This is a genomic window from Gardnerella sp. Marseille-Q9185 (assembly GCF_046508745.1).
GTDB classification, from domain to species: domain Bacteria; phylum Actinomycetota; class Actinomycetes; order Actinomycetales; family Bifidobacteriaceae; genus Bifidobacterium; species Bifidobacterium greenwoodii.
In genome coordinates this window covers 57,672-140,908 of the sequence record NZ_JBKFWK010000003.1, presented here as the reverse complement: position 1 = coordinate 140,908, position 83,237 = coordinate 57,672, and the positions used below count along the sequence as shown (strand labels likewise).

The following is an 83,237-nucleotide window of genomic DNA, read 5'->3' as shown; positions in this document are numbered from 1 at the left end:
TTGAAACCTATGATAAAGGTGAAATAAAGATTGCTGGCAAAAAACTTCCAGCTATTAATTCTGTTGCTGCTACTAAGTTACGTCGTTATCATATTAGCTATTTATTTCAATCGTTTGCATTGCTCAATAATCGAACTGTATTTGATAATTTGTGGATTGCGATGGCATATAATAAAGAGTCAAAGTCTGTTAAACACCAAATGATTGATGCAGTTCTTGCTGAACTCAATATTGAGTATGCTAAAAATGACCGTATTGCTGTGCTTTCTGGTGGTGAACAGCAGCGAGTTGCGATTGCTCGTGCAATGCTGAAACCTGGCTCGTTGATTTTGGCAGATGAGCCGACGGGTTCACTTGATAGAGATCTTGCTGATAAAGTGTTTGCGCAATTGCAATCGATGAATAAAGAATATAACAAGACATTGCTTGTAGTGACACATGATCCTTTGATTGCTCAGCGATGTGATCGTGTGTTACATATTGAGGCGCTAGCTCGGTAGTTGCATTGCTTCTCTTCCCCTTGTTAAATTTCGCGTTATCGTGGCAAAAATTGCAAAATTAACAAAATCTGCCACGATAACTGTGTGCGTCACGCATTTGCTGGTTCTATTGCAATACGTCCACCTAATGCTTGAACAACCTTCGCAATAGTTTGGAAGCTGGGATTGCCGTCTCGTCTTAAGCTTTTGTAAAGGCTTTCCCTTCCAACCTCGGCTTTTTGAGCAATTTCTTTCATTCCTCTAGCTTTTGCAATATCGCCTATAGCGGCTTGCAGTAAACAAGGATCATTTAGTTCTGCTGCTGCATTGAGATACGCAATAACATCATCATCGTTCTCAAGATACTCACTCGCATCCCATTTACTTATATTTACCATTTCTTCTCCTCAATTAACTGTGCAAGGAGTATCTTTGCTTGTTTAATATCTTTACTTTGACTACTTTTATCTCCACCAGCGAGTAACAGCATTAGTTTTGAGCCTTTTTGCGCAAAATACACACGATATCCTGGCCCAAAAGTAAAACGCAGCTCGCTAATACCATTGCAAACTGGATGCAAATCACCTACTGGCTTGCCTGCAATTTCACATAATCTCAGCCTCGCGTTAATTCGAGCTTTAGATTGCGTATCGCGAAGTTTTTTCATCCAATTGCGATACTCATCTGTTTTAAGTATCTCCATAAAAATATTTTATCCTGTAGGATACAGTTTTGCAATAATAAGTAAACAGTCATATCAGTTATCGTGGCAAAAATTGCAAAATTAGCAAAAACTGCCACGATAACTCGGTTTTTGTGTTTTATAAGTCCTGTAACGCAATTCTTTTATCTTCTGCAGACTGCTTAGACGACTTATCGTCCTTCTTAAGAGAATGCGCATAGCGAATAAGACTTCTTGCAATAAAGAACACTAAAGCACATATAACAAGTGCGATAAGAATGTCAATTATCGGACCAAATAATGCATAGCTCATGATTCATCCTTTCTTTTTCTATATTCGTTTATGAGTGTTCGAGCTGTGTCAACATCGTATTTATCGTCAATAGCAAGACTCTTTACTAAAAGAACGAACGGGTCTTCTGGTTCATTGTCGCTTATTCGAATTTTTTCAATGAGCCTGTTAAGCCTGATTCTCATCGTTGGGTAAGAGACTTGATACATTTGCGACATTTCTTTTAACGATCCAGACGATAATACAAAGTTCTTTATAAACGACATATCTTCATCTGTGAGATTAGCCATCCATCTTGGAATGTGATCCATATCACCCCTTTCTTCAGCCTATAAACTTTAATTAAATTAAACTTTTATTAAAAATATTAAAGTCGCTGTATGAGTTTGTCAAGCATGAGCATGAGAGATATGACGCAAAGCGACATTTTTATGTCGCCAAAATTGCCGTCTTGTCGCCAAAATAATAAAGATATATATTTACGTAACATATGAGAACATGTAGTTATCGTGGCAGTTTTTGCTAGATTTGTGATTTTTGCTAATTTGCAATTTTTGCCACGATAACTCATGATTTGAGTGATGTTAGTTTAGCGGAATAACAACATTGACCAACCAAGTGTCATCATCTTTTTGCGCCTTTAAAGATCCGCCTAAGCGTTCCACAGATTTTTTGTGGAACAGTAGTCCTTTGCCAAAAACAAGCTTTTCGCCAAACTTGTTCAACGTCGAAATCGAATTCATACACATTATTTTGCATTCACGCTCATCAACCGTAACATTCATAGAAAAATCAACGCTAGTACTGCAATGCTTACGAATATTAGTAAGCAGCTCGCTGCACATGCGAATAGCACATTGAGCTTTTTCGCCATTAACGATTGCAGATACAGCAAAATCGTTACTTCCCGAACTTTCATCATTTACTGTTATAGAGCCATAATACCCAAGCTGCTCGCAAATTTTACGCTCAGATTGCAATCGCGCGCGAATATTGCATAGAAAATCAGCCAAAGTCATGCAATTATTGCCATTAGAACCATAAGCAAACTGCGTGCTAGCAATATTTGAATCTAAAGAATCATCATACTTTTGTTCAGCTTGCTCAAGCAGGCTGATAACAAGTCTCGCTTTGGAAAGTGCATTACGCGAATGTTCAATAATCTGCTCTAACGATTCTTTTGTATGATCACTTTTCTCAGCATATAAAGCATCCGTTGCAAGCAACGTAATATCAGTAATCTCATTGTTCACATCGTCGTGCAATTGCAATGCAACAGACGCAATATAAGACTGGAATTCGCTGCGCACAATATCCATTTTTGCGCGACTGTTTTCCTCCAACATGGTCAAATACTTGCGCAAAGCGTAACCGCAAATCATGGAAATAAGAATAAAACAAGGGAAAGTAAGCGGAATGTACGCCATTTTTGCAAAGTACATAATATTCAACGAAACTATGTATGCACAAAGCAAATACTTCCACGAATCGTAAAAGCCTGCAACAAACATGCTAGCAATCAATGAAAAAAGAAAGCAAGTTGCATTTACTCCTGGCATTGCTAGCGTTAAACAATACAAAATCGGAGTTACGAGTGATATTTGACGCGGAAAAGCAATCATAAGAAAAGTTGCAAACATCCAAACGTATTGGCACACAGATTGCTGCGGGTTATGCCACAAACCAGCTGTATTGCAAGATTGCACGTCCATTGATACTACAAGAATCGCCAATATTATGAATAAAGTTCGCTGAATTTTCCAGCTTTTAACCAACTCGATAACGCGCGAAAATGTGTTCATTAACATGCGTTATCCGTTTCTTGCAAAAAATTTGGATGATTCTGCGGCGAATCATTCAAATATTGCAGATTACTATCTTGCTCACGATTTTGCATTGCAGCAAACGCGGATATTGCTTGCACTCGGTTAGAAACATGCAATTTTTTGTAAATTCTATGAATATGCGTGTTAATAGTGTTTGGCATAAGGCCAAGTTGAGCCGCAATCTGATTCGTTGTGTAACCTTTAGCAAGCAGATCCATGATTTTCAGTTCTTGAGGCGGCAAAACGCTGCGCGACCTTGATTTAGAAAGCCTAATAAAAGATTCTTGCGGTGTAGCAAAATCGTAAGCAACGTCTTTAACGCAACGGCAGCCATACACATTCTGCTTATCGCAATATTGCAAAGCTTCTGCTAGCCCTTTGAAATTGTCTTTAGCAACCATCGCTTGCCCGCCAACTTGCGAAACCATCGAAGCGTAGGATCTACAATCGTAAGAAGTCATACCAATTAAAATAATGCTGTTGTTTTTTTCGCGAATTGCGCGTATTACTTCTACTCCAGACATGTCTTTCATTGACATATCAATCAAAATATAATCTGGAGTAGTTTTTGTTACTTGGCAGTATTCCAAAGCTTGCACGCCTGATTTTACGCACCATTTGCAAGCGTACTCATTTGGCAAAAGCTTGCTGAGCACGTTTCGCATAACCGCTAAAACTAATGGGTCGTTATCTACTATTGCATACGTTTTTTGCATAATGGCTTTCTTGCATCTTATGCTACTTTTCTTATATTCTACTTTATAAGCATGCGCAAAGTAGAGCAAATCGTGTAGTAATAAATGATTACAAGTAATGCATGTAAATCAAATGTGATTATAATAAGTAACAATATGTGACTTTTGGTTGCGTTGAAAATTCATTTTTAATAATGATTGCAGCAGGATTATATGACAAAACGACTAGTAGTATTGCACTCCGCAGAAGTAGCTGCGATGGCGTTTGCCTCAGCAGCTGCTTTTATGCGTAGCTTTGACCTTTTCGCTTTGTGGCTTGTTCTAGGACTTCTTTCTGTTGCAATGTATTCTTGTGCATATTTTTTCTTGCTCAACAGCGTTATTAAAGCAAAAAATGCGTATATAGAAAATAATATATCTAAGCTTAGCGGCGCGGGCGCTAACAGCATAAGTAGTGACGTTGAGAATACAGAGAACAACAAAGATTACATAATTACTCTTGAGCAAGAACGCAAAAAAGTCGAATCACAAAATAAGCAAATACTCAACAATTACTCAAATAATTTAATAAATATTATTTCATGCTTTATTTGTGGGCTTATTCACGTTCCTTGGATTTATTACTACGGAATTGCAAATGGCGTTTTAACATTGGTGATTTTGTGGCGAGTAATAAAGCGCCCACAAGGTCACCCTATTGATGAAAGCGATTTCTAAGGAATTAATGCTTATGTTGCTTTTCTATTGCAACGTTAAATCCTTTTGCAGCTTTGTGAAAATCTTCCATGCGATCTCCATAACCGTCTGCAATAATAGCATCATCTTTTACAACAAAAGAGCCATTTTCTAGCACAATATATTTTGTAAAGAATTCTTCTAATTGCTTAGCTAATTCATCAATTTCATCTTGCGAAAGCTCTTCGCTACTATTTTCCGCAAGTTTATCTTCCTGCTCTTTAGTTTGATTGACAGTATTTTCACTATCCATATTTGTGCTATTCATGTTTGTATCTCCTTATATTTGTAATATATTCGCAACTTATATTCGCAACTTATTTGTGCGTTGCTTTAAGTCTAATTACAAACATTTTCCGCGCAATCTTGAGTACTGAGTTTTGAGTACATCATATTGCTGCAAAAAATTGCAATATTTATACTAGAAATACAAAATACGTATGAACGAGAAGCAATGTACGCGAATTAGCTACAATGCTCACAAACAAAACAGCAAATTGGAAGGGAAACAACTCATGAGCAAGTACTATATAAAACTTATTAAAGAAACGCTTATTTGGATTCTTAAGTGGGCAATATTTACAGCATTCGAATTCTTTATTTTGTACGTTGCGATTATTTCTTGGAATCATGATTTTGTACAGTTCATGCACGAATACAGTAATGCTATTATTCCATTTATAGCAACTACCGGAGCAAGCACAGCAACGATGACTCGAAACGAAGGCACTATTTTTGAAGTCAAGGAGTAAGATAGCTATGGTACTAAAACGCAATATTGCAAACAATAAGCAATTTATGATATAATTTTGTTACTCCGTGACTGCGCCATATTGCAGGTTTGAGGTTAATCTTCAACACGGCGTCTATTTTTATTATTTCAATTTTCAATAATGCGGCTACCATTAGGCACGGCGACTACTCCGAATCCTTCCGCCTTACCTTGACTATTTCTACGAACGTTATTTCTTATCATATTATAAAAAGTTGAATCTCTTTTAGAGCATTTTCTATAAACTGCTCCTGCAACTAAATCTGCAAACTGTACACCTACGCTGTGATGCGAAGCTGCTATAAATAATCCTTCAATTAAATTGTTATAATCAGCTCGATGTGAGTCATGATTATTAAGCAGATCAAAATGGAAATCATCAAGTTGCTTATTTTGCTTACTATTACGAGCATCAATAACTATCATTCCGTAAATTAGATTATGTAAATATTTATGAGCTATTGCATTTAATATAAATACGAGTATACTTTCGTCTTCTACTGGTATAGTGTAGAAATTGTATTGATACGATGCATTAACTAATGTCAAACTTCCGCAGACAATATGGAGCTAACAATGAGAAGAAATAATAAATATAACGGCATGCGCATACTTACTACTTCAACTATCATTGCAGCAATGTCACTACTTTCTGCATGTCCAATAAGTGCATTAGCTATTACCCCCCCCCCATCAGCAGAAGTAACCGTAACTAACCCAGCTCCAAAAACACAACTTGTTGTAGATGGCACAAACGGATTAGATTCCAACGATGGATCTGAAAGTAAGCCATTAAAAACTATTCAAAAAGCTCTTGAAAAAGCCACACAAAAACCTGCAAATATCAACATTAAAGGCAATTTTTCACTTAATGCACCTATAGAAATTCCACAAGGCATTACACTTTCTATCGATAAATCCGGCGCCACAATAGCAGGCTCGAATAATACCAACGATGGCATCACGCTGAAATCTGGTTCCACACTTCGCGGTGACGGCGAATTGAAAATGACTGCATTTAGGGTAGCTCTTACAGCAGAACAAGGCTCTCTTATTACGGACGGCACATACACTTTCAAAGATAACGCAGAAGAAGAAAGTCACGGAATCTACCTTGCGGGAACAGTAAAAGGTACAAGTAAAGATAAATTAAAAATTACTGCCGACGACAAATGTAATACAGATTTTTATGCTGATGGTATTACTTTCGAAAACGCTACTATTAACGTTAAATCACAAATTCGCACATGGTTTGATGCAAGAGATTTAACTTTGAAGAATTCTTCACTTACTGTAGCAGGCTTTGGAATGACATACTACGTAAACAAATTAAACATGGATAATTCGGAGTTTGTTATTAATAAAATTGGCTGGAGGAACTCAACTGGTTTAACAATTCAAGGCAACTCAACTGTTACCAATAATTCACGGATTGTTGCGAATGCAGGATCTACAGCAGGCATTTCCGTTGGAATAGAAAACGGAAAATTAACTGTTACCAACTCTACTCTTGAATTTAATAATGGTGGCACTGGCGGCTTAAATGTAAATACCGGAAAAGTAATTCTCACAGATTCTACAATCAAAGGTAATGGAAAAAATAGTGGAGCGCTTTTTGGAGCTCAAGAAAACGGCTCTATTGAACTTAGAGGAGACTGCTTAATAGATAGCCCAGCAAGTAAAAATGCAGACGGTGGAGCTGGAACAGGAAATAGCTATGTTGTTACTGGAGGCTCACACATGGTTACATATGCTCCTGATTATCACAGCAACAAGGGAAGCACTGTTCCTGTAAACGGTAAAGAAAACGGTAATGAAAAGCTAAGCCTTTTTACTCTTGCTGATAGTTCTGTGAATGAGATAAAACCAATTAACAAAAATGGAAATGCCTACATATACTCAGTTAAAAAAGTTTCTAAAGATAACGAAAAACACGTATGGGTACCAGCAGCAAAAGTGATATTTGAGCTCAACGATGCAAAAGCTGCGGAAGCTAAAAAAGCTAAAGGAGCTATATTCTCTGACTCTTCAACTAAAGCAAAAGAATCCCTTGCCATACGAGGTTACGCATTAAACTTTGCAAAAACAGTGGCAGGAGGAAGTACTGAAATACCAGCAAATCCAATTGCTCCTGGATATAAGTTCCTCGGGTGGTTCTGCAAGAACGCTCAGAATAGCGAGCAAAAATTTACTGAAAAAATGATAATTAAAAGCGACACAACAGTGTACGCAAAATGGGAAAAAGATTCCTCATCTTATGCTGTTCGCTACCATAATTGCGCTCAAGATGATGCAACATACCTTGTTAGTGAAACTAATCCAAAACGCACTAGCAAAGTTCTTTCATTCGATGAAGTTATTAAGAATAATGCAAAATTTGCCCGCGAAGGAATGGTCTTCAAAGGTTGGACCACAGAGAAAAACGGCAAAGGTGAGACTGTAAAAGCAGGTAGCAATATTGCTATAGCGAAGAATAAAAACTTAATTGACTTATATGCGAATTGGGAAGAAAAAGAATTTACAGTAAAATTCTCTGCGAATGGCGGAACTTTCTCCGATAGCAGCATCTTTAAGAAAAATACAAAAGTATTTGAGATTAAAAAAGATAAGCGCGGCGGAGAAGTTGCTGTTGTGAAGAAAACAGCAAAATTTAGCGAAAACAAGACGCTAATCAATCTTATTAAAAGTTTGGATGATAATGTCAATATAGACACACCTGGCATTAGTGGCAAAGCAAGTTCCGATTCAGATGCAAATTATACGAATCTTGCCACGCGCAAATATTATCATTTAATAAATGAGAAAAAAGAAAACTCACTCTTTGGCTATGTGTATAGCACAGATTACTACTACTGGTTCAAAGACAAGGATGGAACAGAAAAAGCTACTATTGACAATGATCCAAAAGTGAACGATGATCTTACCTTCTACCTTAAGTGGAAGATTGATCCAAGCATTGAACACATACAGCAGGAGAATATTGATCTTCCTGCAGATTTATTAACTGGCGATAACACAGCAACTACAGCATACAAAGTTACACCAGGACAAACTATTGATTTCACTGGAACAATCGCAGCTTCAGTAGTAAAAGACCAAATGAAAGCGATAGAAAATACTTTTAAAACAGTGAAAAAGGAAAATTATAGCAATATTGCTCTCAGCGATATGACATCTTCTTTCATGGCTACATTTACTATCCCAGACGGTTTAACGCTGCCTGAAAATATCACAAAAAATACGCTTAAGCTCGATGGATTCTCAGATACTTTTGCTATCCAGAATGTGCAAGTTAAAGACAAGACTGTAACAGTTACTATTAATTTGAAATCTGGTATTAAAACGTATGCGGAATTGCAGACAGCAGTACAAACAAATCTTGGCGACGCAATGAAAATCACTATTCCGGGAATAAAGATAAACCAAGATTTCTCCGGAAAAGCTACAATTGTTGGAACCGTATCGGGCTCATTCCACGCAGCTGCAACATTTAATGGAACAACGAAATTATTTGACTTTACTTGGAACGGCTCACAAACAAGCGAAGGGAAAAACTCTGACGCAGCAGCAGGTGCTAATGGTATTTCTCTCACCGTAGAATATGATCCACAAACGCCTCCAACTCCTCCGACACCGCCAACACCACCAACACCAGTTCCTGAACCAACACCAGTTCCTGAACCAACACCTATTCCAGAACCAAACCCAGAACAAACACCATGGCCAAAATATAAGCCGACTCCAGAAAAAACACAAAACACTACACCACTTCCAAAAGAAAATCCAAATAATAAAATCATAGAAAAGCGCAAAAACGAAAATAACCAACTTCCAAAAACAGGAAGCGAAATATTACTGACTGCCTTTTCTGCGATTGCAATATTCGGACTTGCTGTAGTAATAGCAAAATTAAAGCGCATAAAAATAAATAAGCAATAATTTCATAAAAAACAAACAAAATAGGGGTTAGTATTGTAAAAACAACTGCAGTACTAACCCCTATTAATACACACAAATATTCAACAATATAATCACGGTTATATTAATCACGATTATATTAAAAATTAAGGTTGCTGTAAATTATTTTGCGGATTGAATTGAAGCCTCTTGGCGAGCAACGTCAAGCGCTTTGTTGAAGGCATCGCTAGTCCAACTTGCTCCAGCAACAACGGAAATATGCAAATCTTTTAGCGGCTTTCCAATAATTTTTCCAGGGATAGCCTTTGAGAATGCATCCATATGTCCCTTGGAAATCGGTGTAAACGGATGAGACGTTATTTGCACATCGCTAACATTTCCATTTGCAACGCTTAAATTTACTTCAATATTATCTTCTGCAACCGGGCCATACGTAGCTTTGATTTTGTAGTCGCCATCTTTGTAATTGCCGGTGTCTGTTTTAGGCTGATTCTGTTGGTTTTTAGAATCTTGCGAATCTCCAGAATCCTCAATTTGCGCAGAAGATTTAGATTGCTGAGCGCCAGCATCGTACTTTCCAGAAGGATTACCGCCATCATCAGCGCTCTGACCGGAATTACCAGCAAACTCATCGTTCATCGGCACAGCACTCGGCTCACCGCAAGCAGAAAACATAGCGGACGACGCGGCTACAATCACAAGCGTAGCAACGGTTTTTGTAACTTTTTTGGATTTCAAATCATCGCGTGAAACATCGTGAAACATATTATCTGAAACCATAAAATCATCGCCTTCAAATCTTGTATATTTTAAAACCTTGCGCAACTAATCATCTAAATTCGCCAACTTAGGCGATTTAGTAGGCTCATGGTCTTGCAAAGCTTCCGCAACGCTTTCATCAATATGCGCACTCGTAAACGCAGGCTTTCCACCAATCGCCTCGTACGCTTTGCGAGCATCCTCATTATTCCAGCGCTCACCAACAAGCACACCGTGATTAAGCATAATTTCGCGATCCGCACACTGAGCAACCAAAGAATCGTGCGTTACAACAATAATCGTAGTGCCCTGGGAATGAAGCTGCTTAAACAAGTCGAGCACAATCTGCTCATTTTTTTCATCCAAATTACCAGTCGGCTCATCCGCAAGCAGCAACTTCGGGCAGTTTATAAGCGCACGCGCAACGCAAACACGCTGTTGCTCACCTCCCGAAAGCTGGCTTGGCAAATGGTGAGCGCGGTCCTTCAAACCAACTCGATCCAAAGCATCCATTGCCTGAGCTTCGTCAACAACAGAATGATAGTATTGCGCAACCATCACGTTTTCAACTGCCGTTAAATGCGGCACGAGATAAAACTTTTGAAAAACTAAGCCAATTACGTTTTTACGAACGTCTGCAAGTTGACCTGCATTCAAATCCTCAAGTTTGCGACCTTGCAAAGACACAGAGCCTTTAGATGGCGAATCCATGCAGCCAATAATGTTCATAAGCGTGGTTTTACCAGAACCACTCGAGCCAACAATTGAAAGCCACTCGCCTTCTGGCACAGTAAGCGACAAATCGTCAACCGCGCGAAGAGATCCATAAATCTTGGAAATATGGTCCAAAGTCAAAAGCATTTTTGGCGTAGCTTTTGTGTTCTCCGGCTTAGTTTCTTTATTCTCTGTCATATTAAATCCTTAACTCAAATCCTTAGTAATCACTCTAAAATCACTCTAAAAGCTATTCTTCTCGAAGCACAATCGCAGGGTCAATTTTTGAAGCGCGCAAAACAGGCGGCAACGCAGCAACGCAAGAAGCAATCAGGCTAAATGCAACAGAAAATGCAACAAGCCACCAATTCACGCCCAAATCTCTAGCAAACACCATTGCTGCAAGCAAACGAGCAAACACATACCCTACTGCAGTACCAGCAATGCCGCCAATCAAGCCGTATAATCCAGCTTCGGCAGTAAATTCCACGCCAATACTCTTGGCACTTGCACCCAAAGCTTTACGCAAGCCAATTTCGTTTCGACGCTGCTGCACAATCGAAGAAATAGTGGTACTCACACCAACCATCATCAACACTAGAACAACTAGCGACACAATGCAGAACAGGCTGCGAAGCATTGTAATAATACCAGTGTCAGCAGCAGTAACTTTAGTAACCTGCTGAGCGCGCACACGCATAGAAGTCATGTCGTTAATACTTCTCACAACAGCATCAACACTAGGCGCAGAAGACGAGTAAGCAATCACGTCTGCTCCGCGCTTAACTCTAGTAAGAGTATTCACATCCGCATTAAGAGCATAAAGCATAGAATCTTCCGCGCCGCCAGTGTCTAAAATGCCACAAACGCGGAAAGTTGTGCCGTGAGTATCCATAATATCCGTTGAAACGCGGCCTTCAACAAGCTTTTGTTGAGAAGATTTTTGCGCAGACTGATATGAAGACTTACTTGCAGACTTACTTGCGGACTTACTTGCGGACTTTTCTGCCGGCTTATGCGAACCGTCAGTATTATCCGAAGACCTATACGCAATCGCAATACGAGAACCTATTTTTAAGCCCATCGCCGAAGCAACATCTCGCCCAACCATCACATTTCCGCTGCTCGGCCAAGAGCCATCCACATTCCAATGCTTATTAAGCGACTTTACCGAACGCACATCAATGCCTGCTAAAACATACGGAGCTGCGTTAATACGCACATTTTCGTAACGATATGTAGCAGAACGCATAGCACCTTTTGCAAGAACCATATCGTTTGTGTGCAAAACCATTGCGCGATCAATACCGTTTTTCCACTCACCCTCTAAAGGAGTTACGATAATATTCGCTCCGTACGCGCGCATTTCGTCGCTCATCTGCTGAGGCACAACCAAGCAGATTGCAGCCAAACAAAACAGCGTAGCAGCACCAACAAGAGTTGCAATAACAGCCATTAAAGCACGCGATTTTCGGCGAAATACCGCGCTAAATAGCATAGTTATAAACATCGAATTGTTGGAAGTCATATAAGATTTACCTGCCATGAAGCACCTCCGCAGGACGCACACTCAGAATCGAACGAATCGACGAGCCTGCAGCCGCAAGCACAGTCAACGCAAGCAGCACAAACACCAGAACAAATACCATTGGTCGGAACAAAATCGCAGAGCCAAACACTGTAAAACCAATAATCTGCGCAACCGCAAATCCTAAAGCCATGCCAAGTAACGCTCCACCAAACGCAATAACCGCGGTTTCCATAAGCATAAGACGAGCAACAGCACCATCACGCGCACCTAAAGCCTTGAGTAAGGCAAGCTCGCCCGAACGCTCAGAAATAGAAGCAGCCATAAGATTCGCCACAGCAACAGCCGCAGCAATCAAGCTCAAAGCAGTCATCAAAACCATAACAGCGCGCGTCTTATTTAACACGTTACCCTGAAGAGCTGCAACTTGACGAACCTGCTTTGCAACAGCTCCAGGAATTACCTCCTCAATTTGGTAAGTAATCGAACTCGGGTAAGCAGTGCAATACCAAGTTTCCCACTCTTCCTGGCTGAGCGCTGCCGGATTTTTAGCCGCCTTACGCGCTAAATCATTTTCCGGAGTAGTAAGCGCTTTTACCTCAATCAAATCAGCCATATTCGGCTTATTTGCAAGGTTTTGAGCATCGCTAGAGCTTGCGTAAATTGCGTTATTATCGTCGTCACCAGAATCGTATATGCCAACTAAGCGCAGCGAAACCTCACGTCCGTCGCGAAGCAAATGCAAACGCTGGCCAAGTTTTAAGTGCAAGCGCTCAGCTAACTGCGAACCTACCATTGCTTCGGATTGATTATCTTTTGCCCAACGGCCTGCATTAATTTTCCACCAAGAGCGCAAGCCTCGAACACCAACAACAGTTGTTTCCCCTGAAGCGAGCGCAAGCTTGCGATTAAACCAAGTTCCAACAATAGGCACAACAGTTTTAGTAGAAGACTTCGATTCAAGATTTGCGTGAACTTTTATTTTCGGCGCAAAATTCGTAATATTAAACGCCCAAAAAATCATTTTAATTTTTGCAGCGTCTGATTCCTTCAAAAAAGCAGTAGACTCTTGGCTTTCGGCAGCTGCTAAATTATGCAAAGAAGCAGCGTCTTCCTGCTCGCGAGAAGCATACAAATCATTTACAACAGCGCTAGATTTTGGCTGAACAACAATATTCGAACCGTACGAGCTAAGCTCGGCGTTAATCTTGTCTCCAACGTCGTACACAACGCTAAGCATTGACACGCTAACGCACGCACTTAAGCACACTACAAGCGCAATCAGCACACGCTTTTTTATTTGCCTCACAAGAGATCGAGCAACCATGCGCATCATAAACATTAGTTGCTCCTTACTTAAAGTGCGAACTAAGCACGTCTAAATCAGCAGTATGAATTGTGATTTTGCCATGCCCAGCCTTGTACGGGAACGGAATCGGATTGCAACCACCTTTAAATCCAATAGTTGCTAAGTTAATTGCTACGTCACATTTACGGCAAATAATCTTACCGTCTTTTTCGTAGTAGCCTGCATCTCCACAGTTTTCACACGCGTCCAAGCCAACACCGTACGCTCCACCATTCTTTTTAATGATTATAAAGCGCATAACAGTGCCATCTTTTGCTTTGTATTGGAAACGATGAAGGTGGCCGTCTGAAATTTGCACAAAGTTGATAGTTGCCAAGCCATCGTGCAATTCGTACGGTTCAGGAGGCGTAAGAGTTGGCTTAATATTCATAATAGATACGCCTGCAGTAAGCGTAAGTATTACTGTAAGCGCAGCCAAAAGTGCTGCGAGCGCAGACTTTCGAGATTTCCGCTTAAAAGCTCGCTTTGTGCGAATTTCTGCAGCATTTTCGCCAACTACTGCCGTCTTAAAACCGATTACGAGAGACGCAACTGCAGGAATCAAAAATACGCTAATTTGCGCCATAATCATAAGCGGATTATTGTTAATCAGCCAAACAAGCACGCTGAAAGAAAAGTCGTCAATATAAAGCAGAATACTTCCTTGCATAATCTGCAAAAGTGAAGTTACGTGCTGCACAAGCAGAATAATCATGCTGAGCACAATTGCAATTTTGAAGGAAATTGCGTTAGATGTGGCTCGCAAAGAGCGCACCATAAGACTTATGCAAATCGCGGCAGCTGCACCAAGCACGAATCCGAGCGCGCGAAGAAGCATGTCGGATGTAAAAGGCGGCGTACTTGAATCTACAAAAATAGTAAGCTGCAAAATAACATCCGGAAGCGCATAAAATACTGTAAATGCTAGTGCGCACGCGCCGATTGCGTTGCTTATGTGCATTGCAAGTGGATGCTCACGCCAGTTTTCAACGGTTTTGCGAGAGCGAATTACAACAGCAATCGCTGCAATATCGAAAGGAACTGCAACGCAAAGCGCCGGCATGTTCACAAAGTTACGCTGATTAATTACTACGCTTGCGCGAAGAATTGCAAAAATAAGTGCAGCAACTGTGCCAAACGACAATCCGTACAGTCTCCAGCGTGCACTCAGCGGCTTATCTCGCCCCTCACCCACTGTAAGAGAAGCACTTAAGCCCATTGTAAGTAGCATAAGAGGGAGCAGCCCAGGAAGCACTGTCACGAACAGTCTGAGCATAACTCCCTCCTTTGCTATTAGTTACAATCTATTATTCAATAGTTTCTAATATTTACTAACTATTACTAATTATTACTAACTATTACTACCACTGGCGAGGAGTGTACTTCCAGTCGTCGAATGTGGCCTTGATTGGCTCAGTCCAGAAGCGGCCGGTTACGCCGGTAGCAGGATCGACGTGAAGCATCCAACCCTTCTTTTCTGGGGATTCGACTGAAAGCACGAGCTTGTAGTTTCCAGCCTTGTCGAGCTTAACGTTTGCACCGTAGTGAGGACCATCGGAAGCATTCATCTGCATGAAAGTACCCTTGACAACAGATTCACCGCTTGCCTTGTCAACAATCTCATAGTTCACAGTCAAATCTGGAATGAACTCGCCCTTACCGTAGCCGAGCTTAGTGCCTTTTTGGTTAGCATGAATATCTGCCTCAAGGTGGAAGCTAGCCTCTGAAGCCTTCAAACCCATGCCAGCTGGAACCATGTCCACTGGCTGGAAGTACACAGCGCCAATAGTAAGAGGTCCAATGTTTTGATCCTGGTGAGGGCCAACTGGAACCTCTTCAAAGCCCTTATCGCCGCCTTTGTCATCAGCCTTGTCGTCAGCCTTCTGCTCTGTTGACTGTGACTTAGAAGCAGACTTTGCGGAATTTCCGTTAGAACCGCAGCCAGCAAGCGCAAGCACACCTGCGAGAGCCAAAGCTACAATTGCCATCATTTTTTTATTCTTCATATCTAACCTTTTCTTTTGATTGATTAGTTATTTTTATTATTTATTGTTTAGTTGTTATTTAGTTATTTATTTATTGTTTATTTGTTGTTTATTTAATTTTGCCTATTTACCTTCTATCGCGCGCTTTCCACGACTCCGCGCAATAGACACGCAAAGTAGCGAAATTACCACGATTGCAGCAACAATCTGAGCCGTAATCGTTTCCACGTACGGATAGAACCCAAGCCAATCGTTAGTTGGCAAGCCTTGAATATACATACCTGCGAGCGCATCACCCTCAATAAGAGCATGCACGCCGCCGCCGGCAAAAATCACCACAAGCACAGACATAAGAGCACTTGTGCCAGCAAAGAATGGGCGAATTGGTATGCGAACGGAAGCAAAACGAATAAGCAAGAATATAACTACCAGAACTGCAGCAGCGGCAGCAAAACCGCCCCAAATCAGGGAGTCAGCTCCGCTTGAAACAGCAAAAATAGCCTGATAGAAGATTACAGTTTCTGCGCCTTCTCTAAACACCGCAAGGAAGCTAAGCAGAGCGAGTGAAATCAGGCTGCCTTTAGACACTGCAGCCGTAGTCTGATCACTAATATACTTATTCCACGCTTGTACGGAAGAACGCGAAATCATCCAGTTGCTTGTGTACAAAAGCATAAGCATTGCAAACAGTGCAACCACGCCTTCTGTAATCTCTTGCTGAGGTCCAGAACCGTTGAAAAGTAAGCCAAACAGAGCTGCAACAATCAACGAAGCCACAATACCGGCAGCAAGTCCTAAGTAAATGTACTTAACCATGTTTTTGTGGCCGGATTTAATCAGGTACGCAATAATTGCGGCAACAACCAGCAGCGCTTCCAAGCCTTCGCGAAGCAAAATCACAAAAGCTTGGCCGAAAGAACTGGTTATAAACTGCATAAACGGATTCGCGTTTGAAGATGCGCCTTTGTCTAATTTCGCCGAGTCTTCAATAAGCATTGCTTTAAGATCCGTTACGAACTTTTTAGCTTGCTCAACCGTTTTTCCGTTGTTCATTGCTTGGCGGCACTCTTTGAACTGATATTCGACTGTTGAAACGCGACTACCGCTTATTGCATTCATTACGTTCTTTTCAAAACCGAGCTTTTCGTAATACTGATAGTAGGCTTCGTTGATTAAATCAACTGCTGCTGCAACTTGAGACTTGTTGCCTTTTGCAGATTTGTAGGTTGCAACGGATTTGTCGAGAATAACGTTCATTTCTCGAGCAACTTGACTCCACGTACGGCCATTGCGTCCAAGATTCTTCTTTTTTGCAGCGTCAAGCTTTTTACGCTCTGCTTTGATTTGCGCACGAAGCTTTTGCGCGTAAATATTCGGCTTATCTATTTTTGAGTTTGAGTCAAGCTGAGCTGTAGTTTGCGCAACATCTTCCGAAAGAGCTTTCGACACAGCTGCTATTTGATCTCCCTGATTTTGCTGATACACAAGCGTTTGCAACTGCTGGAATTGATCGCTTTGCGATTGAACTTTATTCTGACCAAAAGTATCTCGAACAACAGTAATCATATTCGAAGCAACATAAACGGAATTGTAAGCTGCCTGGAATCGTGTGGCAGCTCCCGAATTATTGCCGCTTTTATATTCACTTTGGCCCTGATTCAATTGGCTATCAATCGCCTTAGAAACATCCGACCAACTAGCGTACGAACGATCTGCGTCTGTTGCAAAAGCTGGCATAGTTACAGCAAACGAGCTTATAACAAAACTCGCAAACGTGCACATAGACATGCACATAACCATGCATACAGCCAGCATGAGCGCGGTAGCACCGGAAACAACTCGGCGCACACTTTTACACGCGCGCATAACATCTCCTCGTGTCTTCTTACACTTCCTGCTTCTCAACGCGCTCTACCCCGATTGAGCGCACCCAACTAAAACTTGCCATCAAAGGCCCCACAGGTACATGATATCGACATATCATGTAGATTGATATAGTTCGGAGCAAAAAACACGCAAATATTGCAAAAATGATATTGATAACGAGAATTATCTTTCGTTTTGGTTGAAACTGATAAGCCCAACAAACTCATTAAACATGTTTCTCATACTTTCCACAATGCGACTTTTCTTCTCAGTGCGCGCCTTAGCCGCAGCGCCATTGCTATAATCCGCCAGCTTCTCCAACTCTTTTTCGTTAAGCTGCGCAATAAACCCTTCAATAAGCTTCTTTTTACTACGCAACTGCGGGCTAGAGTCAACCGCCACCCTAATAGAAGCAAGAACATTTTTATCTCTGATTTGTGTTGGAGTTTGCTGTGCGTATGGGGGTTTTGAGTGTTGAGTGTATTGCTTTCGGTTTTGTTTGCTACTAGTGGCATTCAAAACCGAAAGCTTTTTTGTTTGTTTTTGTTCTATTTGTTTCCATACTGCGTTTTGAGCGTTTTGAACGTTTTATGCGTTTTGTGTATAGCTATAATCTTATATGCGATTTTGCAAGTCACATCTGCATTTGTTATTTCGTTTCATTTGTTATCTCATCTCTTTTTTACCAAATTGTGTTATTGCAATCAAAAATACAAACACAGATATTGCAATTGCACATGGCAAAAATGGTATAAGATTAAATCCGTTTCCTAATCCTGTTGATGTAACTGCATGTAGAGAGCGGGAGACCATATATCCGCTGTAACAATAAGGATAAACTATCCAAAGTGGAGTATTTGCTATTAATACGCCAGGAATTACAAGAAGTATATTTAATCCAACGGATAACATTGACTTTTCAAAAAGCACAGTAATCGCCCACATGACTATTACGCTTGGAATCATAGTCAAAAACAGATCTAAACACCATTTTAGTAGATACATAATTGGTAGCGTTTCTGTAACTCCCGTGCTACTGGTTGCAAACAATCCTGCTATAACGAATACGGCAAAAAATACGACCATTTCCATAAGCAAATAAAATAGCAGTACGCAAAATTTTGCAGCAGAAATCGCGTATCTGCTAACAGGCAGTGCCAGCATTTTTAGTATTCCGTTATTGCTTGTTTCTCGTCCTGCAATCATCACGCAGATAACAATCATACTAAGCGGAAGCAGATAATATGAGTAGACTAATGCGCTTTGAAGAAACATAGCAGCCCATGCGTTTGTATATTCTGGAGTGAAGTAGCTATGAAGGCTTGCTACACCAGATCCAACCACAAGTAATGGCGCAATAAAAATCAAAGGAATAATTTTACTACGCTTTACTTTCTTAAATTCGATTCTAAAAAGTTCAAAAAATCTCATTTTCATAATCTCCTTATTCATAGTGCAGGTTCTTAGCCGCCCACAATCCAGAACATAAAAACAGAAGTGTTTCAACTATGGATACGATTACGACCGTAGTATTAGGTTGCGCGCTCATGGCAACTGCTGGTTTTAGCATAACTATAAAAGGTGATGCCATAAAAAGCACAATGTCTGAAGAAGCCAATGCCATGCCGCTTAAAAATCCTGCTACACCAATTCCAAGCGTCACCCACATGTTTTCAAATCGTGATGATACAAAAATCATAAAGGACAATACAGGCATTGACGTAATAAATGAATATGCAGCAAAAGATATAAGAGTACTTACATTAAACGTACCTTGTGGCAAATCTGTTACACCGATTTTTGCAAGTGCTAAATTTTGTATGCAAATAGCGATTAGTAACAGAACAGTCAGCAGTATAAATTTGCATAGGTACATAGCAGGAACGCTCATAGGCAGCATATGCATCTTTTTTACTGCATTTCCCTTAAATTCCATGTTGTAGATAATGCATGCTGCGACTATTATGCCGAACATGTTTAACACCATAATCATGCCGTAAAGCTGTGTAAGAAGAATATCCATAGGAGCTAAAGGCAGGTTTAATAATGTATTTTTTCGTACAATAAAATTCACAAAAGCGTACGCTGCTCCCATAACGCCAATAGCAATCATAAGAGCTATAAAGCCAGTTCTCTTGCATTTTTTTAGTTCGATTACAAGCGTTTTCATAGTCTTGCACTCTGCTTCCTGATTTTATTGTCTTCATCAATCATGGATAGGAACATATCTTCCAAATTGTCGGAAGCAAAACCAGATTGTAATGCATGCTGTCGTAGTTCATCTAAACTACCTTCAAATAACAAGTGTCCGTGATTAAGTATTCCAATATCATCTGCAATAAGCTCAATTTCGGATAGCATATGAGAAGAAATAAGAATCGTGCAATCGTAAAGATCTGGCAGTGACTTAATCAGATTTCGGATTTCGTGTATGCCAGATGGATCGAGTCCATTTGTTGGCTCATCTAAAATCAAAATAGGTGGTCTACCAAGCAATGCTCCAGCAAGACCAAGCCTTTGCTTCATGCCAAGCGAATATTTTTTTGCAAGACGGTCTGCAAACTCAGAAAGACCTACTAATTCTAATGCGTCATCAACTGCACTCTTAGGTAGTTCTAAAATGCGACGTATAATGTCAAGATTTTCTCTACCTGTTAGATTTGCATAGAAAGATGGTGATTCAATAAATGAGCCTATTTCTTTCAAAATAGGTATGCGATCGGCAGGAAACTGCTTTCCGTCGATTGTAAATACACCTTTTGTTGGAGCCGTAAGACCTAGGAGCATTTTCATTGTTGTAGATTTTCCAGCTCCATTTGGCCCAAGAAAGCCGTAAATGCTACCTTTGCGAATATGAAGTGAAACATCATTAACAGCAATAAATGATTTATATTTTTTTGTTAAATGTTCTGTTGTAACAATATTGTTCATGGCAATATCTCCTTTCAGGATTTATGATATTGCGTCAACCTTTCTACAACATTCTCTTCACCTTACATCTACCTTACATTTTTATGCGATGTCAAAAAATGAATATTCACATGGCATAATATATGTTAGGGGGTTCTCCATGAATCGGAATGATTATTTATTGAACAAGCATCTGCTACTTGTCGATGATGAGCAGGAACTTCTAGATATGGTTGTGTCCATATTAAACGAATACGGTTTTTATAATATAACGACTGCAAAAAGTATAAAAGATGCAGTAGAAGCAACACAAAAATTACGTCCAGAATTAGCAATCCTTGATGTTATGCTCCCAGACGGTAATGGGTTTGAGTTAATGAAGCAGATAAAACAATATAGTGATTGTCCTATTTTATTCCTTACTGCTTGCGGTGAAGATGAAGATAAGTTTAAGGGATTTGACTTAGGAGCAGACGATTATATTGTAAAACCGTTTCTTCCAAAAGAGCTAACGTTTCGCATTATGGCAATTTTAAGACGAAGCTACAAGAGCGAAAATCCCATTGTTAAACTGAAAAATAGTCAGATTGATTTTTCTTCTGCCCAAGTAATAAAAAATAACGAACATATTCCACTCACAGCCAAAGAATATGATTTACTTTCTGCACTTTATAGAAATGCTGGATGCATTGTAACAATTGACGCGTTATGTGAAGCTGCATGGGGAGCTAATCCTTTTGGATATGAAAATTCTTTAATGGCACATATACGTCGTATCAGAGAAAAAATAGAACTCAATCCATCGCAGCCTGTTTCTTTAATAACAGTTAAAGGTTTAGGATATAAGCTGATTGTGGAGTAAAGCAGAATGAAAAGCATACCAAAACTAATACAACGCTTCATAAGTATTTTTCTACTAAGCTCTGTGCTTATAGTATTAATGAATATTATTGCGTTTATTGTACTTATAGGGAATTACGCTCCCGATAAAGAGATGTCTCCTTATAGCATAGCAAAAGAGACGGGAGAAGCATTACAATTATCCGCAAGTGGGGATTATGCATTATCCAAAAATATGTCTTCCAAATTGACAAATTCTGGCGCATGGGCAATTCTGATTGATAATAATACGTTGAAAGTCGTGTGGAAAACAGAAAATGTCCCTGCGGGTATTCCAAACGACTATACTTTGTCTGATATAGCTAATTTGAGCGTTGGTTACATTGATGGTTATCCAACTTACACTGGCAAAAATAAGGATGGAGTTGTAGTAGTTGGATTTCCGCACAACAGCTTTTGGAAACATACGCGACCAAGTTGGAACTACAGTTTAATTTCAAATTTTCCGCAGATTGTTTTAAGCGTATTATTTATCAACATTTTGCTGATTCTTGGAATTTATTTAATAGCTAATATAAAACTACTAAAATCAATTAATCCGATTACAAAAGGGATACGACGTTTATCTAGTGGGGAAAGCGTGCATATTCCAGAAACAGGAGCGCTTTCAGAAATTTCATCTAACATAAATTCTGCTTCCGATATTTTGCAAATGCAAAAAGAACAATTGAGAAAAAGGGAGACTGCAAGAGCAAATTGGATAGCTGGGGTTTCGCATGATATTCGTACGCCGTTATCTATGGTGATGGGATATGCGGGACAGTTAGAAAATTCTCTACATATTTCGCAAGAAGATCGTAAAAAAGCGACGATGATTATTAAGCAAAGTGCCAGAATGAAGAATTTGATTAATGACCTTAATCTGGCTTCAAAACTTGAATACAATATGCAACCAATTATGAAAAAAGAAGAAAATGTTGTTGCTGTTGTTAGGCAAGTTGTTGTGGATTTTATGAATATGGGTATGCAAGATGAGTTTTCGATTAAATGGGAAACGGACGCAGAATTGACTGTTTGCAATATTAATGTAGATAAAGATTTATTAAAACGAGCAATATCTAATCTTATTCAGAACAGCATATCTCATAATGAAAATGGGTGTACGATTTATGTATCCGTTGCTGCAAACAATAATAATTGTATTATTTGTGTTGAAGATAACGGTATAGGTGTTTCAGATGAAAAAATCGAAAAGCTTAATCATGAACCGCACTATATGATTTGCGATACAAGTACTGCAGAGCAACGGCATGGTTTGGGTTTGCTGATTGTTCAGCAGATTATTGGCGCTCACAATGGAACAGTTGATATAAGTAGAAGCAAATACGGTGGGTTTAAGGTTGAGTTAACAGTGCCAAGTAAAAATGTGGGTTATAGGTCTTTTGGCCTATAACCCAAATATACAGTATTTATTAGTTGTCTTTTTTGCACACTGCCAGAAATAATTAAGCCGTTATCTCTAAGATGTCGCATTAAAGAATCAACTGTTTTATAAGACATCACACATAATCTTCTTCTCTGCAATTTTTTACTTTACAGTAAAATTTATTCTACAATTTTACTATGCACATTTGAAAGTGGAAGCTGATTGCAACGCTACCGTATTGCTTGCGTCTAGCTTCGATTCTTGCAAGCAAGCTAGCTCGCATAGTCATTATTGGGCATTAGTTGGCATTATTCTGCGTTAGTCAACACTATTCGGCATTATCCAGCATTATTCAGCAAAAAAGCGCGCGGGGAAGGCGGCCGTTTTACGAAGCGCATGATTTGGCGAGATTACAGCAAACTCAGCACTGGTGGTTTGCACGATTTTTTGCAAATCGCTTTCTTGCGAAACGAACAACGCAGTTGCGAGCGCGTCGGCATAAGCTGTTGAAAAAGCGCAAGTTTTAGCAGGAACGTAAGTCCAACTTGCAGAAAGTTTTTGCGCAGGAGTTCCATCTAAAGCGTTAATCAAGTGAGTCGCAATTAAATTAGACTCAAAGCCATTTGCATCTTTTCCTAAATAACTTGCGTCTTTTACTTTCCAACGCTTTCTTGCACTAGACGATGCACACAGCGCTCCGCTTGCAATTGATACCACACCTACCGCTTGAGTTGTGTCAAACGGATTTTCCAGAGCCACTTTTATTTGGCTATTTTCTTCACTAAAACAAGCGCACATATCTCCGCCAGCGTTTACCAAAAAATCGCAATCCGCAGGCGAATCACAATCCGAAGGCGAATCGCCGCTAAGCCCATCTTTAATAATCTTCGCTACAAGATCTACAAAATAGCCCTTCCCAGCTGCCCCAAAATCAAGCTGCACTGGCTGATTTGTATGAAGCGTTGCGCTGCCACTATCTCGCGAAATATCTGCCCACTTAACTGGCAGAGCGCGGCGATAATTAGCCCAACTGCCTATATTAGAACTCGCGCTAGCTGCCGACTCTGGAACGAATTGCACAGAATTGTTGTAGCCAAGCGCAAGCAAATCCGCGCCAATGCACGCGTCGAAAGCACCGCGAGTGGCATCGTAAAACTCGCTATAAAGTGCAAAGAGTGGCCCAGCCCATGCTGGAAACTCAAACTCGCCGCCATGCTCCGCACGAGCCATGCGCGAAACAAGCGAATCTGCACGAAAACGCGAAAGCACCGATTCATACTCTTCAACAAAAGCGCGAATCCGCTGCTCAGCGCGCTCAGGAATCGGCTTGCTGCTGGAAATAATAATCCCAGTTCCAAGCGCGCGCTCAAACGCCATTACATTCCTAAACATCGCTTGCCTCACGCAAACATTTCATTCGCTTTTTTAGAAAGCTCATACCGAATAGGACGTTCGCCAATAGAATCAACCATTCCAAGATCAATCAAACCGTTAAGCGCGCTCACAATCTTTCTCTCACCAATCTTCTCATCAATTGCATTGCCAACGTATTCGCTTAGTTGCTTGCGAGTCATTGGAGTTGGATTATACGAAAAAAGCTTATTTTGCAACAAAATAGACAGAGCTTCACGCTGCACTTTAGAAATTTCTTCCTCTGGAAAAAGCTCACGCAGCTTACCCATACAGTAAATAATGTGCTTTAATTGCACACTAATATTCTCAAACACTTCGCCCTGTGCTTTTACAATATATTCCAACATTGTGCAACAAAACATAGTTAAATCATTGCAATTAAATAGTTCCTGAGCTTTAGAAAAAGCAGCATAGTATCCAGACTTTTCTGCATAAATTATAGAACTTAAGCTCAAAATTGTTGGCATTGAAAGCTGCTCATGCAATTGCAAAGCAAGCAAAAACCGCCCAGTTCTGCCGTTTCCATCATAAAATGGATGCACGCTTTCAAAAGCATAGTGGCACATGCACGCCTTAATAAGCGTTGGAACGTCACTACTATTCATCAAACGCAACATCTGCGTTAAATGCTTTTGAATTTCCGCTTCCGTTGCATCTCCATCATGTACTACATTATTTGCACCATCGCGAATACTTACTTTTCCACTCCTAAAAATCTCACCATCTGGAATATTATTTGTTTCTAATTCGCCCTGCATAATACTGTCGTAGATTTTTCGTATATCTTGCAAGGTTTGTGGAATCGAAGTGTCACATTCATTTGAATCTGCAAGTTCAAGAAAAAGCTTAGTAAATTCACTAAAACGCGTATGATTATTCTGCTCGTTTGCAGCATCAAGTGCTTTGGAAAGCTCTTTTCTAGTGCTGTGAACACCTTCAATAATGTTGGTATTTTGCACTTCTTTTGCAATAAGTTGCATTAAATATTCGCGTTGAGCAAACCGCGACAACTCGTTCCACGCTTTTTCAACCGCTTTTTCAGTATTCGCAATATAATTCATGCACGTTACAAGATCCGTTACACACATTGCAAAAATCTCATGCGCATCAAATATGATTCCAGAACGATAGGTTGCAGGATTATCAATGCGCAAGCGATATTCTTCTTCCGCAATATCGCAAGGTTTCGCATTACTTTTAGACATTGCAACTATTGTGCGTATTGTTTTGTAATCCATAATGCGACTCCGTTTATATTATTGCGTTTACATTATTGCGTTTATGCTATTGATGATTTTGTAGTAATGTCTTGCAATATTTTGCTTGCGATATTTTTGCATATACGCAAATAACGCATTTATCACAAAATGATTGCATAGCTAACGTAAAAATCTATTCTATACCTACATTTTGCCAAAATGAAGGCATAGCGAGTAAAAAACATTCATCTATACCGACATTTTGGCAAAACAGCGGTATAAACTACTCACGCGCGTGCTGTTTTAGTCGCTTAGCATAAATAGGAAAGCATACGAAGAAAGGGCTTGGAGCCTGATGCCCCTAGTAGCACCAAACCCAAGCCCTTTAACAAAACCGACTCGTTTCCCTAACAAACAAGCCAGCCAAACACTCAACAGTCACGCCCCCGAAAGCCAGCGCACAACACTACCGTGAAGAAAGAGATTTGGCAAAACAGTAGAATCATGCAAAAGCCCGAAAGCAAACCCGCCACAAAGCACTAGACAGCATTCGCAGCACGTTGAGTGAAAGATTTAACAAGTGAGCGCACCATACTCACATACAGCACGCTCACAAATCATTAAACAATCAACACACTTAATGTGCTAAAAGCTTAGTGACGGATCTTGCGAAGAGCAACACCCATGCCAGCAAGCACGGAAGCAGCAACAGCAGCCAAAGCTACAGCAGCACCAGTCTTAGCCAATGGAGCAGCCTTCTTAGCTTCAGCCTTCTTGTCAGCCTTCTTATCAGACTTCTTGACATCAGCCTTCTTGCCACCAAGATTGTTCAAGAACTTAGCAAAGCGTTCCTTACTTTCCTTGTAAGCCTTCTCAGCTTTAGCAAGCTCATCCTTGGCTTCCTTCTCATTCTTAGTAGCAGCAGAAATACTATCTAAGAATGGAACATTAGTGTAGTAAGACTTACGCAAAGCAGCAGCAGCTTCATGTTCACCTTCAGCGTCAAGATAATCAGCCTGAGCCAACATATCAGCCCACTTAGCCTTCAAAGCATTCAAAGCAGCAGTAGCTTCATTAGCCTTGGACCTAGCTGCTGAAACCTCTGCAGCACCACGACCATTCAAGGTGCCCAAAGCACCATCTACAATATCTCCCTTTTCGGAACCGTTAAGGAAGTTTTCGAAGGCCTTGGACTTATCAAGCTTCTCTAAAACTGCCTTATTTTCTTCAGCTTTTTTCTCTTCAACTTTTTTATTCAACTCAGCTGCATCAGCCTGTTCCTGCTTCTTAGCATTCTCAATAACTTCTTTAGGTAAATTCGTACCGTCAGCCATTGCTGGGGCAGCGAAAGCCAAGCCAGAAACGAGGGTGGCGCCAGCAGCGAGTGCGGCGATAGCCTTCTTATTCAACATAATATTTTCCTTTCTTCTTCTCCACCACGCTTAAAACGCAGTGAAAAACATAAACCCACAAAATCAATCTCTTGTGGATAACTTTCAGATAGAGCATCCAGCTGAAAGCTGTTATTAACATACCCCCCCCCCGTTCGAAAAAGTCAAGAGCAAAAACAAGCGTCCAAAACAAAAAACATCAACAAAATTACAAAAATATTCAAGTAAAAGCGCGTAAAACTATAAAAAATACGCTAAACAGCAATGTTTAATCGTAAAAAATACTATTTCACGATTTTCAAAGATTTTTCTCAGAAAACTCTCAGGAAACTCGCGGCAGCTCCTCCGCACTGCCCGCAAACCCTTGAAAAACCGTCACTTTTCCCGCGACACGCGCGGAGGTCGCCTTCACACACGACATAAACTACTCACGACTGAGTCGTTTTGGTCGGATTTTCTTGCGTAGGCGACATAAATTACTCACGCGCTGAGCAGTTTATGCAGATTACCCCGAAATTAGTCAAAAATCAGTCATAATAACAAAAAAGGTAGGAGCTTGAGAATACCCAAACTCCTACCTTGTAAGAGATTACCTTACTTACGTAAGTTTACAAACTTACAAAAGCAACAAACTTACATAAGCAACAAAAGCAACCTAAATCACCTTAGCGTTAGGCAGCACGTTGCCGTCTTTATCAACGTTACAACTGTGCTCAACAGCAATCGTAATATTGTCAGAGTCAACCGAGAAGAAGCCGTCCGTCACCTTAAAAACGTGACGCACACCCTTCAAATCGTCAACCTTCACAAAACCGTGATCAATCAACGCAAGCACAGCCTCATGCCCAGGAAGCACACCCATTGCGCCATTCACAGAAGGAATGACCACAAACTTGGCGTCACCTTCCCAAACAGGATGCCTGGCTGCCACAACACTAACGTGCAGCGATTTTACTTGCTTCTCTGCCATGATCACGCACCAAACTCTTGCTGCATGTCGTGCCAACGACGCTCAAGATCGTCAATGCCACCAATACCCGAGAACGCCTGTTCCGGAATATCATCGTAAGTACCATTGCAAATGCGAGTAAACGCCTCAATGGTTTCGTCTGCTGGCACATAAGAACCTGGACGGCCTGTGAACTTTTCAGCCACGTAGAAGTTCTGACCAAGGAACTGCTCAATCTTACGAGCACGGCTCACAGTGGTCTTATCTTCCTCACCAAGCTCATCGATACCAATCAAAGCGATGATGTCCTGAAGCTCCTTGTTGCGCTGCAAAATAGCCTTAACGCGGTTTGCGCAATCGTAGTGAGCCTGACCAACGTAACGCGGATCCAAAATTCTAGAAGTAGAAGTCAAAGGATCCACAGCTGGGTAAATACCCTTAGCTGCAATATCACGCGAAAGCTCAGTAGTTGCATCCAAGTGCGTAAAGGTTGTTGCAGGTGCAGGATCAGTGTAATCATCAGCAGGCACGTAAATAGCCTGAAGCGACGTAATGGAATGGCCGCGCGTAGAAGTAATACGCTCCTGCAACGCACCCATTTCATCCGCCAAGTTTGGCTGGTAACCAACTGCAGAAGGCATACGACCAAGCAATGTGGACACCTCAGAACCAGCCTGAGTAAAGCGGAATATGTTATCGATGAACAGCAACACATCCTGATTCTGCACATCGCGGAAGTACTCAGCCATAGTCAACGCGGTAAGAGGCACGCGAAGACGAGTCCCAGGAGGCTCATCCATCTGACCAAAGACAAGTGCCGTTTTCTCCAAAACGCCAGCTTCAGCCATTTCGCCAATCAAATCATTACCTTCACGGGTACGCTCACCAACGCCAGCAAACACAGAAACACCACCGTGGTTCTGCGCAACGCGCTGAATCATTTCCTGAATCAACACGGTTTTACCAACGCCTGCACCACCGAACAGACCAATTTTACCGCCCTGAACGTAAGGGGTGAGCAAATCGATAACCTTAATGCCGGTTTCGAACATCTGAGTCTTAGACTCAAGCTGATCGAAAGCAGGTGGGTTACGGTGAATTGGCCAGCGCTCAGTTACTTCAATATTCTCGCCCGGCTTAGCATTCAAAATGTTGCCGGTAACGTCGAAAACGTGACCCTTAGTAACATCGCCAACAGGTACAGAAATTGGGCCGCCAGTATCTCGCACTAAAGCACCACGAACCAAGCCGTCAGTAGGCTTTAAAGCAACTGCACGCACAGTCGAATCACCAAGGTGCTGCTCAACTTCCAGCGTAATCTCGTGAACGGTATCACCTTCCGTGTTTCCAACGGTGTTGATATCGACCTTGAGAGCATTGTAAATATCCGGCAGATAGCCGACTGGGAATTCAACGTCAATCACGGAACCCTGAACGCGGGTTACGCGACCAGCTGTTGGATCGACCTCCTGCTCAGCTTCTGGAGGCGCTGTGGTCTGATTTTCAGCCATATGCTCCTAATCCTCCTCATTATTCAGCGCATCAGCGCTGCCGATAATCTCGGTAAGTTCTTGAGTAATGGATGCCTGACGAGAAGCATTAAGCTTTCTTGTCAAATCATCCACCAAATTGCGGGCGTTATCTGTAGCCGTATGCATAGCGTTCTGCCTACTTGCTGTTTCAGAAGCAGCAGAAGTAAGTAAGCACTCGTGAATACGAGACTGAATATACTTCGGCAAAACAGAATCCAGCACTTCATCCGGACTTGGCTCGAAGCAATACTCAACAGCCTCTGGATTGCTGCGACTGACTGCTTCTTCGCGAGCTGAAACTGCACTAGTAGACGACAACGATGCTGAAGGTCCAGAAGCTGCTTCGTAATCAGGACGGTGCATAGCAAACTCCTCACCATCCTTCAAAGGAACCAGCTCAACTGGCAGCATACGCAACGTACGAACTTTTTGCCTCACCATATTAATAAATTCGGTGAAAACAATATACAGTTCCGAAACTCCGCCTTCTGCTTCCGGCGTCATATAAGCGTCCATTAAAGTATCGGAAATCTTTTCTGCAATAGTAACGTCAGGATGGTCAGTAGAACCTTCCCACGTACCTGCCACATCGCGATTGCGATACTTGTAGTAAGTTGCACCGCGTCGACCGTACACGTACAGCTCAGCGTGCTTACCTTCCGCATCGAGTTTTGCAAGAAGCGCTTCAGTCTCACGAATAATCGAAGACGTAAACGCACCAGCCATTCCACGATCAGAAGTAAGGGCTAGAACTGCTACGCGATTGCCAGCATGCTCTTTACCGAAAATAGGATGCTTAATATTTGCTTCGTGATGAGCTACCAACGCCTGCACGGCATCGAAAATTGCGTCACTATAAGGCTTAGCATTAAGCGCAATATCTCGCGCTTTTGCAATATGCGAAGACGCAATCATTTCCTGAGCCTTAAAGATTTTACCTAAAGACTGTGTGGAAATAATTCTCGATTTCAATGCAAGTTGGGAGGACATACGCTACTTCCCCTCAGGCTCGCGACTATCTGCTTTTGGCTTAGCTACAAGCTGTTCCTTTTCAACAGGAGCAGGATTTTCAGCCGGCGGCAACGAATCCTTTACAATCAAAGGCTTGCCAACAGAAGTCTTAAACGTCCTACGGAAATCTTCAATGGCCGCATCAAGCTTAGCTTCAGTTTCCTTAGTGAAATCTTCAGTATCGCGAATCACTTGCAAAATGTCAGTTCCCTTATCGAGGTAATCCAACAATTCGTCTTCAAAACGCAAAACATCCTTCACAGGAATATCGTCAAGCTTGCCGTGCGTACCTGCCCACACAGAAACAACTTCTTGCTCCATTGCGCGAGGAGAGAACTGCTTCTGCTTAAGCAGCTCCGTCAAACGCGCACCGCGAGTAAGCTGAGCCTTAGAAGCTGCATCCAAATCGGAAGCAAACATTGCGAAGGATTCCAAAGACTTGTAACGAGCCAAAGAAATCTTCAACATGCCTGAAACTTTCTTCAAAGCCTTAGCCTGTGCCGCACCACCAACACGAGAAACAGAAATACCGACGTCTACTGCTGGACGCTGACCTGCGTTGAACAAATCAGACTGCAAGAAGATCTGACCATCGGTGATGGAAATCACGTTGGTTGGAATGTATGCAGAAACGTCGTTTGCTTTAGTCTCGATGATTGGAAGACCGGTCATAGAGCCGCCACCCAAATCGTCGGAAAGCTTAGCGCAACGTTCGAGCAGACGAGAGTGCAAATAGAACACGTCGCCTGGGTATGCTTCACGCCCAGGTGGACGACGCAAAAGCAAGGAAATTGAACGGTATGCTTCTGCTTGCTTAGACAAATCGTCGAAAACAATCAAAACATGCTTACCGTTGTACATCCAGTGCTGGCCGATTGCAGAACCGGTGTAAGGTGCAATGTACTTAAAACCTGCAGAATCAGAAGCTGGGCTTGCCACGATTGTGGTGTACTTCATAGCGCCAGCTTCTTCGAGGCTTTGACGCACGGAAGCAATTGTTGAACCCTTTTGACCGATTGCTACATAAATGCAGCGAACCTGCTTCTTTGGATCTCCAGTTTCCCAGTTAGCACGCTGGTTGATAATCGTATCGATTGCAATTGCCGTCTTACCAGTTTGACGGTCGCCAATAATCAACTGGCGCTGACCGCGACCGATTGGCGTCATTGCGTCAATAGCCTTCAAACCAGTAGACAAAGGTTCGTCAACTGGATGACGGTGAATAACGTCTGGAGCCTGGGCTTCAAGAATACGACGCTCACTGCACTCAATCGCACCCAAACCATCGATTGGATTACCCAACGGGTCCACAGTACGACCAAGATAAGCGTCACCAACCGGCACAGACAACACTTCGCCTGTGCGGTATACTTCCTGCCCTTCCTCAATGCCTGTGAAATCGCCAAGAATAACAACGCCGATTTCATGCGCATCAAGGTTAAACGCAAGACCCAAGGTATCGTTCTCGAATGTGAGCAGCTCGTTTGCCATGCAGCCGGACAATCCAGCTACGTGCGCAATGCCGTCACCAGCCGTAACAACATAGCCAACTTCTTGTGTTGGCATGTCAGTAGGCTTGTACGAGTCAACGAACCCGTCGAGCGCCTTGCGTATCAGGGCGGGATCAATAGATAGTTCCGCCATAATTCTCCTTAATTTACTACTTCACTGCCTGTGTCCAAGCGCCATTGCGCGCAGAACGTTGCAACTGCTTGAGCTGCATCAACATGGTGCGATCAGTTATTTGATCACCAATCTGTATACGCATGCCGCCAAGCACGTTTGGATCCACAATTGGGTTAATGTATGCACGATGACCCAACTTATTACTGTAGATTTCAATCAAACGCTTAATTTGCTTATCTGTAAGCGGCTGAGCAGTAGTGACAGTAACCAATGTTTCGCCAGCTTCACGCTCAAATCCTGACCAAGCGCCGCCGAAGCTGCCGGTTTTGCCACTTTCAGAACCACCATGCCACGTTCCTACTAGATAATGCATAATGCGCAATACGACAGGGTGCGCTTTACCTCCAATAAGCTCGTCAATTAGACGAGACTTATCTTCCGAAGATCTATTCGGATCGGTAATCGCATCAGAAAGCTCAGGATACTGATCAATCATGTCCATCATTGACGAAAGTTCGTCAGCGATGCGCTGCGCTTCATCGTGCGCATCTGAGATGGCCTGCGCAAGAGAAGAACGCGACAAACTGTCGTTTGCACGCGATGCCTTTTCTGGCATTCTTACCTCCTCGTTTCTGTAATAACGAAGTAACGCAATTTACGTATTAATCTCAATAAATTAATTTAGATGAATACTTTAAAGCCTTACTTGCTTTGATCCGAATTTTTAGCTTCTCCAACTTCATCAATCACATGATCAATAATTTTGGAGCTCACAGTATCGTCATCCAGCTTGGATGCAAGAATCTTGCCAGCTAATGCCGCCGCAAGAACCGATACTTCTCCTTGGAGGCTGGACATGGCATGCTGATGCTGAGCTTCAATAGAATGCTGCGCTTCACTAATGATTTTTGCAGCATCCTTTTCAGCGCGTTGTCTAGCTTCGCCAATGATTTTTGAAGCTTCCGTACGAGCCTCTTCTCGAGTTTTTGCAGCATCAACTTGAGCTTGAGCAAGCTCTTCTTCCATCTGACTTTTTAATTCGTCAGCTTCATGCTGCACGTTTGCTGCTTTAGCTATTCCGCCTTCGATTTTTTCTGCACGTTCATCAAGAATTGCCTGGAATTTAGGCATAACGAACTTGTAGAAAAACGCTGCAAGAACTACCAAAACAACTAACGACCACACTAAGTCATAAGGCTCAGGCAAGAACAACGCCAAACCATTACTCTCAGATGCATGTGCCATGGCTTGTCCTTTCTATTCCTTCAACACTTTTATATTTGTGCTGGAACGAGTTGTTTCGTTCGGTTCACTTTCCCATAATGTAGGCAACGAATCCGAGCAAGCCCAGAACCTCAATAAATGCCAAGCCAACGAACATGAACAACTGAATACGGTTGCCAACTTCTGGCTGACGTGCAGTAGATTCCATAGCTTTAGCAACGACTATTGCCATACCAAGTGCAGGAGAAATTGTTGCGACAGCAAAGCCAAGAATGCTGAGGTTGCCGACCAAACCTGCGAGAGCGATGATATTATTCATTGGTTTCCTTTCTGTTAAAACAGTAACCAGTATAAACCCGTAAGATGGGTAAAATCTGAATATTTAAGCTATGCTATCAGGCAACAGCAACAGCAGACTTTTCTTCTTCCTCCGGGTAACTTTCCGAAATGTAGACAGAAGCAAGCACAGTGAAAATAAACGCCTGCAAACCGGCTACCATAATTTCGAATAGGGTAAACAGAATGCCACCAAGCAGCCACAAAGCACCGCCGAAGGCAAGGAGTTTATTGCTGGAATCCACCACAAAGAAATTGGTGAATACTAAGCAAGTGGCCACCAGCAAATGGCCAGCAATCATATTCGCAAACAAACGGATTGTAAGCGAAAGTGGTCGCACAATTATTAATTCTATGAGCTGCAATGGCGAAAGAATGAAGTAAATCGGCCATGGCACGCCCGCTGGGAACAACGCTTCACGGAAGAATCGCAAAAAACCTTTTTCACGAATGCCAGCAAGAAGATATTGACACACAACCCACAAAGCAAATACCAACGGACCAGTAATGGTTGCTGTTGCAGCCATATTTAATCCTGGAATCACAGAACAAAGATTAAAGAAGAAAATCGTGATGAAAAGTGTAGACATCATTGGCACGTAACGCTTGCCACGTTCTTCACCAATCATCTCGTAAACGATGTTGTAGCGCACAAAGTCCATTAAGATTTCTAGCACACTTTGGAATCTTCCTGGAACTAACTTTGCGCGAGCGGCACCAATGCCGAAAATAATCATAACGACTACAGCCATAAGAACACGCACCAAAATAATGCGATTCATGGCAAACGGTGTGCCCTGGAACAAAATCTCTGGAGGCAAAAACTCGCCAATATTAGGCAATTCTGGTCCAGACGAAGCCACTGCTGAAGCTACATTGGTAGTCCTCAGTAAAAAGTCAACCATTCCATCCATAAGTGCCTCCTTAAGCAATTCGTTCACACGCCTTCACAACTACGCCACTCACTCACATTATTAAATTCAATCATCTTGCGGCGTTATATATTATCTAAATCATCTATTCCGTATCTCGTAAGGCGCGGGGCACGAAACGAAAAATACATCTAACTGCTGATTGTACTCTTCGCTTGTACATAATTACGCAACTTCAAAATTTATTTGCTCATACCGTACTTAATACCGTCAAATGGACAAAAGTTATCAGAACGCGGAGAAGCCGGCTCATGCCTTATAGAACGTTCAGTTCCAAGCTTTCCAGCAGTTCTTAAATGTGGAATATCAGAAAGATTGTAAGGCGTAGTTTCGTACACCCAGTTAAGCCAGTTGCGCCAAAGCAAATTCGCGTGTGCACGCCAAGAAAATAGTGGCTCTAATTTTGGATCGTCATAAGGGAAATAGTTGTAGGGGAATGGCACGTTGCTCAAACCTTTTAACATGTCACGCTCATATTCTTGCGCAAGAGTCATTTTGCTGTATTCCCAGTGTCCAAGCGCAAAAACTTCAGAAAAATCACGCGTAGCGACTAAGCCTGGGCCAGATTCGGGACCATACGTAAGAATTTGCAAACGCTGATCTGAAGAAATGCTGTCAACATCAACACTCGCTATCCTAGAATGCGGCTGTAAAGCGATTTCATCAAAACCATTTGTAAGAAAACAGTACTCATCCTGCAAATATTGTGGGAACACACCAAAAATTTTCTCGCTGAGAACATGCTTTTTTATGCCATATCTATAGTAAAGCGCACCCATTGCCCCCCAGCACAAATACATTGTTGAGAAAACGTGTGTTGCTGCCCAGTCAAGAATTTGCGTAAATTCGTGCCAGTAGTCGACATCCTCAAATTCCATGTGCTCAACAGGAGCTCCCGTTACAACAAATCCGTCGTAATAGTTGTTACGAAGTGCGTCAAGATTTTCGTAGAATTTTACTAAATGATCAGCGTTAACGTGTGTGGATATATGCGTGGAAGTTTTCATAAAATCGACATCGACTTGCAAAGGAGATTTAGAGATGAGTCTCAAAAGCTGAGTTTCTGTCTCGATTTTTTTGGGCATAAGATTCAAAATCAACAAACGAAGTGGTCGAACATCCTGCTGTTCTGCTTCTGGGCGTTCCAATGCAAAAATTCGCTCAGCATCTAATATGCTTCGCGCTGGCAATCCTTCAGGAATCTTAATAGGCATGTGTTTATTGTACCCCGCACTTGTTTATGTTTATTGTGTCTATGTCACTAATGTGCACAAATCGTAAAATTTTAACCAAATACAGAGAGACACGCCCGAATTTGACAAATTCAAATTTGCACCTATCGTAGATAGAGCTGCTAAAAGTAGCCGACGCGGGGTGGAGCAGCTCGGTAGCTCGCTGGGCTCATAACCCAGAGGTCCATGGTTCAAATCCATGCCCCGCTACTAAAGCCAAGAATCACACGAATTTCTCACGATTGTTGTGGTTCTTGGCTTTTTTGTTTAGTAACGCATAAGAAGTTCAATCTGCAATCGCCAAAATACAAGTCATCTGCATAAGAATCAATAAAGAAGTATTGCAAGGCGACGGCGAGCGCGCGCTAATCGAGCATCATCTGCAGGAAGCATAGCAAAATACTCAAGCATTCTAGATCGAATAGCCTCAGCATCCGAACGATGCTCCGCAGCCAAAAAATCAAGCAAACGGCCAAAAGCGTCATCAATATGACCATCAATCATATCGACATCTGCCACAGCAAGCTGCGCATCTACATCATTAGGATTATCGCCAGCATTTTTGCGCACTAAAGCAACATCTGTATTAGTATTACGCGCAAGCAGCAAAGCTTTGGCATGTTCACGCGCAGCAATAGAATCGTGCGGATCTGCATCCATAAGCTTCGCATATTCTAAAGCAGCGCCCTCGTAATCACCTTTCATAGCAAGCTCATGCGCTTTTTCATGAGCTGCAGGAACTTGATTTTCGCAACTAGAATTATTATCTGAAGATTCTTCTGAATCATCCTTAGCATCTTCAGACGGTTGTACAAAAGGAGCCGTTCCAGCAACCCCCGAACGCTCTGCCACCTGCACTAATTGAGGTAAAATTGCGCTACAAATCTGCTGCAACTCATCATCGCTAGGTAATCCTTGCGAAATTGGCATAGGGCGTCCGCCAATCAAACCATAAATTGCAGGAAGTTGCTCAGCTCTCAAAGCTTGAGCAATACTTGGGCTTTCGTCTGCATCAATACGCGCCAACTGCATACGACCGTCGAGTGAATTTACTGCATCAGCTAATTTTTGTGCAACATCGTAATAAGCAGTATCTCCAGGCTGCCAAAGCAACAAAATAATAGGAAAACTTACGGAAGTTTGAACCATTGCCTGGAAAGACTTATCGTTAACGTCAATAACGTATCCGCCTGCTTTTGGCGCCGAATTATTGGCAGAAGAACCAGCATCCGAACCAGCTCCAGCTTTTGCAGCCTGCTTAGCTTGCGCTTCCACGCGACGCTTCACGCCTTCTAAATCTACAGCTCCAGCAAGCGAAAATCCTCCTGGATTCATTCCTTGCGACTGACCGTTTACCATTATTGCCTCTTTTGCTAATTGCAATATTGTTGATTCTTATATTTACAACGCTTCTACTTTAATAGGCTGTCGTTCAGCACCAACCGGCGTAATTTTCATATGAGATCCAGCAGGTGGCACAACAAGCGCAATAACATTTACATAAGTTACGCGCATAGTACTTTTTGCTTTTCCGTCGCCAAATAGTGCTTTTTCTTCGTCAGATGCCGGCCTAGACTCACGGCCTTCTCCGGCAATACGCGTCCAAACAGAATCAATTCTTGCAACAACTAAATCGCTTCCATCACTCGAACGCATAACGCTGATTTGCTTCAATTGTGGAGTAAAAACCTGTTCCTGCGAACCTTTGTTGCGCTCCATGCCAGCTTGTACAGCTTTAGAAAGTTCTGCAAGTTTTTGACGAAGATAATCTTCCTCAAAATATTTTGCATACTTGCTTTCACCACCATGCTGAAGAACATCAGCATAAGCTTTTACTGATTCTTCTGGAGTCATAATTAAGCCAGTGTCATTTGATTTTCCCATTGAAGCACCAATACTTGGAACAGCAAATTTAGGAAGATGCACACCAGGGAAAAGTCGAGCCACAGCCCACAACTTATAATTCGACCTAGCTCGTTGCTGACGCAAAACAAGCAAACGCTTTGATTGCTGATCTTTAGTGGTGGTTGTAATTGTCATTAAGTCTCTAGGCCACCCAGCATTTGTTGGCACAATCGTCTGAGCCGAAGCGCGCGGAATAATAGTTTTAGGGTCTAATTTACCGGTTTTACCAGCAATAACAAGCTCGCTTGTGCGAACATCAAGAGCAGGCCCAGAAACAGCTTTAGGCAAGGCGTTAACGTCTTTTTCATCATTTGCCCGTTCCAGTGTTCGAAGCAAACCAAGACGAATATCCTTTTCTTGAATCATAGTTACATTAGGAAGCTCTTGGCCGCTGCGAGCTTCCACAGGCTTAGGTACTTGACCATCGCAAGCAGATAATCCCGCAACAAGAGCAACAGATACAGCACTTGCAACACAAAGAGAAGCTGCGCGCAACGTTTTTCGCATAATTCCGCCATTATTAAACTCGCGAATATACTTATTAAGATTACGCATTTTAATACTACGCATTATTGCTTGTTACCTCGCTCACTCGAGAAATTGCCTCTATAACCTTTATTATTCTTGCGATATCGCGAATTATTGCTATTTGCGTTGTACCCACGACGATTGCCGCGAGTTTTCTTAGAATTATCTGTCTGCTTTGTTGACTTAGATTGCTTATTTTGATTTTCCTGTTTACCTAGCCCGCCCTGACTGTCTTGCTTATCTCGCCTATCTTGCTTTTCCTGCTTTTCCTGCCTATCCTGCCTATTTCTAGAGTTCTTTTTATTCTGCTGATTTCGCCTAGTTTGAGAATTCTTACGATTCTTATCTACGCGAGCGGACTGAAGATCCTGATTATTTTTAGCATCGTCTTTAGTTTCGGAATAAGAGTTCTTTAGATTTTCGTCGTTCAAATCTGAAGATTCATCAACAACACTTTCACGATTTTCCTCATCGCTTGGCAATTCATACGCAAATTCACCATCATCATGCTGTTGAATAAAACGAGCAGCGAATGCAAGCATATCGGCCTTAGAAATAACTGTGGTCTGCGCTATTGAATCTTCAGAAGATACTTGTGACGACGGAGACTCCTGGTTAAGTTGCTTAGAATCAGAATTATTTGCAATATTCTGATTTTCTACAGGATTTTTACCACGACGAGTGTGGCCTCCATGGCGCGCATGCGACCCTGAAGCTTTTTTGTGCTTCTTATGAGCAAGCATGCCATGCACTGTTCCAGAAAATGCTTCAGAAAATGTGACTTCCTCATCTTTAGATTGTTTAGATAACAAACCGGAAGAATTTGCCTCAAGTTGCTTATTCCTGCGACGATGAGGAGCCATGGCGAAAATAGTTGCGGCCAGCAAAGCTAAAACAGCAAAAAGAGCACCCACAAAGTACAAAGGTGTTGCGAAATCTGGAACTTGATGCCTGCGCCAACGCAATTCCACAGAAGCAGCAGGAACGTTATCTCCCAAATCAATTAATAGAACACGTCGAGCTGCTTGAGATTTAACCCTCATAGAACGCGAGTAGCGACGATTTGAACTCTTTTTTGAATTCTTACCAGACTTAAGAACTGCACCAGTTGCAACTGCATGGTCATATGAAGCAGAACCTGCAGTTTGAACATAATCATAAGTATTTATTGGAAGCTTTGCTAAACCAATCTGACACGTAACAGAAGACCATAAGTTAGATTGTTGGAACTTAACGTCAGCATCTTTTATATCTGTATTAAAATCTTGTTGCAAAGTGCTTTTGCCAGACATTTCCGATACAGATAGATTATTCCAATCTTTAAGACCTGTAATGCGCTGAACTGGAGAGCCAGCTACCCAACCACGCACATCTTTTGTTAAACCAACAGCAACACAAATAGGTTTACGCGTGCGCAAAGCTGCAACACTTACGCGAACCTTACTGTCAACCAAATTAAGAACACCTGGATCTGTAACAATATAACGAGTTCCAGTTACTTGCGCATAAGCAATAACCACGTCATTCGGCTTCCAAAATGTTGCGTTAGCAACACCAAGAGCAACACTTAATACTGCAAGCACTACAAAAAATGGAGCTACGATACGTCGCATAATTTTAGTGCGCAATGTTACTCGCCTTGCTGACTGTCGCATTGATTGTCCTTCTTTTTCAGGAGCATTGTTGGTATTAGTCATAACGATACTATTCTACAATCTTTTCATACCAGTTGCAGGTTTTGCCTTAAAATCAATATCAAGCGGTAATGTGAACCTATGCAAAAAACTACAATATCTAAACAAAAATCCTTTATTGCACGCACTTTTGCTGCTATTAGCACAGTAGCATTATGCGTAGGATTAGCTTCTTGCAGCGGCAATTCCGACAATACAAAAGGTGCTGCAGACGAAAACGCACAAAAAGCCGGAATGCAGCTTATTGAAGGCATAAGCGCTTCTGGAGAGCTTGGCAAAAAGCCAAAAATTACGCTTAAAACACCTGCAGATATAAAAAGAAATACTTACGCTATCTTACAGCACGGCAATGGTGAGACTATTCAAGAAGGCGATCGCGTCTGCTCGCAAGGCATTGTGCTTAACGCTAAAGATGGCAAAGAACTTATGAATACGTGGGATAAGGGCAGAGTTGATTGCTCAATTTCTATTGACAAAAACGTCACCAGCCGACCATACTACGCTCTTATTAAAGGCAAGAAGATTAATACAACTATTGCTTTTGGAGTCGCTGGAGAAAATAAGGGACCTTCATACGTTATGGTTCTAACGCTTGTGTCCCGCTCAAAAGCATTAAAGCACGCAGAAGGTAAAGCAGTAACAGATATTCCTGCAAATTTGCCAAAGGTAACTCTTGATAAATCTGGAGTTCCATCCTTAGATAAGAACAACTATGTGCCAGATGGAAAGCTTGTTTCTCAGACTTTGATTGAAGGAACCGGCAAAAAGGTAACCGCAAAAAGCACCGTAACTGCTCATTATGCCGGATGGACCACAGATAAAGACGGCAAAATGCATCAGTTTGATTCCTCTTGGCTTCGCTCAATGCCTGCAGACTTCTCTCTTGCGGGAGGCGTAATACCAGGTTGGACTAAAGGTTTGGCTGGAAAGAAAGTTGGATCTCGAGTTCTGCTTGTAATTCCTCCAGAAGATGGCTACGGCAAAGAAGATAAGAAGGATGCAAAGGGAAATGTAACAATCCCTGCAAACTCCACTCTGTACTTCGTTGTGGATATTCTTTACGCTTCGTGAGTTTGTAAATTTCGCAATGCCTAGCAAAGCAAAATATTTTGCAAAATAATTAGCTAGATAATTTGCGAGATAATTTACAAAAATACGCAAGTGATTGATTACAAAAACCCCTCATTTTCGAGGGGTTTTTGTGTATGCGTCTAAATCTAAAACAGAAGAAGGTCGTCGGATTCAACACCGCGCATATCGTCATAGTCGAGAATAAGACAAGTAAAACCGCGATCTTCCGCCAAAACTCTAGCTTGTGGGCTAATTGTTTGAGCAGCAAAAATGCCACGAACGGGCTTAAGTAACGGATCGCGATTAAGCAACTCACAGTAACGAGTAAGTTGCTCTACACCATCAATGCCACCGTGACGCTTAATCTCAATCGCAACGTGCACGCCTTCAGCATCCTGAGCCATAATATCAACTGGACCAATAGCAGTAGGATACTCTCGACGAACAAGCTTCGCGCCTTCCCCAATGCGCTCAATCTGCTCAGCCAAATATCGCTGCAAATGCTCCTCAACACCATCTTTAACTAATCCAGGATCCTCACCCAAATAATAAGTGCTGTCACTGTATATGTGCTCTAAAGAAATTTTGAGTAAATCATCACCTTTTGATGCAGCAACTCGAAGAATACAACCATCAGAAAGCTCGTTAGAAGTAGATTCTTCACCATTTTCTTTTTGAAGTATGCGCATTGTACAAGGCGCAACCATCCAATTAAGTGGCTTATACGCTCCAAGCTCCGAAAAAATCAGCACACTACCATCTGCTTTAATAAGCAGCACACGCTTAGATAGCGGAAGCGTAGCGTTTAATCTACCTGTATATTCAGCACTACAATCTGCAACAATAATTCGCACACAGTAAGCATAACAGAACTTGTGCAGGAAAGAATGTCACTTGCGCAAAGCAGCTGCTAAATCGCGATTCTGCCAATGCTCGTGCAGAGCGCAGTAACCTCCAAATAGCACAAGCCAAACTAAACCGCCAATTGCAGAAACGCGAGTATCTTCACTAATAAACAATGTAATATACACAAACACGAAGAATGCAATGGTAAGCGAATTAAGAAGCTTATAATGCGGCATCAAGAAACCATCCGCCATAAAATCAGCAGATTTACGATACTTACGGTGCGTAACCATAATCAGAATGTAAATCATGATGATTACAGCCGAAGACGCAGAAGCGAACAAAATAAACGCACCATGAACTCCAGGAATCGAATTAACTACCGGAGAAAGAAGGATTAATACAGAAGAAAATATGATTGCGCGAGCAGGAACTTTAGTATGCGACACCTTTCGCAACTTACCCAAAATAGGAGAAGGAGATTCAATAGCAATCTGATACATGTGGCGGCCGGCAGAATACAGTAAAGAGTTAAGAGCAGAAGATGCAGCCGTAATAACCACGAAGAATACTAGCGCAGAGGCCCAATGCAAGCCAGCATACTGGAACACCATAATGAACGGAGACATAAATGTGCCTTCAGCATTAGTAGCCTTGAAACGCTGCCATGGAACAATAAGCATGATTGCTACAAGAGCGCCAACATAAAAAATCAAAATACGCGTAATTATGCCGTTTATAGCCTTAGGTAAAACTTTGCGAGGATTTTTTGTTTCCGAAACAGTCACACCAACAAACTCAATAAGCTGATACGCATAAAACACCATCTGGAAGCTCATCAAAAATGCAACCCAACCATTTGGCATAAGAGAAAAATTATTGAAAATGTTATCGACGCTAGCATGCCCAGCAGGACTAATAACCCCTCCATGAAGTTGAGTTGCTGGGTAATGATACCCAATTACAACCATCACAATAGCAGTAACTATAAGCGCAACAATCAAAGTAATTTTAATCATGGAGAACCAAAACTCAGTTTCTCCAAAAAGCTTTACAGCAACCAGATTTATGCACACTAAAGCCGCTAAAAATACTACTTCTATAAGCCATTTCCAATGACTTACGTCAATATCAAAAGTTTGGAAAAATGTGACGCAATACGTGCTAACTGCCGTAATCTCGCTCATACCAATAAGCACAAGCACAAACCAATAAGACCACCCAGCAAAATTACCCCAGCCTCTGCCAAGATAACGCGTAATAAAACTAATAAAAGTATGCTGGTTCGGATCTTTGTACATAAGTTCGCCAATGCCGCGCATAAGCAAGAACATAATCAAGCCAACAATAATGTAAACAAATACAATACTAGGGCCTGTTAAGCTAATAGATTTTCCGGAACCAAGGAACAAACCAGTACCAATTGTGCCACCGATAGCAATAAATTGCACATGACGCTTAGTAAGACTGCGTTCCATTTGGTTGGAATTGTCATTATTCGCCGTCATATTCATTGCCAAAACTCCGTTCCTTGTATATACGAACTTTTTATTCTATCTGCACCCTTAACTATTGCACTATTCCACACTTTTTAGAGAGCTAACCGGATCTATGCGATCAAGAGCAGGATTAGTGGCCCACTGCACAATCAAAGCGAAAATTAATGTTGCAACGCCTGCAATAAAGTAACTTAACGGAGCTACTTCCACCTCAAAATAAAGCGATGGCATTCTAAGAGCTTTGGTCAGCAAGCCTGCAATCAACCTTCCCAACGGCAAACCTACAGCGATACCGATTACAGTAAGAGTTAGCATCTCTTTATGTACGTAAGAATGAATTTCTCTTCTATAGAAGCCAAGAACTTTTAGAGTTGCCATTTCACGCGAACGCTCCGAAATATTCGTACTAGCCAAAGTAAATAGCACTGCTAAAGCCAAACCTGCAGCTAACGTTACAATCAGAGCAACAACAGCATTCATAAGATCAAAACTAAAAGCATGCTTCATTTTCGTAATATTCATAACCGCAAGAACGCTATCACGCTCCGAAACATTATTCGCGTACTTTATTTTTTTATCATCGCTGCCACGCAAGCGAAGAATCAACGCATTATGCTTTAGAGATTTACTATTTTTATCATTAAACAATCGTTCGTAACATCTAGAAGTCATATACATGTTTGAACCAATTAGATTTCGAACAATAGCATTAACTTTTACTGTTGTGCGCTTAAAACTTGCGTTAGTTACTGTGATTTCATTTCCGCGATTGATATCCAAAGAAGCGGCTGCGCTTTGAGAAAGCAACGGGCCGTCATCTGTGAGCTTAACAGGTTGCAAATTGTTGTCAATATTTTGCAATCGCACAAGACGAGCTAAAGTATCCGCATCTTTTACAACAATCATTTGCACACTTTCAGAATCTTCTACATTGTTATGCTCAGATTTGTTGTTGCCCGAATTTTGATGCTTAGCAATTTCGCCAGAACTTATGTAAGCAGGAAGCATAGTTTCTACTTTATTATTCGACTTATCTTGTTCCACACGCTTTCTCATGCTTTGGAAAGAATCGGGAGCAGAAATCGCGATCATATCGTAATGGTAGATTCCCTCATATTGACGAGTGCCTAAAGTTGCGACGGTATCGTTTAATGCAAGACCGCACACAATAAGTGCAGTGCAGCCAGCAACACCGCCGATTGTCATGCATAATCTGCCTTTAAAGCGCGCTATGTTGCGAATAGTTACTTTATTTAGGAAGCTCATACGCTTCCAAATCCAAGGCAAACGCTCAAGAAGTACGCGAGCGCCAGCTTTTGGAGCTTTTGGACGAAGTAAATCAGCAGGAACTTGCTTTGTTTCACGCCAACTAACAACTATTGTGCAAACTGCTACAGGAATCACAAAAGCAATCACACACAGTGAACCGTATAACCAGTCGTAACGCAAACTAACACCTGGTACAGCGTAGAGTCCGCGCAAAATCTTCAAAAGAAGCGAAGGAATTGCAAGGAATCCAACAATATCCCCAACTCCACCACCAATAAAGCATGCTAAAATAGCGAAGAACGCGTGCCTTGTAACTGCAGCAGAACGTCCATAACCCAGGCTTAGGTACGTTCCAATAAGACTTCGCTCTTCCTCAACCATACGTGCCATAGCTGTTAAACTCATCATCATGGCAACTACAAGAAATACTGCCGGGAAAGCGTAACCCAGTGACTGAATCGAAGCAACGTCGGAGCGTAAGCTTGCGTAACTATCATTAGCAATTCTAGTAGATATATGCCATTGTGCTTGAGGAACTTTCTTTTGTATTTCTGGCCTAATCTGCTTTAGAATTTTCGCTTTTACTTGTTCTTTCACAGAATTTGAAGCAAGCTTTATCCTTGGGTCATTCGCAATAATATTTTTCGCTTCTCTATTCGCTATCTCATCAATAATCTGATTTCGACGAACTTTTTCGCGCTTAGACTGCACTTTTTCGCGGATTTGTTCAGACGCGTCGTCAACAATATTGCGATACGATTTAGAAAACGCATTAACATTCTTAGTATCGTTCAATCTCACAGATATTGCAGAATACGGCAGGTCACTCATGTTGCTTGGGGCTGCAGACGTAAAGATTGGGTAGCGAGATGTTACAGAATTACGAAAAGCTTTTGATTGGTAACCTTCCGGATTGTTTAAATCGTTACTATCTAAGACGCTTCCAGTAATTAGAAGATTATATTTTTCAGATTTTTTATTTGAATTATTTGAAACACTGCTGCCAAATGCTGCCGACTGCTGCAAACTTACAACAACGGTACTGCCAATATTTAAGCCGCTATCGTGCAAAAATCGTTGAGTTACAACGGCTTCTCGATTATTAGTAGGCATATTGCCGTGAAGCAAATGAAGACGATTCATATTTTTTTGCGAATCGTAATGCACAAAATTCATTGCATATGTGGAACTTGCATCGTCATCAGGATGCGCTGTAGCTTTCCAAAAACGTTCGGCTTCAATTTCTCTTATGTTAGATAATTTTTGCAAAGAAGCAACATCATCTTTAGTTAAACCCAAGGTAGATACGATTTGCAAATCGTATGCATGCAACTTTTCGTACATGTCGTTCGTACCAAGAAGCATATCGTTGCAGCCAGCGTAAATTCCTGTCATAACAGCAACGCCAAGCATTGCAATAACTGCAAGTACACAGAAACGTCGCCACTGATGAATCCACATTCTAACGGCGCTAATAAATAATGCACTCATTAAAATCACCACTCAATATCAGCAATGGCCATAGGATTCTCTTGTATAGTCTCGCTTACGACTTTTCCAGAGCGGAAGCGCACAACTTTATGTGCCATAGGCGCAATTGCAGCATTATGGGTAATGATTAAAACTGTCATGCCTTCCGTGCGGCAAATATCTTGCAATAATTGCAACACTGATTTGCCTGTTTCATAATCCAAAGCACCTGTAGGCTCGTCACATAGAAGAAGCTTCGGCTTTTTAGCAAGAGCGCGAGCAATAGATACGCGCTGCTGCTCGCCGCCGGAAAGTTGCGCTGGGAAGTTTTGTAAACGATCTGCCAAGCCAACATCTTTAAGCGTTTGGGCAGGATCAAAATGATCTGAACAAATCTGCGAAGCCAGCTCAACATTTTCGAGAGCAGTCAAATTTGGAACTAAATTATAGAATTGAAAAACAAAACCAATATCTTCGCGGCGATAACGCACTAAACCTTTTCCTTTAAGCTTAGTAACATCGCAATCCCCAACAATAACGCGACCACTCGTAGCCGTATCCATGCCGCCTAAAATATTTAAGGCCGTTGTTTTTCCAGCGCCAGATGCGCCCAAAATTACTGTAAGCTCACCACGTTCTGCCGTAAAACTGGCATCATCTAAAGCCCGAACGGCAGAAGAGCCCGACGGGTATTCTTTTACAACATGATCAAAAGTTATATATGCCACAATGCGCCTTTCGTAAGTATTATCCATTGATAGTGGTTTTCAACTTTTGTTATGGATTCTTGTTTTATTGCTATAACTATTTTACGTAATAACCGTGAAGATTTTATGAATTGTACTTAAAGAATCGAGATTCCACGGCGTGCCATGCAATACGCGTTACCAAGCCAAGTATGACGAGAATTTGGCCAAACTGCACCTAAGCGTGGAGCGCCCTGACTCATCCAAATGCTAGGAACTCTTCCATCCGTGCTTTGAGAGCCGAGCAGATTAAACCCATTCTTATTTTCCAACCAATCCGGATGTTGAGTAACAATCGCAAGCCCTTCTTCCAAAGTAAGAGGTAAGCGTTCGTCGGAATCAATAAGCTTACTAGCAACATCCGGCTCTCTGTTTAAGTAAGATCCGCCCGCATGAGGATCAATTGCCAAATAGAACGGACCTTCCGGAGGCTCAAAACCATCTTTTGGCATAAAACTAGCAATATCGCGAGGAGGCATAGTTGTAAAACCAGCCATGCGGTCAATACTCGTACGAGAAATCAAAGACTCTGGAGAAACAAGCTCACGCGTAGGAACCAACAAAATATTCGTTCCTAAATCACTATTTTTAAGCGCGCGCAAAAGAGGCAGAGCAAGAGAACGAAAAGCGTCAGCACTCATATCCGCCACATCCGGATACCCGAGCGCTACTATACGATCAAGCTGCTGCTGTATTTCTTCCGATGCTACCGACATACTTACAGTTTACGCAGAGACTTTCACAATTGCGAGCAATTAATTTCGTTATTTAAGCAAAATTACGTTTTTTCGCAATAATTTCCGCCAATTGAACAGCATTAAGCGCAGCGCCTTTCCTAAGATTATCGTTAGTAATAAAAAGCGCCAGCCCTCGCTTGCCGTCCACAGCTTGATCTTGGCGAATACGCCCAACATAGCTTGCAGATTTACCTGCAGCAAGCTGAGGAGTAGGAATATCATTCAATTCAACACCAGACGCCTTGCTTAAAACTTCGCGAGCCATATCCGGTGTTACGTCATTATCAAACTCAGCATTAACACTCATACCGTGGCCAGTAAAAACGCCTACTCGAACGCAAGTGCACGACGCGGCAAGATTTGGCAGATGCAAAATCTTACGACTTTCATTACGCAACTTTTGCTCTTCGTCAGTTTCTTCAGAACCGTCGTCAACAATTGCACCAATAAAAGGCACTGCATTGAATGCGATTGTGCGAACAACTTTGGTAGGTTCTGGAAAATCTATTGCACTACCATCAAAAACTAATTTATCTGCGCCTTGATTTAGCGCATCTTGAGCCTCATTCATAAGCTGCAAAGCACCAGCTCTTCCAGCTCCAGAAACAGCCTGATAGGAAGATACTATTAACCGCTTTAATCCAAAAGCATCTGCAAGTGGCTTCAACACTGGCATACAAGCCATTGTTGTGCAATTTGGATTTGCTACTATTCCACAAGGTATTGTGTCTAAATCTTCGGGATTTACTTCTGCAACAACCAGAGGCACATCGTCATGCATACGCCATTGAGAAGAATTGTCTACTACTATTGCGCCAGCTTCAGCAAATTTTGGAGCCCAGATTTTTGAAGTTCCACCGCCTGCAGAAAAAATAGCTATATCAATTCCGCGCAAATCAGCTTTTTCTACATCTTCTACAACAATATCTTTCCCACGATATTGCAAAACTGTTCCCGCAGAGTGAGCAGAAGCCATAAAACGTAAATCTCGAACGGGAAAATCACGCTCATCAAGAACACGGCGCATTACCATACCAACTTGGCCAGTAGCACCTAAAACAGCTACGTTTACACCTGTTTCATTGATAATCGTCATCTTATTTCTCCCTTAATAGTGGTTATGCCAATAATTTCGATTTTTAACGTCCGCTGCCGCCGTAAACAACAGCTTCGATTTGGTTAGCATCCAATCCGTAAGCCGTGTGTAAGGCTCGGACAGCTTCATCAAGCTGATTAACAGGAACCAAAGCGGCAATACGAATTTCTGAAGTAGAAATCATAAGCGTATTAATACCGTGATCACTTAATGCAGTAAAGAAAGTAGCCGCTAAACCAGAGTGCATCTTCATACCAACACCAACCACTGCAACTTTCCCAACAGTAGGGTCAACATCCATAGAAGTAAACTTCAATTCATCACGCGCTTCTTCAAGAACTTTACAAATTGCTTTCATCGACGAGCTAGGAGCAGTAAGGGAAATATCTGCAGTACCCGTAGATGCGCTTGCTTGTGCAATCATATCTATATTTGCATTAGCTTTTGCAAGAGTAGTAAATACTTTTGCAGCCATTCCAGGAACGTCCGGAATACCGCGAACTGTAATCATAGACTCACTGCGATCGTGAGCAACACCTGAAATAACAGGCGTTTCAACACCTAAATCTGGGAACAAGTCGCCCATAGTAGAACGAATCTCCTGGTTTACCATTATTACCGCCCTTAATTTCTATTTGCTTAAATATTATCTATAAAAAATAATTATCTATAAAAATAAACTTGCTTAAATCAACTTAAATTAGGTAAAGTACGTGGATTAACATTTCGCGGCACAATAAGAGTTCCATTTCTGTGAGAGAAGGAACTCCTAACGTGAAGCGGCATACTAAAACGCTGAGCATACTCAACGCAACGCAGAGCGAGCACACGCGAACCACATGAAGACATTTCTAGTATCGAATCGTAATCAATAACTGGAATACGTTTAGCAGTTGGAACAATACGAGGATCTGCAGTGAAAACACCATCAACATCTGTATAAATTTCACAAACGTCAGCTCCTAAAGCAACTGCAAGAGCAACTGCTGAAGTATCCGAACCTCCGCGGCCAAGAGTAGTGTCATCCCCCATTTCGCTAATGCCTTGGAATCCGGCAACAATCGCAACACTTCCCTTACTAAGCGCGCGACGAACACGGTCTGGTTTTACTGCGCGAATATGAGCTGCACCAAACTGCGTGTCTGTCATAAAACCAGCCTGAGAACCGGTAAAAGAGTATGCGTGAGATCCTTGAGCATGAATAGCCATAGCAAGCAAGCTCATAGAGATGCGTTCGCCTGCAGTCATAAGCATATCCATTTCGCGAGCAGGAGGATGCGCATTAACACTCATTGCTTGGTCAATTAAATCGTCAGTAGTGTCCCCCATTGCAGAAACTACAACTGCTACATCATTGCCAGCTGCTTTTGTGGAAAGAATACGTTTAGCAACGCGCTGTATGGAATCAATGTCAGCCACAGACGAGCCGCCGTATTTCTGTACGATAAGCGCCAATTTTTACCCCTTGCTCATGTATAAACAGATGAACGAACGGATATTCCAAATATTTGGTCTGGTATCAGAGTATCAACTGCGCTCTATTATTCGCAATTATTGATAATTTGTTCGTTAAATTTTACTCCTACACAGCTTGTCGCCCGCTGAAAGCGCGTCCGAGAGTAATTTCATCCGCATATTCCAAATCGCCGCCAACAGGCAAGCCACTTGCCAAACGCGTAATTTTAATACCTAGAGGATCTAACAGGCGAGCCAAATACGTAACTGTTGCTTCGCCTTCAATATTTGGGTCAAGCGCGAGAATAACCTCTTTAATTTGAGGATTTTTAAGACGCTCAAGTAATTGAGTAATTGATAAATCTCCAGGACCAACATTTGCCATTGGGTTTATAGCTCCGCCAAGAACGTGGTAAACGCCATCATATTCGTGAGTGCGCTCAATGCTCATAATGTCTTTAGGCTCTTCAACTACGCAAATTTTGCTATGGTCTCTGCGAGGATCTGCACAAACCGCACAAGGGCTTTGTTCGCAAACATTTCCGCAAATATCACAAAAGCGCACACTCGACTTCATATCGTTTATGGCATCTATTAAAGATTGCGCTTCTTGCTCAGACGCAGAAAGTATATAAAAAGCAATGCGTTGAGCGCCTTTAGGTCCGATTCCAGGAAGTTTTGAAAACTCGTCAATTAAACGACCAATTGCGCCATCGTACGACGATGCATTATGCACAGTTAACTACTCCTCTTGCTTTTTCTTAACGTTTGCAGAAATATTCTTTGGATTTTTTGGATCGGTTGCAGCAAATTCTTCAACTGTTTTAACCTCAAACATTGCCTTAAGCTCATCCATATCTACTGAAGATGCAGCTTCCAAGGAAATATCATCCATAGAACATTCATCTGCAGACGCTCCGCTTGTAGGGGCTACAGGCACTTGCATAGTTTCTTTTGACTCAGCAGCAACTGACTCAGCAGCAACTGGATTATCATCACCCGGCTCAGCAGAATTTGGATTAACAGCACCTAAATCAGAAACACTTGGCTCAGCAGCTCTTGAATCATCCGCATTAGAACCGTCAGCATTAGAACCGTCAGCATTAGATTGTGCAGACTGCATTTTTACTTGCGGCTTGCTTTGCGTTTTAGTAGATACATCAAGCGCCGAAGTAGAAGCGTTAGGAAGTGTCATAACATCCGCAATAGGCACAGATGACATATCGGCCCAAGCATCATCTTCAACGTCCGGCAAAGCAGCTTCTTGCTTTGCATCTTCCGCAGTATTCTCAAATACTACTGATGCTGCGGAGCCATCAGCGTTTAGAAAATCCGAGGAATCCTTTTCTTTTTTACTTTCAGAAAATCCGCCGCTGTCAGAAGTGGTTTTACCAATAAATCTTGCGCTCACGCCAGTTTTTCGCAATAAAATATCGCGTTTTACTTGAGCGAGACGCTTAGGATCCATTCTTGCAACAGATTCCACCGCTTCTCCGTTAGACGCAACCGGAGCAGGAGCGATCATTACTTGATTGCCAAAAACATCTTTTACTACGCTCATTACCACTTTTGGCACTTTTTGACCATCGTAAGGAGATGTAGTGCATACTGCGAGCGCAAAAGCATGCTGACTCATAGGCTCATTAAAAGTAAGCACTAAACGCTGACGCCCAGATTGCTCAGAGTTTAATTGCACTTTAGGAACATACTTACGCGTCACATATTCGCGCGCATCTTCTGGCAATTTAGCGACTACTTCATCCCACATTTCGTCTGTACTTAGAGAATCATTATTCTGCGTTTTTGTAACAGAATTAGAGGATTCTGCAGAAGATTCTGGCGAAGATACCGACGAAGCTACAGACGAAGATCCAGCAAAAGACCCAGCAGAAGATTCCGAAGACTCTTCATGCTTAGTTTCTTTCACAGAAGAATTATCTTGCGTCTTTTGCGCAAAAGATTTATTTTGCGGCTTTGCTGCACCTATAAAAGATTTACCTTGTACATTTGCAGTAATGTCACTATCTGCAAGCAAACGAGCAACAAGAATTTCCAGATTCATTCGAGGAGAAACAGCACCGGCCATTGAACTTAGCGCTTCATTAATAGTTTGAGCCATACGCGCTAAATTAGGTAACGTCATTTGCGAAGATTGACGCTGCAAGGTTTCCAAATCTTCTGGAGCAATATCATTAAGCAGATCGGACGCGGCTTTAGCACCAGCAGAAACCATAAGAAGCAAATCTCGCACTCTGCCTAGCAAATCTTCAACAAATTTCCTAGTATCGTAGCCGCCAACAACAACGCGACGAACAACGTCATATATTGCAGCACCATCATGTTCAATAAGCGCATCAATGGCTTCAGAAATTAACTCACTAGGCGTAAAACCAAGCAAAGCAACTGCAGAATCCAAAGAAATAGCACCATCAACTGCACCGACCATAAGTTGATCAAGCACAGAAAGAGTGTCACGCATTGAACCCGCACCTGCTCTCATAGCAAGACGTAAAACACCAGGAGCAGGTTTAATACTTTCCTTCTTGCATATATCTTCAAGATAAGGGCCCATAACTTCTGGCGGAACTAGACGGAATGGGTAATGATGAGTGCGGGAACGAATAGTACCAATTACTTTATCTGGTTCAGTAGTAGCAAAAATGAACATAACGTGCTCAGGAGGCTCTTCTACAATTTTCAACAATGCGTTAAAACCTTGTGGAGTTACCATATGAGCTTCATCGAGAATAAAAATCTTATAGCGGTCTCGAGCTGGAGCAAAACCCGCACGCTCTCGAAGCTCTCGAGCGTCGTCAACACCGTTATGGCTTGCAGCATCTATTTCTACAACATCAATAGACCCAGGGCCACCAGTTGCCAAATCTTTACAGCTCTGGCATTTACCACATGGATGCGAAGTAGGACCTTTTTCACAATTAATGCAACGTGCCAAAATGCGCGCAGAGCTGGTCTTACCGCATCCGCGAGGACCAGAGAATAAATAAGCATGAGTAATTTTGCCTTGGTCTAATGCTCTAGACAAAGGTACGGTAACTTGATCCTGCCCAATAACACCATCAAATGTGTCCGGACGATATCTACGATACAGTGCAAGTGCCATGTTTTCTAACCTACCGCGACCTAAATGTTTCCCCGATATATCTTATTTCAGATTAGCAGCAGCCGCCACCCTCTTATAAACAAAAGAATATTAATTACTTTTATTTATCACAATCTTCCAATGCTGCTCGAGCAGAAGCTTCTACGCTTGGAGCTAAAGGAATATTCAAAGGAACTGTAACGCTTACAGTGACTTCATCTTTAGCAGACTTGCAAGATTTCAATATTGCGTGGCTTGAAGTAACAGTTCTAGTAGAAAATTCACAAGGATTATTTTCCATGCGCTGTAAAGCGGAAGCCCCTGACAACGCAGCTGCAGTAGCAACTGCGTAAGCTTGATGCCTAGCACTAAGAACATGCCCCAAAATTGCAGCAACAGCAAGCATTGAGCAGACTGCGATTACCAGCATAATGCCTAGCGCTGTGCCAGAACCGCAATCTGCCTTACTGCTCTTCTTACGAGCGAAAGATACTAAACAATTAAAACAACAATGCGAACTCATTCCAAAACCTGACTTACGCGACTTTCCACCAAAGGAGGCAATATGTGAAGCGGATCTGGAATAAGAGGACATTTCACAACAATATTAGCCATATTCCCATTACGATTTATTTGCACAGATGCTCCTGAACCTGCAACTTTCTGCACGATACTTGCAGCAGCTTTATCGTCGTGATGAGTAACCATGTAGTAAGCAACCTGGGAAGCTGCATCATGACAATTCATATTGCATACTACTGCTCTACCAACTCCAAGAAGCACAACTACAAGCACTATTGCACACGGCAAAACAACTGCAAATTCAGCAGTTACAGCACCAAAATCACGCGTATTAATATTACGCAATAATTTTTTGCATAACACAGAACATTCATGCAAAATATTCTTCCGCATCATAAGCTCATTTCACTAAACATAAAGCATCAATAAATTAGCCAAAATCAATCAACCAATTTTCAACGCTTTTTTCACTAATTCTGTCAATGTTTTGCGTATTGCATCTGATTTCAAAATGGCAACTAATAATGCAGCAAAACCAGTAGCAGCAATAAGCACTACAGCATACTCGGCGGTTACAGCACCAGAATCTTGCTTTTGAAGATTGTTAATATACTGCTTACATTTTTGATGCAGGCGCATTTCTACAACTGATAATTGGTCATTTACTTGAAGCATCGATACAGTGTATCTTGCAACAAGCTTTTGGATTATCCCAACCATTATTTGTACCTTTCCCTTCAATTTATCCGAAATTTTCGGATAAAAATATTTTTGCAGGTTGATTTGCGAAGTCCAAGAAAAAATCTTCATTGTGGATAAAAGCTAAAAAGCATTGAAATCTTTTGGAAACCGCTTAAGAAAATTCAAAAATAATATTTTCTTAACAAAATTTAATCTACTATCTCATAAGAGAAGCAACCGTAGGAATAATACCAATACATATAAAAGCTGGCAAAAAGCACAATCCAACTGGTAGCAATAATCGCACAGACAGCCTGGAAGTTTCTTGCCTAGCAACATTTTCCATAGTGATTTCGTAATGCTTAGAAAGCGCAAGCAGTACCGGAACAGGCGAAGAACCATTACACCAGGATTCGCGCAAAGAAGTCATTAACCAAGTTGCTAAAACCGACGATGAATCTATTTTTTCAAGTTTTTTGTGACGGTTTGTGCTTTTTGAAACAGATTGAATATTTTTAAGAACATGCGGAGGAGACCACGCTTCATGCCAACTATCCCCAGAAATCAAAGCTCTGGACACATCACACATCCACAATCCGTGACCGCCGGGCAAAACAGCACCGACTACGTTCAAAGCTCTAGGAATAGCAACGCCACTGCACAAAGCAACAATAATCATGTGCAATCCAAGCAGAGGATCAATATCTTTAGAATAAGCATTACGCCACTCATATTTAGTATCAAAATAGCCAATATTTAATCTTTTATAGCCAAGCAAGGTTTTAGAACCAAAAGAAATATTGCAAAATTGCCAAGCCATAATAACGAATACAGGCACAATCAGCAAAAGACGACTGTTATACTCCATTTTTACTTCCTAATAACCGAACTTGCCATAGTATGATTAGATATTCGCAACATTGACTTAACCCATGCCAAGCCAAGGCTGTAAGAAATTGCTCCAACAATCAACAAAGCCCACCCATATACGGTAGTTAGCAAAATAAGAATCGGATGACCACCGAGTAATTCACCAGCTAATAGAGACAAAAGAGGCAATGCGGTGAGTAATTTTATTGTGGCAGTTGGCATTGCAGATACGTCTGCTTGAAGATCTTCCGCCCTGCGGCGAGCATGATACGATGCCGAAGCAGCTTCTACGCAAGTAGCCATTTCACAGCCTAAAGTATTGCTTAATTCATAAGCCGCCATAAGATTTTCACAAACAGATCGCATATGGTTTTCAATGCGCCTACACTGGACTGCAGATAGATTTCGATTTTTAATAGAACATCTATTATTAAGCCATCTGTAAATCATTTTTGCACTGACTTCATTAGAACAAATATTATTCTTAAAATCAGCATCATTTTGCAATATCATTTCAAACGTTGAGCCGGATCTCAATGCAGCAATTAAACCGGCAAGAGCTTCTTCAATATCCATATTCCCCCAATCAAAGAATGAAAGTTACGAAGCTATTTGACTAAAATTACGTTGATTAAAATTATTTTTACTAAAATTACGCGCGAAAATGTTACTAATATCTTCTGGAAGACGCCAACACTTAGCAAACTTTTTCCACTCAGGTAAAACAAGCACACGGATACTACCATCACTAAAACATCGCTCCAAACGCAAAACTGCTTTGCCTTGTAAAGCTGAAGCGGCAGGCAAATATTGCAGAACACCAATTTCGCGAACCATACGTCTGCCATCCGAAGCACGCTCCACATGAATTACTACATCAAAAGCTCCTGCAGCCAAAGCGCATAATGCTGCAGGCTCTAATTTTGCAAGCAAGCCAAGAGCCATAAGCCGAGCAGGAACTTTTTCTACTTCATCCGCATGAATCGTAGTCATGCCGCCTTTATGGCCGGAAGTAAAAACGCGTAGCAAATCAGCAATTTCTTCCCCTCTGCACTCGCCTAAAACAATTCTGTCTGGACGCATCCTCAAAGTTGCTTTTACTAATTGAGATAATCCAATTTCTCCAACCCCTTCCACATTGGCTTCGCGAACGCTTAGCGAAACATGATTTGCAGTCAGCTCACCTAATTCACGAGTTTCTTCCACAGAAATAATTCGATCACGCGCATCCGCCATAGCAAGAAGAGCTTTCATAAGCGTAGTCTTACCAGAACCAGTGCTGCCTGTAATCAATATGTTTGCCTTTAATTTCACAAGGAATCCAAGAATATACGCAATTTCTTTAGGAAACATTCCTTGGCTACTTAATGCTAATAAATCATACTTTTTTAAAGTTGGGAATCGCACTGACAAAGCTGCACCTTGTGCTACAACTGGTGCCAAAACTGCGTGAATACGAATACCAGAGTTAGTTGAAGCATCTGCAATAGGGCAAGCATCATCAAGCCTCTTGCCAAGCTGAGCACATAACCACACTGCATACTCTCTTAATAATTTGGGGCTATGCATTGGCACTCTAGGCTTACACTCTCTTAAACCCTGACCACAATCTACCCACACGCGTCCATCTTCGCTCACAACCATATCTGTAACTCGTGAATCATTTGCAAATTCCTGCAAAATTCCGAAATCAATATCGTGAGAATTATTTACGACCATACTTTCCCCTTGAATATGAAAAATGACTAAATTTAGAGTGACGACGTTTGCTTGAACTTTCTTTTTTGCTAAAGATTGCCTCTGTAAAAAGCCAGTTTCCTAGTTTTTTCATAGCAGATTTCATACAAGAAGGGACTTCGCGAATACCGTATCCTCCTATAATGTCTGCATGAAGGTTTGAATCATACGGCAAAAACCCTAATATCTGCGTTGAAAGATATTCAGAAGCTTCGTCAACACTTAAAACATATGATTTTTGTTTTAAACCTCTAGGGCACATCCCTATTGCGGCAAAGTCATCGCTGCTAATATCAACATTGCAAGTTGACTTAAGAACATGCGAATATGCGCGAAAACGAGCTAAATCAAGAACAGATAATTCAACAGAAGCAAGCGTTGCAGAAGCAGAAAGTTGGGGAATACTTTTGTAAATTTCAACTGAGGATTTTCCAGATCCAATATCTACAATAACCACGTCGCAAGCTTCAGCCAAAGCGCGAATTACAGCCTCAACAACCCACGGCTCTGGACGCTCGCTTCGCCAAGGAGAAAATGCTAAAACATCAACATCATCCCAATGAATAAGCTCATTTTTTAGTACGTATCCATCGCAACGACCAAGAGGTGCTTCTACTTCTTGCAGACGCCTACCTTCATCGGATTCTAACCCCAACAAAACATCCAAACCGCCATGCGTTAAATCAGCATCTACAATCGCAACACTGTAGCCTTGCTTGCTTACATAACGAGCCATAATAGACAATAACGTGCTCAAACCAATTCCATCAGTCGCCGCAGTTCCAACCAATATATTCGAAGGCAGCGCCTCAAGAAATTCGCTTTCAAGCGGCGCTTCTTCTGAATATTCGCACAAAGACTGATTCAGATTTTGTAATGAAATATTGCGATTTTTGGGAGCGATAGTAGTTATTACAGTGTGATCGTCTACAAGAGTAGATGAATTAACACAATCGCTACGAATTGCGCTTGGATTAGAATAGCTCGACGCTTGAGGCGGGTAAACGTAACGATTAACGTCTTTCGACGCACTAAATCTAGCTAAATTACTAGTACCGCTTAAATCAGTTTGCCTAGCGCTAACCAACTTGTTATTTAAATCAATATTTGTACTCATGCGCCTATTGAAACGCATACGCAAGTTGGTTTGCAATAAAATTAAATCAATGTGGTTAAAACATTAATCATTCGGCAATTAGCGCATTATTAAGAACAAGATCTCCATGAGATTGCATATACCGTTCAAGAAGTTCACCATAGACCGGTTTAGTTTTTAGAATATCCGAAACAAGCAACGCAATAAATGCGCAAGCTGCCACTGGAAGTGTATGGATCATAGTTCCAGACATTTCAACTGTCAGCAAAATCGAAGTAAGTGGAGCTTTTACAGAAGCAGATAGCGTTCCAGCCATCACACAAACTGCAAACACGGATACGAATTTTGCGTCAATACCGAATGCTGAAACGCTAGTAATACTGCGAGCTGCAACTCCGCCTGCGAGCGCACCAACAGCAAGTATTGGCATAAAAATACCTCCAGGAGCACCACAACCAAAACTTGTTGACGTAAAAAGCATTTTTGCAACAAAAAGCAAACAGAGCATTGCAATACTTATTTTTCCATATTCCGAAAGGCGCACTAAGTTAGATCCGCCTCCAAGGACTTCGGGAAGGAATAAACCAACTGGTATTGCAATTAAGCAGGCTACTACAACCGGCATCCACTGAGGCAAATATCCGTACAATGTTTGCAACCCAAGAAGAGAACGATTCATTAAAGAGCCCACAAATCCGGCAAAAATACCAAGTGGAATAAGCCAAATATGCAATCCCATTGGCAAATCTGGAATTTGGCCGAAATCAAGTACTGGGCGCAAACCGAAGCAGCTTTGTGAAACAAAATCAGCAAAAAGAGAAGCAACAGCAGCGCCCATTAAAACTGTAGACGACATTCCATGCTGTACTTCTTCTAAAGCAAACATAACTCCAGAAAGAGGAGCAGAAAATGCTGCAGAAAGACCAGCAGCAGCACCAGCAGTTACAATATAATGCTCCTCAATATCGTCTCTCTTTCCTTTACGGAAGATTCGAGACAACATTTGAGCGCCGCACGCGCCGATTTGAATTGACGGACCTTCACGCCCAAGCGACAATCCAAATAAAGAACCTAGCAAACCGCCAACAAAACGCACCGGCAAAATAGTGTGCCAGCGCATATTTAATCCACGGCGAACGTAGCCAACAACTTGAGGAATACCACTTCCGGAAGCCATGCTTTCCTTAACGCTCATCCAACCAATAATCAGGCCTGCAATTATGGCAAAAATTAAGCATGGCACAATCCACCATGTGTTATGCAAAATTTGCAAGTACATCCAACGCGCACAATCAGTACCATACTCAATGCCAAATCTGTAGAAAGCTACGAGAGAACCGGAAACTACGCCAACTAAAACGCCCACTAATATTACTTTCCAGCGAAGCTGGCAAAAAGTTTCTAATATTTGCTTTGACTGCTTACTTAAAAAGCTCAACACATTCTTAAAGCTCACAACTACTCGATTCTGCGCGCAAAACTTAACTTTTAAATACTAAAATATTTGGAATAACAAAATTTGCAAAGCAACATAACCAATAGAAGCAGACAAAAATGGCGCAATAAGCTCCGCACAAAGTAGAAAAATGCCATCTTTTATGCGCTTTCTTTGAATAAGATCCACACCTTCAAAAATCGCGGTAGAAAACGTGGAAAATCCACCCAAGAATCCCAAAATCATCAAATAAACAAAATTAGCGCCAAAAATTGTTACTGCAGCCATAAAAACATTAGAAACAACTCCTAAAGCAAACGAAGCTACACAATTGATAAACAGAGTTGCAACAGGAATTCTACTATCATGGCTTGCAGAAATTTTTTTAGTCATTGCGCATCTTAAAACAGCACCCAAACCGCCAAAGAAGCAAGGCAAAACAAATATAGTAAAAACGTACAATGGATTCATCACTTCACCGCCTTAGTATTATCTTCTTGAACAGTTTGCTCTTGCTTGCTATTAATGCGCTTTGCAATTCCAGTTCCAATCCAACTGCCAAAAAACGCCATAAAAACGCCAAATATTAAGGAAAGAACCATACCCAAAATAGCAAACGTCATGCGCGGAGTAACAAAAGACACTGCACTTTCAAATGCGAAAGTAGACATAGTTGACAATCCGCCGCAAAAGCCCGTTCCTAAAGCATATTTATAAAAAGTTTGCTTTTCTTTAGATAACGCTTTAACAGATATTGCAGTAACAAGAGCGAAAATAAAGCAAGCAATCATATTAGACAAAAAAGTGCCTAAAGTAAGCTGACCAAATATAGAAGATTGTAGATTTACCGGGTAAATTAGAGGCGCGTAGGAAGAAATTACCCCACGCACAAATGCTCCTAAAGTGCCACCAATAAAAACTAAAAGGTATAAGCGGCGGCTATTTTTACAATTTTTCTCGCTTGTTTTACTCATTTGCACTCTTTTACAAAACTCTTTGCATAAACCAAAACGACACTCTCAATTGAGAAGTGCCGTTTTGTTAAGTTAATCATCAGCCAATAAACAATTTCAGTCAGTCAGAGAGTGAACACTAATAATGTGATCTCGCTGCGGGCCAGTGCCAATGGCAGAAATACGGCAATTAGAAAGCTCTTCCAAACGCTTCACGTAATTCTGAGTATTCTGAGGCAAGTCTTCAAACTTGTGAATTTGAGAAATATCCTCGCTCCAACCAGGAACCATCTCATAAACTGGCTTTGCACAAGCGAATAGAGACTGGTCCACAGGCATTTCTTCCACGCGCTTGCAAGTTCCGTCTGCCAAAGTCACGTCGTAAGCTACACAAACTGGAATTTCCTTCAAGCCTGTTAAAACATCAAGCTTGGTAAGAACAATATCTGTTAAACCATTTACGCGAGTTGCGTAACGGCTTACTACAGAATCAAACCAACCGCAGCGACGAGGACGGCCTGTTGTAACACCATACTCATGACCCTGCTCACGCAGCCAATCGCCCTGCTCATCCAAAAGCTCAGTTGGGAATGGACCTTCGCCAACACGAGTGATATAAGCCTTAGCAACACCAATTACGCGAGTAATGCGAGTTGGACCAACGCCCGTACCTGTGCAAGCGCCGCCAGCAGTAGGATTCGAAGAAGTAACGAATGGGTAGGTGCCGTGGTCAACGTCAAGCATCGTTGCTTGTCCGCCTTCGAACAGAACGGTTTTGCCTTCATCCATTGCCTTATTCAAAACTAGCGAAGTGTCAGCAACATAAGGCTTCAAACGCTTACCCAGCTCAACAAGCTGGGCAGTTACAGCGTCAATATCAATAGGATGCTGATTATAAAGCTTCACAAGCATCTGATTCTTTTGATGCAAGCTCGCCTCAACTTTGTCACGCAAATGCTCAGCATTAAATAAATCGTGTACGCGAATTCCGACGCGATTAATTTTATCCGCATAAGTAGGTCCAATACCGCGACCGGTTGTACCAATTTTGTGCTTTCCAAGGAAACGCTCTGTAACCTTATCTATTACGCGATGGTACGGCGTAATAATGTGCGCAGCTTCGCTTACCAGCAAACGTGAGCAATCAACTCCACGAGATTCCAAAGCATCAATCTCTTCAAACAAAACTTCCGGATCAACAACAACGCCGTTGCCAATTACAGGGGTTACATTAGGGCTAATAATGCCGCTTGGAAGCAAATGCAGCGCGTAAGACTTATCTCCAACTACAACGGTATGGCCAGCATTGTTGCCACCATTAAAACGTGCGACAATATCAACTTTAGATCCAATTAAATCTGTTGCTTTACCTTTACCTTCGTCACCCCATTGAGCGCCAATAAGCACAATACCAGGCATGCCGCACCTCCATTTTTTGGGCTAACGTTGCCCAAATTTGCACAATCCTACCTGACAAGATTATCGCTACGCCCCTACCGATTAAGAGGTAAGAAAAATCTTTTAAGTATTAAAGCTAACTATTTCAATGCTTTACCAGCAGAACCAAGCTGCACACAAGCTTCTACCACGCGTTGAGCCATGGCTTTTTCAGCTTCACGACCCCAAGAACGAGGATCGTAAAGTTTCTTTTCTCCAACTTCGCCATCTATCTTAAGAACAGAATCGTAATTGCTAAACATGTGTCCTGCAATAGCGCGAGTAAAAGCATATTGCGTATCCGTATCAATATTCATTTTAACTACGCCGTAGCGCACAGCTTCTGCAATTTCTTGAGCAGTAGAGCCAGATCCTCCGTGGAATACCAGCAGGAAAGGCTTTTTAGATGCGCCAAATGTACGAGTATCGCAAGTATCTTTATATTCTTCGTACACAGTTTGTTGGATTTCTTGCAACAATTGCGGACGTAACTTTACAACGCCAGGCTTATATGCTCCGTGAACATTGCCAAAAGTAAACGCTGCCATATATCTGCCGCGCTCTCCCAAACCAAGCTTTTTTACAACGCGTAAAGCATCTTCAGGCGTAGAATATAGGCGCTCGTCAATATCGGCACGATGCCCATCTTCTTCTCCACCAACCGCACCAATTTCAATTTCAAGAATTGTACGAGCCTTTTGCGAAGCGTCAAGTAACTCTTCTGCAACATCTAAATTATGTTGCAAATTAACTGTTGAGCCATCCCACATATGCGATTGGAAAAGAGGCTCTGCCCCCTTTTTTACTTGCTCTGCTTCTTTAGCTAAAAGCGGTCGAATCCAGTCGTCAAGATAAGCCTCTGCACAGTGATCGGTATGAAGAGCAATAGTAATATTTGGATACTGAGATGCAACTTCATGCGCAAAAGCAGCAAACGCAAGAGAGCCAACAACGCGATTATTTACGCACTGCCCAGAAAAATAAGCCGAACCGCCAACAGAAACCTGAATAATGCCATCAGACTCAGCTTGCGCAAAACCTTGAAGAGCCGCATTAAGCGTTTGAGTACTTGTAACATTAATAGCAGGATACGCGTAGCCACCTCGACTTGCAGCATCAAGCATATGCGCGTAACGTTCAACGGTTGCAATAGTCATACTTGTATTATCCGCCTTTATAATTCACAAAGCTACACAAATACACAAAAGTGTTACAAAAGCTGTTCTAATAACTTACTAACTGAAACGCTTTAAGTTACGACTGCATCTTTTGATGACGCTTTTTAGCTTCTGTAACTACAAATTTGTGATATTGCAATGCGATTGATTCATCTAAGCCAGCAGCAGCAGAAAGATCTAGCAGACGCTGAACCTGCTCCTGCTCACGCTTAGAATCCAAAGGAGCAAATTTAGCTTTAGCTTTAAGCTCACCAATGCGATTAGTAGTCTTAAAACGTTCCGCTAGAAGCGCAATAATCGCACCGTCAATATTATCAATCGATTTGCGCAGCGTTAAAATCTTATCCGCAGCATCTTCACAACTTTTATTTAATGAAGTATTGCTCGAATTAATTGTCGTTTCAGAAAAATCACACATAATATGATTTATACAAAACTTTAATCAAAATAAGTCTGCAAAACCATTGTGGTTTCCGTACTTACTGGCACAATGCGATGAATAGTATTGATTAGCTCTTCCAACTTACTTGGCGTTGCAACACGAACTACCAGCATAAAACTTGGGCTTCCTGTTACGGAATAGCACGCTTCAATACCAGGAATATCGCGCAACTTTGTAGGAATTGTTGCTTCCTTACCAAAATCAAGCGGAGTAACTGACACGAATGCACTAACTGGCAAGCCACGACGCTCGTAATCAATAAGCGCACGATAACCAGTAATAACACCCTTGCGCTCAAGCTTTTGAACACGCGACTGCACGGCAGAAACAGATAATCCTGAAGCCTTTGCTAAACGCGTTAACGTGGCACGACCATCATGCTCGAGAATATCTACAATAACTCCATCGGTTGAATCCATTGGCAAAGCGCCTTCAACTTTACGGGAACTTCCTGTCATATTTTCTCCATTCTCTAATCGACGCTGAACGAGAATTATAGTCGGATTTATGCTAGCGCCGGCAGGCAGCAATACCTATGTTACCTTATTTTTTACAGAAAAAGAACAAAATAATATAAAAAATTTTTTTATACCTTGCTTTATTCAGTTTTTTTGTGGAAAAATAATAAAAAATATAAACTAAATAATAATATTTATTGTCGAAAGAGTATAGGGAGATAATATGGCTGTTGTAGCAGAACACGCAATCTCAATACCTAGATCTGGTATTCGTGACGTATTTGACCGCGTAGAACAAATCCCTGATGCTATTTCACTATGCCTAGGAGAGCCTGGCGAAACCGCTTCCAATCATATTGTTAAAGCAGCTTGCGAATCTATTGAAGCCGGAAAAACAAAATATACCGACGTTTTAGGAATTCCAGAATTCCGCAAAGCTGCAGTTGATTACACAAAGAGAGTGAAAGGCTTAGTTTATGACGCCGATACTGAAATTCAAGCAGTTGACGGCGCTACAATTGGTTTATATTTAGCTATTAAAGCAGTAATTGATCCGGGCGACGAAGTAATTATTCCTTCCCCATACTTCACTTCTTATGATGCAGAAGTGTTAATGTGCGACGCAACTCCTGTAACAGTTGCCCTTAAACCTGAACATGGAATGCATGTTAATGCTGAAGAAATACGCAAAGCAATTACTCCACGAACTAAAGCTATTATTATCAACTCACCTTGCAACCCAACTGGCGCAGTAACTACAGCCGAAGAACTTGCAGAAGTAGCAGAATTATGTAAAGAATTTGATTTGTGGGTAATTTCTGACGAAGTGTATCATCCATTTGTATTCGCGAGTGACCCTGACACAGAACCTGCAGGAGATGCTGTAGCGCCATCTATTGCAGCAGTTGAAGGAATGAAAGATAGAACCATTATTGTAGAAAGTTTGTCTAAAACTTACGCAATGACCGGCTGGAGAATCGGCTATATTCTTGCACCAGCTAACGTTATTGAGCAAAGCAGTAAAATTGCGGAAATGATACACTCTTCCGTCAATTCGACTGCACAATACGGCGGAGTTGCTGCTCTTACCGGACCTCAAGATCATGTTCGTCAAATGCGTGAAGAATACCGTGAAAAACGAAATCTGGTACTTAACGCATTACAAGATTGCGACGCACTAAAACTTATTGAGCCACAAGGAGCTTTCTACGTTTTCGTCGACGTTCGCCCAACTGGATTAACTTCCAAAGAATTCAGCAGAAGACTTTTGGAAGAAGAAAAAGTTGCTGTTGTACCTGGAGAAGCTTTCGGAAAAGAAGGAAGCGGATTTGTGCGACTTTCTTATGCTGGAAAATCGGAAGAACTTAAGGAAGCTGTGGCTCGCATGCGAAAGTTTGCGCTTGAGCAGCAGGCTGCTAATAATGCGTAAAAACAATTAAAAGCAACAATTAAAAGCAATAAATAAAAGCGCACAATCCTAGGATAGATTCTTAAGATTGTGCGCAAAATCATTTATTCTGTTATTTTTCAGCTTACAAACTTAAAAATAACACTCAAATCACTTAAGCAGCAGTTGGCGCAGAAGTATTTGAAGAACCGTTTGCTTGCTGAACAATAGCAGCCAAAAAATCACGGTTTGAAGCAGTCTTCTTTAAGCGAGGAATCAAAGTCTGATACGCTTGCTCAGGCTCAAGACCGCCAAATAGGCGACGCAAACGGTAGATAATAGGAAGTTCGTTAGCCGGAGTAATCAATTCCTCACGACGAGTTCCAGAAGCATTAATATCTACAGCAGGGAACAGACGCTTATCTGCCAAGTCGCGGCTCAAACGCAATTCCATGTTGCCAGTGCCCTTGAACTCTTCGAAAATAACCTCATCCATCTTAGATCCAGTTTCAACCAGAGCGGAAGAAATAATCGTCAAAGAGCCGCCGTCTTCAATATTTCGAGCAGCACCAAAGAACTTCTTTGGTGGGTACAACGCCTGAGCATCAACACCACCAGAAAGAATACGTCCAGAAGCAGGAGCAGCGATGTTGTATGCACGAGCCAAACGAGTCATAGAATCAAGCAAAACAACAACATCCTGGCCGAGCTCAACTAAACGCTTAGCGCGCTCAATTGCAAGCTCTGCAACTGTAGTATGGTCGGAAGCAGGACGGTCAAACGTTGAAGAAATCACTTCACCCTGAACCGTACGCTCCATATCCGTAACTTCTTCTGGACGCTCATCTACAAGAACAACCATCAAATGCACTTCAGGATTGTTCGTAGTAATAGCGTTAGCAATATTTTGCAGCGTAATAGTCTTGCCAGCTTTTGGAGGAGACACAATCAAACCGCGCTGACCCTTACCGATTGGTGCAACCAAATCAATAACACGACCAAGCATGCGATTAGCAGTAGTTTCTTGGCGTAAGCGCTCATTAGGGTACAGCGGCGTAAGCTTAGCAAATTGCGGACGATTCTGAGCTTCTTCAACACTCATTCCATTAATGCTATTAACAGTTTGCAACGGAACAAACTTCTGACGCTGATTCCTGCGATCACCCTCGCGAGGTGCACGAATAGAGCCTTGCACAGCATCGCCCTTGCGCAAACCATACTTTTTAATTTGGCTCATTGAAACATACACGTCATTTGGTCCTGGAAGGTAGCCAGAAGTGCGTACAAATGCATAAGATTCGAGCACATCAACAATACCTGCGACTGGAACAAGATCTTCCTGAGGCTCTTCGCGGCGAGATTCTCGAGAATCGCGCTCTTCGCGGCTCTCACGATTATCACGGTCTAAACGAGAATTGCGCTCAGAGCGATCTTTACGATCTTGACGTTCCTGGCGATCCTGTCGATCTTGGCGATCATCATGATCAGAATAATCCTCTCGATCATCCTCATAATCTCTACCTCGACCACGCATGCGACGCTGGAAACGCTCCGACTTATTATCTTGCTCTTCTCGATCAAAATCACGAGAAGCTCCACGCTGTCGACGAGATTCGCCTTCAGAGCGAGATTCATCTCCTGGCAAAGTTGCCAAAATCTGATCTAAATCGCGCGAATCTACTCCTTCTGCACGACGATCACGATTGTTATCACGCTCATCATTTACACGACGACGCTGGAAAGAAGAATTACGATTGTTATCTCGTCGATAATTCTTAGATCCAAAATCTTCGTCGCGCCTACGACGATCATTAGTTGCATTTGGCACTAAGTTTTCCAACGCTTCTAAGTCTTTATCGTCACCCAACGAACGAACTTCTTCATTATCTGCACGAGTATCTGCAGACTTACTTGCACTCGTAGAATTGTAAGGCGTGCGAACAGTTACACCAGCAGGCGCTTCTCCCCCATTGCGTGCCGCATTCAATGTAGCTAACAATTCAGGCTTACGCATTGTCGAAGTGCCGCGCAAACCCATTTGCTTCGCAAGATCTTTCAATTCTGAGAGCTTCATTTTCTCAAGATTTTGGCTTGTTGCCACAATTTTACCTTTCCCTAACTCACACGGAATATACTACCGGTAAGCCTTTGTATGGAAGATTACGGAAAAATCCGTCACGAACTCATGATTATTACATAACAATGTACACAACCACGAACATTATGTATGCTACTACAGCTCTACGACGCTGCAAACCGCGACGCGCCAGCAAGTCTAATTATTTTTAAATTATAAACTGAATATTCTAATAAAAAAGCGCCAATAATAATGGACTATGCCACTACTATTGACGCTACTTTTAGCTTAATTTTTACTTAAGTTATTTATAAATACTTACTACTTCTTTTCGTGATAAGACTTTTCAGTATTTACAGACCACACATTTGCTTTAGATTCTGCGCCAGTGTGAATATTTTCTACAGCTTCGATTGCGGTAGCCATGGAATGATCCTGGTTATTATAACGATGCTGTCCGTTTCGACCGACGCAATACAAGTTGCCGAAGCTATCCAAGTACTTAATCAACTCAGGCATTTGTGCATAAGTGTCAAAGTAAGCTGGGTAAGCTTTTGGAACACGTTCACGATGGGAATCAATAACATCTTCTTCGCCATTAATAACCTGCATGCGAGTTAATTCGTCGATAGCCATCTTACGAGCGTCTTCATCACTCATATTCCAGAAGTCGTCGCCTTCTTCGCAGAAGTACTCAAGACCAATCCAAACAGTGTTGTCAACATCTTTAACAAGATAAGGACTCCAGTTGTTGAAGATTTGCAGACGGCCAACCTTGTAACCAGGGTCCTGAACATAAATCCAGCAATCTGGAACAATAGGTGGATTTCCAAGAGTTGGAATAGTAGTAGTATTACGCAGACGTACACGCTTAACAAGCAAGCCTACAGTCACAAAATCGCGGTAAGGCAAGCCCTTAGCCACTCGCTGCATTTCTGCTGGAACTTCAGCCTTTTTGTCACCATTTGCACCCTGCTCAAGAGCTGCAACCAAATCTTTAATAGGCATAGAAGAAACAAACTCGTCAGCATGCAATTCAGAACGTTCACCGTTTGCATCTTCAATAACAACGCTTGAAATCTTGCCATCGGACTGCTTAATAGCAACAACCTTAGCATCTGTACGAACTGTAGCACCATTTTCACGGCAACGGCGTTCAACAGTTTCCCACAATTGGCCAGGGCCAAGCTTTGGATACCAGAATTCCTCAATTAAAGAAGTTTCTACTTCCTTCTTCTTACCCTTTTTCTTAGGGAAAAGCTTAGAAAAAGCATTCTTCAAAACTTCAACAATGCTCAAGCCCTTAACGCGCTGAGCACCCCAATCTGCAGAAATCTGGCTTGGATGCCTACCCCAAAGCTTCTCGGTATAACCCTCGAAGAACATTGAGTAAAGCTTCTTACCAAAACGATTAATGTAGAAGTTTTCAAGATTAGTTTCTGGCAACTTGTGAATCATTGACCACAAGTAGCTAAAACCAACCTTCATCGTCAAAATAAAGCCCATAGAGCGCAAGGTGGCTGCGGAAAGAGAAATCGGGTAATCGAAGAAATGATGATTCCAGAAAATACGCGAAACACGATGGCGCTTCAACATAACTTCGTCTTCAACTTCAGGATCAGGACCGCCTGGTTCCAAGTCATGGTGACGACCAAGCTTCTTGTCATCGTATGAAGGCGCACCCTGCAACGGCAACATTTCACGCCACCACTGCATAATGCGATCATCCTTCGAGAAGAAACGGTGACCGCCAATATCCATACGATTACCGTTGTACTTTACAGTACGCGAAATACCACCAAATTCACGCGTTGCTTCGAGCAGCGTTACGTCATAGCGACTAGAACCGCCATCTTTAACGAGCTCCCAGGCTGCCGTCAACCCTGCCGGACCGCCGCCAATAATCACAACAGATTTCTTTGGGGATTGTGTATCCGTCACTTGTCCTCCATACCTTAATACATCAATTTTTACTAAAACACATTTTGTGCTAGGTAAAATTTCTATATATCTTTATTGAGCATACGCTTATCACGCGATAGATTCCGGAATGTCAATGTCTGTTTTCTGCACTTCTTCAACATTAACATCCTTAAAAGTCACTATTCGCACATTTTTAACAAAACGCGAAGGCCTATAAACATCCCAAACCCACGCATCTGTAAGTTGAACGTCGAAATAAACGTCTTGGCCGGCCGAACGCACGTTGAAATCAACCTTATTTGCCAAATAGAATCGGCGTTCTGTTTCTACAACGTACGTAAAAAGCTTAATAACATCACGATATTCTTTATACAACGCAAGTTCAGCATCAGTTTCATAATTGTCGAGATCTTCGGCGCTCATTGCTTCCCTTCCGTATTGGTGTTACGTTTACGACCGCGACCTATAATGCGCCACCAAGCTCTTTTTGAAGAACTACCTTCGGTGTTATTTGCATTATAAGGCCATTCTTCATCAAGATTATCATGACGCACGGGTATAGCCACAGAGTGCTCATGTGCGCTCAACGCTTCAACTACACCCGGATTTTCCTCTATAACATGCAGACCAAACGCATCAAGAGAACGAATTGCATCGTACTCATCGGAAATCGTATCCATAACAACAAAATCTTGATACTTTTGATTTTGCGCATCCCATAAAGCATCGCGCGCAGTGCCAGTTTGTGCGAAACCAAGAGATTGATATACAGAAAGCGAGCGAGTATTCGTAGCAGGAACACCAACCCAAATGCGATGCAATCCTAATCCTACTGGCTCTGACGCAAAACCGTAAGTCATCACTCGAGGCATAGCATCACGCGAATAGCCGCGTCCGCGATAATCCTTGCCAAGTACAACTTGAATACGCGCAGAACGAGACCACCCATCTATGTCAATAAGAAAAATCATGCCAATAATCGCGCCAGAAGTATTCTTAACATCATCTAAAACATCTGGCACTATAGCCCAAGCAATTGTAGGACGAGACTGAACATCGCCAGCAAAACGACATAATTCAGCAGCTTTTTCAACAGAAAAACCGTCATTAGACCACTGAACAGAACGCTCAACCCACGCATGAACCATAGAACGCTCAGACTGAGAATCTTTTCCGGTAATAACCGAAGCGTTATCATATGCGCAAAGCTCATCCATACGCTGTAAATCATCGCATGTTGCTGGGCGAAGATGCGCCATTTCTCCACGAATTGGAGGGATTACTATAGATTTTGGTAACTCGCGAGAGTTGTTCACACCATCATTGGTTTGTTGCATAGTCACCTACTTGTATTGTGCCTTTGAGTATTAAGCCCTTCGCATAATTCTCATGTCGCATAATATATGATAATCCAGAAGACGAAAAATGCGTCACGATATTGCCAAATAGCAAATTCTGCGCACCTGCCGCATGAAACAAATTTAATCTGATTTAATCTGTTTTAGTATGATTAAATCTTATTAAATTATGCAGCAAGTACGCAGCACTTACTTTTTGATATTGATTACGCTTTTGCGTTTATACATTAGCGTTATCAAATATTAAATTTTTCAGATTTTTGGTTTTTCAGCCCTTGATTTTTGCCATCACAATCTTAGTAACAGCTTTAGCATCAGCCTGACCCTTAGTTGCGCGCATAACAGCACCAATAATCGCGCCCATCGGCTTCATATTGCCTGCCTTAAGCTTTTCTGCAACTTCAGGATCGGCTGCAAGAGCAGCGTCAACAGCGGCTTCCAAAGCGCCGTCATCGTTCATAACCTTGAATCCGTGCTTATTAACAACTTCATCAGGCTTGCCCTCGCCAGCCAAAACGCAAGCAACAGTTTGCTTAGCGAGCTTATCGTTAAGCTTACCGTCTGCAATTAGCTTTTCAACTTCAGCCACGTCTTGCGGAGTAATAGGCAATTCTTCCAAAGTCACGCCACGAGTGTTTGCTTCGCGAGCAAGCTCACCAAGCCACCACTTCTTAGCACCTGCTGCAGTTGCACCAGCTTTAACGGTTTCTTCAACCAAATCAAGAGCATCCGCGTTCAAAATATCGCGCATTTCAAGATCGCTAATGCCCCATTCGCTTTGCAAACGGTTACGGCGCTCGCGAGGCATTTCCGGCATCTCGGCCTTCATGCGCTCAATATGCTCTTTAGTGATGTGAAGCATAACCAAATCAGGATCTGGGAAGTAGCGATAATCGTCGGCGTCGGACTTCACACGACCGCCAGCAGTGGTCTGAGTTGCTTCATCCCAGTGACGGGTTTCCTGCAAAATCTCGCCGCCTTCGCTCAAAATAGCAGCCTGACGACGAATCTCATATTGCAGCGTCTTTTCGATTCCGCGGAATGTGTTCACATTCTTAGTTTCGGAACGAGTGCCGAACGGATCGGTCGGATTTTTGCGGAGTGAAACGTTCACGTCAGCGCGCATATTGCCCTGCTCCATGCGAGCGTGGGAAATGTTGAGGGCGCGAACAATATCGCGAATAGCACGCATATAAGCACCAGCAATTTCTGGAGCGCGGCTACCCGCACCTTCGATTGGCTTAGTTACAATCTCGATTAAAGGCACGCCTGCGCGATTGTAATCAACCAAAGAATGATTTGCGCCTTCAATACGGCCGTCAGCACCGCCAACGTGAGTATTCTTACCAGCGTCATCCTCAATATGAGCACGCTCAATCGGCACGCGGAACACCGTGCCATCTTCAAGCTCAACATCCAAGTAACCGTTGCCGTTAGTAGGCTTATCGTACTGGGAAATCTGGTAATCGCGAGGCATATCTGGGTAGAAGTAGTTCTTACGAGCGAACTGGCTCCACTCAGCGATTTCGCAATGCAATGCCAAACCGAGCTTAATAGCGTAATCAACTGCAGTCTTGTTTACGACTGGCAAAGAGCCTGGCAAACCAAGGCTTACAGGAGTTAGCTGAGTGTTTGGCTCGCCACCAAAAGATACTTCCGCTGGGCAAAACAGCTTCGTACGAGTGCAAAGCTCAACGTGCGTTTCCAAACCGAATACTGGATCAAACTGCTCAACAGCATCGGCGTATTTCATAAGTTTTTCAGCCATGAGAATCCTTCTTACTTAAGCTTTACTTCACTTTACTTAGCCAATGAATCGAGCCAGCCAGCCTTAAGCGACTTCCAGATTGGACCGCCCCACTGCTCTTCAAGAGCAGCTTCCAACGCTGCTGCAGGCTTGTACATCTTCTCATCATGGCATTGCGGAGCAATAATCTGAATACCAACAGGCAGACCATCGTCGCTTAAGCCAGCTGGAAGGCTCAAAGCTGGAACGCCAGCCATGTTTGCAGGAATCGTAGCAATATCGTTCATGTACATGGAAAGCGGATCGTTCATCTTTTCGCCAAACTTAAATGCCGTTGTAGGGCTTGTTGGAGAAACAAGAACATCTACCTTATTAAACGCTTCTTCAAAATCGCGAATAATAAGGGTTCGAACCTTTTGAGCAGAACCATACCATGCATCGTAATAACCTGCAGAAAGTGCGTAAGTACCGAGAATAATACGGCGCTTTACTTCGTCACCGAAACCAGCTTCACGAGTTGCAGCCATCATATTTGCGGCCGTCTGAGGCTTGTCTGCTGGCGGCATTACGCGCAAACCGTAGCGCATGCCGTCGTAGCGAGCCAAGTTGGAGCTAACTTCGGAAGGCATAATAATGTAGTAAGCAGCCAAAGAATAAGGGAAGTGAGGGCAGGAAACTTCCGTAACCTCTGCACCCATATCCTTAAGCAGCTGCACCGCCTCATTAAAGCGAGCTTCAACGCCTGGCTGGAAGCCATCGCCACTAAGCTCTTTAACAAGGCCAACCTTTACGCCCTTCAAATCTCGGCGAGCGCCCTCACGAGCAGCCTGAGCCATTGGAGGAACAGGAGCTGGAATCGAAGTGGAATCGCGCCTATCGTTGCCGCCAATAATCTCCTGCAAAAGCGCAGAGTCAAGAACGGTACGAGAAACAGGACCAATCTGATCCAAGGAACTTGCCATAGCAATTGCACCAAAACGGCTAACACCACCGTAAGTTGGCTTTGCGCCGACTGTACCAGTTAAAGCACCTGGCTGACGAATAGAGCCACCAGTATCTGTACCCAAAGCAATAGGAGCTTCGAATGCAGCAACAGCAGCTGCAGAACCGCCGCCGGAACCGCCAGGAACACGCTCGGTATCCCAAGGGTTGCAAGTGGTTTGGTAAGCAGAATGCTCGGTTGAAGAACCTTGAGCAAACTCATCCAAATTAGTCTTGCCGAGAATTGGCATACCAGCTGCTTTGAGCTTTTCAATAACAGTAGCGTCGTAAGGTGGAACCCAGCCTTCAAGAATCTTGGATGCTGCAGTAGTTGGAATGCCTTTAGTGACAATCATGTCTTTAATTGCAATTGGAACGCCTGCAAGCTCAGGCAAATCTTCAGTCTCGCCATTAGCGTTCTTTTTATCAAAAGCATCTGCTTGCTCGAGTGCAATATCTGCAGAAACGTGCAAGAATGCCTTGATTTCTGGCTCAGCAGATTCAATCACTGCCAAGTGAGCTTCAACAAGCTCGCGGCTAGAAACTTCTTTAGCTTTTACAGCTTCTGCCATTTGAGCAGCAGAAAGCTTTACTAAATCTTGAGTATTCGACATATCACTCCTCCCCTAAAATGCGAGGTGCTACAAACATGCCAGACTCACTCTTAGGCGCACCAGAAAGCGCTTCTTCTTGAGTTAATGGTGTAGCAGGCACATCAGGGCGCAAATAAGCTTCCAGAGGCACTGGATTTGCAGTAGGTGGCACATCTTCGCCAGCAACTTCCTGCACCTTATTAATAGATTCTGCAATGACGTTTAATTCGCCTTGCAAGCGACTAATTTCCTCGTCGCTTAAAGCAATCTGGGAAAGAACACCCAAATGCTCAATTTCTTCTCGTGTGAATGTAGGCATAACCCCAACTATATGTGTGATGCGTGACCTTTCAAAGCTGAAAAAATCTATTATATCCACATACCGCACGTGCGCGTTTTCACAAAATTATTACGCATATAAAATTTCAAAATTTGCAGCGATTACTATATCAACACGCCGCATAAGCAAAAACGACGTAACCAAAAATTGTTGATATTTCAACGATATTTAAACTCTTGTTTTAAAAATAAAAAAATTTTTTAAGAGATTATCGCATAAATAAAAAGTGTGTAATAATCGTGTTTTGTGAGACGCTAAAAACTAATGCACTGAGGCACGTTATGCATTGAAGCATATGAATTTCAGCATCTCATCGAAATAATCTAATAAAAATAATCTAATAAAAATCGAAGGACACATATGAAGAACTCAAAGTTCTACCGTAATGCAGCAATGTTGTTGCTCGCGGGCGCAACTATTATTCCACAATGCTTAGCAGCACCAGCAATGGCCGCTCCTTCCGCTAAGGATTCTGAACCAGCCACATCTTGCGCAGCCAAGAAGGACTCGTTGAATAATTATTTGTGGGATTTGCAATACGATAAAACAAACATTCTCGCCCGTCATGGCGAAACCATTGACAACAAATTCTCTAGCGATAGCTTCAACAAGGGCGATGAATTCGTTGTTGTTGAGCATCAGAAGAAGAACATCACAAATACAACTTCAAATTTGTCGGTTACTTCCGCCAACGATGATCGCGTATACCCAGGTGCTCTTTTCCGCGCTGATAAGAATTTGATGGACAATATGCCAAGCCTGATTTCCGCAAACCGCGCTCCAATCACGTTGAGCGTTGATTTGCCAGGCTTCCACGGCGGCGAAAGTGCTGTAACTGTTCAGCGCCCAACCAAGAGCTCTGTAACTTCCGCAGTGAATGGCTTAGTTTCCAAGTGGAATGCACAGTACGCTGCAAGCCATCATGTTGCAGCTCGCATGCAGTACGATTCTGCAAGCGCACAAAGCATGAACCAGCTCAAGGCAAAGTTTGGTGCTGATTTCGCCAAGATTGGTGTTCCGCTGAAGATTGATTTCGACGCTGTGCACAAGGGCGAAAAGCAGACTCAAATTGTGAACTTCAAGCAGACCTACTACACCGTAAGCGTTGATGCACCAGACAGCCCAGCTGACTTCTTCGCACCATGCACTACGCCAGAAAGCTTGAAGAGCCGCGGAGTAGACAGCAAGCGTCCGCCAGTATATGTGTCCAATGTAGCTTACGGCCGTTCAATGTACGTAAAGTTCGACACCCGCAGCAAGAGCACCGATTTCCAGGCTGCTGTTGAAGCTGCAATCAAGGGTGTTGAAATCAAGCCAAATACCGAGTTCCACCGCATTTTGCAGAACACTTCTGTAACTGCTGTAATTCTCGGCGGCAGCGCAAACGGTGCAGCTAAGGTTATTACCGGCAACATCGACACGTTGAAGGCTTTGATTCAAGAAGGCGCAAATTTGAGCACCTCCAGCCCAGCAGTTCCAATTGCTTACACCACTTCCTTCGTCAAGGATAACGAAGTAGCAACTTTGCAAACCAATAGCGATTACGTTGAAACCAAGGTTTCTTCCTACCGCGACGGCTACTTGACTTTGGATCACCGTGGAGCTTACGTAGCTCGCTACTACATCTACTGGGATGAGTACGGCACCGAAATTGACGGCACTCCTTACGTGCGTTCTCGCGCTTGGGAAGGCAACGGCAAGTATCGTACAGCTCACTTCAACACAACTATTCAGTTCAAGGGCAATGTGCGCAACCTCCGCATCAAGCTCGTTGAAAAGACCGGCTTGGCTTGGGAACCATGGCGCACAGTGTATGACCGTTCCGATTTGCCACTGGTTCGCCAGCGCACAATCAAGAACTGGGGCACAACCTTGTGGCCACGCGTTGCTGAAACTGTGAAGAACGACTGATATTTCCTATAATTTAATAAGATAATTTAATTTATAATTAAAGATAAATGAATACAATAAGGGCTTTATCTTGTAGCCAGTTACGAGATAAAGCCCTTATTGTTTGCTAAATATTATTTAAATATTATTTGCAGAATATTTAAATATCGCGATGCTTTTCAATAACGTAGCCAATTGCGTACATGACTACAGCCCAAGCAAGAACCACTAAACCGGACTGCCACCATGTAAAAACATATGCGTTTGGTGGAAGTTGCGGCCCAGAATTAGCGGAGGCACCTAAGAATTGGCTTACAGCATTGCCTGGCAAAATCTGAATAAGTATTGAAGTCCACTTCGCGAAATTGCTTGCAAGCATAATAATGCTAACAATGGCCTGCAGAATCATCACGGCTCCAATAACGCACATAATTCCGCCAGCAGTTGACTTGCAAATCATGCCAAAACCGTAGGCCATTGCTGCCACAACAACCATGATTGCAGGAGATCCAAGAAGCAGAATAAGAGGCAATTCCCACACGTTGCTTCCAGATAATCCGGAAATGTTATCTCCTATAAAAGCTAATTCTGCAGCAGCTAAAGAAACTGCCATTGCAATAAGTTGAACTACAAAAACGTAGATTGCAACAGCAATAAACTTAGCAGTAAAGAACATACCCCTTTTAGGTACAGCCGTAAGAGAAGCCTGAATTGAAGTCGTAGAATGTTCCGCGGTTACAGCAAGCACTGCAAAAATCGCCAAAACAATCAAAGATATAGAAGCAAAACTAATAACTAAGCGGAAAATGCTTTCTTGAGATGCAATAAGGTCACTTTTATTGCTCGGCCCAACAGTAATTGCAGCGCTTGATTTACTTTGACTTGCTCCATTCTTAATGTCAACTTTAGACATTGCTTTTTGCACAAGCGCGATTATAAAGCTGAAAATTACTGGCAAAACAATTGTTAATGCCATGCACCACCACGTAGACGCAAGTCCGCGCAGCTTAACAATTTCAGATTTAAGCGTGTGCATAAATGTAAGGCGTAAGTGCTGAGCGTTCATGCTGCGGCCTGTTTTGTAAGAATTGCTCGCCGGATATTCAACAGCTTGTTCAATTTGCCCACTCATTTTGCGCTCCTTCCATCTACATATTGCGTTCCAGTCGCAGCAGTAGTATTTGGCAATGCTTTTGTTACGTACTGCTCTTGACCGTGCGTAAGAGCCAAATATGCTTCCTCAAGCGAAGCATGCTCTTGATTCAGCTGATATACCAAAATCTGATTATCCGCAATTTCGCGCGCAATCTGGTTGAGCTCGCAACCTGTTATTCTGAGTAGCTCGCCTTCTTGAACGTCTTGAGGCGTGCGATTATCTGGCAAAATCTTGCATTCAGGATGATTCTGAACAAGCACAGACTTTAGCTTTTCACCTTCTGGCGTTACTAAACGTATAGCATGCTGAGAATGTGCGTCAACAAAATCTTGTACTGTTGTGCGCTCCAAAATTTCGCCATGCGCAATAATCACAAGGTTATCTGCAGTAAGCGCAACTTCGCTCATCAAGTGCGAACTAAGCAGAATTGCTCGACCTTGGCTTGCGTAATACTTGCACAATTCGCGAACCCACTTAACGCCTTCTGGATCCAAACCGTTAATTGGCTCGTCCAAAATAAGATTGTGCGGATCTGCTAAAAGTGCCGCCGCAATCGAAAGACGCTGGCTCATGCCGAGTGAGAAGGATCCCGCTTTGCGAGTTTTTACGCTAGTTAAACCAGTAATATCAATCACTTCGTCAACGCGCTTTTTTGATATTCCGTGAGTTAAAGCGAGCGAGTACAAGTGATTATATGCGGAACGACCTCTGTGGGCAGACTTTGCGTCAAGAACTGCGCCAACTTCCGTCATTGGGGATGCGATTTTTGCGTAAGGTTTTCCGTCAATAAGAGAAGTGCCACTATTGGCGTGAATAAGATTTAACGCGCAACGCATGGTGGTAGATTTACCAGCGCCATTAGGACCTAAAAAGCCCGTGACTTTACCGTCTTCGGCGACGAAAGAAACGTCGTTAAGCACTGTTTTTGCGCCGAAACGCTTTGTAATATGTTGAAATTCTAACATAAATTAACAATATCACAAATAAAAAAAAATACACATTAAATGTAAGCGTTTATGAGTACAGGCTGCTGCGTTTTAACTAATACTGCTGATGAGATTCTGCTGACAAAATTCTGCTACCGAAATTCTAATTAATATTTTATTAAGATTCAGCAATTTGGCACTGCATGTTGCGCAATCCACGCGTGCATGGAAACAGCTGCAGCTGCTCCCGCGTTTAGTGAGCGAACAGAGCCGAATTGCGAAATATAAACAACGTCATCCGCCATTTGTAACGCTTTTTTAGAAAGACCCGGACCTTCTGCACCAAAAAGCATAAGGCAACGTCTAGGGAACTTGTAGGTTTCCATAGCAACAGCACCTGGAATAATATCGAGCGCTATAACGCGAGCGTTTTTAGCATCTTGTTCCTTGATATTTGCGATTTTTTCGGCTTCTTTATTGCCTTCTGCCTGCGCTTTAAGCAAAAGTTGATGCGCTTCTTCTGCTTCCCGTGCTATATTTTCGCGCCAATTAGTTACTAGAGTTTCAATAGTTGGGCAGCACTCAACGTATTGGTATAGCTCAGTCATTAATGAGCCTTTACGATTCCATTTATGAGGCCCTACGATATACACTTTTTTCGCAGTAAACGCGTTCGCAGTGCGAACCATAGAGCCTATGTTGAAATCGTGAGTCCAATTTTCTACAGCTACTTCAAACTCATGACGGCCTTTAGAATCGAGATCCGCTTTTATGGCTTCTACTTTCCAGTATCTGTAGCGATCTAAGACGTTACGCTGGTCGCCTTCGTCTAGTAATTCAGTGCTAAACCGCGCATCATAATTTGGCGATTCTGGATTATCTGGACGAGGCTCACCTGGATGTTCTTCTTCCCATGGGCCAACTCCTATAGGTCGGAATTCTGGCTCATCGGAAGCTTTTGCAGCCAAAGTAATTGGATTCGGTTCGTGCATGCGTGAGTTTTGCTCCGTTTAATACTTTTGCTTAGTATTGCAGCTAGTCTTGGCAGCCGTCAGTTGCGCAATCACCTGTGCAACTTGACTTGCAATGGCCACCACAGCAGTTATCCTCGCAGCAAGGCTCAGTGCAACCATCATGAGCACAATCACCAGTGCACTCTACCTTGCAATGACCGCCACAGCAGTTATCTTCACAGCATGGCTCAGTGCAGCCGTCATGCTTACAATCGCCAGTGCATTTAACCTCGCAATGACCGCCACAGCAATTGTCGTTGCAGCAATCGTCGTGATCTGCATCTGCACGTAATTCTTCTTCATCGAAAGCTTGAACAAATGCCATTTTAGTACTCTCCTCACTTATTGGATTTACTAATTGAAGATGCCTTGTGCCTTGTTCGTCGGCGTCAACACCACCAATTAATGCAACTATAGCAAGAATTTGCGCGCCTTGCTGATGAACAATGCCAAAATCAAGACTTAATTCATTTCCGTGTCGTAAAGTCACAAGCGAAGAAGTTTGAACATACGATTTTTCAGAAAGCCAAGAGTCAAGCAACAGCACTCGCTTGCCTTTAACTGACGGGCCTTTTGTTGCAGGAAAAACAAAATCCATAACAAAGCCGTCGAGTGCAATTCCTTTACGTTCTGCAGCATGAATAAGCGCAAAAACCATCGGCACCGCAGCAGCAGTTAACGCGCCAACAGCGTCAACATCGCGTTCTAACGAATACCCAGCTTTCTCAATTGCGTCAAAAAGAACATCTCCAACCAGCTTAGAGCCACGCTGAGCAAATGTAACAGAAAACAGTTCACTAAATGGTTTCGCAATCATATCTGCACAAAGCATGCGTTTAAGCTCAGCGCGTTCCTCTTGTAATTCTGCCATTTTTGCACTCCTTAGCGTTAGAGTTCTTCAATTTTTGATGCTTTAATGTTTTTATGCTTAACGATCTTCTACTGATACTTCCGGAGCGCTCAGCTCTTTAACATCAGCTTTATCGGAATCTATAAGATCTATTGAAGCAATAACTTTACTTTGATCTAACTTCTGAAGTTTACGCGCTGTTACCAACACTCGCGACTCAAGCGAAGAAGCAAACTTATTGTAAGCTGCAACTGTTCTTGCCAAAGATACGCCAAGTTTTGAAGCATTTTCCCCAAGAACCGCAAAGCGATCATATAATTCTCGAGATAAATCGAAAAGTTCTTTTGCATCATCTGTAAGACTTTGCTGCTGCCATGCGTACGCAACAGACTTAAGCACGGCCCACAAAGTAACTGGTGAAGTGAGTGCTACTTTTTGCGCAAAAGCATCATCCATAAGCGTTGGATCCGCTTCAAGAGCCGCCTGAAGCAATGCTTCGTTTGGAATAAATGCAACTACAAAATCTGGTGCTGTTTCAAAAGCCTGCCAATACGCTTTAGCCCCTAATACTCTAACATGCTCTCGCAAAGCCTTAGCATGCGCTTTTAGAAGCTCGCTCCTTCTAGCTAATTCTTCGTCACTTGCGTTATCTGGGATTTCGCAAGCGCGCTGATAATCCGCATACGGAACTTTTGCATCAACTGGAATTGTTTTGCCTCCTGGCAGATGCACAACCATATCTGGCCTCTGCTGTTCGCCATTTACTCCAGTTACAACAACCTGCGTATCAAAATCAACATGCTCAAGCAAGCCTGCAGATTCAACAATATTCTTTAGTTGAGCCTCGCCCCAAGCTCCGCGAACCTTATTATTTCGCAATGCTGCAGAAAGCGAACTTGTTTCGCGGTCAAGCCTTGTTTGCTGCTCACTTAGGCCTTTAAGCTGAGTGCTTAGCACACCCATTTCTTGCTTACGCCCTTCTTCAATCTGCGAAACTTTATTCTTCAATGCTTCGAGATTGTCTTTTACTGGAGCAAGCGCTTCCAAAACTTTACCTTGCTCTTTCAAAGTTTTTTCACGATTTAACCGTTCGCGTTCTTCTCGCTCTGCGCGCAATTGTTCTTCGCGATTCACTCGCAATTGCTCTGCCTGCTGCGCCTTAGCAAGTTCTGCTTCAACAAACTTTAATCGCTCAGCAAGCTGCTCTGCTTGCGTGCGATAGCGTATAGCCTGATTGCCATTTTCTTGAGCTTGAGCGCGCGCTTGTTCATACTGCGAGCGCAATTCGTTAAATTCGCGCTGGTTTACGCCATTAGCGCCTTGCGTTCCAGAGTTGTGCTTAACAATAGCCAGCACAACAATGGCGGTTATTACAACAGCAACCACCATTAAAACAAACATCACAATATTATCGAACATACGTTCTATTAAACACTATTGAGTTGACTTTTGAAATATAATTAAACACGTCTTTTAAGCACGTTCAAAATAAAGCAATCCACGTCCACACGTGCCGCTCCATAGGCAAACTGCAATTACAGTAAGAACAACAATGACGTATAACAATATGGATTGTCCAGGAATTACAGGCAAAGTTCCAGAAGGATACCATCGCAAAATCAATCCAATTTTACTTTGCAAACCTTGTGTGGCAATATTCATCACCGCTAAAAAGACACCAAATGCAAGGCCGTAAAACCTTCCAAAACAGGCTAATCCAATCATTATGAGCACAATATCAATCCAAGCATTACCTAAAATCATCTGCAATGTACTCAATAACTGCAAATCAATTATACGAACAATTAACACTGAAGCGCCAAATGAAACAAACAAACACAATAAAGCAGCACTCAATGCATATATTCGCAACCTTTTCATCACGAAACGTTCCCACGATACCATAATCGGAGCAAGACAAACGAATGCCGCGGCAATAAACCCAACTACAATAACTTCATACAGAGGAACAACAAAATTAACAACACTACTACCAGATTGACATTGAAACGTTATACCTTCTACCGCATTATGCACATTAGCAGAATCCGGCAAACAAATATAACCAACATAAACTGGCAACTGCGTTACAAATGATCTGAATATAACAAGCATTAAAGAGGGAAGGACTACGGACAATAAAATTGCAACGATTGCAACAATATAATGCCTACCTTCAAGCCAAGCGCGAAAATTATTTTTCATGCTTATCACCAAGTTCCGATAAGACTTGTTGTGGAGTTATGAGACATTGATTAAGTTCTTTAACATGATTTTTTACAAATTGTTTCAGCTTAGCATCATCAGCATTATTAATACTCATAGCCACTTTATCGTTTGCTTCACCTGTAATAAATCCATATGACCCATACACATCATTACTTATACGAGAAGGAAGCTGAGCAAGCAAAAATGCTGTAACAGAAGCGTTTGAATCAAGATTCTTTTTTACATATACTTCTTTCATAGCACTTGATGCACATTTTGCAGGCACAAATCTTTGTAACACTTCTTGAGCGATACCAGTCATATCACCATATTTCTCAGAACGCCTAACAAATGTATCTGTTTGTTGTTGAATAACAGTAGCTTTAAGATTACGTAACTTTATTAAACCACTATTAGTAAGATTCCAAGATTTTTCAGTATTTGTTGGAGTAAACGCATTTCCAAGCACAAGCACAATTCCTTTGCCTTGCGAATCTCTCTGATTCTTAGGAAACCAAGAAGCAACAGTTTTCAAATGTTTAACAGCACGAAGTTTACGAATATAAGCTTCTTCAGGATGTACACAAACAGAAAAAGCAGTATCTTTAAACGTCGTACACTGAGGCACAAAAGGTCCAGAGCGAATCCAAGGTTTTGGACCCCACATAGCTATACAACAAGCACATACTATTGGCATAATTAAAGAAATACTTATTGCTTTTATGCACCAATAAGATCCCTTTTGCCAAAAATATCTAATATGCGCGCAACAAAGAATGCATGAAACGATAACAACACACACAAAGAATATGCGCAAAGTCACCAACCATGGGTTCATACGCAAACCAGGCTCAGCACCAATACCAGCATCCGACACTGGAAGTATTGCATATAAACTACTACCCCAATATCTAGGAAAAATATCTCCCTGAGGTATGGTGCC

81 protein-coding genes and 1 tRNA gene (1 of these 82 only partly in view) are annotated in these 83,237 nt (G+C 42.2%); 10 read left to right on the top strand and 72 right to left on the bottom strand.

Annotated features, from left to right (window positions below):
* Positions 1-500: ABC transporter ATP-binding protein (locus ACLD5M_RS04405; protein WP_410314678.1), on the top strand; the 500-nt coding region annotated here is incomplete at its 5' end.
* An 89-nt stretch (positions 501-589) separates the two neighbouring features.
* On the opposite strand, the gene ACLD5M_RS04400 is transcribed toward ACLD5M_RS04405, so the two are convergent.
* From ACLD5M_RS04400 to ACLD5M_RS04375, 6 genes are all read right to left on the bottom strand, one after another.
* The gene (locus ACLD5M_RS04400) at positions 590-877 is read right to left on the bottom strand and encodes an addiction module antidote protein (RefSeq protein WP_004129679.1); all 288 of its coding nucleotides are present in this window, start codon (positions 875-877) and stop codon (positions 590-592) included.
* The gene (locus tag ACLD5M_RS04395; protein ID WP_004129677.1) at positions 871-1,182 is read right to left on the bottom strand and encodes a type II toxin-antitoxin system RelE/ParE family toxin; all 312 of its coding nucleotides are present in this window, start codon (positions 1,180-1,182) and stop codon (positions 871-873) included. Before ACLD5M_RS04395 ends, ACLD5M_RS04400 begins: the two co-directional genes overlap by 7 nt.
* Before the next feature lie 118 nt (positions 1,183-1,300).
* Positions 1,301-1,474 (bottom strand): hypothetical protein, encoded by a 174-nt coding sequence (locus ACLD5M_RS04390; RefSeq protein WP_004129684.1) that lies wholly within the window; start codon positions 1,472-1,474, stop codon positions 1,301-1,303.
* The gene (locus ACLD5M_RS04385) at positions 1,471-1,764 is read right to left on the bottom strand and encodes a DUF2089 family protein (protein WP_004134118.1); all 294 of its coding nucleotides are present in this window, start codon (positions 1,762-1,764) and stop codon (positions 1,471-1,473) included. The genes ACLD5M_RS04390 and ACLD5M_RS04385 overlap by 4 nt, the downstream gene beginning before the upstream one ends.
* A gap of 273 nt (positions 1,765-2,037) precedes the next feature.
* A complete protein-coding gene (locus tag ACLD5M_RS04380; protein WP_410314677.1) occupies positions 2,038-3,261 on the bottom strand; it encodes a histidine kinase in 1,224 nt (407 codons plus the stop codon).
* The gene (locus tag ACLD5M_RS04375) at positions 3,255-3,995 is read right to left on the bottom strand and encodes a response regulator transcription factor (RefSeq protein ID WP_004135855.1); all 741 of its coding nucleotides are present in this window, start codon (positions 3,993-3,995) and stop codon (positions 3,255-3,257) included. Before ACLD5M_RS04375 ends, ACLD5M_RS04380 begins: the two co-directional genes overlap by 7 nt.
* A 192-nt stretch (positions 3,996-4,187) precedes the next feature.
* Here ACLD5M_RS04375 and ACLD5M_RS04370 point away from each other — a divergent pair, with 192 nt between their 5' ends.
* A complete protein-coding gene (locus ACLD5M_RS04370) occupies positions 4,188-4,691 on the top strand; it encodes a hypothetical protein (protein ID WP_032841559.1) in 504 nt (167 codons plus the stop codon).
* 4 nt (positions 4,692-4,695) lie between these two features.
* Here the strand turns inward: ACLD5M_RS04370 and ACLD5M_RS04365 are convergent, their stop codons facing one another.
* Positions 4,696-4,962 carry a hypothetical protein gene (locus ACLD5M_RS04365; RefSeq protein WP_375169579.1) on the bottom strand — a complete coding sequence of 89 codons (267 nt, stop codon included), beginning with the start codon at positions 4,960-4,962 and terminating at the stop codon, positions 4,696-4,698.
* 262 nt (positions 4,963-5,224) lie between these two features.
* Here ACLD5M_RS04365 and ACLD5M_RS04360 point away from each other — a divergent pair, with 262 nt between their 5' ends.
* Positions 5,225-5,461 (top strand): hypothetical protein, encoded by a 237-nt coding sequence (locus ACLD5M_RS04360; protein ID WP_004135860.1) that lies wholly within the window; start codon positions 5,225-5,227, stop codon positions 5,459-5,461.
* A 128-nt stretch (positions 5,462-5,589) separates the two neighbouring features.
* Here ACLD5M_RS04360 and ACLD5M_RS04355 read toward each other — a convergent pair whose 3' ends face one another.
* Entirely contained in the window at positions 5,590-5,967 is a 378-nt protein-coding gene (locus tag ACLD5M_RS04355) for a DUF3800 domain-containing protein (protein ID WP_308583057.1), read from the bottom strand.
* Between the two features lie 90 nt (positions 5,968-6,057).
* Between ACLD5M_RS04355 and ACLD5M_RS04350 the strand changes: the two genes are divergently transcribed.
* A complete protein-coding gene (locus tag ACLD5M_RS04350) occupies positions 6,058-9,420 on the top strand; it encodes an InlB B-repeat-containing protein (RefSeq protein WP_410314676.1) in 3,363 nt (1,120 codons plus the stop codon).
* Positions 9,421-9,561: 141 nt separating this feature from the next.
* Here ACLD5M_RS04350 and ACLD5M_RS04345 read toward each other — a convergent pair whose 3' ends face one another.
* The 11 genes from ACLD5M_RS04345 to ACLD5M_RS04295 all read right to left on the bottom strand — a co-directional run bounded on the left by ACLD5M_RS04345 (position 9,562) and on the right by ACLD5M_RS04295 (position 20,530).
* Positions 9,562-10,179, bottom strand: coding sequence for an FMN-binding protein (locus tag ACLD5M_RS04345; protein WP_410314675.1), 618 nt, complete (start codon positions 10,177-10,179; stop codon positions 9,562-9,564).
* Between the two features lie 45 nt (positions 10,180-10,224).
* A complete protein-coding gene (locus ACLD5M_RS04340; protein WP_004134099.1) occupies positions 10,225-11,070 on the bottom strand; it encodes an ABC transporter ATP-binding protein in 846 nt (281 codons plus the stop codon).
* Positions 11,071-11,122: 52 nt separating this feature from the next.
* Entirely contained in the window at positions 11,123-12,418 is a 1,296-nt protein-coding gene (locus ACLD5M_RS04335; protein WP_004134098.1) for an ABC transporter permease, read from the bottom strand.
* Positions 12,408-13,742 carry an ABC transporter permease gene (locus tag ACLD5M_RS04330; RefSeq protein ID WP_410314674.1) on the bottom strand — a complete coding sequence of 445 codons (1,335 nt, stop codon included), beginning with the start codon at positions 13,740-13,742 and terminating at the stop codon, positions 12,408-12,410. The genes ACLD5M_RS04335 and ACLD5M_RS04330 overlap by 11 nt, the downstream gene beginning before the upstream one ends.
* Before the next feature lie 10 nt (positions 13,743-13,752).
* Positions 13,753-15,024, bottom strand: coding sequence for a DUF2318 domain-containing protein (locus ACLD5M_RS04325; protein WP_119521409.1), 1,272 nt, complete (start codon positions 15,022-15,024; stop codon positions 13,753-13,755).
* A gap of 85 nt (positions 15,025-15,109) precedes the next feature.
* Positions 15,110-15,754: an iron transporter gene (locus tag ACLD5M_RS04320; RefSeq protein WP_004134094.1), complete on the bottom strand. Its 645-nt coding sequence runs from the start codon at positions 15,752-15,754 to the stop codon at positions 15,110-15,112.
* 102 nt (positions 15,755-15,856) lie between these two features.
* Positions 15,857-17,599 (bottom strand): FTR1 family protein, encoded by a 1,743-nt coding sequence (locus tag ACLD5M_RS04315; protein WP_375169146.1) that lies wholly within the window; start codon positions 17,597-17,599, stop codon positions 15,857-15,859.
* 183 nt (positions 17,600-17,782) lie between these two features.
* Complete coding sequence (locus tag ACLD5M_RS04310; RefSeq protein ID WP_410314682.1) at positions 17,783-18,118, bottom strand: hypothetical protein; 336 nt, start codon at positions 18,116-18,118, stop codon at positions 17,783-17,785.
* 147 nt (positions 18,119-18,265) lie between these two features.
* Complete coding sequence (locus tag ACLD5M_RS04305; RefSeq protein ID WP_032841590.1) at positions 18,266-19,030, bottom strand: ABC transporter permease; 765 nt, start codon at positions 19,028-19,030, stop codon at positions 18,266-18,268.
* Between the two features lie 13 nt (positions 19,031-19,043).
* Entirely contained in the window at positions 19,044-19,769 is a 726-nt protein-coding gene (locus tag ACLD5M_RS04300) for an ABC transporter permease (protein WP_004132069.1), read from the bottom strand.
* On the bottom strand, positions 19,766-20,530 hold the full coding sequence (locus ACLD5M_RS04295) for an ABC transporter ATP-binding protein (protein ID WP_004129738.1): 765 nt from the start codon (positions 20,528-20,530) through the stop codon (positions 19,766-19,768). The genes ACLD5M_RS04300 and ACLD5M_RS04295 overlap by 4 nt, the downstream gene beginning before the upstream one ends.
* Positions 20,531-20,669: 139 nt before the next feature.
* Between ACLD5M_RS04295 and ACLD5M_RS04290 the strand changes: the two genes are divergently transcribed.
* Positions 20,670-21,371: a response regulator transcription factor gene (locus ACLD5M_RS04290; protein WP_020973693.1), complete on the top strand. Its 702-nt coding sequence runs from the start codon at positions 20,670-20,672 to the stop codon at positions 21,369-21,371.
* Positions 21,372-21,377: 6 nt separating this feature from the next.
* Entirely contained in the window at positions 21,378-22,802 is a 1,425-nt protein-coding gene (locus ACLD5M_RS04285; protein WP_375169147.1) for a sensor histidine kinase, read from the top strand.
* 321 nt (positions 22,803-23,123) lie between these two features.
* Here the strand turns inward: ACLD5M_RS04285 and ACLD5M_RS04280 are convergent, their stop codons facing one another.
* From ACLD5M_RS04280 to metA, 12 genes are all read right to left on the bottom strand, one after another.
* The gene (locus ACLD5M_RS04280) at positions 23,124-24,167 is read right to left on the bottom strand and encodes an FAD:protein FMN transferase (RefSeq protein WP_410314673.1); all 1,044 of its coding nucleotides are present in this window, start codon (positions 24,165-24,167) and stop codon (positions 23,124-23,126) included.
* An 8-nt stretch (positions 24,168-24,175) separates the two neighbouring features.
* Positions 24,176-25,426, bottom strand: coding sequence for a Fic family protein (locus ACLD5M_RS04275; protein ID WP_410314672.1), 1,251 nt, complete (start codon positions 25,424-25,426; stop codon positions 24,176-24,178).
* A gap of 614 nt (positions 25,427-26,040) precedes the next feature.
* The gene (locus ACLD5M_RS04270; protein WP_410314671.1) at positions 26,041-26,799 is read right to left on the bottom strand and encodes a hypothetical protein; all 759 of its coding nucleotides are present in this window, start codon (positions 26,797-26,799) and stop codon (positions 26,041-26,043) included.
* A 634-nt stretch (positions 26,800-27,433) separates the two neighbouring features.
* Complete coding sequence (locus ACLD5M_RS04265) at positions 27,434-27,748, bottom strand: F0F1 ATP synthase subunit epsilon (protein WP_004134079.1); 315 nt, start codon at positions 27,746-27,748, stop codon at positions 27,434-27,436.
* 2 nt (positions 27,749-27,750) lie between these two features.
* On the bottom strand, positions 27,751-29,238 hold the full coding sequence (gene atpD / locus ACLD5M_RS04260; RefSeq protein WP_004134078.1) for a F0F1 ATP synthase subunit beta: 1,488 nt from the start codon (positions 29,236-29,238) through the stop codon (positions 27,751-27,753).
* A 6-nt stretch (positions 29,239-29,244) separates the two neighbouring features.
* Positions 29,245-30,249: a F0F1 ATP synthase subunit gamma gene (locus tag ACLD5M_RS04255; RefSeq protein WP_004126216.1), complete on the bottom strand. Its 1,005-nt coding sequence runs from the start codon at positions 30,247-30,249 to the stop codon at positions 29,245-29,247.
* 3 nt (positions 30,250-30,252) lie between these two features.
* Positions 30,253-31,914, bottom strand: coding sequence for a F0F1 ATP synthase subunit alpha (gene atpA, locus ACLD5M_RS04250; RefSeq protein WP_004126217.1), 1,662 nt, complete (start codon positions 31,912-31,914; stop codon positions 30,253-30,255).
* 16 nt (positions 31,915-31,930) lie between these two features.
* Positions 31,931-32,512, bottom strand: a complete 582-nt coding sequence (locus tag ACLD5M_RS04245) for a F0F1 ATP synthase subunit delta (RefSeq protein WP_116794577.1) — start codon at positions 32,510-32,512, stop codon at positions 31,931-31,933.
* Between the two features lie 86 nt (positions 32,513-32,598).
* Positions 32,599-33,141, bottom strand: coding sequence for a F0F1 ATP synthase subunit B (locus ACLD5M_RS04240; protein ID WP_116794576.1), 543 nt, complete (start codon positions 33,139-33,141; stop codon positions 32,599-32,601).
* Between the two features lie 64 nt (positions 33,142-33,205).
* Positions 33,206-33,439 (bottom strand): ATP synthase F0 subunit C, encoded by a 234-nt coding sequence (gene atpE, locus ACLD5M_RS04235; RefSeq protein ID WP_004126223.1) that lies wholly within the window; start codon positions 33,437-33,439, stop codon positions 33,206-33,208.
* Between the two features lie 76 nt (positions 33,440-33,515).
* Complete coding sequence (gene atpB, locus ACLD5M_RS04230; RefSeq protein ID WP_004126224.1) at positions 33,516-34,370, bottom strand: F0F1 ATP synthase subunit A; 855 nt, start codon at positions 34,368-34,370, stop codon at positions 33,516-33,518.
* 200 nt (positions 34,371-34,570) lie between these two features.
* Complete coding sequence (gene metA, locus ACLD5M_RS04225; protein ID WP_285089188.1) at positions 34,571-35,602, bottom strand: homoserine O-succinyltransferase; 1,032 nt, start codon at positions 35,600-35,602, stop codon at positions 34,571-34,573.
* 154 nt (positions 35,603-35,756) lie between these two features.
* Between metA and ACLD5M_RS04220 the strand changes: the two genes are divergently transcribed.
* A tRNA-Met gene (locus tag ACLD5M_RS04220) sits at positions 35,757-35,830 on the top strand.
* Positions 35,831-35,947: 117 nt separating this feature from the next.
* On the opposite strand, the gene ACLD5M_RS04215 is transcribed toward ACLD5M_RS04220, so the two are convergent.
* Genes ACLD5M_RS04215 through ACLD5M_RS04205 form a run of 3 tightly spaced genes read right to left on the bottom strand, consistent with a single transcriptional unit; the run spans position 35,948 to position 39,750 of the window.
* On the bottom strand, positions 35,948-36,979 hold the full coding sequence (locus ACLD5M_RS04215) for a tetratricopeptide repeat protein (RefSeq protein WP_410314670.1): 1,032 nt from the start codon (positions 36,977-36,979) through the stop codon (positions 35,948-35,950).
* A gap of 42 nt (positions 36,980-37,021) precedes the next feature.
* The gene (locus ACLD5M_RS04210; RefSeq protein ID WP_410313770.1) at positions 37,022-38,095 is read right to left on the bottom strand and encodes a hypothetical protein; all 1,074 of its coding nucleotides are present in this window, start codon (positions 38,093-38,095) and stop codon (positions 37,022-37,024) included.
* On the bottom strand, positions 38,095-39,750 hold the full coding sequence (locus ACLD5M_RS04205) for a hypothetical protein (RefSeq protein ID WP_410314669.1): 1,656 nt from the start codon (positions 39,748-39,750) through the stop codon (positions 38,095-38,097). Before ACLD5M_RS04205 ends, ACLD5M_RS04210 begins: the two co-directional genes overlap by 1 nt.
* 78 nt (positions 39,751-39,828) lie before the next feature.
* On the opposite strand from ACLD5M_RS04205, the gene ACLD5M_RS04200 reads away from it, so the two are divergent.
* Positions 39,829-40,818, top strand: coding sequence for an FKBP-type peptidyl-prolyl cis-trans isomerase (locus ACLD5M_RS04200; protein WP_375169157.1), 990 nt, complete (start codon positions 39,829-39,831; stop codon positions 40,816-40,818).
* Positions 40,819-40,964: 146 nt separating this feature from the next.
* Here the strand turns inward: ACLD5M_RS04200 and nucS are convergent, their stop codons facing one another.
* The 24 genes from nucS to ACLD5M_RS04080 form a co-directional block, all read right to left on the bottom strand.
* Positions 40,965-41,672, bottom strand: coding sequence for an endonuclease NucS (nucS, locus tag ACLD5M_RS04195; protein WP_375169158.1), 708 nt, complete (start codon positions 41,670-41,672; stop codon positions 40,965-40,967).
* A 36-nt stretch (positions 41,673-41,708) separates the two neighbouring features.
* A complete protein-coding gene (locus ACLD5M_RS04190; protein ID WP_375169159.1) occupies positions 41,709-43,178 on the bottom strand; it encodes an amino acid permease in 1,470 nt (489 codons plus the stop codon).
* A 63-nt stretch (positions 43,179-43,241) separates the two neighbouring features.
* Complete coding sequence (locus ACLD5M_RS04185; RefSeq protein ID WP_410314668.1) at positions 43,242-45,923, bottom strand: FtsX-like permease family protein; 2,682 nt, start codon at positions 45,921-45,923, stop codon at positions 43,242-43,244.
* 5 nt (positions 45,924-45,928) lie between these two features.
* Positions 45,929-46,630, bottom strand: a complete 702-nt coding sequence (locus tag ACLD5M_RS04180; protein WP_004136445.1) for an ABC transporter ATP-binding protein — start codon at positions 46,628-46,630, stop codon at positions 45,929-45,931.
* Between the two features lie 116 nt (positions 46,631-46,746).
* Positions 46,747-47,364, bottom strand: coding sequence for a DUF5701 family protein (locus ACLD5M_RS04175; protein WP_004136457.1), 618 nt, complete (start codon positions 47,362-47,364; stop codon positions 46,747-46,749).
* 52 nt (positions 47,365-47,416) lie between these two features.
* On the bottom strand, positions 47,417-48,481 hold the full coding sequence (locus tag ACLD5M_RS04170; protein WP_410314667.1) for an aspartate-semialdehyde dehydrogenase: 1,065 nt from the start codon (positions 48,479-48,481) through the stop codon (positions 47,417-47,419).
* 43 nt (positions 48,482-48,524) lie between these two features.
* The gene (locus tag ACLD5M_RS04165) at positions 48,525-49,094 is read right to left on the bottom strand and encodes an ACT domain-containing protein (RefSeq protein ID WP_004136461.1); all 570 of its coding nucleotides are present in this window, start codon (positions 49,092-49,094) and stop codon (positions 48,525-48,527) included.
* A gap of 77 nt (positions 49,095-49,171) precedes the next feature.
* Positions 49,172-49,936 (bottom strand): aspartate kinase, encoded by a 765-nt coding sequence (locus ACLD5M_RS04160; RefSeq protein WP_410314666.1) that lies wholly within the window; start codon positions 49,934-49,936, stop codon positions 49,172-49,174.
* Between the two features lie 127 nt (positions 49,937-50,063).
* Positions 50,064-50,672: a recombination mediator RecR gene (gene recR / locus ACLD5M_RS04155; RefSeq protein ID WP_004126278.1), complete on the bottom strand. Its 609-nt coding sequence runs from the start codon at positions 50,670-50,672 to the stop codon at positions 50,064-50,066.
* Between the two features lie 6 nt (positions 50,673-50,678).
* Positions 50,679-53,057, bottom strand: a complete 2,379-nt coding sequence (gene dnaX, locus ACLD5M_RS04150; RefSeq protein ID WP_410314665.1) for a DNA polymerase III subunit gamma/tau — start codon at positions 53,055-53,057, stop codon at positions 50,679-50,681.
* A gap of 100 nt (positions 53,058-53,157) precedes the next feature.
* A complete protein-coding gene (locus tag ACLD5M_RS04145) occupies positions 53,158-53,559 on the bottom strand; it encodes an Rv3654c family TadE-like protein (RefSeq protein WP_116794568.1) in 402 nt (133 codons plus the stop codon).
* On the bottom strand, positions 53,556-53,951 hold the full coding sequence (locus ACLD5M_RS04140) for a TadE family type IV pilus minor pilin (RefSeq protein ID WP_116794630.1): 396 nt from the start codon (positions 53,949-53,951) through the stop codon (positions 53,556-53,558). Before ACLD5M_RS04140 ends, ACLD5M_RS04145 begins: the two co-directional genes overlap by 4 nt.
* Before the next feature lie 51 nt (positions 53,952-54,002).
* Positions 54,003-54,278 (bottom strand): DUF4244 domain-containing protein, encoded by a 276-nt coding sequence (locus tag ACLD5M_RS04135; protein ID WP_410314681.1) that lies wholly within the window; start codon positions 54,276-54,278, stop codon positions 54,003-54,005.
* Positions 54,279-54,456: 178 nt separating this feature from the next.
* A complete protein-coding gene (locus ACLD5M_RS04130) occupies positions 54,457-55,107 on the bottom strand; it encodes a type II secretion system F family protein (RefSeq protein ID WP_410314664.1) in 651 nt (216 codons plus the stop codon).
* A 2-nt stretch (positions 55,108-55,109) separates the two neighbouring features.
* Positions 55,110-55,685 (bottom strand): pilus assembly protein TadB, encoded by a 576-nt coding sequence (locus ACLD5M_RS04125; RefSeq protein ID WP_116794565.1) that lies wholly within the window; start codon positions 55,683-55,685, stop codon positions 55,110-55,112.
* A 24-nt stretch (positions 55,686-55,709) separates the two neighbouring features.
* Positions 55,710-56,828 (bottom strand): CpaF family protein, encoded by a 1,119-nt coding sequence (locus ACLD5M_RS04120; protein WP_410314663.1) that lies wholly within the window; start codon positions 56,826-56,828, stop codon positions 55,710-55,712.
* Positions 56,815-57,963, bottom strand: coding sequence for an ATPase (locus ACLD5M_RS04115; RefSeq protein ID WP_410314662.1), 1,149 nt, complete (start codon positions 57,961-57,963; stop codon positions 56,815-56,817). The genes ACLD5M_RS04120 and ACLD5M_RS04115 overlap by 14 nt, the downstream gene beginning before the upstream one ends.
* Positions 57,964-58,030: 67 nt before the next feature.
* Positions 58,031-59,398, bottom strand: a complete 1,368-nt coding sequence (locus ACLD5M_RS04110) for a ClC family H(+)/Cl(-) exchange transporter (RefSeq protein WP_410314661.1) — start codon at positions 59,396-59,398, stop codon at positions 58,031-58,033.
* A 39-nt stretch (positions 59,399-59,437) separates the two neighbouring features.
* Positions 59,438-59,848: a fluoride efflux transporter FluC gene (locus ACLD5M_RS04105; protein WP_004136479.1), complete on the bottom strand. Its 411-nt coding sequence runs from the start codon at positions 59,846-59,848 to the stop codon at positions 59,438-59,440.
* The gene (locus tag ACLD5M_RS04100) at positions 59,848-60,351 is read right to left on the bottom strand and encodes a fluoride efflux transporter FluC (RefSeq protein WP_004136481.1); all 504 of its coding nucleotides are present in this window, start codon (positions 60,349-60,351) and stop codon (positions 59,848-59,850) included. The genes ACLD5M_RS04105 and ACLD5M_RS04100 overlap by 1 nt, the downstream gene beginning before the upstream one ends.
* Before the next feature lie 96 nt (positions 60,352-60,447).
* On the bottom strand, positions 60,448-61,749 hold the full coding sequence (locus tag ACLD5M_RS04095; protein ID WP_004136482.1) for an adenylosuccinate synthase: 1,302 nt from the start codon (positions 61,747-61,749) through the stop codon (positions 60,448-60,450).
* Positions 61,750-61,868: 119 nt separating this feature from the next.
* Complete coding sequence (fbaA, locus tag ACLD5M_RS04090) at positions 61,869-62,924, bottom strand: class II fructose-bisphosphate aldolase (RefSeq protein WP_004136484.1); 1,056 nt, start codon at positions 62,922-62,924, stop codon at positions 61,869-61,871.
* 97 nt (positions 62,925-63,021) lie between these two features.
* Positions 63,022-63,363, bottom strand: coding sequence for a chorismate mutase (locus ACLD5M_RS04085; RefSeq protein WP_004136487.1), 342 nt, complete (start codon positions 63,361-63,363; stop codon positions 63,022-63,024).
* 20 nt (positions 63,364-63,383) lie between these two features.
* Positions 63,384-63,845: an Lrp/AsnC family transcriptional regulator gene (locus ACLD5M_RS04080; protein WP_004126304.1), complete on the bottom strand. Its 462-nt coding sequence runs from the start codon at positions 63,843-63,845 to the stop codon at positions 63,384-63,386.
* Between the two features lie 223 nt (positions 63,846-64,068).
* Here ACLD5M_RS04080 and ACLD5M_RS04075 point away from each other — a divergent pair, with 223 nt between their 5' ends.
* A complete protein-coding gene (locus ACLD5M_RS04075; protein ID WP_004136489.1) occupies positions 64,069-65,274 on the top strand; it encodes a pyridoxal phosphate-dependent aminotransferase in 1,206 nt (401 codons plus the stop codon).
* Positions 65,275-65,407: 133 nt separating this feature from the next.
* Here ACLD5M_RS04075 and rho read toward each other — a convergent pair whose 3' ends face one another.
* From rho to gatC, 7 genes are all read right to left on the bottom strand, one after another.
* Positions 65,408-67,333 carry a transcription termination factor Rho gene (gene rho / locus ACLD5M_RS04070; protein WP_410314660.1) on the bottom strand — a complete coding sequence of 642 codons (1,926 nt, stop codon included), beginning with the start codon at positions 67,331-67,333 and terminating at the stop codon, positions 65,408-65,410.
* A 297-nt stretch (positions 67,334-67,630) separates the two neighbouring features.
* Entirely contained in the window at positions 67,631-69,250 is a 1,620-nt protein-coding gene (locus tag ACLD5M_RS04065) for an NAD(P)/FAD-dependent oxidoreductase (RefSeq protein WP_410314659.1), read from the bottom strand.
* Positions 69,251-69,340: 90 nt separating this feature from the next.
* The gene (locus ACLD5M_RS04060; protein ID WP_004105898.1) at positions 69,341-69,655 is read right to left on the bottom strand and encodes a DUF2469 domain-containing protein; all 315 of its coding nucleotides are present in this window, start codon (positions 69,653-69,655) and stop codon (positions 69,341-69,343) included.
* Positions 69,652-70,569, bottom strand: a complete 918-nt coding sequence (locus tag ACLD5M_RS04055) for a GNAT family N-acetyltransferase (RefSeq protein WP_004134007.1) — start codon at positions 70,567-70,569, stop codon at positions 69,652-69,654. The genes ACLD5M_RS04060 and ACLD5M_RS04055 overlap by 4 nt, the downstream gene beginning before the upstream one ends.
* Before the next feature lie 289 nt (positions 70,570-70,858).
* Complete coding sequence (gatB, locus tag ACLD5M_RS04050; protein ID WP_004134003.1) at positions 70,859-72,358, bottom strand: Asp-tRNA(Asn)/Glu-tRNA(Gln) amidotransferase subunit GatB; 1,500 nt, start codon at positions 72,356-72,358, stop codon at positions 70,859-70,861.
* A gap of 32 nt (positions 72,359-72,390) precedes the next feature.
* Complete coding sequence (gene gatA / locus ACLD5M_RS04045) at positions 72,391-73,932, bottom strand: Asp-tRNA(Asn)/Glu-tRNA(Gln) amidotransferase subunit GatA (protein ID WP_410314658.1); 1,542 nt, start codon at positions 73,930-73,932, stop codon at positions 72,391-72,393.
* A gap of 1 nt (position 73,933) precedes the next feature.
* The gene (gene gatC, locus ACLD5M_RS04040) at positions 73,934-74,230 is read right to left on the bottom strand and encodes an Asp-tRNA(Asn)/Glu-tRNA(Gln) amidotransferase subunit GatC (protein WP_004126322.1); all 297 of its coding nucleotides are present in this window, start codon (positions 74,228-74,230) and stop codon (positions 73,934-73,936) included.
* 381 nt (positions 74,231-74,611) lie between these two features.
* On the opposite strand from gatC, the gene vly reads away from it, so the two are divergent.
* Positions 74,612-76,162, top strand: a complete 1,551-nt coding sequence (gene vly / locus ACLD5M_RS04035) for a cholesterol-dependent cytolysin vaginolysin (RefSeq protein WP_004133995.1) — start codon at positions 74,612-74,614, stop codon at positions 76,160-76,162.
* Between the two features lie 139 nt (positions 76,163-76,301).
* Here vly and ACLD5M_RS04030 read toward each other — a convergent pair whose 3' ends face one another.
* From ACLD5M_RS04030 to ACLD5M_RS04000, 7 genes are all read right to left on the bottom strand, one after another.
* Positions 76,302-77,273, bottom strand: a complete 972-nt coding sequence (locus tag ACLD5M_RS04030) for an ABC transporter permease subunit (RefSeq protein WP_410314657.1) — start codon at positions 77,271-77,273, stop codon at positions 76,302-76,304.
* Entirely contained in the window at positions 77,270-78,262 is a 993-nt protein-coding gene (locus tag ACLD5M_RS04025) for an ATP-binding cassette domain-containing protein (RefSeq protein ID WP_004136505.1), read from the bottom strand. Before ACLD5M_RS04025 ends, ACLD5M_RS04030 begins: the two co-directional genes overlap by 4 nt.
* 146 nt (positions 78,263-78,408) lie before the next feature.
* On the bottom strand, positions 78,409-79,215 hold the full coding sequence (locus ACLD5M_RS04020; RefSeq protein WP_103013764.1) for a TrmH family RNA methyltransferase: 807 nt from the start codon (positions 79,213-79,215) through the stop codon (positions 78,409-78,411).
* Positions 79,216-79,258: 43 nt separating this feature from the next.
* A complete protein-coding gene (locus ACLD5M_RS04015; RefSeq protein ID WP_004136511.1) occupies positions 79,259-80,107 on the bottom strand; it encodes a hypothetical protein in 849 nt (282 codons plus the stop codon).
* A 57-nt stretch (positions 80,108-80,164) separates the two neighbouring features.
* Entirely contained in the window at positions 80,165-81,505 is a 1,341-nt protein-coding gene (gene rmuC / locus ACLD5M_RS04010) for a DNA recombination protein RmuC (protein ID WP_004105862.1), read from the bottom strand.
* 54 nt (positions 81,506-81,559) lie between these two features.
* Positions 81,560-82,291, bottom strand: a complete 732-nt coding sequence (locus tag ACLD5M_RS04005) for a hypothetical protein (protein ID WP_004136512.1) — start codon at positions 82,289-82,291, stop codon at positions 81,560-81,562.
* A protein-coding gene (locus ACLD5M_RS04000; protein WP_329503344.1) for a hypothetical protein crosses the window boundary here: on the bottom strand, positions 82,281-83,237 show its 3' portion. It continues 600 nt past the right edge of the window; the window shows 957 of its 1,557 coding nt (coding positions 601-1,557); its start codon lies off the right edge, out of view; the stop codon is at positions 82,281-82,283. Before ACLD5M_RS04000 ends, ACLD5M_RS04005 begins: the two co-directional genes overlap by 11 nt.

Coding starts and splice junctions, on each gene's coding strand:
- ACLD5M_RS04400 (WP_004129679.1), bottom strand. CDS start 877: ATGGTAAATATAAGTAAATGGGATGCGAGTGAGTATCTTGAGAACGAT.
- ACLD5M_RS04395 (WP_004129677.1), bottom strand. CDS start 1,182: ATGGAGATACTTAAAACAGATGAGTATCGCAATTGGATGAAAAAACTT.
- ACLD5M_RS04390 (WP_004129684.1), bottom strand. CDS start 1,474: ATGAGCTATGCATTATTTGGTCCGATAATTGACATTCTTATCGCACTT.
- ACLD5M_RS04385 (WP_004134118.1), bottom strand. CDS start 1,764: ATGGATCACATTCCAAGATGGATGGCTAATCTCACAGATGAAGATATG.
- ACLD5M_RS04380 (WP_410314677.1), bottom strand. CDS start 3,261: ATGTTAATGAACACATTTTCGCGCGTTATCGAGTTGGTTAAAAGCTGG.
- ACLD5M_RS04375 (WP_004135855.1), bottom strand. CDS start 3,995: ATGCAAAAAACGTATGCAATAGTAGATAACGACCCATTAGTTTTAGCG.
- ACLD5M_RS04370 (WP_032841559.1), top strand. CDS start 4,188: ATGACAAAACGACTAGTAGTATTGCACTCCGCAGAAGTAGCTGCGATG.
- ACLD5M_RS04365 (WP_375169579.1), bottom strand. CDS start 4,962: ATGGATAGTGAAAATACTGTCAATCAAACTAAAGAGCAGGAAGATAAA.
- ACLD5M_RS04360 (WP_004135860.1), top strand. CDS start 5,225: ATGAGCAAGTACTATATAAAACTTATTAAAGAAACGCTTATTTGGATT.
- ACLD5M_RS04350 (WP_410314676.1), top strand. CDS start 6,058: ATGAGAAGAAATAATAAATATAACGGCATGCGCATACTTACTACTTCA.
- ACLD5M_RS04345 (WP_410314675.1), bottom strand. CDS start 10,179: ATGGTTTCAGATAATATGTTTCACGATGTTTCACGCGATGATTTGAAA.
- ACLD5M_RS04340 (WP_004134099.1), bottom strand. CDS start 11,070: ATGACAGAGAATAAAGAAACTAAGCCGGAGAACACAAAAGCTACGCCA.
- ACLD5M_RS04335 (WP_004134098.1), bottom strand. CDS start 12,418: ATGGCAGGTAAATCTTATATGACTTCCAACAATTCGATGTTTATAACT.
- ACLD5M_RS04330 (WP_410314674.1), bottom strand. CDS start 13,742: ATGTTTATGATGCGCATGGTTGCTCGATCTCTTGTGAGGCAAATAAAA.
- ACLD5M_RS04325 (WP_119521409.1), bottom strand. CDS start 15,024: ATGCTCAGACTGTTCGTGACAGTGCTTCCTGGGCTGCTCCCTCTTATG.
- ACLD5M_RS04320 (WP_004134094.1), bottom strand. CDS start 15,754: ATGAAGAATAAAAAAATGATGGCAATTGTAGCTTTGGCTCTCGCAGGT.
- ACLD5M_RS04315 (WP_375169146.1), bottom strand. CDS start 17,599: ATGCGCGCGTGTAAAAGTGTGCGCCGAGTTGTTTCCGGTGCTACCGCG.
- ACLD5M_RS04305 (WP_032841590.1), bottom strand. CDS start 19,030: ATGAGATTTTTTGAACTTTTTAGAATCGAATTTAAGAAAGTAAAGCGT.
- ACLD5M_RS04300 (WP_004132069.1), bottom strand. CDS start 19,769: ATGAAAACGCTTGTAATCGAACTAAAAAAATGCAAGAGAACTGGCTTT.
- ACLD5M_RS04295 (WP_004129738.1), bottom strand. CDS start 20,530: ATGAACAATATTGTTACAACAGAACATTTAACAAAAAAATATAAATCA.
- ACLD5M_RS04290 (WP_020973693.1), top strand. CDS start 20,670: ATGAATCGGAATGATTATTTATTGAACAAGCATCTGCTACTTGTCGAT.
- ACLD5M_RS04285 (WP_375169147.1), top strand. CDS start 21,378: ATGAAAAGCATACCAAAACTAATACAACGCTTCATAAGTATTTTTCTA.
- ACLD5M_RS04280 (WP_410314673.1), bottom strand. CDS start 24,167: ATGTTTAGGAATGTAATGGCGTTTGAGCGCGCGCTTGGAACTGGGATT.
- ACLD5M_RS04275 (WP_410314672.1), bottom strand. CDS start 25,426: ATGGATTACAAAACAATACGCACAATAGTTGCAATGTCTAAAAGTAAT.
- ACLD5M_RS04270 (WP_410314671.1), bottom strand. CDS start 26,799: ATGTTGAATAAGAAGGCTATCGCCGCACTCGCTGCTGGCGCCACCCTC.
- ACLD5M_RS04265 (WP_004134079.1), bottom strand. CDS start 27,748: ATGGCAGAGAAGCAAGTAAAATCGCTGCACGTTAGTGTTGTGGCAGCC.
- atpD (WP_004134078.1), bottom strand. CDS start 29,238: ATGGCTGAAAATCAGACCACAGCGCCTCCAGAAGCTGAGCAGGAGGTC.
- ACLD5M_RS04255 (WP_004126216.1), bottom strand. CDS start 30,249: ATGTCCTCCCAACTTGCATTGAAATCGAGAATTATTTCCACACAGTCT.
- atpA (WP_004126217.1), bottom strand. CDS start 31,914: ATGGCGGAACTATCTATTGATCCCGCCCTGATACGCAAGGCGCTCGAC.
- ACLD5M_RS04245 (WP_116794577.1), bottom strand. CDS start 32,512: ATGCCAGAAAAGGCATCGCGTGCAAACGACAGTTTGTCGCGTTCTTCT.
- ACLD5M_RS04240 (WP_116794576.1), bottom strand. CDS start 33,141: ATGGCACATGCATCTGAGAGTAATGGTTTGGCGTTGTTCTTGCCTGAG.
- atpE (WP_004126223.1), bottom strand. CDS start 33,439: ATGAATAATATCATCGCTCTCGCAGGTTTGGTCGGCAACCTCAGCATT.
- atpB (WP_004126224.1), bottom strand. CDS start 34,370: ATGGATGGAATGGTTGACTTTTTACTGAGGACTACCAATGTAGCTTCA.
- metA (WP_285089188.1), bottom strand. CDS start 35,602: ATGCCTATTAAGATTCCTGAAGGATTGCCAGCGCGAAGCATATTAGAT.
- ACLD5M_RS04215 (WP_410314670.1), bottom strand. CDS start 36,979: ATGGTAAACGGTCAGTCGCAAGGAATGAATCCAGGAGGATTTTCGCTT.
- ACLD5M_RS04210 (WP_410313770.1), bottom strand. CDS start 38,095: ATGCGTAGTATTAAAATGCGTAATCTTAATAAGTATATTCGCGAGTTT.
- ACLD5M_RS04205 (WP_410314669.1), bottom strand. CDS start 39,750: ATGACTAATACCAACAATGCTCCTGAAAAAGAAGGACAATCAATGCGA.
- ACLD5M_RS04200 (WP_375169157.1), top strand. CDS start 39,829: ATGCAAAAAACTACAATATCTAAACAAAAATCCTTTATTGCACGCACT.
- ACLD5M_RS04190 (WP_375169159.1), bottom strand. CDS start 43,178: ATGAATATGACGGCGAATAATGACAATTCCAACCAAATGGAACGCAGT.
- ACLD5M_RS04185 (WP_410314668.1), bottom strand. CDS start 45,923: ATGAGTGCATTATTTATTAGCGCCGTTAGAATGTGGATTCATCAGTGG.
- ACLD5M_RS04175 (WP_004136457.1), bottom strand. CDS start 47,364: ATGTCGGTAGCATCGGAAGAAATACAGCAGCAGCTTGATCGTATAGTA.
- ACLD5M_RS04170 (WP_410314667.1), bottom strand. CDS start 48,481: ATGACGATTATCAATGAAACAGGTGTAAACGTAGCTGTTTTAGGTGCT.
- ACLD5M_RS04165 (WP_004136461.1), bottom strand. CDS start 49,094: ATGGTAAACCAGGAGATTCGTTCTACTATGGGCGACTTGTTCCCAGAT.
- dnaX (WP_410314665.1), bottom strand. CDS start 53,057: ATGGCACTTGCACTGTATCGTAGATATCGTCCGGACACATTTGATGGT.
- ACLD5M_RS04145 (WP_116794568.1), bottom strand. CDS start 53,559: ATGAGTTCGCATTGTTGTTTTAATTGTTTAGTATCTTTCGCTCGTAAG.
- ACLD5M_RS04140 (WP_116794630.1), bottom strand. CDS start 53,951: ATGCGGAAGAATATTTTGCATGAATGTTCTGTGTTATGCAAAAAATTA.
- ACLD5M_RS04135 (WP_410314681.1), bottom strand. CDS start 54,278: ATGGTTGGGATAATCCAAAAGCTTGTTGCAAGATACACTGTATCGATG.
- ACLD5M_RS04130 (WP_410314664.1), bottom strand. CDS start 55,107: ATGGAGTATAACAGTCGTCTTTTGCTGATTGTGCCTGTATTCGTTATT.
- ACLD5M_RS04125 (WP_116794565.1), bottom strand. CDS start 55,685: ATGGATATTGAAGAAGCTCTTGCCGGTTTAATTGCTGCATTGAGATCC.
- ACLD5M_RS04120 (WP_410314663.1), bottom strand. CDS start 56,828: ATGGTCGTAAATAATTCTCACGATATTGATTTCGGAATTTTGCAGGAA.
- ACLD5M_RS04115 (WP_410314662.1), bottom strand. CDS start 57,963: ATGAGTACAAATATTGATTTAAATAACAAGTTGGTTAGCGCTAGGCAA.
- ACLD5M_RS04105 (WP_004136479.1), bottom strand. CDS start 59,848: ATGAATCCATTGTACGTTTTTACTATATTTGTTTTGCCTTGCTTCTTT.
- ACLD5M_RS04100 (WP_004136481.1), bottom strand. CDS start 60,351: ATGAGTAAAACAAGCGAGAAAAATTGTAAAAATAGCCGCCGCTTATAC.
- ACLD5M_RS04095 (WP_004136482.1), bottom strand. CDS start 61,749: ATGCCTGGTATTGTGCTTATTGGCGCTCAATGGGGTGACGAAGGTAAA.
- fbaA (WP_004136484.1), bottom strand. CDS start 62,924: ATGACTATTGCAACCGTTGAACGTTACGCGCATATGCTTGATGCTGCA.
- ACLD5M_RS04085 (WP_004136487.1), bottom strand. CDS start 63,363: ATGTGTGATTTTTCTGAAACGACAATTAATTCGAGCAATACTTCATTA.
- ACLD5M_RS04080 (WP_004126304.1), bottom strand. CDS start 63,845: ATGACAGGAAGTTCCCGTAAAGTTGAAGGCGCTTTGCCAATGGATTCA.
- ACLD5M_RS04075 (WP_004136489.1), top strand. CDS start 64,069: ATGGCTGTTGTAGCAGAACACGCAATCTCAATACCTAGATCTGGTATT.
- ACLD5M_RS04060 (WP_004105898.1), bottom strand. CDS start 69,655: ATGAGCGCCGAAGATCTCGACAATTATGAAACTGATGCTGAACTTGCG.
- ACLD5M_RS04055 (WP_004134007.1), bottom strand. CDS start 70,569: ATGCAACAAACCAATGATGGTGTGAACAACTCTCGCGAGTTACCAAAA.
- gatB (WP_004134003.1), bottom strand. CDS start 72,358: ATGGCTGAAAAACTTATGAAATACGCCGATGCTGTTGAGCAGTTTGAT.
- gatA (WP_410314658.1), bottom strand. CDS start 73,932: ATGTCGAATACTCAAGATTTAGTAAAGCTTTCTGCTGCTCAAATGGCA.
- gatC (WP_004126322.1), bottom strand. CDS start 74,230: ATGCCTACATTCACACGAGAAGAAATTGAGCATTTGGGTGTTCTTTCC.
- vly (WP_004133995.1), top strand. CDS start 74,612: ATGAAGAACTCAAAGTTCTACCGTAATGCAGCAATGTTGTTGCTCGCG.
- ACLD5M_RS04030 (WP_410314657.1), bottom strand. CDS start 77,273: ATGAGTGGGCAAATTGAACAAGCTGTTGAATATCCGGCGAGCAATTCT.
- ACLD5M_RS04025 (WP_004136505.1), bottom strand. CDS start 78,262: ATGTTAGAATTTCAACATATTACAAAGCGTTTCGGCGCAAAAACAGTG.
- ACLD5M_RS04020 (WP_103013764.1), bottom strand. CDS start 79,215: ATGCACGAACCGAATCCAATTACTTTGGCTGCAAAAGCTTCCGATGAG.
- ACLD5M_RS04015 (WP_004136511.1), bottom strand. CDS start 80,107: ATGGCAGAATTACAAGAGGAACGCGCTGAGCTTAAACGCATGCTTTGT.
- rmuC (WP_004105862.1), bottom strand. CDS start 81,505: ATGTTCGATAATATTGTGATGTTTGTTTTAATGGTGGTTGCTGTTGTA.
- ACLD5M_RS04005 (WP_004136512.1), bottom strand. CDS start 82,291: ATGAAAAATAATTTTCGCGCTTGGCTTGAAGGTAGGCATTATATTGTT.